Below are 115343 nucleotides of genomic sequence, written 5' to 3' on the forward strand. Positions count from 1 at the left end.
GTGCAGCGCGTCTCGACTCAAGCTCCGACCGTCAACTGCTTCCATTTGCCACACCTCCGATCCAAGACCGAAACCTTGACCGCTGGCGGCGCTTGAAGTTCACGGATAATTGGCGCCGGCTCTATAAAGCAAGCGCTCCATCACCGCCATCCGCACCGCCACGCCGTTGGACACCTGCTGCAGGATCACCGACTGCGGGCCGTCGGCGACGGCATCGTCGATTTCGACGCCGCGGTTCATCGGCCCCGGGTGAGTGACGATTGCATCGGGCTTCGCCCGCCGCAGTCGCTCCGGGCTCAGGCCGTAGTTGCGGTGGTAGTCCTCCAGCGAACTGATCAGGCCTTCTTCCATGCGCTCGCGCTGCAGGCGCAGCATCATCACCACGTCGACGCCCTCCAGAGCAGCGTCGAAGTCGTCGATCTGGGTGCAGCCGTCCAGAGTGTGATCAGTCGGCAGCAGTGTTGCCGGCGCGCAGACGCGGATCTGGCCCACACCCAGCGTACGCAGGGCAGGCAGATCGGAGCGGGCGACCCGCGAGTGCAGGATGTCGCCGACCAGCAGCACGGTGAGGGCGCTGAAGTCTGCGCCCTTGTGCTGGCGAATCGTCAACATGTCGAGCAGGCCCTGGGTCGGATGCGCGCTGCGGCCGTCGCCGGCATTCACCACGCTGACGCCGGGGTTGGCAGCGGCGGCCAGCGAATCGAGAACGCCGGATTCTGCGACTCGAACCACGAACAGATCGCTGCCCATGGCTTGCAGGTTGCGGAAGGTGTCGAGCAGGCTTTCGCCTTTGCGCGATGACGAATGTGCCACGTCGAAGTTCAGCACCTCGGCGCCCAGCCGCCGCGCTGCCAGCTGGAACGAGCTGCGGGTGCGGGTGGAAGGCTCGAAGAAAAGATTGACGATGGTTCGCCCGCGCAACGCATCCAACGCGCTTCGGCCATCAAGGGCGACGGCGCGAAGCTGCTGGGCGCGTTCCAGCAGTGATTCGATCTCCTGGCGTTCAAGGCCATCGAGGGTGATCAGATGACGCAGTCGGCCGTCGGGGTGGTGCTGCAGGCTCGGCATGTGGATGTACCAGCAATCAGAATGAGTGGCCCAGCCAGCGCTCGACGATGATCTGCGCGGCCATGGCGTCCAGAAGCTCGGCCTGGGAGCGACGGGCGCTGCCGTTGCGGCGCGCCTCGGCGAAGCGGCGGTCGGCTTCTTTGGAGGAGGAGCGCTCGTCCACCAGACTCACCGGCAGCTGGTAGCGCTGCGCCAGCGTGCGTGCGAACTCTCGGGCGCGTCGAGTGGCGGCCTGTTCTTCGCCGTCCAGTGTGAGCGGCTCACCGACGATCAGCAGCTGCGGGCCCCACTCGCGCACGAGGCGATCAAAGCCGTTCCAGTCGGGTTGGCCGCTGGCCTGGGTCTGCACTACGGCGATTGCACGAGCGGTAGCGGATATCGTGTTGCCGACGGCGACTCCGGTGCGGCGGGCGCCGACATCGAAGCCCACTACGCACACCGGCGCCGGCGCGGCAGCCTCGCTCAAGCGCGCCCCGCGTAATCGGTGAGCAGCCGCAGGTCGACGCCCAGCAAATGCGCGGCGCGCGTCCAGCGCTGTTCCAGCGGCACGTCGAACAGGATCGAGTCGTTGGCCGGCACGGTCAACCAGGCGTTGGCAGCGAGCTCTTCTTCAAGCTGCCCTGCTGACCAGCCGGCGCAGCCCAGCGCAAGCAGGGCGCGCCCGGGGCCTTCACCGCTGGCCATCGAAGCCAGAATGTCGCGTGAGGTGGTGAGTTTCAGCGTGGCCGAAACGCGATAGGTCGAATCCCAATCGCGGCCATCGTCTTCATGCAGCACGAAGCCACGCTCAGGGTGCACTGGCCCGCCCAGCAGGACTTCGCGACTGCCAAGGCTGCGCGAGCGATCCTCCATCCCCAACTGGGCCAGAACCTCGGCCAGGTGGTAGTCGGAAGCGCGATTGATGGTCACGCCCATCGCGCCTTCCTCATCGTGCCGACAGATCAGAGTGACGCTGCGCGCGAAGTTGGGGTCGTCCAGCTGGGGCAGGGCGATCAGCAGTTGATTGCTCAGTGAGCTGGGTTCGGACATGTGGCGGATTCTATCAGGCCGACCGGGGCCGGCGCCGTCCGCGGGGAGGACCGGCGCGGGCGTCACCGCTCAGCGATTGCGCAGCACATTGCCCGGCAGGAATTCCCAAGTCCGGGTGATGTGCAGGATCTCGACCTTCTCACTGTTGTCGGGCAGCGGAGGGTAGGGCTCGCCCAGGCGGACGATGCGCAGCGCGGCCTCATCGAGGATCGGGTAGCCGCTGGAGCGAATGATGTCGATACGTTCGACCGAGCCATCCCGCCGCACCGCGACGGTCATCAGCAGCTGGCCCTGCAGGTTGCGGGTGCGCGCTTCGTCGGGGTAATTCAGGTTGCCGATGCGCTCGACCCGCGCGACCCAGGCGCGCATGTAGGAGGCGAACTCATATTCGGCCGTGTTGGCCGAAATGAACTTGCGCCGCGGTCGCTTCGCATAGGTCTGGCTGTCGCGATCGATTTCGGCGGCGAGGCGCGCCATCTCGATGCTCTGCTCGACCAGATGCTGCGCGGTTGGGAGTTGGGTATCGGGCGTCGGTTGACGGTCCCTGACGGCGATCTGCTGATCGGCATTGGTGGTGGTCACTGCGGCCAGTTCCCGCACTCGCTCGGGCGCTGGAGCGGCAGCACTGATCGGCGCTGGCGCCAGTCCGGGTGTCAGCTTGGGGACGGGTGAGGACACCTGCTCCGCCGGGCGCTCGGGCTTTTCCGAATCGCCACCGCCCTGCTGGTTCGACTGGGCAAGGAAATCGGCCTTCTCGGGCGCGGTCGTGCTGCGGGTTTCCGTCAGGATGACATCCAGAGTCGGTCGCAGCGGCGCCGGGTTCTCGACCGCAAAACCAACACCCAGCGCGAGGACGCCGTGGGCGATCAGAGAGAACACCAGGGTGGCGCCGAGCCGGTCGCCTTCGGAGACGACCGTCGGCTCAACTGCTGCATTGCTCACGCCAGTCGGGCCTCGATGGCGTCGAACAGCATTCCCGCAATGTTGAGGCCGAACTGGGCGTCCAGCTCGCGGATGCAGGTGGGGCTGGTGACGTTGATCTCGGTGAGGAAGTCGCCGATCACGTCGAGCCCGACGAACAGCATGCCGCGGCGTTTGAGCTCGGGCCCGACCTCGGCGGCGATCCAGCGGTCACGTTCGGTCAACGGCCGGCCTTCGCCGCGTCCACCCACGGCCAGATTGCCGCGAAAATCGTCCGCCGCCGGAATGCGCGCAAGCGCGTAGGGCACGGGTTCGCCATCCACCAACAGGATGCGCTTGTCGCCCTGACGGATTTCCGGCAGGTAGCGTTGCACCAGGGCGAGCTGTTGTCCGCCGGCGGTCAGCGTTTCGAGGATCACCTTCAGATTGTCATCGTCGGCACGCGCGCGAAAGATCGAACGGCCGCCCATGCCATCAAGCGGCTTCAGCACGCAGTCGCGCTCGGTGGCGATGAACTCGCGCAACCGCGCAGGGTCGCGGGAGACCCGGCTGGGTGGACAGCACTGCGGGAAGTGCAGGGCGAACAGTTTTTCGTTCATGTCGCGCAGGCCCTGCGGGTCGTTGACGACCAGACAGCCCTGTTGCTGGGCCAAGGTCAGCACCTGGGTGTCGTACAGGTACTGGCTATCGAACGGCGGATCCCGCCGCATCAGCACCGCCTGCATTTCCGACAGCGGGCGCCAGACCGGTTCGTCAAGTTCGTACCAGCCTTGTGGGTCGTCCCGCACGGTGAGCGCGGCCAGCCGTGCCATCGCGATGCTGCCGTCGATCGCCAGCGCGCCGGAGGTGGCGTAGTGCAGGCGATGGCCGCGCCGCTGCGCCTCCAGCAGCATGGCAAAGCTGGAGTCTTTCTTGATCTTGATGGCGCCGATCGGATCCATCACCACGGCGATATCGATGTTCATCGGCTTGTGCACTCGTCAGGGCCTGCTCTGCCGTTGCTGGATGTGTCAGCGGCGGTGGGATTTTGACGCGAAGGGTCACTTTGCGGTGGCGCTTCAACGCGTGATTCTGTGGGCCGCAGCGCGTATCTGCACAAATGCAGGCTGCTGCAGTGCGGCCGCGTGCGACACCCCTAGGGCTGGCTATACTAGCAGCGCGTTCAGGCTCGTCGGTCGACGTGACGGTCGAGTTCAAGTGAGGTCGAAAGTCGGTCAGCCGGGTTGTCCGGATGGCAGTCGTAGCCGCGTCGGGGGGCGCTTGCACTGAACATGGAACACGCTTTGCTTGACAGTTCCAGCAACGGCTGGGATATAGCTAACGGATTGCGCGGCCGGAAGTCGCCGCGCCCATGTGGGGATTGCGAATGGAACAGAACCAAGGCGCGGTCAGCCTGGAAGGCATGAAGGTGATGGTGATCGATGACTCGAAGACCATCCGCCGGACCGCCGAAACCCTGCTGAAGAAGGAAGGCTGCGATGTGGTCACCGCGACGGACGGATTCGAAGCGCTGTCGAAGATCGCCGACCACCACCCCCAGATCATCTTCGTTGACATCATGATGCCGCGGCTGGACGGCTACCAGACCTGCGCCTTGATCAAGAACAACCAGGTTTTCAAAGGCACGCCGGTGATCATGTTGTCGTCGAAGGACGGCCTGTTCGACAAGGCCAAGGGTCGGATCGTCGGCTCCGAGGAATACCTCACCAAACCATTCACCCGCGACGAACTGCTCTCCGCCATCCGGCGTCACGTCACGCGCTGAACCTGCTTTCGACCACGCCTCATAGGGGGGGGCGTCCCGCGATATGGCTCGTATTCTGATCATCGATGATTCTCCGACCGACACGCGCATGTTCAGCCTGATGCTGGAGCGCAATGGCCATCAGGTGATCAGCGCCGGTTCCGCCGAGGACGGCCTCACAGCGGCTGAGCGCGATCGCCCGGACCTCATCTTGATGGACGTGATCCTGCCGGGCATGAACGGCTTCCAGGCCACCCGCGCACTCTCACGAGCGCCCGCGACCCAGCACATCCCGATCATCATCGTCAGCACCAAGGGGATGGAGACTGATCGGGTGTGGGGGCTTCGGCAGGGCGCCAAAGACTACGTTGTGAAGCCGCCGGTCGAGGCTGACCTGCTGCGCAGGATCAATTCCCTCGTGTCCGGAGGCGCGGGCCCGCAATGACAAACTTCGCCGCACCCATCGATCCGTTTGCGGTGCTTGCCGATTACGAAGCGCGCAGCCTGTCGCATGTGGCTGGCCTGCCCGAGCAGATCGATGCGCCGGGATTGTGGCGCGGACTCGGCTACCGCCTGGGGCGCTGGAATATGGTCACCGCCATTGCCGACATCGCCGAACTACTGACCCTGCCGCCGCCGACGGCTGTGCCCGGCGCGCAAGGGTGGTTGCTCGGTATTTCCAACGTGCGCGGCACGCTTTTGCCAGTGGTTGATCTTAAGCAGTTTCTCGACGGTGAGCGCACGGTTGTGCACGAAACAACGCGCGCGCTGGTGATCAAGCAACCCGGCGGTAATGTGGCCATCCTGATCGACGAGCTGTTTGGGCAACGCCAGTTTGTCGATAGCCAGCGGGTGTTTCCCGAGGAATCTCCAGAGGGGCGCTACCGGGCATTTGTCACCGACGCCTACCAGCTTGGTGACACCGTCTGGCGGGTTTTTGATATGGCGCGGCTCGTACGTACCGGTGAGTTCAGGCAGGCTGCCGTCGCTTAGTACATCGAACGAAATGTAGGGCCATGCATGGACGCATGGTCGTTGCTGAAGCGGTCTGAGTTGGACCGTAGAAGCAGAGCTTCGGGTCGGATCATCCGGCCTGAGCGGTTGCCTAGGCGGCGCGGGACGCGCTTTCAGGTTGAGTTTTCCGGGGCGAGGACGATATGAGCACGAGCATGGGCGCAGTCGGCGGTAAAGAACGACGCGGCGCATTGAACTTCTGGATCCTGATCCTCACGGTCTCGATCCTGCTGTTGGGCGTGAACTTCTACATTTCTGCCCGCTACGCGCAGCAGGAAGCGGAGGCTCGCGACATCGTCGCCAGTATTCAGGTGCAGTCGCAGCAGATCGCGAAGTTTGCGCAGGAAGCGGCCATCGGCGGTCTGGAGTCTTTCGACCAGCTGAAGTCGACTCGCGCAGCTATTCAGCAGAATCTGACCCGACTTGCCAACGGCGACCCGGAGTCGGGGCTTCCGTCCTTCAAGGAGCCCCTGGGTGGGGTCAGCGTCGCGACCGAACTCGCCGAGCTGGAAACCACCTGGGCTAACGTCAACGACAACGCCGGTCGAATTCTCGACCGCCAGGAGCTGATCGTTAACTTGGCCGATGCCGCCAGCGCCTTCTCGGCCAGCGTGCCCCAGCTTCAAGGGCAGATGGACGAGGTCGTCCGGGCGATGTCGGAAGCCAACGTGCCCAGCGCCCAGGTGTTCATCGCCACCCGACAGCTGGTGCTCGCCGATCGAATGCTCCGCTATGTCACTCAGATTCTGCAGGGCGGTGCCGCCGCTTCCTCGGCGGCTGACCGCTTCTCGCGCGACTACGCGCTGTTCGGAAACGTACTGAGCGGGCTTGACGTCGGCAGCGCCGAGCAGGGCATTCGCCGAATCGAAACACCCGCCGGCCGGTCGGGCTTGGCGCGTGTGAGTGAGGCATTCGAAGCTGTGCGTCAGGACGTGGAGTTCATCCTGGGCGCCGCGACCGATCTGTTCGAAGCACGCGAAGCAGCTGACAGTATCTTCATCGACTCCGAAGCCCTGCTCGACAACGCGCGTAGCCTCGCCGGCAAACTGGGCGACATGGCGGGCGAGCGTACGTTCCCCAGTCTGCTGATCGGCATCATCTCTGCGGCTTTGGCGGTTGTCGGCCTGATGGGCCTGCTGTTGACCATCTACCGCGATCAGTCGCGCCGGTTCTCGGTCACTCAGGAATTGAACCAGCGTAACCAGGAGGCCATTCTGCGCCTGCTGGACGAGATGGGCTCTCTGGCGGAAGGCGACCTCACCGTCCGCGCAACCGTGACCGAAGACATCACCGGCGCAATCGCGGACTCGATCAATTTCGCCGTTGAAGCGCTGCGATCTCTGGTAACCACGATTAATGAGACCGCCGTACAGGTGGCCGCCGCCGCCCAGGAAACCCAGGCCACCGCGATGCATCTTGCGGAAGCTGCGGAACACCAGGCGCAGCAGATCACCTCGGCATCGGCGGCGATCAACGAAATCGCCGTCTCGATCGACGAGGTCTCGAAGAACTCCGCTGAATCCGCCGACGTGGCGCAGCGCTCGGTGCAGATCGCCGCCAAGGGCGCCGAAGTCGTGCGCCAGACGATTCAAGGCATGGACTCGATCCGCGACCAGATTCAGGAAACCTCCAAGCGAATCAAGCGTCTGGGTGAGTCCTCACAGGAAATCGGCTCGATCGTCGAACTGATTAACGACATTGCCGAGCAGACCAACATCCTGGCGTTGAACGCCGCTATTCAGGCGGCTTCAGCGGGTGAAGCGGGCCGCGGGTTCGCGGTGGTTGCCGACGAAGTCCAGCGCCTCGCGGAACGTTCAGCGAATGCGACCAAGCGAATTGAAACGCTGGTGCAGACGATTCAGTCCGATACCAACGAAGCGGTGAGCTCGATGGAGCAGACCACCGCCGAGGTGGTGGCCGGTGCACGCTTGGCCGAAGACGCCGGCTTGGCCCTGGGCGAAATCGAAAAGGTCTCGAATGATCTTGCTGACCTGATTCAGAACATCTCCGAGGCCGCCCGTCAGCAGTCCGCTGCGGCAACCAACATCTCGGCGACCATGAACGTTATTCAGGAGATCACGACCCAGACCTCGATGGGCGCCAGCCAGACGGCTGAGTCGATCGGAAATCTCGCCCAGCTTGCCGCCGACCTGCGTCGCTCGGTCGCCGACTTCAAGCTGCCGGGCTGACGGACCGCATCTCAAGATCATGGCAACGGCGCTCAGCCAGCTCATTGGCGAACTGGAACCCGGTCAGATGGATGACTTGGCGTTCCAGCGTTGGGTGCGACTGCTTGAATCGCGGACCGGGGTTACCGTTCCGCTGGAGCGCAAGCCGTTTCTGGTTACGGGGCTGCGCCGGCGAATGCGCGAAGCCGGTTTCAGTGATTTCGGGGTTTACTACAACGAGCTGTTGAACGGCGCGCGCGGGCAAATGGAATGGGCCTCGCTGGTCGACCATCTGACTGTTCACGAGACCCGATTCTTTCGGCATCTGCCGTCGCTTGCTCTGATTCAGGACCAATGGTTGCCCGGCTGGTTGGCCAAGGCGCCCGCGGACCAGTCACTGCATGCACTCTCGGTCGGCTGTTCGACGGGCGAGGAGGCTTACACCCTCGCGATGGTTCTTGACGAGGGCCTTGGGCGCGCCGAGCCACCGCGCAGGTTCGGCATCACCGCGACAGATGTGAGTCAGCCCGCTCTTTCAGTAGCACGCGCTGGCGCTTATGCAGCGCATCGTTTAGAAGAGATACCTGAGCCCTACCGTGGGCGTGCGGTGGAACTCGATTCAACGGGAAACCTGCGTGTCGTCGACCGCCTGCGTCGTCGAATTGGATTTGCCTGCGTCAACCTGCTTCACGCCACTCGCGCACCACTGCGTCAACTTGACCTTATTTATTGCCAGAACGTCCTGATTTATTTCGCCCGCGATCGCCGCGGCGAGCTACTGGACGGGCTTGCCCGCCTTCTGCGGCCCAATGGATTGCTGGTACTCGGTGCCGGCGAAATCACAGCTTGGACCCATCCGCAGCTCACCCGCACCAGTGGCCGCCAAACACTGGCGTTCCTGCGCAATTCGTAACGAGAGCCCGGCATGAGGCTGCAAGACGACATCGATTTCACCACTCTCACCTGGGTCAAGGGTGAGCTTGACGAAACCCTCAAGCAGGCACGGCTTGCGCTTGAGGCCTTCGTCGAGGACCCGGACGACGCATCCCAGATGCGCTTCTGCGCCACCTATCTGCATCAGGTGCAGGGAACGCTGCGGATGGTTGAACTCTACGGCGCCGCCATGGTGACGGAGGAGATGGAGCAGCTTGCCATCGCTCTGCAGAACCGCCAGGTCGCAGCGCTCGATGAAGCCTATGCGGTATTGATGCGCGGTATCGTTCAGCTGCCTGACTATCTGGAGCGCTTGCAGACCGGCCTCAAGGACATTCCCATTGTTCTGTTGCCGTTGTTGAATGATCTGCGCGGTGCCCGCGGCGAGAAAAGCCTGTCGGAGAGCGCGTTGTTCGCGCCCGACTTGTCTCAAGCTCTGCCGGCGTCGGTCGCCGGCCCGATCGCTCCGCTGCCCGAGCTTGAACTTCGCCAGCTTGCCGCAGTCGCGCGCAGCCAGTTTCAGATCGCGCTGCTGCGCTGGTTCAAGGGGGTTGAGCCTGAGATCAATCTCGCGCGCATGATCGAGGTTTGCGATCGCCTGGTTTCGGTCGTCACTCAAGAAGAAGGGCGCCGGCTGTTCTGGGTCGGCGGCTCCGTCCTGTTTGGCGTGCGTAGCGGCGAGATCGAGGCCAGCCAGCAGTTGAAGCAGACGGTTGGCCGGGTAGAGCGCGAGGTGAAGCACCTCGCTGACGCTGGCGAGAACGGTTTCCGGGTCGATCCACCCCGCGAGTTGACGCGCAACCTGCTGTATTTCGTCGCGCATGGTCGCTCGAACAGTGATCGATTGGCCGAAGTTCGCAGCGTGTTCCAGCTCGATATGTTCGTGCCGACGGCTGAGGAGTTCGAAGACGCTCGTCGCAGCATCAGCGGTCACAACCGCGCCCTGATCGACACCGTCGCCGCGGCGATCCGTGAGGATCTGCTGCGCGTCAAGGACGCCCTCGATCTGTACCTGCGCAAGCAGGACGCGCAGCCAGGGGAGTTGTCCGGTCAGGTCGATGTGCTGGACCGCGTAGGCGATACCTTGGGCATGCTCGGACTCGGCGTTCCGCGTCGGGTTGTCATGGAGCAGCGCGATGTGGTTGCGCTGGTCGTGCAGGGCCAACGCGCCGCCGATGAGTCGACTCTGCTGGATATCGCGGGTGCGCTGCTCTACGTCGAGGCAACGCTCGACGATCAGGTCCAGCAAATCGGTGCGAGCGCCCAACCGTCCAGCAGCGGCACGGAAACCTTGCCGCGTGCTGAAGCCCGGCGCGTGCTTGAGGCTGTCGTAAAGGAGGCCCAGTCCAACTTCGCCCAGGCCAAGCAGTGCTTCGTCGCCTTCGTCGAGTCGAACTGGGATCACGCCCAGCTTCAGGACGTACAGCGCCTGCTGGATGAGGTATCGGGCGCGATGCGCATTCTGGACATCACCCCGGCAGCCGAGCTGCTGCAAGGCGTTGCCCAATTCACCGCGGTTGAACTTGTGCAGCATCGGCGTGTGCCGAATGGCGAGCAGATGGACACGCTCGCCGATGCGCTCGCCAGCCTCGAATACTTCATCGAAGCGCTTCGCGAACAGCGTAGCGATCGCAGCAAGATCCTTGACGTCGCGCGCGAACGTCTGGTCGCGCTTGGCTATTGGCCGATCCCGGAGCACGCGCTGGCATCGGTCGACTCCGACATACCGACAGCGCCCGCGGCTGAGCCGGTGGCGTCTTTGTCGATTGAAGAACCGCTGATCTCCGCATCCTCTGATGCCGAGACGGTGGTGCTGGATGCCGAGATTCCGCAGCCCCGCGTTGTTGACGATCTGGCCAGTCTTGGCGCCGTCGAGATTGCTCCCGGAGCGGATGTCAGCGACCTTATCGTCGGTGAGGCCGCCACCGAAGCGCTGCAGCCGCCGCGCGAAGTGCACGAGCTGGCCGGTTTCAAGCCCACCGAAACGGTCGCGACTCGTCCGCCTGCCCCCGAACCCGTCAAGTCGGGCGCGGAGCTGTCTGGCTTCCAGATCGGGGCGGAGGATATCGACGAAGAAATCCGCGAAGTGTTCGTCGAGGAAGTGCAGGAAGAAATCGACAACCTCCGCCAACTGCTGCCGATCTGGCGCACCAAGCCGGATGACGTCGAAAGCATGAAGCCGATCCGGCGTGTGTTCCACACGCTCAAGGGCAGCGGCAGGCTGGTCGGTGCTCTGGTTCTGGGCGAGTTCGCCTGGAAGGTCGAGAACATGCTGAATCGTGTTCTCGATCACACCATCCCAGCGCGACCCGAAGTCATTGCCCTCGTTGAACATGCGCGTGATGTGCTGCCCCAGCTCCTCGCTGCACTGCGTGGCGAAGCCGGCCACTATGCCGATCTGCAGGGCATCCAGGCGGTCGCCGATGCACTGGCCGCCGGGCAGGTCGTCGCCTACACGCCGCCCACTGCACAGGCAGCCGCCGAGCTGCAGCTGAGTGAGCCTGATCTCGCACTGCCGATGGAAGTGATTGAAACCGTCGAAGTGGCCGAGTCGGTGTCGACGCCTGAGATCGAAGAAACCGAGGTCGAGGACATCACCCTGTCCGACGCCCAGTCCTCGGCGCTGGCTGCGATGCTCGCCGCGCATGCCGTTCCCGCAGTCGAGCCAGAGCCGACGGCGCCGGCGCTTGAACCGCTGGGCTTTGAACCAGGCGAATCTGATCCGGCCGGCATCGAACTGGCCGATCTCGATGCTGCCAATTCCGAGCAAGATCGCGCTGTGCGCCCGGCCACTGAGGCGCCAAGCTCAGATGAAGACGTGTTTGCGGCTGAGTTCGGCGAGTGGCAGCTTGAAGAGCTATCCAGCAGCGCGATCGATACAGCGTCCCAGAATGCAGCCGAATCGACCGCGACCGCGACCTCGGACAACAGCTTCGAGCTTGAGCCGATCGAGCTGACGGAAGCCAACTTCGGTGACGGTGCGATCGGGCTTGAGCATGAATCGACCGAGCAGACTGACCTGGTGCTGATCGAGCCGGATCTGTTCGAGATCCTCAAGGCCGAAGTGGCCGGACACCTCGATACAGTTGAGGCCTACCTGCAGCGCGGCGCGGATCAGCCTCTGCCGGTGCAGGAATCGTTGCTGCGCGCCGTGCACACCATCAATGGCGCCTTCGCTATGACCGAAGTCGACGTTGGCACCGAGATCGCTTGGCCCCTGGAGGGCTACATCAAGCGCTTGCTGGCGATGTCGGAGGCGCCGTCGATGCAGGGTTTCGATGTCATTGATGAAGCTGCGCAGGCCATGCGTTCGCTGATGATCGAACTCGACCAGCCGATGCCGCGTCCGGCCCGTCATGCGCAACTGGCGGCCCGCATCTCGGCGCTGCGTGATGAACTGCCCGAGCCGACCGCACCGGTGCTGTCGAGCGAGCGCGAAGACGCTCACAGTGAGGTGCTGGCGGCCGTGTCGGCGGATAGTTTCGCCTTGGCACTCGACACAGCCTCCGTGCTCTCGCCTGCCGAGAGTGCTGTTGAACCGCTGCAGGCCAAGGACGAGGCGCCGGTCATGGACGCCGAGCTGGCCGGGATGTCCGATTCCGGCGAGCTCAGCTTCGCTTCGGAGTTCATCTCCGGCGAACCGTTTGATCCCGAAGCGCGTGCCCAGTCGGCCGACATCGAAATCATTGAAACCGAGCCCGGCAGCCCGTCGCCGTACTGGTCCGATACGGAAGGTACCTCCCTGTCCCCCGCGGTCGATTCCGGCCTGACTCTGGACGAGATTGGCGAAGCCGAATCCGCCGATGCCTGGCTGGCTGCGTTCGAGGCCGAGGTTGCAGGTGAGTCCAAGCTGGACACACGGCCGCAGCTCGATGCACCCGCAACACCGGCGGCAGCCGATACTCTGGCCGAAGAGACCTTTATCGCGACGGACTTCGAAGATCCGGCCTTGGCGATGGACGCGCAGCTGATCGAATCGCTGTCCTACTCCGAGCCCGCGCTGGAGTCGCCGCCGCTTGAGATTGAGTCGCCCGTGTCTTCAGAAGCTCCGGTTGAGGTCGCGGATCTGGACATCGAAGCACGGTCGCCGGCGGCAATCGCCTTCGAGCCGATTGACAACGCGAAGAACGAGGCTCCGCAGGATTCCACCGGCGCCGAAGCTCTTGAGTTCGACGAGGTCGAACTTGAGAACAGTGCCTCACTCGAAGTGGCCGATTTCGGCGAGCTGGCGGAAGCGCTGGGCGAATTGAACCAACAGCCCGTCAGCGAGCTGCAGACTCCATCCGCCGTCGCGCCTGCTGTTGAGAGTCTCGACGTCCTTGAGTTCGACGAACTCGATACGAGCACGCTGGCCGAAGCGATGGCGAGCTTCGTGGTTGCGGAACCCGCGGTAGAAGCCAGCGAGTCAGCCGATCACGCGGAAACGGGTACCGAAGCATCCGTCGAAACCGAGGAGCTTCCCGCCACCGCCTTGACCGAAGCATCAGACAGCGCAGCCGCTGAAGTTCAGGATCTTGCCGCATCCGATGCCGAGCAAGAACTTTCGATCAGCGCAGCGGAAGCGGAGGCCTTCGAGGCCGAACTGGTCGAGCTCAACGAGCGCACGGAGCCTGCGGAACCGGCAGTCGAGGCGATGCTCAGCGCCGCCGCCGTGGCGCTCGACTTCGCGCCCGTCGAAGCACCGGATACAAGCGCTCCGAGTGGAAAGGTGCGGCTGGCGATTGCGGCGGACCCCGAGCCCGACGGTCCGCTGGACGTGACCGACGTCGATGTCGACCTGTTGGATGTGTTTCTCGAGGAGGGCGTCGATATTCTCGACCACTCCGACAGCCTGCTGCAGCGACTGCGCGAAACCGCCGGTGATCCTGAATCTGTGGTCGGCCTGCAGCGCGACCTGCACACGCTGAAGGGCGGCGCGCGCATGGCCGGCCTGTTGCCGATCGGCGACTTGGCCCATGCAATCGAGTCGCTGCTGGAAACCGTCGCCGCAGGCGGTCGCGATCTCGGCGAGGCCGGGATGGAAGTTTTGGAGAGGTCGTTTGATCGTCTGCACGGGATGGTCTCGCGCGTCGGCGAACGCCGCGCCATCGCAATGCCGGAAAACCTGCTCGCCTGCGTTGAAGCACTGCTGCGTGGCGAGCAACTGCCGCTTGTCGAAAGCCTCGATGAAGCTGCGCCTGAAGCAGTTAAGGTCGCTGCGGTTCCCACCGAAGCGGAAGCGGTTCCAGCGCGTACGGTGCCTGCACCGATTCGGTTTATTCCGACCGAAACTGCGCTCGACGAGGAAGAAAACGTCGTCCGCGCGCCGCAGGAACAGATCCGCATTCGTGCCGATCTGCTTGACCGCCTGGTCAACTACGCCGGTGAGGTCGCGATCTACCGCGCGCGGCTGGAACAGCAGTTGGGCGCCTTCCGCGGCAACCTCGGCGAACTCGATCAGACCACCACGCGTCTGCGCGATCAGCTGCGCAAGCTGGAGATCGAGACCGAAGCGCAGATCCTGTCGCGCTACCAGCGTCAGCAGGATGAGGGCGATACGCAGTTCGATCCGCTCGAACTCGACCGCTTCTCGACCCTGCAGCAGCTCTCGCGCGCGCTGTCCGAGTCCGCGTCCGACATCGTCAACCTGCAGACCACGCTTGAAGACCTGACTCGCCAGTACGAAACCCTGCTGCTGCAGCAGTCACGGGTCAGCTCCGATCTGCAGGAAGGCCTCATGCGTACGCGCATGGTGCCGTTCGATTCGCTGGTGCCGCGCCTGCGCCGCATCCTGCGGCAGACCGCCGGAGAGTTGGGCAAACAGGCTCAGCTCAAGGTGGAAGGCGCGCAGGGCGAAATGGACCGCAACGTCCTGGATCGCATGACTGCTCCGCTTGAGCACATGCTGCGCAACGCGCTGGCGCACGGCCTTGAAACGCCCGAGCAGCGCATCGCCGCCGGCAAGCCAGCCGAAGGCACGATCCGCGTGGTGGTCGCTCGTGAAGCCTCGGAAGTCTTGATCCGGGTGATCGACGACGGCCGTGGCCTCGACCGCGAGGCGATTCGTCGCAAGGCGATCGAGCGCGGCCTGATGAAGGCCGATGCCCAGCTGGGCGATCGCGATCTGTACGGCTTCATCCTCGAAAGCGGATTCTCGACCGCTGCTACGGTCAGCAAGATCTCCGGCCGCGGCGTCGGCATGGACGTGGTCTACAGCGAAATCCGCCAGCTCGGCGGTTCGCTGCACATCGAGTCCGAGCGTGGCCGCGGGTCGGAATTCATCATCCGCCTGCCGTTCACCCTCGCTGTCACTCAAGCCGTGTTCGTCAAGCAGGGTGAGACCTCGTTTGCGGTGCCTATCACCTCGGTGCAGGGCGTCTCGCGTATCGACCGCGCTGATCTCGAAGCCCAGCTTGCCAGTGGCGCGCCGAGCTTCAGCTATGCCGGCGAGGACTACGTGATTCACGATCTGGGCCTGCTCTTGGGTCATCCAGCCGCGCGCGCGGCGGACAGCCTGCAGGTGCCCTTGCTGCTGGCACGCTCGGGCGACCAGCGCGCTGCGATCTGCGTCGATGCAGTGCTGGGTAGCCGCGAAATCGTGGTCAAGCCCACTGGCCCACAGGTCAGCTCGATCCCGGGCATTTTCGGCGCCACCATCATGGGTGACGGCCGGGTTGTGGTAATCCTCGACGTCGCGCCGCTGGTGCGGCGCGCGGCCGCGATCGAACCGATCGCGCCAGCGCCAAGCCTTGCCGATCAGCGCGTGGTGCCACTGGTGATGGTGGTCGACGACTCCATCACGATGCGCAAGGTCACCGGCCGCGTGCTGGAACGCCACAACTTCGAAGTGCTGACAGCCAAGGACGGTGTCGATGCGATCGAGAAGTTGGCCGAACGCATCCCCGACGTGATGTTGCTCGACATCGAAATGCCGCGCATGGATGGCTACGAGCTGGCCACCCACATGCGCAACGACCCGAGGCTGAAGTCGGTACCGATCATCATGATCACCTCGCGCACCGGCGAGAAGCACCGCCAGCGCGCGTTCGAGATCGGCGTTGATCGCTACCTTGGCAAGCCGTATCAGGAGGCCGACTTGATGCGCAACGTCCAGGAAATTCTGCAGGATCGTCGTGAACGCAGTCGCTGAGCCGCGCCAGGCAACCACGGTGGCCCTGCTGGGGCCAGCGGATTCTGCTCGCGAGCAATTGCGCCATGCGCTGTTGAACTTCGGCGCCGAGCTGGTTTTTGAGGGCTCGCTGGGGGAGGGCGGTCGCCTCACCGGACGCTCCGCACATCCCGATGTGGTTTTGATCAATCTGGAGCCCGGGGTTGAGGACGACCTCGAAGCCATCCAGACGATGCTGGAAGACCCATCTGTCAGCGTGGTGTTCAACGAGGGCGAGGTCTCCAGCCAGCTCACCGGTTGGGACCTCGCGAGGTGGGCGCGTCATCTGGCGGCGAAGGTCCTCGGTGTACGCGACACCTTGCCGCCCGCACCCAGCGGGGCCGAGCGCCTACCGGTGCTGGATCTGGTGCCGGAGCCGGGTCGCCCGGTATCGCCGGCCCAACAGCAGGATCATCTGGACTTCGACACCTTTGCTGGGGAAGTCTTCGAGCACTTGAACGAAGTCCCCGTCAGCCCACGGCTTGAGCTTTCTACCGCGCCGGCGCCGCCTTCGCAGCCAAGGCCGGTCGCAGTCGCCATCACGCCTGCTGCCGCGAGCCCCGAGCCTGCGCAGAACCTCGCCGCGCTGGATTTCGATTTCAGCCCGGTGGCTCCCTCTCTACCCGACGAAATTGTCGAGGACTCGCCCGAGCAGACGGTGCAAGCAGACGATCTGGATGACGTCGACCTGACCGCAGTGTTCGAGGGCGGGCTGGATCAACTCACGCCAGAGGATTTGCTGGCGCGGCTGCAGATGGCGATGGGCCTCGATCCGGTGCCGCTGACGAATGCGTCAGGAGAGCGCTCGCCGGCCGTGGCCCGCGCGCCCGAGAACCCGACCAGTCTTGTCGAACTCGTAGCCGTTGAGGCTCCACGCGCAAGCACGGCGCCAACCGCGGCTGCAGAACCGATGCCATCTGGCACGATGGCTCAGGCCCAGAGCTTGGCTGGGGCAGATGAGAGGGCAGACCTCGAGCGCGAAAGCGTGTCCGATGCCCTCGACTTCGACTGGCAGCTCGCCGAGCCTGCCGCAGAGACCAGCGAGGCAAATTCGCCGCCTCTTGCATCGATCTCCACGCCTGCCTCGGAGCGCGCCGCGAAACCCTCTGCTGCAACCGATTATTCACTCAGTTTTGATCCCGTCGCTGCCGAGAACTCTGACTACTCGTTCGACGGCGACGACGACATCGGCCGCCGCTGGAGCGGCTCGGAGTCGCTCGAACTCAGTGAATTGGATCTGGATGCTGAAACCGCAGACATTGATGCAGGCGAGGCTTCGCCCGCGAGCACGGTCAGCGGCTTCGACTTCACCGCGCCCGCCACCGAGTACGACGACTACGCGCTTGGCGGCACGCTCGGGCTCGAATCCACCGCGGACGACGAGGCCATCGCGCGGTTGGCCGCGGAACTCGATGCCAATGCTCTGGCCGAGATCAAGCCCGAACTGCCTGGACTTGACTTCACCCGCCCGGTGGATGCGGCGGAACCGGAGCCGGCGCATGTCGTTCCGCCAGTCCCCGTTGCACCTCCGCGCATGCCGGAGCCCGCAGCTAGATCGGCCGCGCCAAGTGGGGGCTTCAGCTCCTTGTCGCTGGAGCCGCTTGACGCGCCCGGGCTGCACACGGCAGCGCCAAGCAAACCCGCGGCGCCCGAGAAGCAGTTTGACTTCAGCCACCTCACCCTGAGCCTGGAACCGCTGGAGGAACCCGCGCCACCCTCAGGCGTGTCCGACATCTCCACGGTCGGAACCATGCGCGACGGCACCTGGCTGCGTGACATCGGCGACCACGTGCCGCCACCGCCCTCGGAGCAGACCGGCCCAGGCGAAGAAGCCGCGGCCGCAGCCGATGGGTTCCAGACCACGGCGCCCGCGCAGTCGACAGGATTCGCGGTCGCATTGCCACCGACACCCGCGCCGGCGCTGGGTCACGGCGTCAGCCGTGTGGTCGCACTGTGCGCATCCATCGGCGGCCCGGACGCGCTGCGCAGTTTCCTGAGCAGCCTGCCGGCCGGGTTCCCGGCCGTATTCGTCGTTATCCAGCACCTTGAGAACGGTTACTTCGAGCGCCTCGCCCAGCAGTTGCAGAAGACCAGCAAACTGCCGGTGCGTGTACCGATGGCCGGTGTCGACGCCCGCGACGGCGAGGTCCTGGTGGTCAGCTCGGATCGCCGCTTCAAGCTCGCCATCGACGGCCAGATCGAACTGAGCGACCTCGAAACCCAGTCTCGCTACCGGCCCTGCATCGATGACGTACTGCGCGATCTGTCCGACAGCTTCGGCGCCAATGTCACCGCGATCGTGTTCAGCGGCATGGCCGCCGATGCGGTCGAAGGCGCGGTCTATCTGACCCAGCGCGGTGGCGAAGTCTGGGCGCAGGATCCCGAGTCATGCGTGGTCAGTTCGATGGTGGACGGCACCCGCGCACGCGGCGTCGTTGAATTCGTCGGCAGCCCGCGAGAGCTTGCCGAACACTGCGTTCGGCGTTTGGGCGTAAGCGCGTGAACCCGAGTTCCATCCAGGACAGGCAATGAACATCGAACGCAAGGACATTCGCGGCGTCACCATGACGCTCACCGGCGGCCGTCTGCTGCTGCCCAACGCCAACATCGCCGAGATCATCACCTTCGCCGAGCCCGAGCCGGTGCCCGGCGCTCCCGCTTGGATTCTCGGTCGGCTGCGCTGGCGCGGCTGGCGGCTGCCTTTGATCTCGTTCGCCAAACTGGCGGGCTTCGCCACCCAGGAGGGCGAAATGGGCGCAAAGGTCGCGGTGCTGCGTGCACTCGGCCAAACCCCGCGACTGCCATACTTCTGCCTGCTCACCCAGGGCTTTCCGCGTTTGACCACGGTGGCGTCCGATGCGCTGATCCCCGCCGACGAAGGCGAGCTTCCGCCCGGCGCGCTGATGCGCGTGCTGTTGCGCGACGAGTACTCCTACATCCCCGACCTGCTCGATATCGAGCGCCGTCTGGTCGAGGAATTGCAGCTGGCCGCTTGAGTACACCGATCGAGTGGCGGCAGTCCGAACGCGAAAGCGCGGATCGCCGCAAGTCGATCCAAGGGCCGCGCTAACCGGCGTATTCGACGCTGCGCGCGGATCTCGCCCGCCGCACCGGGTTCGGGGCCGATGCGCCCAAGCCATTCCCAACAGGGGTTTCGCCAGCACCGCACTCAAGCTCGACCGCGCGTCGGGCTGAACGGCCCAGCGAATTGCTCGCCATGGGGCCAGCTTGGCCGCTCGCAGATCGACGTTGACAGCAGCCTAGCCGCTGCTGGACTTGCGCCCGGAAATCCAAAGCCCCACGGCCACCGTGACCACGGACAGCAGCGCCAGCAAACCACCCCAGAACCAATAGGGCAGACCCAGCGTGTCAGCGATCTGCTGGGTATCCGAGGGCAGGGAGCCTGCGCCGGTCAGCGCGCCGGAGCTGAACAGATAGTCCACGCGGGTGAACGCGGAAAGGCTCATCTCCACCGCCACGAAGGCTGTCAACGCCAGCACCACTCGATCGTTGCCGCGCCAAGCCACCAGCACCAGGCCCAACACCAGCGCCAGGACGAAGCCGAGCGCGAACAAATTGCGCACCCACAACAACAAAGCCAGCACCAGAAAGGCAGCCAGGGCGGCCAGAAGCAGGCGCGCTGCATATCGATGACCAAGCGCCAGGAAAAAGGCCAGACCCGCCAAGGGCGCACCCAAGGGCCCGGCCGCCGCGATCAACGCGCGCTCGAACTGGGAGTAAGCACCGCGGTGCATCGCAACGCCCGAACCATCCGGATAAACAGCGAGTTGAACCAACTCACCCCCGAGCACGATCGCAGCGATTCCGTGGCCGAGCTCATGAAACAGCGTGCCCAACCAGACCAGCGGCCGCGCGATCCACCCGAACTGCGGCCACCAGGTGTCGATGGCGAACAAGGCGAGCGAGAGCAGTGCGGCGAACCCGATCCATGGCGCGGCGGAGTGGGGCACCAGGACAGCTGACTTTGGCAGCGATGCGGCGTGCGTTCGCGGGTCGGTGTTGAGCATGCGTCCTCTCGTTTCGGTGCGGTCCCTGCAGAATAACGAGTCGGCGCAAGCATCTGACCAGCAACGGCAGTCAGCAATCGCGCAAGCGCCCGCGCCAGACCTGACAGCCACGCGGATTTCCTGCAATACGTCGGGGTTTCCGTATTGGCATACTGCTCCCTTGCTTGCCGTCGAGTCGCCATGGCCGTTTCCTCGCGTCGCTTGCGCCGTATTGTTCTGGGCTGGTCGCTCCTGTTCGGCTTGGTCATGCTGGTGCGCGGGCTTGGCGGTCTGCAGGGGGCCTCGCTGTATGGATTCGATCTGTTCAGCACGCTGCTGGCGAATCAAGACCCCAGCGAAGAGATCGTTCTGATCGGCATCAACGAGGACGATATGCTTCGTTTCGGGGCGCCGCCCTATGACGACGCACGCTACGTGGACGTGTTCACCCGGCTGTTTCAGGCCGAACCGGCCGCGGTGATCTGGGCAGGCCTGCGGCCGGTGCACATCGGAGAGGGCGCTCAAGCGCTCGATGCGCTGATACGTCAGCATCCGCGCTGGTTCATTGGGCACTCACCTGCCGGCGCCGCGCAGCCCGAAATCCCCGCACTGCCTGCTTTCGCGGAAAGCGGTCGCGCCGGGCATCTGACTCAGGTCGCCGACCGCGACAATGCCACCCGGCGCATTCGGCTTTCGCTGCGCGGTCCCGACGGCCGCCTGACACCGCATCTCGGCCTGCTGGGCGTCAACGCCTATCTTGGCGAACGCGAACCCCAGCGCGCGCCTTTGACGCTGGACCCTGAGGGCGCGCTGCTGCTGGGCGGCACACGTTATCCCGCCCATCAGTCGGGCCTGCTGGGTGAATACCTGAGTGGGCTCGATGATTCCGCGCTGTGGAGCCATCTGCTGCCGGATGTACGGCGGGCGGACTACCGCACCTTCAGCCTGTCGCAGCTGTTGGACGGCGAAGTCGATCCCGCCGATCTGCGCGGCCGTCTGTTGGTCGTCGGGACCGATTCGGCCGTCAGGCTGCGGCCAGTAATGGCAGCCACCAGCCTGCGCTGGCTGGATTCGCCGCAGTGGCACAGCTCGCTGGTGTTCACCGCACATCAGGTCGACAGTCTGTTGGCCTTGGCACGCCAGCAGGCCGTGCCTTTCTCGGCGCCAAGCGAGACTGCTACCTGGCTGATGTTGGGCCTGTATCTGGCGCTCGCGCTCGGCGTTCTGCTGCGCAGCCGTCAAGCCTACAGCTGGACTTCGCTGGCGCTTGCGCTTGCCGTGGTCACGGTTGCGCTTGCACTGCTCGGGCATGCACAGGGGTTGTGGCTGCCCTGGGTACCGGCGCTGGCACTGTGCCTGGCGGCATTCGTGTGGCGCACTCTCGTCGGGCTGCAGGACAGCGCGATCGAGCGCGAGCGGGCAGGGCTGCTGCAGAGGGTGATCGACTCGCTGCCCGACCCGATGTGCGTCATCAATGGCAGGGGTGAAGTCAGGCTCGCGAATCGTGCCTTTGGACGGCTTTCGCTCAGCGACCAGCTCGGTCGTCTGCAGCTCAGCAATCCGCCGGACGCTGACGCGGTGGTACTGCATCTGCCGTTCGGTGATGCCGAGCTGCATGTTGACGCTCTCGGCCCCGATCGGCTGCTGCGGGTGCTGGCTTTTCGACGACTCGATCAGGTCGTCGACGACGTTCCACGCATCGAGGCCGCTGTGCAACACCTGCTTGGTGAATGCGGCGAAGCTGCTGCGCTGCAGTTGGCGCTCGTGGAACGGGTGGACGACGCTGAGCAACCCGAGCCGGAGGCAATCACCGAGCTTGCCGCACGTGAATTGACCCAGCGCCTGACAGCCAGCTTCAGCGACGCGCCCTTGCTGTGCAGAATCTCGCCGAAAGTCTGGCTGCTGCTCCGCCCTGACGACGATGCCACGGCGGAACTGCATGAGGGCATGCGCAACGTGACCGCTTGGCCGCTGAGCCTGCAAGGTCGAGCCTTGCCGGTGACCTTGCGTTGGGCGGCAGGACCCTTGGCACAAAGCCCGGACATCGGCCTGCGCGCAGCGCTGAATAGCCTGGGGACGCAACTCGCTGAAGCGCCCTCGGGAATCGCGAGCACGAGCAAACGATGAAGAATCGCCGGGGCGAGCGGGGCTCAGCCCCCGGTCCCAAGCTCTCGGTATTGTGCGGGAGTGAGGTCGAACGCCTTCTTGAAGCTGTTGCCGAAGTGCGACTGCGAGGAGAAGCCGCAGGCCAGGGCGATCTCGACCAGCGGCAGGTTGGAGTGCGCGAGCAGGCTGCGTGCATGTTCGAGGCGACGCCCGATGATGAACGCCAGCGGCGTCGTTTGGGCCTCATCGCGCAGCAGTCGCACCAATTGGGCCATCGAACAGTCCAGATGCAGAGACAGGTCTTCCACTGCAAGGTCGAACGCCAGTCGTGAGTCTACGAACCGGGTCAAGCTGTGCAGTTGAGCCTGGGCCTCGCTGTCGATGGGGGCGAACGCGTGATTGAGCAGATCCAGCAGCGAGCCGCTGAGCGACTCAGGCAGGCTGCCCGCCGCGGCCTGCGCCAGCACAAACCGACACCAGTGTTCAAAGCCAGGCTGGTAGCGCGGTAGCGGTGTATCCAGCAACCCGGCAAGCGTGGCGGGCGGCTCCTGCAGCTCCACGATCAGCAACTTGAAGCCATTCGGGCTGCGCCAGCGCAGGAACGCGCCGAGCCGCACCGCGATCACCATGCGCGGCGCGAAGGAGCGCTCTGGCGCGCCGAGCCACTGCGCCTGCGCCAGCCCTTCCATGTGTGCGTATAGCGCCACAGGTGCGCAGCTTGCCTCTGCATGAATGCCCGCAGGACAGGCCTGGCGGCGCACCCGCAGCCGAGGGCTGTCGATCAACACCCGGACACCCGAGGATGGGCTCAAGCGGCTTGACCGATACGTTGGATCATTCGCCCAGTGTCGCCAATCGATAGGCTAAACGGAATCGACTCACTTCTCGCAGTGCACCACACGGCCCATCCATGCGAGGCGTTGATGCGATGGCCCCACCCGTTTCGCATGGGCGCGCGCGCCAGGCTTGCGTGAAGCGGCATTCAACTGCCAGAGAGAATCAGCTCGGCGGCGACCGCAGCGGCCCCTGCGCTCGACGGATAGCCCACAAATTGGGCCAAGCTGGCGGCGCCTGCCGCCAGCTGTTTGCTGAACGTATTCATTTGAGCCTCACGGGAGTGTTCGACGGGATTCGCATGTGAAGAGTCAGCGGCACACGGCATCATGCTAAGCAGCGTCACAAGGCAGGTATCACACAAACTCCGTAAGCACTGGCAGAAATGCCTGCCTCCACGCGCCTCGGCACGCATGGGGACAGGCATTGGGGCTCAGCAGCCGGGAGAGGCAGCTGCTGCGGGAGAGGTATCGAGGACGATGCCCGCGGGCGCCGAGATCAGGCCCGGAATGAAACCCTGTACGTTCCAGTCGACCGTTTCATTCGGACGCAACACCTTGCTGGCAATCGTGGAAGCCGACGGCCCGGCCGGGCAGCGAACGAACGCCCGTGCAATCGGCTGCTCCACGCCGTTGGTCCGCACCCGGAAGGCGCCGTCATAGTGTCGGGTTTTGGCAGCGGCGGCTGAGCAGGCCTGCTGGCCCGGATACGCGGCGATCTGCAGCCGAGCAGTGACGCAGACGCCGCTGCGATTGGTCGCCGCAAAGCTCAACAGGTACTCCGCACCGTAATTGGCTGTCGACCAAGGATCGCTGTCGCGGCCTTCCGACTGGCCCGAGTTGTTGGTCGAGTAGTAGCGCAGCGCGGCCGTACGCTGCGATGCGCTGGACGGTGTCGGCGTCTGCGGGTTCATGAGGCAGCTGTTGCCAGACTGCTGGTTGGGCGGGGCAGACAGGAATTGCCACCCACGGGATGAGGTGGCGCTGGTGATGCTGACACTGGTCGAGCCCGCCCATCGCTCGGAGCGATAGATGCCGGCAGGGCGACCCCAGCCGATGCTTTGCAGGTCGGTGCACGGCGCCCCGCCGAACACGTTCTGGCTGCCGTCCGGATTGAACGTCGAAGCCACATTGCCCCATGCGTACTGGCGCTTACTGAGGGCATTGGCGAGGGTCTCGGAAGAGTTGTTCGCCGATGCCGCAACCACCCGCGCGCGCAGACAGCCGGAAGTCGCGCGAATCTTGATGCGCGCGTCCAGCGACGCGCCGCGGGTTCCGCGCAGCAGGAACAGCGGGAACGGTTGGCTGATGGCGCGGTCGCTCACGTTGATGAATCTCGATCCGTTGTTGTCGCTGCGAGCGTTCACCCAACTCGGCAGGCTGCCAGTGACTGCAGCCAGCGAAACCGAGTACGAGGGGCTCTTGCCGGGATCCAGCGTGGTGGCGGGGTCGCCGAGAATGTCGCGCTGTGAGATTGCGGATCCGTAGGCATTGAAGGTTGCGCTGCTCCCGGCCGGCTCAATCAGCAGAAAGATGCGATCCACCTGCTGATCCGAACCGCTGGGCGCCGCGATCAGGTGATGCATGTAAAACGCGAACTCACGCATCGACCCCGCCGGACAGGCTCCATCAAGTGTCCCTTGGGTCAGTGAACGATTGACCGTACCCGCGACGGTCGGAACCATCGCATCGGTGCCGAGCAACAGACCCTCGCGGCTGACGCTTTCTGGATTGTTGCTGACCATGATGGAGCTGCCCTCCATCGTGCCCGGCAAGGGCTGCAAGCTGCTGTATGCGGGCTGGGCTTGGCTGCTTCCGCAAAAGCCGAGAGCCATGGTGGAGAAAGCCAGACACAGACAAAAAACAGGGTGACGCGCGCTTTGCAGCATGGGGTTTCTCCATCGTTAGAGGTGGCGCCCGCCCACAGATTCTGGCGGGGTTGGCGCTAGGCTAGGGCACCTCGGTGATGCGGGTCTGTCGGAAACCTACTGTGCCGTGTCAGCTTTTCGTCCGAATGCCTCAACAGATCGTGTATTGGCCTTGGCAGCTCGCTCGACCAGCAATGGCTGGAAGTTGGGTGAAATCTTCAGCTGCCTGTCCGGCTTTGGAGGCCGGGGCGAAAGCTCGACTCCGCGAGGACAGTTTCTCGACGATTCGCGGGTCGAGTGGACTCTCGGCCAAGAATCCGCGGATGGTGGACCGCGCGGGCGGATTTGCAGCGCGGCCAATCGAAGCCCGACAGGCTGCTCGGCGCTTCGTAGGCGTCGATGGCGTCTGTGAGCACGGCTGGTCGGGTCTTCCGGCCCCGCACTTTGGCGAAGACACCGCCGACGAGCATCTGCTGCAGCGCAGGCGCACCTAAGCCTGAAGCGCCCTCAGCGCTGTTGCTGCAGCGCGCAGAACGTGCGCGCCACGGGTGCAGCGATTTCTTCGACGGGTACAACGATGAACATCGGCAAGGGATCTCAACGGATACCTTCCGGCGGACGTGTTCTACGTGCGTGCGGAGGCAGTCACTGCGATCAAGCAGGCTGCGCTGGACGCGGCCTCCCGGCAATATCACGAGCGTTTCGTCCATTGCGCACCACGCGCGAAGGCACCGAAGGAGGAGGTGTCCGTCAACCCGCTGCCAGCATTCGTCGTGAGCCTGCGGGGCGAGCTTGGAGGCAATGAAATCGCGAGCACGACCGAACTCGTCCGCCGGCGGAGTGAATCACGGACATCTGGTAAAACGGCTGTCTCAAAAGGGTTGGCGCGTTCCGCGAATAGGATGGCGTGAGTTCATTGGCACGCGCGACAGCGTGTCCAAAATCTCTCGCTGACGCCTAGACCAAATCCTGTTCCTGTTGGTCGAAACTAGATCTCGGCCAAGTGTGCTGGGTCTGTCAGATCTCGGAGCTGTTGAGACAAAACACATCCAGGTTGAACCCACCTGACTTATGGGCAGGGGCTTGATCGCCCCGCGAGCGCGTTTGAGCAGCGCAACCGGCAGCTCGTCGCTCAATTCAGCCAGTCGGAGTCCGATTCCATCTTGTGCTGAGGTAAGGTGGCCGGCGCGGAAGTCACCGAAGGCAGGCTCAGTGCGTGCTGGAGGAAGCCATCCCGGCGCTGGTTTTCGATTGCCTCGACGTCGCTCTTGCCAATAGAAAGCAGGCACGCGTAGGCTTGCACGACAGCGGTGTTTGGGCTGCCGGGTTGCGCTGGCAGCGCTGGGTTTATGAGCTGCGGCACCTGGACGAAGTGGTTGAGGCCGTGGCCGATCGCGAGCAGGCCGGCGTCAAAGGTGAGATTGCGGTCGGATTGGATCATCTTCAGGAAGCTTCGGGCTCACCCGTTGGGTGACCGCTGAAGTGACTGGAGTACGCTTTCGAATCAAATGCTTGAATTTTTTCGGGTCTTGCTCACGGGTTCGGGTGTTGAGAAAATCCTGTGCGCGCGTGCCCCGGTTTCCAAAGGCAAGGGACTCGATGAAACGAAAGCTTGTGATCCATGCGGGCCAATCCAAGACAGCGACCACCTCCATCCAGAAGTTCCTGGTTGGCAACCGACCGCAACTGCTTCGGCACGGTTGGCTCTATCCGACGACCGGGCTTCAGTATTTCGCGCATCACCCCTTCGCGAACCCCTTTTTCCTCAAGACACAGGATTGGATCCGTCGCCTGGATCCGGGTGCGGCGCTGGCTTCATTGCACGCTGAAGTGGCGTCCGCGGGTGCAACCAGCGTGCTCATAAGTTCAGAAGTCTTCTACTTCGCGAGCAAAAAGGCCGAACTTGCACAGTATTTTCGGGATTTCGAACTGCATGTGCTGTTGTTCCTGCGTCGGCAAGATGACTGGATTGAATCGTCTTATCGGGACGATCTCAAATCGGGGACCATTCCCCTCATGGATCCGGTCGACTACTTCAACCTGCCCCGTATTCGCGACGATGCGCTCGACTACGAGCAGAAGCTGGAGGAGTGGGTTGCGGAACTGGGGCGCGATCATGTACAGGTGGTGCCGTTCGAACCGGCATGCGGCGGTTGCAGCGTGGAGACCATGTTTCTGGCCGCGCTCGGTATCGACGATGCGAGCGATTTCACGCCCGCAGAACGTGCCAACGAGCGACTCAACCAAGCGGCGCTCCATTTCCTGTCAATGATGACCGCGAAACGCCGAGTGGCGCCGAAGTACTGGCCACTGTTCGAGTTCCTGGCGGCGTATTCCCAGGAATATCCCGATGCCGCGCAATATCGCTACATTTTTCCGCCCGACATGCGGCTGGCGTTGCTGGAACGCGTGCGCGAGAGCAACGCGCGTGTCGCCCGAAGATACCTGGGGCGCGACGACGGCGGTCTGTTTCGCGCGCCGTTGCCGGATGCGAGTGATGCATGGGAAAGATTCCCGGGACTGTGTCAGGCCGAGGCCGTGAGAATTGCCGAAGCCATGTGGGACTGGGTGGCCGAGAGCGACCGGGAGATCCGGGAGACGGAGCACTGATGCGGCAGCGTCAGCGGTGTCGATCGCGTGGCACCCGCGCCGGCGACGCGTGACCCGTGCGTTGCATCCTGCAATCGCAGCCGTCCGCCCCACCCCATCTCCCGACGCTATACGCCGCCTGTTGAACTATCGCAGGTGGTGATTGGCACTTCGTACCGGTCGATGGCGTCAATCAGCACGGCTGTTCGGGTGTTTCCGCCTCGCCCTTTGGCGAAGACACCGGCGACAGCCACACCCAAGCCTGAAGCGCGATCAGCTCTGTTGCTGCAGCGCGCAGAACATGCGTTCGACCAGCAAAAGCGGGCGCTGCTCGCCCTGCATAGAGGAGTACAGAGTGAGCGAGAACACCCATTCCCCACCCTCGACCTGCGGGTCCTCGGCCGCCTGCCAGCTTTCTACCGCGGTCTGCAGTGCTGCGGCGGTGGCCGATGTCAGCTCCTGGTTCGGATAGAGATAGACAGGAACCCCGGCCGCCAGGCTGTGGGCAGGGTTCTCCGGGGCGGTCGCCAGTTCATAGGCGTAGGACGCCGCCATCGTGATGCGCAGCGGTGTGTCGAACTCCATCGCGCCGGGGAAGAGGGTGTCGAAGGCGTATTGGAGAGCAGTCTCCACATAGTCCGGGCCGGTTTCGCCCTGCAGCGGCGTGCGCTCACTGAAGACGTTCAGCGGGGTGACGATGCTGGCTGCACGCACACTTTCGGTCTGGAATACGAAGTCGGCTTTGGTTTCAGGCCCATCGGGGCCGAGCAGCTTCTGGTTCCGCTGCACGTAGACCGAGCCGGTGGCGTTCTGCCACAGCGCGACATTAAGCTCCCGCCAGATGAGGGTGAAGACCGGCCAGGTTGCGGGGATGTGGATGTCGGCGGGAACCTGATAGCGCTCGGCGTCTTCGCCCTGGCCGCTGGGGGTCAGCAATACCGCCTGGCCATCGGGGCGCGCGCACAGAACTACCGGCCACTGGCCGTTGGGACCGGGCTGGGCGTTCAGCCGCGTCAGGGTCAGGTAGTCCAGCTCACGGCCCAGCGTCTGTGAATCGCGGTCGGTGACGCGCGCCCGGAAGTCGAAGGTGGCGTCCGCGACCGGCCCGCCCGCTTGTTCGCCCAGCGGGGTCTCGATGCGGTCGGGCCAGTAGTGGGCGACGTTTGCTGCCAGCGTTTTGAAGGTGGTCACGGCGTTCTTGACCGCCGGAGTCAGGTCACTGCCGGGCGTGTCCAGCCCGTCCAGGACCGACCAGAGCTGGTCGGCGACGGCGTCGTATTGCGCCAGCTCCGTGAAGAGGTCGCGGTCTCCCTCCGCGAACCGCGCGAACACGCCGGTCGCCAGGTTGTACTGAATGGAGAGCGTTACATCGTCCTGTTCGGCGTGCTCGTGGCTGTAGGTGAAGCTGTGGTCCCACAGCGGCATGACCGCCAGCGCCGTGGCGCCCTCGGCGCGCGTAGCGGCGAAGCTGCGCGCGCGCAGCTGCGGCGGATCAAAGGCGGCCGAGGGTGTGGCGGTCTGGCCCTGCACAATGGGCAGGGCGGGGAAGTTGCGCAGCGGGATCGGCACGGTGACGACGCCCAGATCGGTATGCATGGCGGCGGGGCGGTCGTCGCCGGCCAGCTGCGGGGTGAAGCTGAGCCAGTTCGAGGCGACATAGCCGGCCGGCATTCCCTCGGCGGTGATCTCGTGCTCCATGTCGGAGAAGTCGTATTCGAGCGTCGCCGAGACATTGCGGTGGGTCGCCGGGTCGGACTCGGTCAGTAGCAGGGTGACGAAGGGCGAGCCCTCGGGCTCCAGCCAGCACTTGCCGGCGGTCATGGTCCATGACCTGTTCTCGCCCGCGCTCCCGACCACGGCAGCCCGGCCGAAAAAGTCGGCGGGCTTCAGGGTCGAGCCCGGATCCTGCCAGGGCGAGACCACGGTGCGGTCGAACTGCACCAGGGTCGACGCGCTCCACGCGCGCGACAGGCTTACGCCGAGCTGCTGCCTGAGCGTGGCGACCGCGGCGGTGAGCCCGGCCGCCTCGTTGGGGTCCTCAATGTCCAGCACAGCGCCGAGCCCGTCCGGAATCACCTGGGTCAGCCGGGCCTTGCTGTCGATCACGCTCTGCAGAGACTCCCGCATGATTGGGTCGCGATAGATCGCCGCAGCGTTTTCGGCGTTGAGCAAGCGGTCCATGTCGGACAGGAAGCGTCCGGCCCAGGGCTCGACATCGATGCCTTGGAAGTTGGTGAGCGAGCCGGTCGGCGAGAGGCTTCCGTCCTCTTGCATCGTCTTGATCACCACCTGATCGCGGGTCACCAGTCGGTGGTACAGCGGCGTCAGCGCGAAATAGCGCGGCTGCGGGTCTGCCTGGCCGGGCACGGTCGTGCCGCCCTCAATGGTCACAGAAGCGATGCCGTCCGCGCCGAAATTCACCGCCCAGAGGTCTTGTGGCTTGTCTGGCGCGCGCCCGGTGGCGATGCGCAGATCGGGCAGGGCGGCGCGCATGTCGGCGATAAACCGGTTGTAGGTCAGGCTGCCCTGGTCGTCCGAACCCGCACCCTTCAGCGGGGCAGGAATGGGCGAGACGACCTGTTCGATCGGGCCACCGGTTCCCGGATTGAAGTCCGGATTGATCAACGCCTGCGGCCGGGCAAGCCGCAGCTCAACCGACAGCGGGAAGACCGGACCGGGATAGGGGCCGCCCTGGCCCAGACTCGCTGTCATGACCGCGGGTGTCGGTGGGACCAGCGCCAGCGCGCCGGATTTGAACAGCGGCACGTCCTGGTTCTTGGTCGCGCCGGCGATCTCGCCCGCATCGGTCTGCACGCCCTGTTCGGCGAAGCGCACGATCAGGGCGTTGAAGGTGTCGCCCGCTAAAGTCTGGACGCGAGCAACCCCGTTTGGTCCCCAGACGGTCAGGCCGGCGGCGATCAGGCCCGGCGCGCCAGCGTTGGCAAGCGCGAAGGCCGCAGCGCTGACCCCGTAGGCGGCCGGAATCTCGGCCGGTGCCAGATCGGAGACGAGCCTGGCCGGCGGGCAGAGCAGCAGCGCGCCCGGCTGCAGCACGTCCATCTCGGTGCCGATGGAGTCGACCAGATCGCCCATCGTGGCGCCCGCGGCCTCGGCCTGTACCTGCGCCAGTGCCCCGGCCAGCGACTGGCCAGCGGCGGGCGTGGTGATCTGGTAAGGATCGCCGGCGACCGTCACTGTCAGCTGCGTCCCGCCCCTCAGCACCTCCGGCATATCGGCGTTCGCGTTGGCCAGAGACAGCGCCGGGTCGTCGCCGGGCCAGTCGAAGCGCGCCGCGATGCTGTCCAGAGAATCTCCCGCCAGCACGGAGTAGGGACCCCGCAGGACGGTCGGGGCGTCCGGCCAGGCGACGACACCGGGCACGGCAAGGCGGCTCTTGGCCGGCAGTGCCAGGCCTGGATTGGCCGCCAGCACCTGCTCGCCGGGACAGGCGTAGGCTTCGGCGAAATCGCGCAGCGTCTGGTCGGGTTCCGGCGTCACCCCGCTGCCGTTGCCGAACTCGCCAAGACTGATCAGCGCGCCGACATCGAACAGGTCGCGCCTATCGACGTTGAGTGGGGCGAGCTGGGCCTGCGTCAGCCCGCTGCCATTGCTGGTCAGCGTCTCGCCGGCGGCAGCGACCCAGACCCAGCTCTCAAGGCTCTGACTGGCCTGGAACATGCCCGGCTCGTCGGCGGCCAGCTCGCCGAGATCGGCCGGAGTGACGTTGACGCCGTGCTCGGCGAAGCGCTCGACGACCGCGTCGAAGCTGGTGATTGCGGGCTCGGCGTTCGGGGCGGTGACGGTAACGGTGACCAGCGCGTCTTCGCTGACTTCGACGGCGAAGATGAAGCCTTCGGCTAGAGATTCGGCTGCGTGATTGTCGGTCGCCAGCATGCCGGGCGTGGTTCCGTTGGCTGCGGCGAGCGCGGCCAGCGTTGCGGTCCCGTTGCCGGTTGCCACGCTGCGGGCCGGAGACACCGCCAGCACTGCGCCGGCGCGCAGCGGCAGCGCGCCGTTGTTGGGGTCGGCGAGGATTGCCTCGGCGTCCGGCGTCGGCCAGCCGTCCGGGCGCGGCGTGTCGGCGATGCTCGTGGCGCTGTCCTGCTCGGCGACCACGGCGTAGGCGGGGACGGTCAGGCTCAGCGCGCCGAACAGGCTCGCCATCGGCATCTCGGCATTGGCGGCGGCGATCTCGGCGTAGCGCACATTCCAGGTCGAGACGATTTCACCCAGCGTCGTTCCCTCGGCTGGCAGAACGCTGTCGAACTCGGCCGCCGTCATCGCGTAGGCGTAGTTGGCCGCGACGAAGCTCCAGAGGGCCGCGCGCTCGATGTCCAGCGCGCCATCGTCGGAGTCGTGCAGCGTGGTGACCAGCTCGGCGGTCACCGTCTGGCCAAGCTGGTAGTAGGACTTGCCGTAGGTCTGCGCCTGGCGGTCGGCGATATCGGCCGCCGCGGCGCCGCGCTGAGAGGGCGAGGGCTGCACAGTCGAGGCGCGCGGGGTCAGTCTTACGACCAGCTCCGCCGCGCCGGCATCGGCCCGGACGTCATACACCGCGACCAGGGCCGGCCATTCGCTGACCCCGATCAAGGGGTCGGTATAGCCGGTGGGCATGTCGGCTTTCCCCTGGCCCGCCGGTGGCGCCTCGGTGCGGTTGCCGAGGAGATCGCCCCAGCCGAGCATGGCTGTCGCGGTTGGCAGCGAGGCCGCGGTTCCGAAGCCGCGATAGGGATCGTCCGCCGCCGCGGGCAGGCCGCTGACGACTGGAAGCTGCGAGGCGGGCGCGAAGCGGTAGAGCGGCAGCACCTGGTCGAACCGCCAGAGCGGCTGCGGCTCGGTGGCGTCGCGCGGATCGGCCATCAGGCCACGGCGCATCAGCCGCTCCTGCTCGGGCGCTGACGGCTCGTTTTCCTCGCAGGGAGCGGGTGGGGTCGGCATGCCAGAGGCCGGCATGACATAGGGGTAGTCACTGCTCTCCGGCACTCCGAAACTGAGCAGGCTGAAAAGCTGGCGCTGCAGGTCTTCGGGGGTCTCGGTCGCATCGGCGTCATGCGGTGCGTCGATGGCGAGCGAGAAGCCGTAACTGCCTGCCGGGAGCAGCGGCTGCACGATCACGTCCTCGCCGCAAAAATCCTCGACGAACAGCGCGCTGGCCGCCGCATCCAGCCCCGGGCCGATCAGGGCGCAGGTGTTGAAGGCCAGCAACTGCCGGCCTTCCGGCGCCAGACCCTGCTGGCTGCCAGCGATGACCAGGATCTCGATCAAGGCCAGGCCGTTGCTGTCGAAAGCGCTGGGGGGCAGGCCGGCGTCGACGCCGACAAAATAGCCCGCGCCCCCGACCACGCTGCCTTCCCAAAGCAGGGTGGAGAACTCCAGCAGCTGGTCCATCGAGGCGAAGTTGTTCGGAGGATCGCGGTCTCCATCCTCATCGACGGCCACGCGCGCTGCCGATTGCGGCGGCTGGGGAAGCGTCTCGGTCGAAAGGTTGGTCTGGATCAGATAGACGCCGGAGGCCGGCCCGTTCAGCACCGTGACGCCCTGCGGATTGCCGGCGTCCGGCGCGGGCCCGACCAGCAGATAGGAGACGGTGTCGGTCGTATCCGCCGTGGACAGCCACTGGCGCAGCGCCAGCAACACGGCGCGGTCAGCCTCGTCGACACCGTAGAGCACGAAGAGATTCAGGCTGTCGCCGACCTGCTTGATCCGCACCGGTACGGTGCTGGCCCAGGTCGCATTGGTGACGGCGCTGGCCTTGCGCCCGGCCGGCTGCTCCTGCTTGGTGGCCAGGATCTCGTAGGGATTGGCGACCCTGGCGGCGGCGCGGGCCTGCAGGTCGGACGGAAAGGGCCATAGGCTCGGCTGTGCGCTCAGCGGCGGCTGGTCAGAGCCCGGGATAGGCAGTGCGATCGGGGTCTGCAACTCGATCCGGTGCTCCAGCCCGTAGGCGCGCGGCGACTGGCCGGCGACGGGCAATGCAGCCGGCTGCTTGGCGACCGGGATGTCGTAACTGGTCGTGGGACCCATCGCGACGATCTGGGCGTTGCTGTAGCTGTAGTTCAGCGTGTTCGCCTCTGCGGCCAGCACCACCATGCCGGCGGGTGCCGGACGGGAGGCAAGGCCTGGATTGCGCGCCGCGAAGCCCTCGCCGTGGCGGGCGAACAGCGTCTCAAGCTCGCCGCCGCCGCTGACCTCGGTGCTGGCCAGCGTCACCCAGCCGGAGTTGGAGGTGACGGTGACGGTCAGGGCGGTGTCGTCGCCATGATCGGGGTCGGTGTTGATGGTCAGGTCTAGCTGCTGGCCGGTGAGGTCGTAGAGCGGCGAGTCGGCCAGCGGGTCCGGCACGGTGTGGCCGTCCTCGACCTTGAGGTCCGGCAGGCGTAGCCCGGCCATCATCCAGCGCGAGGCCTGATTGACCACGCTTGCCAGGCCAGAGCCGCCCAGCACCCCGGCCACCAGATCGGCGACGGTTGAGACCGGCAGCAGCGTCGCCGTCAGCACGCTGCCCTCGGCATAGAGGCCGGCGATGTGCTGCAGCCGCTCGGCGGCGTCGGCGACCGGCATGCCATAGGTGTCGGTCAGCACCTTGAAGCTGAGATGCCCACCCTCTTCCGCCCTGGCCACCGCGTCAGGCACGGGAACCACCGCCAGGGTCGAAAGGAAGGTCGAAGGACCCGCCCAGCCGGCGATGGCGGTCCAGTCGTAATGCCAGACCCCGGCGCTCGCAGGCGGGGCCGCCGAGGTCCATGCGACATCGACGATCAGCCGCCGCGCCAGCGATTCCACGCTCTCGCCGGGGATCACCTGCATGCCCGTCCAGGCCGGCAGCTCATAGGTCCTCGCCGCCGGCGAGGTCACGGCGGCCAGAAAGGTCTGCCAGCTGTCCGCGCGGGGCGGGTTGCTGTCGGGATAGACCTGCTCCAGCGTCAGCATGGCGCCGATGCGGTTCAGCGTGTCCCCGGCGACGGTGGCGTAGTTCTCCGTGGTCTGGACATTGTTGAAGGCCGAGGGGACCCGCAGCGTCTGCTCGGGCGGCAGCTCCAGCGTGGTCGGAATCTGCTGGTCCGGATACATGGCGGCCAGCGCGTCGCGATTGAGGTCGAACACCGCCTGCGCGTACCAGTCAGCCGGGGATTCAGGGGTGAGCTCGAACCTGTCCTGCCGCACCGGCGGGATCGGGCTGAGATCGGGCCGGGCGTATCGCACATAGGCGGTGGCGGCCGCGCGCAACGTGGTGGCTGGGCCGTCCGTCCAGGTCACCGCTGGATAGTCGAAGGCCGCGTTCGCCTTCAGGAGCAGGCTTGAGGCGCCCAGCCCGGTGTCGATCCCGCCACTGTCGAACAGGGTGGCGACGCTGGCGACGTTGAACAGCGCCGCGATCGAGGTGAGCGTCTCGCCGTCGGCGACCTGATGCAGCACGTCGCCGAGATCGAGCGTGGTCAGCGCGAACGGCGCGGCCGAATTGTCGTCGGCCAGCACTTCAGGGGCGATGCCCAGCTGGACCTGGATGATGGAGCCGACCGGGGCGGCGGCCAAGGTCGCCTCGATGTCCGGATTGAGGAACTCGATCTCGGCCGGTGTCGCGCCGAGTGCAAGTGCCACGCTGTCGACCGTGTCGCCGGAGCGCACGGCGTAGTCGACGGCAGCGGCGGGGAAGCTGTCCGCGAGCTGGGCCAACGTCTGATCGGCGGCGACCGTTGCGGAGGCCTCGGCCATCAGACTCTGGGCTTCCTGCACCGCCGCCTTGGCGATCATCAGGCAGTAGTCACGGAAAACAAAGGTCGGGAAGGATTCGTAGGCCGCCGGATCGTCGGTCTCGGGCCGCGGACCCGCCTGTCCTCCGACCGGCACATAGGCGCTCAGCAACTGGGAAACGCCCCATTCATACCAAGGCCCGACCGGATGGATGGTGGCGAAATCGGTGTCCCCGCCCGGGCTCGCCGTCCACGCCAGACCCGGGGGAATCGGCGCCACCATGCCGCCCAGCGCCGTCGCCTCCGGGTCGTCGCCGCCCGGATCGCCGCCGATCTGAAGGTGCAGATTCTGCGTAAACAGCGTGTCTATCGCCGCCCAGGAGAAGCCGGCGTCGGCGGTGTCCGCATCGTTCATCACTGCGGCGAGTTCGTTGAGCTGCGCCGACGTCACTGGCGAACTGTTCCCGCTCGGCCCGTCAGGGATCGAGTAGAGGCAGTAGCGCAGCATCAACTCGACCCACAGGTCGGAAGTGAGCGCGTCGGTATCCGCCTCGCCCCCGGCCAGCGGATTCATATGCGCCGAGCGGACCCGGGTCTGCCTCGCCGTCACTGCGTCCGGATCGACGCCGGAGTCGGCGGTCAGCACAAAGGCGGCGCGATAGGCCGGCTCAGTGTTGGCGGGCGCGTCCCCGGTCCAGGACACCGGCATGTTGCCGACCGAGATCATGGGCAGGAGGTGCAGCAACGCGGTCTGGGTCTGGCCGTCCGGGAACAGCCGCTGGTCCGGATTCCAGTTCCAGACCCCGGCGATGGGATCGTCCGCCTCGCCCAGGCTGAAGGCGCGCAGGCTTTTCGAATTGCGCAGCCAGGTCTGGCGCAGAGCTTGGCTGCGGCGGTGCGGGCGGCGACGCAGACGCAGAGCGGGCGTGAGACCCGAAGGTGAGCGCCGATTCGGGGCCAGCATCAGGCTTGCTTGCCGGGCGGCGGGCGGTCCCTGATCGGCGCCGACGATCCAGGGAGTCTGCGAGGCGCTGCCCAGGGTGAAGCTGAGGTCAAGCTGGACGTGGAAGGAGAAACTGACCCTGAAGAAGAGAATCTTCACCTTGGCCTCGGCACGCACCGAGACTTCCAGCAGCAGCACAGTCGGCTGGTAGCTTTCGAAGATTGCACTGACCTGGGCGTAGGCCTCCAACGTCACCGTGACCTTGACGATCTTGAAGTCGACGTAGCCATAGACCTTGCCGTGCAGGGCCGCCGTGCCCTGGGCACGGAAATAGGTGGCGGACGCCACCCCGGCGCTGCTCGGGTTGAAGAAGCCGAGCACGCCCTCAAAGATCACCTCGACCTGCACATAGGCGCCGCCGCCGAGAATCCCGGCGCGGATTTCGCGCCCCACGCCCGCGGCCAGGCCGACGCCGAGCTCGATCACTGGCGAGAAGGTGCCGTTGGTGATGCGCGGCACGCGGCTGGAGGTCGTGCCGTTGAGCACGCCCAGATAGAAGCCGCCGCGGCCGATGAAGACATAGGCCTGCACCGAGAAGGAGCGGTCGAAATTGCGATCGTAGGGGAAGCCGAAATCGACCTTGAAATTGCCGTTTGTGTAGATCTCCACCACGACGATGCCGAGGGTGAACGAGGCCACCCCGAGGGTGAAGGTGCGGAAAGCGTCCGGGATGCGAAGCTCCACCCGGAACATGCCGATGTCGTCGCTGATCTTCTTGTAGAGGATCTCGAAGCGCAGGCCGGCCAGCGGCCCCGCCTTCTCTCCGTTCAGACCGATGGAGAGGCCGTAGAGGATCGGATCGTTGAAGACGAAGCCGAAATCGATGGTGCCGGCCATCAGTCCAACATCGACCCCGATCAGCCACTGGCTGTCGGCCGAAAAGGTGATGGCGCCGCTCGTTCCGGGCAGGTTGTCCGGATTGTCGACCGGGGTCATGAACGTCTTCAGCATGTCCAGCGTGCCGGCGACCGTATCGGGCGGACTACTGATGCGGATACGCTGGCCGATGCCGAGATAGCGCAGGTCGATCAGCGCCCCGCCTGTGCCCGGAACGGCAGGCGGCGGGTCGTTTATCACGTCCCAAGCCAGCGCGTCGTCGCCCTCATAGGACTGGCCCAGGATCGAGCCTTCCAGGATCAGGTCGACCTTGCCCTGGCCGCCGCGGCTGTAGCGCACCCCGACCGACTTCAGCGTGCCGAAGCCGAGATCGATGTTCGCCTTGTAGATGAACTCCACCAGATTGTCGGTAGGGTCCAGCGTCAGCACAAAGGCCGAGAGCTCGACCCGTTTGAGGATGTCCCAGGGCGGGTCGAGCGAGAAGCCGAGCGTGGGGGCTGCCAGATTGACCAGGTATTCGAGCATGTCGCCGAGCGTCGTCCCGCCCAGCTGCAGGCTGATCGCCTGATGCCGGTTCGGGGCCTTGCCGCGCCATGAGGTGGTCGCCTGCAGCCAGAGGGTGTCGATCATGACCTTGAGCAGATAGGTCGGTTCGTCGACGCCCACATCCATCGCCGCTTCGACGCTGATCTTGTTGATCGCGAACAGACCCGACAGCCGCCCCTGCGCCGAGGTTGCCGGGGGCTTGCGCGCAATGTCGACGCTGGCCGCGGCTGAGACCTTCAGCGGCGTGCCGAAGAGTGGCGTGCCGAACAGCTCCGGCGTCCAGCGCACCGAAATCGTGCCACCGAGCGCGTACTCGCCGGTCCCCGTGGCGCACTCGATGTCCAGGCGGTCGACCGTGAGATCCAGCGGCACGGAGCCGGGCGCGCTTTCAAGGCCCAGGAATTCCGCCACTAGATTGGTGAGGTTGATCGAAGTGCCCGGATAGAGATGGCCGGCGAACAGCCAGCCCCGCGGTGCTTCGGGGTCCTGCACCGGATACTCGGCAGAGACGATCAAGCGCGGGGCTTCGTAATCGTCCGGCGCAGCCTCCTCAAGCGCGAACTCGCCGGCAATGCCGCCCGAGACCTGGCCGTCCAGCACCTTGATCCAGAACTCGGCCTGGTGCAGCGTGATGGTGATCACCACCAGGTCGATCGGCCAGCCGGCTGCTGGCTCTCCGCCATGGGTGAAGACGATCTCGGTGTTGGCCGAATAGCTCTGGCCGAGCGGGTCTGCGGCGAAGCCGAGATCGGTAATCACCGCGTCGTAGCCGCCGGTGATCGAGGGGCCAGGGTTGCCGAAGAAATAGCTGAAGGCGCCGCCGATCGAAATCGTGTCGCCCCGGCGCATGTTCCCGGTGATGAACAGGTCGGGCAGGGTGACAGCGACATCGATATCCACAGTGTCGGAAACCGCGCTGGCCTGCACCAGCTCGCTGCCTCCGCCGCCTCCCGGGGCTGGCAGGCGCGGCACCGCGGCGCCGTCGCCGCCGCTGCCGAAGCGGAAGCTGCCGAACACCGATCCCGAGATAGTGCTGGTATTGCGGTTGCCGGCGCTGGCAGCCGGATCGTCGATATTGGTCCAGCCCCAGACCCAGCGGGTGCCGACATCATGCAGCGTCACGAACGGGACCGGCGGGGTCCATTCGTTGTCGGAGCCGATGGTGACGACCAGATAGTTCAGGGTCGGGAAGGCGCTTTCGGTCGGCGAGGTGAAATAGAGCTCCACGCTGCGGAATCTGAACGTCTGCAACAGCGGGAAGTTGTCGGGCAGTGGCAGCGCCGGCACGCCGAAAATGGTCGAAAGCTGCGCCATGCCGCGCACCACGGAGGCGTGCGCGGGATCAAAGATCGCAGTGAGGTGCCAGTCCCCGCCGGCGGTCAGCACCTGGGTGGTCAGGTTGGCGGCCAGCCCGGTCTGCGGGTCGCCGAGCGTGACGGTGCCGATCAGATTGGCGACCGAGAAGGCGGTGCGGCCCCAGTTGATCTCCTCCAGATCGGTGCGGACCAGCAGCTCCATCCCCAGCTGCTTCAGGCTGAGCCCGCCCGGACCCTCAGCGATGCCGCTTTGCTGGCCGACCGCAATGCTGGCCGAACCCGCGGTGCGCGCGGTCAGCGTCATCACCGGCGGGGTCACCCAGTCCAGGGGCATGACCAAGGGACCGGACAGGGTCAGCGGCCAGGGGGCGAGATAGTCGGCGAAGGATCCGAAAGCGTCGTTCTCCGGCAGCAGGCCGGAAAGGGTGAGGCTCGCCTCCGGCAGGCTGTCGGCGCGGAACACCGGCGAGATCACCCGCATGCCGATCAGAAAGGAGGGTCCGTAGACCAGCGACAGGTCGGTCGCGTCATGGCGCTGGCTGTCGGGAATCGCGTCGGGGTTGAAGAAGTCGGAGAAGGTCCAGTTGGAGGCGCGCAGCGCCAGCGAAAACTGGAACACGCCCTCGGCGCCGGACTGGGTGTAGAGCAGGGTCCCGGTCGCACCAAAGCGCATGCCGCGCGGATCGCCGGGCTGTCCGTAGTCGCCGTCGCCGATCAGGGTGACGGTGTTGGCGCCCTGCGTCAGAACCGCCCCGGTCAGCGTGTAGGGCCCGGTGAAGCCGAACAGCTCCAGCACGCCGCGCAGCCCAGGCAGGTCGGGACTGGCCGAGGCGGTCCAGAGGTTGATGTCCCCTCCGGCCAGCGCGGCGTACAGCGCGTTGTACACGGCGATCACCGACATGGCGCGCTCCGGTCAGCGGAAGGGAGGGAGGGAGGGCGCATCGCTTTCACCGCAGCGCCGAAAGCCGCGGTGCGCTGCGGTGCGCCTGCGCCGCAGGACGCGCCTGGCCGGGCGCGCGCCGCACTGGCGCCGCGACAGGCGCCGCTGCCGGAGCCGGCGTGGCGGCGTGATCGCCGCGGCCAAGCAGGTGATACGGGAAAGGATCGCCGGCCACGAAGTCGGGCCGCATCAGCACCGCCAGCGTATCGTCCAAGCGGTTGCTGGACACGCCCACCAGCGTGGTAGCCGCCGAACCGGACTTGGAGGTGTAAATCCAGTTCATCCCGGTGGTGAAGGAGACCATGTCCGGCGGCTTTGCGCCGGCCGCGTACGGAGCGTAGGAAAAATCCACCTTCCGCGTATTGAAGTAGTAGAGAGTGGAATAGATGTTCTGGCTGGTTTGGAACGACGTGTATTCCTTGGGAATACTGGTGGTGTCCGAGAGGGTCAGGTCGACATAGGCGGTTTCGAAATGAAAGCCCGCCGCCAAATCGGGATCGGACCACCAGCTCTTGGCCTTGTCCGTGAACGCGACGAAAGTGTCGATCGTCTCCAGCGAGGGATGAGCGTGCTTGGTGTCGGCACTGGCTACGACGGTCAGCCCCTTCATACGGCGGGCGTAGGTGCTGACCACGAGCCGGGCGTCGTCAGATATCGCCGCATTGGTCGCGCTCAGGCCGAACGTCGTTTTGCGGCTGCCGTGATGGGGCAGCAAGGTCATGACGTTGTTGTTGAATGAGGCGTCGAAGAAGCCGTTGATGTACTGGAAGGTTGGGAAGGTCGCATCGCCACCGATCACGGTCAGCGTGTCGCCCATGAACAGCGCGATCACCAGCGATTTCGAGTTCGCCTGATCCCCGTCGGGACGGTTCGATATGGCTGACTCCGGATCCCCGACGACATCGTCCTTGTAGGGCGTGTTCGCGGCCAGCAGATAGGCGCCGTAGCTCGTGCCCATCCAGATCGGCACGCCGAAGCCGGTGGTCTGGTCCCAATTACTGTGGCCGATCGGGAAACCCTTGAGACGGTATTTGGGGTCGCCAGTGCGCGCGCCGAGATCGGTCAGGACGTTCTTGTCGCGGTTTTTGTACCAGTTGTAGCGGCCGCCATAGCGCACCAGCCCGATGCCGGCGTCCGGTACCAGAGCCAGCAGCGCGCCCAGCAGATTGATGTGGTCGCCGTCCTTATGGGACAGAAAGACCGCGTCGATATAGCCTTCGGGCGGCTTGCGCTTGATGATCTGCGCCTTCAGGAACTCCAGAGTCGGTGGCCCGGCTGTCTTGGAACTCTTGGTCGAGCCCAGATCGAACAGGGCATTGGAGCGCAGCGTCCCACCACTGTCGTAATGCTCGAAATACGTCGCCATCCCTTGGCCTACATCGAGCGAGTAAAGGACGTAAGTCGAGGGCATGGACTATCCCACCGCCTGCAGGCGCGGGCTGTGCGGGTGGGCGTGGGCGGCGGGTCGCGGCCGGCCGTGAGGGCGTGGCAGATGCTGCAAGCCCACCTGCGAGGCCGCGGCCGGCCGCGCATGTGGCTGCGGCGCGGACTGGCCTGCCAGCAATGCGGTACGCGTGTCGTTGAGCCGGTTGCTGGGCGCGCCTGCCAGCCGCACCTTCTCCGGATCGCCGGGCGTGATGTTGTAGATCCAGTTCATGCCGACGGTGAATGCGGTGGTGCTGGGCTGCACCGCCGCTGGCGCGACGAAGGGAGCGTAGGAAAACTGCGGCGTGGTCGGACTGTAGTGGTAGAGCGTCGAGTAGATGTTCTGCGAACTCTGATAAGTGGTGTAGCTCTTGGGAACCGTGACCGTCTCGCTGAGCGTGATGTCGACCCGCGAAGTCACATAGTGCATGCCCTTGTTGGCAGGAGGGTCGGAGTTGAGCGCACTGTCGCTCCACCAGGGCAGGCCGGAATCGGCGTATTGCAGGAACAGGTCGATCGTCTCCAGCGAAGGGTGCTCGTGGCTGGTGTCGGCACTCGCGATCAGGGTCGCCCCGTTCATCCGCTTGGCGTAGGTGTCGACGACCTGGCGCTTCTCGACGCTCAGCCTGGCATTGGTCGCACTGAGGCCGAATGTGGTTTTACGGCTGCCGTGATGGGGCAGCAGAACCATGTAGACATTCAGCAGGGTGCGATCAAACTTGCCGTTGATGAACTGGAAGGTGGGGAAGGTGGCGTCGCCGCCGATCACGCACTGATAGCCGGCGATGTTGAGCACAATGACCAGCGATTTCGAATTCGCCTGGTCGCCGTTCGGTCTTTCGGAGATCGAGCTTTCGTCAATACCAATCGTTTCGTTGCGGTGGGGCGCGTTGGCGCACAGCAGGTTTGCGGAGAAGCCAGTGCCGCTCCACAGCGGCGGGTGGAACTGGTTCGCCTCTGCGTTCCAACTGGTGTCGCCGACGGAAAAGCCTTTCACGAAATAAGGCGCCCAGGAGGTTCGCGCGCCCAGATCGTTGAGGATGTTGGTGTATTCGTCCCTGCCTCGAACCTTGACCTTGTACCAGTCGTAGCGGCCGCCATAGCGGACCTCGTCGATGGTCATCTTTGGCAGGGCTTTGAGAAGGTCTCCGAACAGGTTGGTGTGATCGGCGTCCTTGTGAGAGATGAAAATGATATCGATGTGGCCGTCGGGCGGATTGCGCTTGACGATCTGCTCACCGAGGAATCTGAGCGCCGCCCCGCCTGCGCTCGACGCGTTGTGGGTCGACCCGAGATCGAACAGCGCGTTGCGTACGACGGTGTCGTTGTCGATCAGCTCGACATAGGTGCACATGCCTTGGCCGACATCGAGCGAGTAGATGAGGGCGTAGCTCGCCATGCTCAGGACACCGGCGGCGTGCGCCGCCCTGAAAGGGCGCGGCGGGCTGGATCATAAGCGGCGACGAGGGCCGGCGCGGCGGCGCCCTCGACCCGCGCGGTCTTCTTTTTCGAGTCCTGCTTGGCGTAGGCGGCGTACCAGCCGAGCGAGCTCTTCGGTGCGCCCGGTGCGCCGAACAGCAGCAAGTCAGCGTTGCCGGGTGGGAAGCTCCAGATCAGCAGCGACAGCGCGAAGCGCCGCATGCGCAGCAGATAGGCGAGTTGCCCTTGGCTGGTGGTGTAGGTTTCGAACATGAAGCTGCGGAAGCCGAGCTTGAGCACGCCCTGCAGCGGCAGCGAACCGTTGATCGCATTGCTCACCCCCAGCTTGATGCCGAGGAATACCGGGGCTTGGGCGCTTCCGGGGGGAACGGGCGCCCAAGCCGCCAGTATCTCGATTTTCAACCCGATCGCCCCGCTGAGCGCGCCAAGCGTGCCCATGTCGAGTGCGAAGCTCAGCCCATACCAGGGCGCGGTCAGCGGGGTCTGGTCGAGCGGAGCGGAAATCGACGTATAGCCCAGATCGCCGGGGGTGGCGCCGGTTGGCGGCGTTCCGGGAGACGACAGGTTCGGCGAGGCGACCAGGCCGAGCAGCTGGATCGGGAAATTCTCGGCCAGCGAAGCCGGGCGCGCTTCGGTGGCAGCGCCGGCGGTGTCGAATGCAATGGCGGATTCGGTGAGATGAAAGCTCTGCTGCTCCGGCGTGGCCAGCGGGAAGGACATGCCGACCGCCAGCCCGTCGAAAGCCAGATGCCCGACGAATCCGTCCGCACCGATGCCGTAGGAAAACAGGTCGAAGCCCTCGATCTCGGTGAACTGGAGCTGGCCCGAGAGTACGAAGCGAGAGGTCAGCACGCCCTCTACCGGGGTGGAGGAGGTCTCCAGCCGCGCCGACAGGATGTCAATGGCGATCAGGGCAGCGTTGCCGGTCATGAAGACGTTGTCCGGCTCCAGCGCGAAGGTGTAGCTCGGCGCGCCGCCGACCCGCTGATAGCTGCCGTCCAGGATCAGATTGTTGCCGCGCGCTTGTGCGGTTTTCGCAAGCCACGAGCCGAACAGCTGGTTGACCATCAGCTCGACCTTGGCGGAGAAGTCCGCCACCCGCGCATTGGCGAAGCGCACCTGCATCTGCAGCGTCTTGAAGCCGAACGGGATCGTCGCAGAGGCGACCAGATCCTGCGGGTCGTTGTAGTCGATCAGGCCAAAAGCGGCTGTCTGACCAAGCCGGATCACCCCGTCCAGCGCGTCATAGGGCGTGACCGAAAAGCCGATATGGTGCGCGTAGAACTTCGTCGCATCCACGCCCGCAGCCATGAACTGCAGTGCCTCGGGCATCTGGGTGAAGTCGACCGGCGCATTCAGGAACAACACGCCGTTCCATTGGGGATTGCTGGCGATCTCGTTGTAGAACACCGCATACGGGTCGGTAGGCGGAACTTCCGGGTCGATCGCGCGCAGCCTGGCCGCAGCCAGCATGCCGTTCAGCACGGCCAGCGTCGGATTGAGGCTGCCCTGATCGTTGCGCGCGGCGTCCTTCCAGCCCCATGAGGCCGGATCGCTGGCCAACTCGGTCAGCGGTCGGTCGCAGTATTTGAGCAACATCAGGGTCGGCGACGACGGATTGCTGCGCCAGGCGCGCGGCGACAGCTGGAAGTTCCAACCCTCGATGTCGGCCCGTAGCAGCCCGGCCGCAGCCTGCACCTGCGGCAGATACTCTCCCGCTGCGTCCGAGACCACGGCGTTGAACGCGACCTCGTTGGGATACAACGGATAAGGCGGTGTCTGCGCCGCCAGCACAGCGTTGACCGAGAGGGCGACGTCCGCCGGCACGCCTTCGCTGAGCATCAGCGTCACGGCGTCTGCTGCGGTCAGCTGGTAGGCGACCGAGCTGCCCTGCATGAAGGTATCGACGTTGGAGACCACCATGAAGAGCTGGTTGGACTGCAGGGCGGACTGCAGTTCGGGGCCGACTTCGGTCAGGGTGAGGCGCTGGTGGAGCGAATCCGGCATGTTGGCGAACAGCACGCCGGCCCAGCGTGTCTCCGCCTCGTTCAGCAGCGCAATCAGCCCCTTGGGCGTCACCGCCAGCGGGGCGCTGTCAAGCGGGTCCTCGAAGGCGGCCAGACTTTGGTGCCCATCGGGCAGGCCGACCACCTGGCGGCGCATTGGCGCCAGGGCGGCGGTCTCGATCAGGCTCGCAGCATCGATCGCAGCCGGCGCGACCCGGCTGTAGACACCCACCGGCATCACCGCCGGCAGCGCCTGGCCGCTCGCATAGACCGGCAGGGTAGCGGCGGGCATCTCGTGGAAGCGCAGGAAGCCTGTTCCCGCCCCGCTGGCCGCGCCGAACAGCGGCGCCTGCAGCGGTTGGGCGTAAAAGGTCAGTCCCACCCCCCCTGGACTCGGGGGCAGCACGGTGGCCCAGCCCGTGGTCCCAAGCCCGTTCAGCAGCACACGTTCGACCTGGGCCGGGGCAGCGTCCGGGGCGACCGGGGGGACATAGGCGTCATTGCCCGCTCCGAACAGCACCACGCAGCCGCTGGCCTGGGTCAGGGCAACGTACTCGGCGCCGGATGCGCCGAGGATGAGACGCCCGGCGATGGGGTCGGCACCATCCCCGGCCGCTTGCTCGCCGCCGAGGCTCTGCAGCGAGAAGGCACCGTCCGGCGTCAGGTGGTAGAGGAAGCTCGCCCCGGTCTCGTCATCGGCGTGGAAAAGCGGCGTGCGTCCGAACGCCAGCCGCGCGCCGGGCAATCCGCTTCCGGCCGCCATCGGCGTGGCGCGGGTGGCGTGTCCGGTATTTGTGCGTTGGGCGTAGTCCAGCGCTGGCGGGGTGCCGGGGGCGGGGAAGAAGCAGAGCGCGGTGCGCGCTGACGCCAGCGGATTGACCGGATCGTAGGTCAGAGTCAGCGTGATCGGCGTGGCGTCCTGCTGGCGGAACAGCGGCATGTCGATCGCATCGACCATGCCGGCCTGGCTGTCTGCGTCGGCGATTCCGTAGCGGAACATGACGCCGAGCCGGTTCATGTCGTCGTCCGCTTCCCCGCCATGGGTCAGCAAGATCTGGAAGCCGAGGCAGCCTACATGGGCGCCGACGAGCGGCAGGCCGCCATCGCTCCCTTGTGCCGGATACACCGCGCCGGGCGCGACGAAGGAGAGCGCTGAGGCCGATATGGCGACGCCTTCCTGGCTCTCTGCCAGGGACAGGGTGAGGCTCGCTCCGCCGTCCAGCGAGACCGCGTAATCGCCGAGTCCCATGATCTGGCCGCGCACCAGCCGCCAATCGCCTTCCGGCTGCGACACCGGCAGTGCGTCCAGCCGCTGGGTGCGCCAGTAGAAGGGGGCGTCGTCCGGGTTCCCGATCCACAGCATGCGGAGCCAGCCCTGCGGCGAAAGCTGCGGGAGCAGGGCCAGAAGACCGGCGAGGAAAACTTCGGGGTCCGCAGGTTGGTGCTTCAGAAACAGGTAGACGCCGCCCTGGTCCGCCCAGACCTGCGACAGATTGGCCGAGGCGCCGAAGCCGGCTCCGGCGCTGGCGGCATAGCCGGCCCAATAGTCCGCCAGCCCGCTGTCGGCGCTGCTGCTGAGCGCATAGAGCCGCCCCGTGACCTGGTCATATGTCGGGGCGGCCATCGCGCGGACCCCTTAGGCCGCGCCGGTCGAGACGATGTCACCCGGCAGCAGCGGCAGCGACAGCGGCGACCAGCCCGGGCCGTAGCTGGCCTGCGTTTTCCAGTCGAAGCGCACCGGATAGAAGGCGGCCGTGGAAAGTGGCGCACTCGGGTCGGTCACCGCCGCGCCGAGGCCGCGCTGCAGCGTCAGCCCGGTCATCGCCAGCGCCGTTGGCGAGGTGGCGCGCCCAGCCTGGGCCAGCAGATTGCCGACCGTCGTGCCGACCGGAACCGTCATCTGCACCCCGTTCAGAACTGCTCGCAGGCAAGGCCGCAGCACCGAGCGGCCGCGGAAATACACCACCGGCGAGCTTCCGCCCGGCACGTTGCTGGCCAGCTGCAGGGCGCTGAAGCTGGGCGCCGCGGCGATGACGAAATTGCTGGGTGTGTTGGTCGGGCAGGGATCGCTGGCGCCCGCCAATGTCGTGGGCGGGAACAAGCGATAGAAGCAGGTGCGGAAGCCGGCGAAATACATATCCGCCGCATCGGCGATGCCGCCTTCCTGCTGGGTCGAGGTATGGCTGGGCGGCGGGTTGACCGTCAGCGCTCCGCCCGCGACCAGCTGGCCGACAAATGCGTCGGTTCCGGTGGTGATGGAGCCCGAGCTGTCGATGAAGCTGCCGACGTCGTAGTCAACGACCGAACCCCCGACGTATCCGTTCGACCATTGCAGCGACGACGATTGGGTGACCGTCTGGTAGGGCGCGGCGATCACGCGCAGCACCATGCCGGGCCGCAGGTCGGCATAGCCCTGACTGACCCCCGTTTCCTGCGAGGGGAAGCTGAGGCCGTAACCGTAATAGAGGATCTCCTGGAAAGTCTGCGGCATGTAACGCGAGATCGCGTCCTGCAGGATCTGCACGCCCCAGGGCGCGGCGCCGGCGGTCTCGGCAGCCTGCAGGAAGGCGATATAGGCCGCGCGCAGCGTTGCGCGGATGGGCGCGGCATCGAAAGCCCAGACAGAGCTGCTGGCCGCGAGCGTCAGGCGGTACGGCCACGCCGTCGCAGTGTCCGAATTTGGATTGGCTTCCAAGGTGAATGGGGCCGCGGTCACCGGCAGGTTGGTCAGCGGGGTGGCCCCGCCGATCTGGGGCAGGTACAAGCTGATGTCTGCACCAGGCGTGGCAGCGTTGGCGAGGCTGGTGGCCGGATAGAGGTATGGGTAGGCGGTCGAGGCCGGCTCGGTCGAGGTGAAGAAGCCCGCGGTGAACAGGGGCAGGGCGGCGCTTGAGGGGCCGGTCGAGGCATTGGCCGAACTGGTCTGGAAGCTCGCCTGTACCACGACGCTGTAGCTCGCCGCATTGTCGGAGGGCGTATACGTCCAGGTGCCGGAGCTTGCATCGCCGGGCGCGTCGAAATGAGCGTCGACCGTGGCCGGGCTGCCTTCCTTCAGCACGCTGATGACGTAACCGCTGGCGCCGCTGACCGGATGCCACGCGGCCGAGACCGAGATCCCGTCATAGCTCGCCTGGATCAGGTCGGCCTTCGCGCTGGCCAGCGCAAAGGCCGGGCTGGATGGGCCGGTCGAGGTCACGCCGTCGGCGGTGAACTGCGCCCGCGCGGTGACGCTCAAGGCCGCGTTCGCCGGCAGTGGGGCGGGCAGGGTGTAACTGTTGCCCGCCGGGCTGGCGGTGTCGCCATTGCTGAAACTGAGGAGATAGGCGGATGCGTTCGCGACCGCGCTCCAGTGCAGCACGGCCCCGCCGGTGACGGTATCGGTGACCAGCTTGGTGAATTGCGGCGCGGCGTCGATCACGGCGACCGCGTTGCCCTCCGGCCCCAGTGCCACGCCAAGCCGGCTGCGTATCTTGACCGTCGGCGCGGTCAGGCCCGGCGTCAGCGGAAGGCTGGCCGAAGTTCCACCCGTTTCCGCGCCCGCTGCGGCGTCTGATCCGGAATAGAGGGTGGCGACGTAAGCCTGTGGCGCCGGGGTCAGTTGCGTCCAGCTGAGGCTGACAGCGTCCGAAGACGCTGACGCAGCAAGCGGTTCGACCGGAACCACGGGCAAAGGCGTGTCGCCGGTCTGGGCCGAGATCGCGCCGGTGGCCGGATCGCCCTTGGCGATGATGCGGCAGACCCAGCCAAGCCCCGTGCTCAGCGCGCTGGTCAGCGTGACATTGCCCGAGGTCGAGTTCCCGCCGGCGATGTCGGCGGTCTTCTGCGCCCCGCTATCCAGCGACAGCACCTGGATAGTGAAGCCGGTGACCGCCGAGTTATAGGCCATTGTCCAGCCGAAGCTGACCAAGAGGTTGTTGTAGTCGGCGCCGAGCAGGACAGGGATGGTGGTGATGACCGGCACGGTGTCGCTGGCCACGCCTGCGCCGCCGGTTCCCTCAGCGATGACCTGGAAACCGTAGGTCAGGTTCTCCGAGAGCGGCGCGCCGAGCGCCAGCGTGCCGCTGGTGGCCGAAGCACTGGCGACCGTCTGCGACTGCACCGCCCCGGCCGAGGATGTCAGCGCCAGCCTGAAGCCTGTCAGCCCGGTGGAGGCTAGCGCCCCCCAGCCGGCGATGATGCGCTTGCCAGCTTGATAGATCGTGCCGATGCCCAGTTCGGGCTGGGCGAGCGGCTTGGGGAAGGCGCCCTCGCTCGAGCGCGCCGCGGCGCCGTTCTCGCCGAGTGCCCCCACGACCGCCTGCCATTGCAGACTGGAGGACAGGCCGTTCGGCATTTTCGAGGACGGGATGACGCCCTTGCCGGCGTCGGGATCGGAGATGGTGGCGCTATAGGTCGTACCGCTATCGGGAGAATAGACGATCAGCTGATAGCCCTGCGCGGCCTGCCACGAGGGAACCCATTCGAACGCCACCTGGGCCCCGTCATACACCGCCGAGATCAGGGTCGGCCGGGCCGTGGGCAGCACCAAGGGCGCGCTTACCTGCCCGGTCTGCGTCGCGCTCCACATCGCGGTGACCACCACCAGATAGGAGACGTCGGTGTTGAGAGCACCAGGCAGGTCGAGCGTACCGAAAGCCGTGGTCTGACCCGAAATCAGGCCACTCTGGTAGGCGGTCTGGCCCGCAGGCTGGCCGATGTAGGTCAGCGAGATCACATAGCCGATGACGCTGGTGTCGCCCGAGGGCGTCCAGGTCACCCGGACCTTGGCGCTGTCATAGATGGCCTGCGTGATGACGGGATCGTTGTTTGCCATGTCGGTCATCCGGATCGGGGGCAGGGCGGGACGCGACGGTCCCGACGTGCCGCCTATTGGTGGTTTTCGAAATCCTGGAGCCAGGCTTCGTCGAGGCGCTCTCGCACCGCGTCCGGATCGGAGGACAGGACCTGCAAGGTCTGGCGGGCGAGCCAGTTCTGCATCTGGCCGTCGCCGGTCAGGATGCCGCCGGCATAAAGTGTGCTGCCCTCTTCCGGGGGCAGGTGACTCGACTGGTCCACCGGTGCGAGTACCAAGTTGTGAACCCGGCCCGCATAGGTCTCCAGGCTGACCTCGGTCAGAGTCGCTTGGCCTTTCAGTGTCCTGACGGCCTGGCCGACCGTAAGTGCCTTGGCCTTCACCGGCTCGCCATCGGCTTTGATGACCGGATGGCCTTCGGTCAGCAGCAGGTCGTGGCCCTGATCGGTCTTCAAACGGATCATCGGTTTGGGCTCGCTGCCAGCGGTGGTGCCGCCAACCAGCCTGCGTCGACCGTCTCCGTCAACGACATATTCGTCCTGGTTGCCACTGAAATCCTCTACCGCCATGACGGTGGTTCCGTCGGCGAGCGTGATCTCGGTGCCGGCCGCGTAGCAGCCTTGGATGATGTACATCTGCGGGATGATGTAGATACCCGGAATGCCGATCTGACTGCGATCGCTGGTGAAGTTCAGCGAGCCGTAGGGCGGCTGTCCGCCGCCCCCTCCCTGCAGCGGCACGGCGGCCTGCATCCACAGATTGGCGGTGGTGCCGTCATAGTAGGCAATGCAGTCGCGGGTATTGGGGAAGGCGGCGGACGGGAAGTTCCAGCTGATCGTGGCCCCGCTGGCCGACCAGTATTGCGGGTCGGAGCTGTTCTGGAAAAATACGTTGCAGCCCCCGCCGCTGGTCGGATTCTGCAGTGCGATGGTTACGGCAGGATTGGCGGGCGTGACCACCTGATTGGGAAAGGTGGCGCTGCCAGACATCGGGAAGACGAGATCCGTCGGGTGCGCGGTAGAGTTCCAGTAGTCGCACTCGGCTTGGCTGCCTCGAAACCAGCAGGTCTTGATCGGAGTCCTGTTGTCCACCTCGTTGGTGCAGGTGGTCTGATACTGGCCCGGGACGCAGTTGTTACCGCTGCGCACGCAATAGTTCGGCTTCAGCATGCAGGCGGCGGTGGGATTGACCGTGTTCACGGTGGACGCCTGGGCGGAGCTTGCCGCCAGCACCAGCGGCTCGGCCTCTCCGGCCAGCGCGGCTCTGGAAGTGTTGGGCGTATAGATGAAATAGGCCATGGCCTGGGTGGTGCCGTCGCCGGACGCCTCCGTGCCCGAAACCGACAGCGAGAAATTCACCCCCTGCGCGTATTGGGATTTCGATGTGCTTGCGTAAACATGGCCGTCCGAAAGCGTGTACAGCTCCAGAGAAATGGAGGTCTGCTGCGTACCCCCGACGATCGACGACAGCGCCGTGGCCTGATGGTCGGACTGGGAATTCTCGATCTCACTCAGCGAGGCGATGAAGTTGAGATCCTGCGGATCGGTGGGGTCGTCGTCCGCGGTCACGGCGGCGACGGCCTTCGGCGGAGCGGCACCGCCAAGCGCCGCGGCGCCCCGCTTGTGCGCGGCCTGCAAGCGGCGGAACAGTTCGGGGGATTTTTCCGGGCTCTCGCCCGAGCGCTCCAACGCGCCCATGAGTGCTCGGTAGTGCAGCGGATTGGACATGGAGAGCCGGTTGGCCACGTGCGGGGCCATCTCTGCATGCAGGGACCTCAGGTCGGACAGTTCACTCGCCGACAGTCTGACCCCCGTTTCGGCCTCAGCCTCCAAGGTTGGGGTCTCCCGGGCCGGGGGCGGGGCCTCTGTCGTACTTTTGCGACGTTCGCAGGCGGTGGCGGAAAGAATGACGGCCAACGCAAGCGCAGCGGAAACAAGCGGGAAAGCTGAAGATCGCATGAGAAGACTCCCTCTGGCGCGCCAGCAGCCGCCTGCGGCGCTCTCGCAGACTCAGACATGGGTCAGGGTCGGTCAACCTGTCAGCTCCGACAGGCTAGGTGTCTAGCGGCTGCAGCGGCACGTCTTCGCTATTGCGCGGCGCGAAGCCGCCTGTGCCCCCGTGGGGTCGTAGATGGTGCGGATGATGGCGGGTTCGCGCAACGCGTTCGCCCGATATCGTTCCGCTTGGGTCAGGTGACCTCTGAACATGCGCAACGGAGGCGTTCAGGCTACGTCACCTGGCCCACTATGCTCCGTAGGGGGTTGCGTTTCAGAGCTGAGACCGCCGGGATCCATTGAGATGCTTCTGCTGGCAGGCGCGCCGACGTCCAATGTGCGAGAGCCCATCGCGGGGTGACGGCTGGAAGAACGCGAACAGTTCGACGGTGGCGGCAGGGCTCGGTAGGAGCTCCAATGCTCGCGGGACACGGCCAGCAGACCGACACCAGGCTGGGTCCGCTTCGTCTGTCCGCGGCTGCTCTCGGAGCCTTCGCCCAGTCGCTCAGTTGTTTTGCTTCGGCAGCCGAACCATCTGCACCATCAAGTGTGCGAGCGTCGCTTCCAGATCCCCAGTGCAGCGCCCCATGTGCACGGGCGAGGTCTGGATGATCGCGCTGCGCTGGGCCGTGAGCCAGTGGAATCGAGTGCGCAGTGGCAGCAGGCCGATCGGTGCAGCAGCTTCGCCGCCACGGCAGACTGCGGTGATGGCCGCCAGGTGTCGGCAGACCATGTCCGTGTCGACGTCGGGGTCAAGTGCGCGCAGGCGGGCTTCGTCCACCTCGATTCGCGCTTCCAGAAAGCGAGTGCGTTCGCAGGAGAGGATCACACCGACATTGATGAACTCGCCGCGCTCCACACGCGGCACCACGCGAATCACCGCGTAGTCGTAGGTTTCATGCGCGCGCATTGATCGCCTGATCGACAAAGCCCTGGCGCTGCGCCAGCCGACGGCTGAGGTATTCCACATAGGCAGCGCGCTGGGCGTCGGGAGTGCTGAAGTCGTCCGGGCCCTGCAGCCACTCGTCGGGAACCTGAGCCACGATTTCGGCAATAGTGTCGCCTTGCAGGCGCTGCGCCATGTCCGCGTCGACCTCGGCGATGCGCGAGGCCCAGCGCAGCAGCACATGCTCGCGAATCAAGGGGAATGGCTTGTCCGCCTGCGAGGTGTCGCCGTTCCAGCCGTGGTGGAAGTACAGCGCCGCCCCGTGGTCGATCAGGATCAGGCGGCGATGCCAGATCAACATGTTCGGATTGCGTGCGGTGCGGTCGAGATTGCTGATGAACGCATCGAACCAGACGATGCGTGAGGACAGCTCCGGATCGGGTTGCTCGGCGACCGGATCAAAGTTGATCGCGCCCGGCAGATAGTCCATGCCCAGGTTGAGCCCGGCGCTGGCGCGAATCAGATCCTGGATTTCGGGGTCGGCTTCGGTCCGAGCGAGTTCCGGATCGAGATCCATCAGCACGATTTCCGGCGCCGGCAGGCTCAGCGCCCGCGCCAAGCCACCGGCGATCGCCTCGGCCACCAATGCCTTCGCGCCTTGGCCTGCGCCACGGAACTTGAGCACATACAGACCCTGATCCTCGGCCTCGACAACAGCCGGCATCGAGCCGCCTTCTCGCAAAGGGGTGACATAGCGAGTGGCGGCAAGTCGGCGCAGTAGCATCGCGCAAGAATACCGGTGATCGGTCGGGTCTGAGCGTCGCGGGCAAATGGATGCCCGGAGTTCGAGATGCGAAGTTGCGGGTGGCATGGAAGCCGCGGTGCGGCGCGCGACGCTCGAAGAGTGGAGCGGCGCCCACGCGCGACGAGGAGCGCGGCTACCGAGGCGGTAGCCGATGAGCGAAGGCACGCACATCGGCTGGTTCTTCAGGCCCTGATGCAGGGCCACGCCTGATGCCGCTCGGCCTGCGCTCGGCACTGCTGCAAACCGAAGGGCAGGGATCCAGCTCGGCAGACGGAGCCCCTGTCAACGATGCCGGATGAGGGGGTCACTCCCCGGAAGCGGACCTGCCGTTCCTCGGTGACGCGGACTTGCCACCCGGCGCCGGAAGGTCGAACAAGGTGTAGATCGAGAAGCCCTCATCGGCGGCAACTTGAACAAGCAGATCGCGAACCCGCTTGCGGTCCTGGTAAATCAACTGCTCGCGACGGTGGCGAACGGCCTGTTCGAGGTCCTCAAGTTGCTTGATCGACAGACCTTCTAGTTTTCGGAAATCCATTGAATTGTTTCTGCTGGCAGGGGCGGCGAAGTCTAAGCGCAAGAGCCCGACGCTGTGAAGCGCATTTTGGAGTCTGGCAAGCCTTCGGACGGGTTCACGAAGCTGTGGGAGTTCAAGCGTCTGAACCTGACGTGCGAAGCCATCCTCGTCGAATCGAAATGGCGTCCTTGCTTCGGTGACGACCTGCTGGCCAGGTCGGAGCGCCTTCTGCGCCAATCGGGCTACGCCTTCAAACCATCTGCTGAAAGATCTGACGCGGGCCGATTGTCTCGACAGCGTCAAGACCATTGCCGTACCAAGGGGGCATGAGTCGGTTGTTCAACGCGCCAGCGACGAATCCCATGCGCAGCCATGGGTGAGCAACCTGCGGCGGCCAGGAAACAATTGCGCATAATGTATATTATGTCAAATCAAAGAAAGCCCTCTCAGGGAGCCCAGCCTTCGTACTCCCCGAATCCTTCTCTCACCCGATCTCGCCGAGCAACCGCTCTCGATGATCCTTCTCTGCTGCCGGCGCTCGGCGTCATTAGCCCGAACGGAGAAGCTCAGCCACCACGCGGCGGCAAACCGCAGGGCTCACCTCGTTCTCGATCTGGATCTGGATCTAGATGTGTGCAGTCGCTGAAGGCGGCCTTCGGCGCGGCGTCGATAACCTATGGCGCCGCGTGCAGGTATTCCTGCGCCAAGCCATCTGCCTCGATATTCGTTTCCGCGATGCACCCGGTGCGCGCTTCTGTCCACCACTCGCCGCGCCACTGCGGAAGTCCGCTGCCGCGCTGGAAGAACTTGACCCGGAAAGCTGGGCCGACCTGGTAGGTGCAGACCAGACGCAAACCATCGTCGGAAATCAGCATCGACAGGCGAAGCCAACTGCGTGGCTCAGCGGCGACAAGAATCGCGCCACCGATGTCAACGTTGCCGCCTGCATCGAGAACGCCTGTAACTTCGAAGCTCATGGCATTTCCCAGCTCCGGGCAATGTAGTGAATGCCGGTTGCACCGCTGAATTCCGCTGGCGCCGCGACCAGTTCAAGGCGCACTTTGGCCCGAAAGTGTGGCGCGAGCGCGTGCGCCGGAAAGCCGATCACCAGCCGGCGAGCTGCCGAATCGCCGCCTTCGGTTCGGAGCTCGAGCGCTTCGACTCGGTATACCTCGCCGCCGATCTGCACGCACGCGGGGAGCTCATTCGACAATCGGCCGTCATCGCAGTAGTCGACGAACCAACCCGTGAACTCTGGGTTGGTGATAGTTGCAACGAGGATCTGCGGCGTGGTCAGGGGAACAGGCTGAGTGGCGCAAGCTGCCACGAGCAGCGCGAAGAACGTCGTCGTCACCCCTGCTATCACGGCTGGCTTTGCGGTTGGCAGGCCCCTGCCCTACGCTCCCTAAGGCTCAAACCCATCGCTGAAGACCAAAGGCAAGTAGCTCATCGAAACAAACTGCGGGCGGGTGCCGACCAGCTGGCCTTCGGGAGAGAAAAAGGCGGCAAAGAAGGAAATTCCGCTCGCGTCCTGCGCACCGCCCGCGACCTCGATGTCGAGCTCGATTCGTGAGCCCGGAGGCAGGTAGACGCGTCCGTCAGGCTGAGGACAAACGGCGCCGCCGGAGCTGCGACACCTGTCGCGGTAACTGTTGTTCGACGTCACGCTCAGATACCCCTCGATCACACTGCTGGGGCCAGCGTTGTCCAGCTCGAAGGTCCAGCGCAGATAGCCATCGGGTAGTGGCGTTGGGGTCCGATCAAGCAACCGCATTCCGGTGTTGTGCTGGCCGATCAGCCGTAACCAAGTGGCGTCGACATCCAGCCCGGGGCCGGCGCCGGTCGGCGAGGTTTCCGCGCTGACGAAACCGGAGACCACACGCAGCCCGCGCGCATCCGGATGGCTGCTCAGCGGCAAGTGCAGATTCGTCATGGCTTGGCCTGGCAGCAGCGCCGAGAAAATGCAGCGGACGCTCTGCGGGCCGGTACGCGGACACAGAGGCAGGCCGTCGACCAGCAGTCGGATGTCCGCGTCCTCCCGCAGGATCAGCACAGGGTGCTCGGCCACATCGGGGCCCAAGCTTTCGACGTCATAGCGCAGGTGGGTGAGCGCGCCCGCGGCGACAGTCTGCGGCGCGATGTTCAGGGTCAGACGGAAATCCGTGTAGTACCCCTGCCGCTTGAGGACCTCGGCCCAGGCAGGTGCATTCACTGCGATCAAGCCAAGCCCGGCCAGCGCGCCGGCAAAAATCAGACGTGGCAGTACCACGCGAACAACATCAATCGGCATTTGATCCCCATCACTCAGTCAGACGCAAAGGCACGAAGGCGCGCCGCGAAACTGGCGGCAGCGCAATCAAAACGAACCAGAACCAGAACCACAGTCGCAGCGTGCTGGCTTCGACCAGACAGACCAGCACAAAAGACCCCCAAACAGCGGCAGGCAAGCTCCCCTGCGGCGCGCGACTCAGTAATGCTATGAGCTTCACACTGGCAAGCGCCAGCAACAGCCCTCCGGAGCAGAGGATTTCCAGCGGCAAGCTGTGGGGCCAGGGCGTCAGTCGGGGGTCGATCAGGCCCTGCTGGAAGAGGCCGCCACTGCCCAATGCCTCCGGGTAGGCGGTGACAAACCCATGCGGGCCCACGCCCAGACCGGGATGCTCGACAAACAGCCCCCAGGCTGCCTGCCAAAGCTGAAGCCGCGCGCCTGCACTGTCCATGCTCTTCTCGAAGACGCCAGGCACCAGCCATGCCGAAAGCAACAAAACGCCCAGTGCGATAGCGCCAGCGCCAACGACCGCCAATCGCCGCTGCCGCGACCGGCTGCTCAATTCTGTCGACACTGCCAGCACCAGTACCAGCAGACCCAGGCGCGACTGCAGGACGATCAAGGCGGCAGCCAGCAATAGGCTGAGCGCGAGCACGCTGCCGACTCGCCACCCGTCTGACTCCTTGCGGGCGCGCGACCAGCGCCACCAGAGCGGCCACAGACAGCCCATCCATGCGAGGTCGTTGGGCACCACCAGCCATGGCAACGCGACCGCGTAGACCAGTTGCTCGGGGCGGTCGGCGGGCAAGGCCAGCAGCACCTGCAGACAGGCGCCAAGGCCAAGCACGGTCAGCGCCAGCACCGTGGACTCGAAGGCCTCACCCGGGTGGCGAGCGTGCGCGCGCGGTAGCACCAGTGCGCCCAGCAGCGCGATCGCGGCGGGCACCGACAGCGACAACGCGCGCTGTGGGTCCAGAGCGAACGTAGCGGCGATCAGCCAAGCCAGGCCGAACCCGAGCATGCCGAACTCAAGCGCGCTGGGCCGCCTAGAGAAGTCCACTTGACCGAGAAGGCCGGCGACCGCCAGGCCGCACAGCAGTGCAGGCAGCGCGTAGGTCACCGTCACCGCATGCCCGTGCAGCACGATGAAACTGCCCCAGCCGAGCGCGGCCCAGGGCCAGTGGAGAACGGCTGAGGGCCTCATGTGTGCTGGGGACAGTTCCGAAGAGCCCGCGGCTGCGGACGGCGCGGGCATTGTTCCAGAGTGCGGGCAGCTCCGTGCGCGCGCAGCGGCAGGCGATGGGCTACTGCTGCGTCGCGCGCTTCGATGTGCTCCACCCGAACGCACCGGATGCCCTGCCGAAAGAATGCGCAAGCGGGCAGCTCTTGCCGAGAGCTCCGAACCGGCGCCCTTGGCCGGCTAGCTACGCTCCCAGCGCCTGAGCGACCGGGCAACTTGCTCGTCGTGAACGATCAAAGCGCCCGAATGGCACCAACGGAGAAACGCGACGATGACGGCGCGCTGCTCACAATTGCAGCGTGAGCGGAAGTTGAGCTCAACCGGCTGAGCCTTTGCGTAGCGGCCAAAGTTCGCGAGAGCGTCGATCGTGTGATCGAGTACCAGCAGCTGGTTTCTGCGCGGGCTTCGTACGCACGAGCTCATATAGGCGGGCAGGATGACGAACCAATCCTGCGAAAGCTCGACGCGAATCGGGTTGGGATTCTGCTCGATGTAGTCGTCCCTCAGGTCCGCTCGACGCGCTGGAACTCGCGCTGAATGGCCGCAAGAAGATCCGCCGCATCGGCAACCCCGCTGGGAGCGGGCTTGACGTTGCGGCTCACCCTTCCCCCAAAGCCTTGAGCAAGCGCTTCACCTCTTCGCGCAAGCGCACCAGCTTGTCCGGGTTCAAGGTGGTGGCGCAGGCGACGCCGTGCGGAATGCCCACGGCGCGCTCGCGCAGGTCCTGGCCTTGCGCAGTCACGCGGACGAAGACGCGGCGCTCGTCCTCGCTGCAGCGTTTGCGTTCGACGAGGCCGGCGGCTTCAAGGCGTTTCAGCAAGGGCGTCAGCGTGCCGGAATCCAGATGCAGGGCCTGGCCGAGTTCGCCCACACTGCGCTTGCCGTGCTGCCACAGCACCAGCATCACCAGGTACTGCGGGTAGGTCAGTTCCAGTTGATCCAACAGCGGGCGGTACAGGCGCTGGATGCGGTTGCTGGCCGCATACAGCGCGAAACACAGCTGCTGATCCAGGTGCAGTGGGTCGGTGATGCCCGCCGCGCAGGCAGTGGTGTCGGGCTTGGGTTTGGCGGCGGGCATGGGCTGCGCAGGGTCAGTCGGGCAGGAAGGGGTAGTCGGTATAGCCTTTGGCCCCGCCGCCGTAAAGCGTGGCGGCATCCAGCGGGTTCAGTGCGCGCCCTTCGCGCAGGCGGCGCACCAGGTCGGGGTTGCTGATGAACAGCCGGCCAAAGCAGAACAGATCCGCAGCACCGGCGGCCAAGCGCGATTCCGCCATGGCGTGGTCGTAGCCGTTGTTGACCATCCACGCACCGCTGAATTTGGCGCGCAGTGCGGCGAAGTCGAAGCTCGGGTCGATATCGCGGTCACCGCCGGTAGCGCCTTCGATCACGTGCACATAGGCCAGCGGGTGCGCGGCGATGCGCTCGACGGCACGCTCGAAAAGCGCCTGCGGCTGGCTGTCGGCGACGTCATTGAAAGGCGCCACAGGAGACAGGCGCACGCCGACGCGCTCGGCGCCGACGGCAGCCACGACGGCGTCGGTGACTTCGGCCAAGAAGCGCGTGCGGTTTTCGATCGAGCCACCGTACTCGTCGCTGCGCTGATTGCTGCTGTCGCGCAGAAACTGGTCGATCAGATAACCGTTGGCGGCGTGCACTTCGACTCCGTCGAAGCCGGCCGTGATTGCATTTCGGGCGGCCTGGGCATAGTCGGCGATGGTGCTGCGGATGTCGTCCAGCGTCATGGCGCGCGGGGATGAGACATCGACAAATCCTTCGGTGGTGAAGGTCTTTGATTTCGCCGTCAACGCCGAAGGTGCGACCGGTGCGGCGCCGTCAGGCAGCAAGGACGTGTGCGAGATGCGGCCCACATGCCACAGCTGCAGGAAGATTTTGCCGCCTTCGGCGTGCACTGCGGCGGTGACGCGCTTCCAGGCGTCGATCTGTGCGTCGGAGTAGATGCCCGGCGTGTCCAGATAGCCCTGCCCCATCGGTGAGATCTGGCTCGCCTCGGTGATGATCAGGCCGGCGCTGGCGCGCTGGCGGTAGTACTCGATGGCGAGGTCGGTCGGCACGCGGCCGGGGCCGGCGCGGTTGCGGGTCAGCGGCGCCATGATCAGGCGATTGGCGAGCTCGATGGAGCCGAGCTTGAAAGGTGCAAACAGGGGGGAGGTTGAGGTGCTCATGCTGTCCTTGGCGTGGCTGGGGGGTGTGCGCGGGCGTCGATTCGTGGCGCAGGTTGGGCGCTTCTCAGTGAGATTGATGTGGGCGTCTGGGCTCCCGGCCGAACGGGTCGGGTTGGGTTGATGACGCGACTTGATCGGTGGAGCGGAGTCTCGATTGAACTGGGGCTCTCGCTCCGCGCGGACCCTCTCGCCCACCCCTCTCCCACGGGAGAGGGGCTTTGGAGCGTGGCGTTTTGTCGATCCGAGGTGGCTTGGGTCGCTGGCGCTGAAGGCACTGATGCCCTGCCCCGTGCTCCGCGCGCAGGCTCAGACCGCGCTGGCGCTCACTTCGACCGGGATATTGCCGCGAGTGGCTTTAGAGTACGGGCAGACTTCGTGTGCGCCGTCGGCCAGTGCCTGGGCGGTGGCTGCATCGACGCCGCCGACGATGGCGTGCAGGCGCACGGCCAGGCCGAAGCTGGTCTCGTCCTTGCCGATGTCCACTTCAGCTTCGATCTTGGCGCTGCTGATGGCGATGCCGCGAGTGCGCGCGACCAGGCGCAGGGCGCCCTCGAAACAGGCCGCATAGCCGGCGGCGAACAACTGCTCGGGATTGGTGGCGCCGCCTTTGCCGCCGAGGCCGGTCGGCAACTGCAGCTGCTGATCGATGAAGCCATCGTCAGAGGTGACGCGGCCTTCGCGGCCGCCAACGGCGGTGGCACGTGCGGTGTACATCGGGGTCATGGCCTGCTCCTGCTTGCGGGTTGGAGTGGCGAATTTATATTGCGTGCAATTAGATTGCAAGAACTGTTTTGTCGAGCCGGTGTGAGCGGCTCACAGCGTCAGCCACTGGCCACCGCTGACCCGCTCACGGCCTTCGAGGTCGACCCAAGTTGCCACCTCGGCGAAGCCGGCCGCCTGCAGCAGATCGCGCATGCCCTCGCCCTGTCGCCAGCCGTGCTCGCACAGCAGCCAAGCACCGGGGTTCAGATGCATTGGTGCTGCGGCGACAATGCGACGCAGATCGTCGAACCCGTCCGCGCCAGAGGCGAGCGCCGAGCGCGGCTCGAAGCGCAGGTCGCCCTGATCCAGATGTGCATCGGCGCTCTCGATGTAGGGCGGATTGCTCAGCACCATATCGAAACGCGCGTCCGCGAACGGCTCGAACCAGTCACCGCAGACAAAGCGCACCCGCTGCAGCCCGAGCGCTCCCGCATTGGTCGTGGCGACCTCCAGCGCGGCCCTGCTGGCGTCGCTGGCGATCACCTCAAGCTCGGGCCGCTGATGCGCAATCGCCAGCGCGATCGCGCCGCTGCCGGTGCCGAGATCGAGCACGCGCAGGCCGGCTCGGCGCGGCAGACGCGCCAGCGCCAGTTCGACCAGGGTCTCGGTGTCAGCGCGTGGGATCAACGTCGCCGGGCTGACCTGCAGGCGCAGGCCGTAGAACTCGCGCTCGCCCAGCACATAGGCGATCGGCTCTCCGCTGACGCGCCGGTTCACGTGCGCGCCGAACTGCGCGATCTGCGCGTCACTGAGACCGTCATCCGCATGTGCAAACAGCCAGGCGCGGCCCACGCCGAGCGTTGCTGCGAGCAGCACTTCGGCCTCTCGACGGGCGTCCTCGCCCGTCAACGCGACAGTCGCACGCTGCAGTGCCTCGCGCACTCGGCTGCCAACGCTGAGTTCGAATCGGGTCGTAGCATCGGGCATGAGCAATCGGGCCGGCCAACAGGAGCCGAAGTTTGGCAGACGCGGGCGCCATCCACGTGCTGGCTGGGGCATGATTCGCTGATGCCCCAGCCACCTGTCCACGCCCTGCCCGCGCTGCTCGATCGGTCCTTTCTGCTGTGGTGGCGCAGCCTTGCCTACACCGCGCCCTTGGCCCTGATCGGCGCGCTGCCCGGTCTGCTGAATCCAATTCGCCTGCCCAGCCTGGAAAGCCTGCAGCAGGATCCCGAAGCCGGCGCGCTGGCCTTTATCGAACCGCTGACCCACAGCGCCACCTGGTGGTTGTTGGCCGCTGCAGCGCTGTTCGCACTGTGGCTGCACTCGGCGCAGGCGATCTGCATCGATGCCGTCGGCCGCGGCGGCAAAGCCCAGCCGCTGCATGCGCTGATGCGGGCACTGCTGGGATTGCCGCGATTGGTGGGTACGGTGCTGGCCTGTGTCGTGCTCGGTGCAGTGGCCTTGATGCCTTTATTGCTGTGGTCAGGTTGGCTGGGCCTGCAAGGGCTGCCCTTGCCAGTGCTGCTGGCCCTGTCGATGCTGGGCAGCGCGCTGTGGGCGGTGCCGCTGTGCTGGCTGCCGATCGTGCTGATGTTCGCCCCGTATGCGAGTGCACTGGACCGCGCCAATCCACTGGCCACGCTGGCCGGAAGTCGCGCGCGAGTGCGTGGACAGTGGTGGCGGCTGATGGTGTTCGTGTCGATCCCGAGCACTCTCTACCTGGGCGCGGCCTCGGTGCTGGCGCTGGCGCCGGCCACCGTACAGACCAGTGCGCGGCAGATCGGCTGGGATCTCGATGCCGAGCTGGTGCAAGCGCTGGTGCAGGCCGCCGGCTTGCTGGTGGCTGCGCTGGGCGGGCCGATGATGCATGCCTGCCTGATCAGCGCCTGGCGCGAACCTGCGTCGCCCGGGCGGTAGAACTCGATCCATCGCGCCAGCCTCGCCTGCGCAGATCACGTGGCAGCGCGTTTGGCCGCGATCAGTACAGCAGCTGCACGCCCTGAATCAGGCTCGAGAGCACGAATCCCGCCAGGAAAAACAGGTAGGACAGGCGCAGATAGCGGTACTTGAAGTGCGACAGGTAGTAGCCGAGCCCGTACAGATCGCGGGCCATGGTGCGATAGATATCGCCCTGGCCTTGCAGCACGTTGGCGACTTCGCGCTCGAAGCGCTCTCGCTTGAGTTCGGCGAAGTGGCCGAAGAACAGCAGATTGAAGCCCGACGGCAACGGCGCATCCGGATCTTTCAGCTTGATCGGCCGATACTTCGGCAGCACCGCCAGCACGGCCAGAAACAACGCGAACAGCGTGAAACCCGACAGCACCGCCATCGCCAGTTTCATCTCCGGATCGCTGACCTGGCGCAGGCTCATGGTCAGCACAATCGACGAGACGGTGATCAGGATATTGGCCTTGATGTCGGCCATCGTTGAGAGCTGCACGTGGTGTTGCTGCGCGGTGCGCAGCATGACGTCGGCCGTATTGCGCTCGATCACGCGCTGGAACGGATCGCTGCTGGCCGCGGCATCACTGTTGATCGAAGCTTCGGCGGGTTCGGTGCTGGACATGGCGGCCTGCGGTCTCGGACGAATGCGCAGATTAGCAGGGGCCGTGCGGCGCTCAGAGTGTCATCGGATCAACTGAAGCGCGCCGGATCCAGCGATGCCAGGTCGACCACGGGCGTACGCGCGCAGACGATATCGGCCACCAGATGTCCGCTGACCGCCGACATGCTGACGCCCATCATCCCGTGGCCGGCCGCCAGCACGAGGTTCGACAGCGCCGGCACGCGGCCGACCAGAGGCAGATCGTCCCAGGTCATCGGACGCCAGCCATACCACTCCTCGCGCTTGGCATCGCCCGTCGGCTGATGCAGGAACTCGGTGGCGCCGCGCTCCAGCGCATCCAGACGCACCCGATTGAGCGACTGGTCGTAGCCGCTGAATTCCATGGTGCTGCCCAGCCTGAACCCATCGGCCCAGGTGGTGACGCAGACCGAGCGCTCCTTCAGCACCAGCGGACGTCGTGGCGCCAGCTGCGGCCGGCTGTAGGTGATCGAATAGCCCTTGCCAGGCTGGATGGGCAGCTTGATGCCGAGGCTCTGCGCCAGCGACGGCGTCCATGCACCGAGCGCCAGCACGGTCTCACGCGGACGATAGACGCCGGCGCTGGTGTGCACCGCCGTCACGCGGCCGCCGTCGATCTGCAGCCGCTGCAGGGCAACGCCCTCTTCGATCAGGCCGCCCAAGGCGCGCACTCGCTCGGTGAGCGCGGCGAGATAGCGATCAGGACGCAGGTGCCCATCGTCGGGGAACAGGATTCCACCGGCGACGCCAGGCTTCAATGCGGGTTCCTCGCGCTCGACGCGGGCGCCATCGTGGACCTCGGCGCGGATGCCCAACTCTGCCAGCGCAGGCAGATCCGCAGCGACCGTGTCCAGCAGCTGCTGAGTGCGGAACACATAGCTGAGGCCGGAGTCGCTGTGCTCGCAGTCCAAGCTGTGACGCTGCACGGCCTCGGCGAGCAAGCCTCGCGAGGCGCTCAATAGAACCGCCCGCTTGGCGGTGGAATCGCGCCAGTCGCGTGGGTTGCAGCGCGCGGCGAAATGCAGAAGCCAGCTCCACAGCGCCGGGTCGATCCGCGGGCGGATATACAGCGGCGCATCGGGTTTCAGCATCCAGCGCAGCCCTTTCAGCAACACCCCGGGCGCAGCCAGCGGCGGCGCGTGGCTGGGGGTGAGCGTGCCGCAGTTGCCGTGCGATGCGCCGGCGCCGATCGTGCTGCGCTCGATAACCCGTACCGCCCGGCCGGCCTCGAGCAGATACAGCGCGCTGCACAGGCCGATCACGCCGCCACCGACGATCAGCACCTCATCCGGGTGGCCTAGGCTTGCGCGACTTGTCACGCCACTGTCCTCGCTCAAATACCCGTTCTCGGAACGCCAGAGGCGGGCCGGGTCAACAACCCGGCCCGCCTCACCACTATTCGGACCTCGTCGCTGCAGGACCGAACAGCGCCTGCAGTCGATTCGAGCGACTGACCACTACTCTGGCGAGCGGGCGTCAGCGGGACCGCTCGTTCGGAGCGAGAGCATCCAACCCCACTCGCCTGCGCGTAATCGCATTGTCAGCGACTCTGTCGAAGCGTCGATCAAGGCGATGTCGCGGCCACACGCTCGACGCTATAGCCGCGGGCGCGCAGCAGCTCGACCAAGCCGATATCGCCGACCAGATGCAGCGCGCCGACGACAACCAGGGTGTTGTCGCCACGCTCCAGCATCGCCTCGATCTGCGGCAGCCAGCGACGGTTGCGGTCTTCGTTGATGGTCTTGGCGGTGATCGGGGTCTTCTCCATCATCTCGCCGATCATCAGTCGCTCGATCGCGGCGGTGTCGCCGCTGCGCCAGAAGCCGTACAGCTCGTCGAACTTGGCGCGCATCTCGTCCATCGGCTTCAAGGCTTCAGACAGGCCGATAACCTGCTCATTCAGCGGCGAGGCCGACAGCGCGTGAATCTGATCGGCGACGGTTTCGAGTCCGCTGCTCGGTTTGCCGTCGTCGGCCGCGCGCTGCATGAAGTGCGAGTCCATGCCCAAGGCCGGGTTGAAGCCCGCCTGCACGACCATCGACACGGTCAGGTTCAAGGTGATGAACCAGGGTTTCATGCCGTCGGAGCCGAGCACTGCGGCTTCGCCCATGAAGCTCTCCAGCTTCAGACGCAGGTCTTCCGGCAGCACCTTGCGCAAGGTTTGGCCGTCGTCGAAGCGTGCGGCCTTCATCAGGCCGGAGGCCAGATCCGGCGAGGTCATCTCCTTCGGGTCGAGCTCGAACACCAGTTGCTCCGCCTCGGCGTAGGCGAGCTCGATGCTGGGGTCCATCGGATAGTCCTGCGGCTTCAGCATGTGGAAGCTGCCGAGCAGATGCACGCGCGCCTCGCCCTTGCTGGCGATCCACAGCATCGGCACCGGACGGGCGCAGGCCAGGCCGGCGAACGCAAGCAGGGAAAGGGCGACAACACAGCGCTGCAACAAATGACGCATGCAAATCTCCATCGGGATCAAGGGGTGCGGCTTACGACGCCGCCTTCGGTGTGTTGTGACCAAAGCGTGCCTCGCCAGCGCGGATGAAAACCGGCAGGCGATTCTCCGGTGGCGGCAGCGGACAGGTGCTGTAGTCGGTATAGGCACAGGGTGGATTGATCGCGCGGTTGAAGTCCAGCCGCACGCGGCCATCGACCACCGGGCCGGTGTAGAGAAAACGTCCGGCGCCATAACTTTCGCGGCCGTTGCTGCGGTCGGCGAAGATCAGGAACAACGCGTCAGCCGGATCGCCAAGTGCTTCGAGGCTGTAGGCCGTGCCATCGATCTTGAACTCCAGACGCCCCGGATTGGGGGTGTCATCGACTTGGCCCAGCACGTTGACGATCGGCAGCGTCTGCCCCGGCGGATGCGGCTCAAAACGTGCCTCCAGCTGCAGCGCGGGCGCCGGCTCGAACCAGTTGAGGCCCTTGAATGAGATCAGAGCAGGGGCGGTGTCGCTGCGCACGCGCAGGCCGATCCGATCCCCGCGCTCGATCAGACTCAGGCTTCCGCCCGCGAACTCAAGCCTTGATGGGGTCTCGCTGCGGTCGCTGAGCAGTCGGTGGCTGCCGGGTTTCAGCTCGATGCCATCCAGCTTGAGCCCTGCCTGCGTCGGTACGTGAAGGCTCAAGGCATGCGACTCGGAATCGGCCGCCACGCGCTCGATCTCGCCCAAGATGGCGGGGCCGACCGCCAGGGTGACATTGGCATCGGCATCGCTGCCGATGCGGTGGCGACCGGGCTCGATCCAGTGCAGGCCGACCAGGGCCAGCCAACCGTCCGGGCTGCGCAGGCCCAGCTCGCGCTGGGCGCGGAACTCGGCGAGTTCGGCGGCGAATTCGGGTGTTGTCAGCGCTGCGGGCTTCAGCTCCGGAGCCGACGAGTTGGCCGCAGCGCTGGCGATCAGCGCGCTAATCAGAGCGATCGTGCTCAGCAGTCGGTCGGCCAATCTTGATCTCAAGGCGAACATTCCGATGGTAGGCGCTAGCGTCCGCGCAGAAAGAGCTTGTCCAGCTCGGCCATGCCGAGTTGGGTCCAGGTCGGACGGCCGTGGTTGCACTGGCCGGAGCGCTCGGTGGCCTCCATGTCGCGCAGCAGGGCATTCATCTCGGCAAGGGTCAGCTGGCGGTTGGCGCGCACCGAGGTGTGGCAGGCCAGGGTCGACAGCAGCTCGTTGCCGGCTTCCTCAATGCGTCGCGTGCGGCCGTGTTCGGCGATGTCGGACAGCACATCCAGCACCAGTTGGCGGGCGTCGGCTCCGGCCAGCAATACGGGCACACTGCGGATCGATAGCGACTGCGGGCCGGTGCGGGTCAGCTCGATGCCCAGCATGCTCAGCGCGGGCGCCTCGGCGTCGGCCAGATCGGCCTCACGCTCGCTCACCGCCAGTTCGATCGGCACCAGCAGGGGCTGGGAACGGATGCCTTCGTTCTCGCGTTGCAGCTTCAGGCGCTCGTAGGTGATGCGCTCATGCGCGGCGTGCATGTCGACCAGCACCAGGCCGTGGATGTTCTGCGCCAGCACATACACACCGTGCAGCTGGGCCAGCGCATAGCCCAGCGGCGGCGCCTGTGCGCTGTCTTCGGACGGCATCGGCGCAGGCGCCACTGCACGCGCGCCTGCCCCATACAACGCACCATAGGCGGCGATCTGCTCGCGCAGCGGCATGCCGAACTGCTGCGGGCGCAGGCCGGGCGGCGGTGACTGATAGCCGTAGCCGCTGCCCCCCGCCGTTGCGGTGGCTGCGTTCGGCGCATAGTTCGGAGTCATGCCAGCGATCGCCGCCGTCGTCTCGCCAGCTGCGGTCGTCGCGCTGCTGCCGGCGCGGGTGCTGGCAAGCGCCTCATGCAGGCTGCGGAAGATGAACTCGTGCACCAGCCGGCCGTCGCGGAAGCGCACCTCATGCTTGGCCGGGTGCACGTTCACATCGACCTTGCGCGGATCGATGTTCAGAAACAGCACGAACGCGGCATGGCGACCGTGGAACAGCACATCGGCATAGGCCTGCTTGACCGCATGCGCCACCAGCCGGTCGCGCACGTGGCGGCCGTTGACGAAGAAGAACTGCTGGTCGGCCTGGCTGCGCGATGCAGTCGGCAGGCCGACCCAGCCGGACAGCAGCAAACCTGCGCCCTCGTGCTCGATACGCAGGGCCTGGCTGGCGAAGTCTTCACCCAGCGCCTCGGCCAGGCGCTTGTGCTGGCTGGCATCATCATCCACCGGCCGGTAGTGGCGGGTGACGCGGCCGTTGTGCTTGAGCTTGAGATCGACCTGCATGCGTGCCAGCGCCAGCGTCCGCACCAGGTCCTCGGCGTGGCCGTACTCGGTGCGCTCGGCGCGCAGGAACTTGCGTCGCGCCGGTACGCTGTAGAACAGATCGCGCACCTCGATGGTGGTCCCGACCGGATGCGCCGCGGGCTCGGCCGGCTGCACTCGACCGCCCTGCACTTCCACGCGCTGAGCGCTGGCCTGGTCGGCCGGCCTTGATGTGATGCTGAACTTCGAGACCGCCGCGATCGACGGCAGGGCCTCGCCACGGAAACCGAGCGTGCCGACCTGCTCCAGATCATCCAGCGAGGCGATTTTGCTGGTCGCGTGGCGCGACAGTGCCAGCGCCAGCTCGCCGGCAGGAATACCGCAGCCGTCGTCGCGGATGCGGATCAGGCGGATGCCGCCTTCCTCCAGATCGATCTCGACCCGATTGGCGCCGGCGTCGACCGCGTTTTCCAGCAGCTCCTTGATCACCGAGGCCGGCCGCTCGACGACTTCGCCGGCAGCGATCTGGTTGATCAGGGTGTCGGGCAGCAGCTGGATCGGCACGGTATTCGCAGGCATGCGGCGGGGTCCAGATCATACCCGCTGGGGGAGCAAGCTTCGTCGGTGCCCTGCATACGTATGTCTTGCGGGCATGGGCCGCGACGGGGCTGCCCGCCGCCGTCGATCAAGGCTAACCTTGGCGGCTTGTGTTCTTGCCTGACGGATCAGAAATGTCGCAGCTGCACGCGCTCGCCGCCGATGTGGGCGGAACCAATGCCCGCATGGCCTGGGTCGAGGTGGATTCGAAGGGCCGCAGCGCGCCGGTGGTGATCTCAGCGCAGACCTACCGCTGTGCCGACTTCGCCGGCCTGGATCAGGTCGTCGCGCGTTTCATCCAGGATCATCCCGGCCAGCCGCAGGCACTTGCACTGGCCTGCGCGGGACTTCGCCACGAGCGCGAGATCATCAATGGCAACCTGCCCTGGCGGGTGCATCTGGATGCGCTCGAACAGGTCGCGGGCGGCGCCCCGCTGCATCTGAGCAATGATTTCGAAGCCCTGGCGCGCGCCACTCGCTGGCTGGCCGAAGGTGCGGGGCAACTACTGCACGGACCTGCTCACGGACGCGCCGCACCGGTGGTGGTGATCGGCCCGGGCACTGGGCTTGGCGCCGCCTTGCGCGTGCCCTACCCCGGCGGCGAAATCGTGGTGCCGACCGAAGGCGGCCGGCCCGGGTTCGCACCAGGTAGCGCCGAGGAATCAGCCTTGTTGGAGCTGCTGCGCGCGCATTCCGAACACGCCGGCCACGTCGACACCGAGACCTTACTGTCAGGCCCGGGCCTGCTGCGGATCTATCGCGGCCTCGGCCAACTGCAGGGCCTCACCGCCAGTGCGGAAACACCTGAGGCCGTGAGCCAGGGATCGGAAGCCGGCACCGATGCGCTGGCGCGCGCGGCGGTCGAGAGCTTCTGGGGCGCCTTGGCCAGCGTCTGCGGCAACTCGGTGCTGGGCCTCGGCGCCTATGGCGGCGTGTTGCTGGCCGGCGGAATCCTGCCGCGCCTGCTGCATGCCTTCGACGCCGACAGGTTCGCCGCCCGCTTCGCCGCCAAGGGCGTGATGCGGCCGGTGCTGGAGCAGGTGCCGGTGCGGCTGATCGAGCACGGCCAGCTCGGCATCGTTGGCGCGGCGATGGCGATCAGCGAGGCCTGACCGCGCGAGGACTTTGATCGCTCGCCGACGGTTCGATGTGCCGCTGACGGCGTCGCGCACAGAGCTGGGTCAGCGCTCCAGACGACGCCTCGGAACGGCTCTCAGGCACGCGTACCGCCCACGGTCAGGCTCTCGATCTTCAGCGTGGGTTGACCCACGCCGACCGGCACGCTCTGGCCGTCCTTGCCGCAGATGCCGACGCCGGCATCCAGCTTGAGATCGTTGCCAACCATGCTGACCCGGTTCATCGTCTCCGGCCCGTTGCCGATCAAGGTCGCGCCCTTGACCGGCGCGGTGATGCGGCCGTCCTCGATCAGGTAGGCCTCGCTGGCCGAGAATACGAACTTGCCCGAGGTGATGTCGACCTGGCCGCCGCCGAAGTTCGGCGCGTACAGGCCGCGCTTGACCGAGCGGATGATCTCTTCCGGGTCGCTCTCGCCGGCCAGCATGTAGGTGTTGGTCATGCGCGGCATCGGCAGATGGGCGAAGCTCTCGCGGCGGCCGTTGCCGGTCGGGGCCACACCCATCAGCCGTGCGTTGAGGCTGTCCTGCATGTAGCCGACCAGCTTGCCGCCTTCGATCAAGGTCGTGCGCTGGGTGACGCAGCCCTCGTCATCGACATTCAGTGAGCCGCGGCGGCCATCCAGGGTGCCGTCGTCGACGATCGTGCACAGGTTGGAGGCGACCTGTTCGCCCATGCGGCCCGCGTAGGTGCTGGTGCCCTTGCGGTTGAAGTCACCCTCCAGACCATGGCCCACGGCTTCGTGCAGCAGCACGCCGGGCCAACCCGGGCCAAGCACCACCGGCATGCTGCCGGCCGGTGCATCGACGGCTTCGAGATTCACCAGCGCCTGGCGCAGGGCTTCACGGCCAAACTCCAGCGCGCGCCCGCTCTGCAGCAGTTCCGGATAGCTGTAGCGGCCACCGCCGCCGGCATAGCCTTGCTCGCGGCGGCCGTCCTGCTCGACGATCACCTGCACATTGCAGCGCACCAGCGGCCGCACATCGCCGGCCATGATGCCGTCGGAGCGCGCCACCAGCACGGTGTCGACCGAACCGGCGAGGCTGACGATGACTTGGCGCACGCGCGCATCCGCCGAGCGCACCAAGGCATCCACCTCGCGCAGCAGCTGTACCTTGGATTCGCTGTCGAGGCTGTCGATCGGGTCCAGCGGCGCGTAAAGGCTGCGCCCTCGTTGGGTGCTGAGGCCGGTGGCAGTGCCGTTCTGGCCGGCGCGGGCGATCGCGCGGGCGGCGCCTGCGGCTTCCAGCAGGGCCGGCAGCTGCAGCTCGTCCGAGTAAGCGAAACCGGTCTTTTCGCCGCTGATCGCGCGCAGGCCGACGCCCTGCTCGATGCTGTGGCTGCCCTCCTTGACGATGCCGTCCTCCATCATCCAGCTCTCGTGACGGCTGTTCTGGAAGTACAGGTCAGCGAAGTCGATGCCGGGGCTGAGCAGGCGTGCGAACACCTGTTCGAGATGGCGGGGCTCAAGCCCGGAGGGCGCGAGCAGGCGGGATTCGGCGAGTTCGTGGGTGGTGTTCATTGCCGAAGGATGGGGATGCGCCGGTGAAGGTGCAAGCATGCGCCGGAATTCGCTGCGGGGATGGACGCGCGAACAGCGCGCTGGAGCCATGCGTGCGGAACTCGGAGGCGGCAGCCACGCCGCCTCGGCGCAGGCTCAACGCGGACGCGCCTGGCGTTGGGTCGGTGGCACGACCGATGCGTCCGGGTCGACCCGCTGCGGCGCGAGCGGCGAGGGTTCGACGCGCGCCGGCCCGCGCTCGATCACCTCGATGTCGGGTGCATCCCAGCCGCCGCCGACCTGGTACAGGGTGCGATTCATCTGCTTCATCGGCCGCTGCAGTACCGCCTGCGCGACGGCACCCACCGCCGCACCCGCAGGCCCCGCGGTCAGCGCACCCAAGGCCGGCAGCACGCTGCCGGTGCGCGGCAGCACTTCCACCTGCAGGCTGTAGTCGCGCGCCGCCAGCCCGGTGCGGCCGCTGAGCTTGATCTCGGCCGCCGGGCCATCGATACGCAGGTTGTCGGTCATCGCATTGCCGCCCGCGAGCTGGAAGCTGCCCTCGATGGAATTGAAGGCAAGCCCGGCGCGGAAGAAGTCGCTGAAATCCAGCGCCAGCCGGCGCGGAATCTCGGCCAGGCTGAGCAGGCCGAGGAAGCGCCCGGCGCCGGGCTCAAGCTCTGGCACCCTGCCCTTGCCGACGGTGATCCGCAGCTGGCCGTCGGCGGCGGCGAAAGCGAAGTTGGCCGGGCCGCCGCGCCAGCGCAGGTCCATGTCGGCGCGGGTCTTGCCGCCCTCGACCAGCGGCGCCATGCCGAAGGCCTGCAGCATGCGGCCGAGGTCATCACCGCTGAAGCCGATGGTGAAGCGGCTTTCGCTGCCCTCAAGGCTGCGGCTCCAGTCGCCGCGGATATCGACCGACAGATCCGCCGAGCGCGTTTGCAGGCGCTCGACCAGCTGGCCGTCCGGGCCGCGCCGGGTCAGCAGCTCAAGTCGGCCCAGATGCGCCTTGCCGAAGCGCGCGTCGTCGATCACCACATCCAGCGCGGGCATGGCGGTGGGGTCCGGCTCTGCGACGACTTTCGCTGGCGTGCCCGGTGCTTGTTCAGGGCCGGGCGGCCAGTACAGACGCTGCATGCGCACGCTGACCGGTTCGCTGAAAACCGCGGGCCAGATCACTTCGCCCTCGGCCGATGGCCCCTGCAGGCGCAGGCGACGCTGGCCATTGTCTTCGGTGTGCACCGACACCCGCTGATCGGACAGGCCGCGCTCACCCAGGCTGAGCAGGCCGGTTTCGATATCGATGTCGCCAATCCGGAGGCCATCGCCATTGCCGCCCATGGCGAGCGCGATCCAGGCCGGTGCGTCCAGGGTCGAGGTGCTGCCGCTGATGTTCAAACCCGCCGCAGGCAGCTCGCCGGACGTCTCGGCGCCGAACGCGGCGACGCCACGGAACTCGGCCGAGGTGGCACCGGTCAGGCCGCGCAGCCGCAGCAGTCGCCCGAGGCGCAGATCCAGAATGCCTTGATCGGCTGGCAGCTCGAAGCGCAGGTCCAGCGGCAGCGCGCCGTCGGCCGGCTTGCGCAGCGGCGCCGGCAAACGCAGTGCAACTCCGCGTAAATCCGAGCGCACCCGTAGCACGCTGGGCGCTGCAGCGGGTGGCTGTGGGTCGGGCACGGCATTCGCGAAAGCCGGCTGCGAATCCGCCAATGCCGCCGACGCCGGCGCCCGTGGCAGGGATTCAGCAACTGCCTCGGGCGCTCGTGTGACTGCCTCGTCTGGCCCGGCAACCGCCTTCACCGGCACCGCAAGATCAATCGACCAGCCGGATTCGCCGATCACATAGGGTTCGAGCCAGTGCAGCTCGGGCCGCAGCGCCAGTAGCGATTCGACGCTGAAAGCGCCGCGCAGGCTGGCCTCGAACAGATGGGCGCTGTCCGCGCTGAAGCGGCCAGAGGCCAGGCTGAGGCTGCCGGGCTGGCCGTCGAAGCGCACCCCGAGTTCATCCGCGCTGAAACCATCGCGAGTGAAACGCAGGCGCCCGCTGGCGCCGCCGAAACGCAGGCCCCACTGAGTGTCGACCAGGTCGGCATCGACCAGATCCGCCTGGCCGTCGAGTTCGAGTTCGCCCAGCTCGCGCTTCAAGGGCGCTCGTATGGTCAGTCGAACGTCCGCGTCACCATCGATGCTGAGCCCGCGCATGGCAGTGCCGAAACGCTTCCACAGTGGGCTTTGCCGCAGCAGACCGAGCAGGCGTTCGCCGCTGGCGCCGCCTTCGAGCTCAAGCTCCAGCACCGGCTGCTTCAAATTGGCGATGCGTCCCCAGGCCCGCGTCACCGGCACCGCCAGCACGCGTGCTGACACTTCGGATTCGATCGACTGGTTCTCGAAGCCGACGTAGCCCTTAAGCCGGGTGCCCATCGGCCAGCCCGGCAGGTAATCGAACACGGTGTCGTCGACCTCGGCACGCGCGATCAGGCGGCCCTCGTTGCCCGCGAACGGCCAGTCGTCGAGGTCGCCCTGCAGCATCACGATGCCGGAGCTGAGACGGCCGTCGACAATCGAAGTCCGCAGCCACTCGACCGTCTTGGGCGGCATCTTGTTGATCACCCAGAAGCGATGGGCAGCGGTGATCGGGCCCGGGTCCACCACCGCGCGCAGATCAACGCTGGGGCGGCTGCCCTGGTCGTCGTTCCACAGCCCGCCGGCAAGAGTCAATCCGTAGTCCGGGCCAACCACGCGCAGCGCGCTGGCTTCGACGTGAATCTTGCCATCCTCGCGCCACAGGTCGACGTGGCCGTCCAGCGCTGCCGGCAGCGGCGCAACCAGGCTGAACGGCGCGTGGACGGTGAAGTCCGGCGCGTTCAGCGTGACTGCCATCGATTCACCGCTCGCCGTGATGCCGGCCGACAGCCCGCTGAAGCCCGGGCGCGCCGCCACTGCATCGATGCCGAGGTCATGCAGCTGCGCTGACAGATCGCGCAGGCTGCCGTCGGCAAACGCCAGTTCCAGGTCTTCAACACGGCCGCGCGGCTCTGCGTGCTGCAGCCAGTCGAGCACCTCCGACTGCAGCGGGGCCAGCACCGTGAGCAGGTGGACGAAAGCGGCGAAGTCGATCTGATCCAGCCGCAGCACCAGGCTGTCCTCACGCCAGCGCAGATCCAGCCCTGACAGCGAGCGCTCATCGCCGGACTGCATCCGCAGCACCGGCACACTCATCCGCCAGCCGTCGCCTTCGCGCTGAAGATGCGCGCGCAGCGACAGTTCGTCGGCCTGGGTAGCGGCCGGAGTCGGACCCTCATCCGGCCGATCAGTGCGGCGCAGCGCCAGCGAACGCACCTCGGCGACGGTGTCGACGTTGGCGATGCGTCCCTCCTCGATGCCCATCCACAGGTCGAGGTCGGCTCGGCCCTGAACCAGACCCAGCCCGACAAGGCTGCTGCCCTGCAGCCATGCCGGCAGATCGAGCTGGCGCGCGCCGAGATGCATGCGACCCGAACCCAGCGAATTGTCGAGATCCGCCACCAGCCGCAGCGGCGGGCTGTCTTCGGCGTGTACCTGCAGCGCGAAGCGGAAGCGTCCGCCAAGGGTGCGCAGACGCGCGTCGATGCGATCGAGCCGAACGTCGAAATCGGCGTAGCGGTCCTCGATCACCAACTGGCCGTCGAACAGCTCGAGCTCGCCGATGCGCTCAAGCTGGGCCAAGGCCTGTTCGATGTTGACGCCAGCGCCGCCGTAGAACCCACGCGCCTGCCACTGGCCCTCGATGCTGCGTGCCAGCTCAAGCCGCAGCCCTTCAACGCGCAGGCTGAGCAGCGGCTGGCCGGGCAACAGACCTGCGTAGACATTGATCCGCAGCCGCGCCGAGCCGATGTCGAGGCCGCTGTCGCCGCTGCCGATGCTGAGGTCGCGCAGATCCAGCAGCGGCCCGCGCCGGCTCCAGCGTGCGCTGACCCCGCTGATGCGGACCGGCTGGCCGATCCGCTGCTCAAGCCAGGCGGCAACCTTGTCCGGATGGCGTTCGATCAGCGGCAGCAGCTGGCTGGCGACGGCCACGGTGACCGCGGCCAGAATGAGCAGCACCGCCGCCGACAGCGCGATCCATCGGCGCAGGCGCCGCAGGCCGCGGCGCAGCGGATGGCTCACAGAAGGACCACGTCGTACTGCTCCTGACTGTAGTTTTCATCGGCCTGGAAGCGGATCGACTTGCCGATGAATTCCTCCAGCTCGGCCACGCCGCTGGACTCCTCTTCCAGAATCCGCGCCACCACCTTGGGCGAGGCCAGCACCAGCAGTTTGCGCGCCTCGAACTGGCGCACCGCGCGGGTGATCTCGCGGAAAATCTCGTAAGTCACGGTCTCGGCGGTCTTCTGGGTGCCGCGCCCACTACAGCTCTGGCACGGCTCGCACAGCTGCCGCTCCAAGCTGTCGATGGTGCGTTTGCGGGTCATCTCGACCAGGCCCAGCGGCGAGAACTCGTACACCGTGGTCTTGGCATGATCACGCGCCAGCGCTTTCTCCAGCTGGCGCAGCACCTGGCGGCGGTGCTCGGGGTCGGTCATGTCGATGAAATCGATGATGATGATCCCGCCCAGATTGCGCAGCCGCAGCTGGCGCGCGACCGCCTGTGCGGCCTCCAGGTTCGTGCGGTAGACGGTTTCCTCCAGGTTCCGGCTGCCCAGGAAGGCGCCGGTGTTGACGTCGACCGTGGTCATCGCCTCGGTCTGATCGATCACCAGATAGCCGCCGGATTTCAGCGGCACCTCCTTCTGCATCGCGCGCTGGATCTCGTCCTCGACGCCATACAGGTCAAAGATCGGGCGTTCGCCGGGGTAGTGCTCGATCCGCTCGACCAGTTCGGGCATGAACTGTCCGGCGAAGCGCAATATCCGCTCGAAGGTTTCGCGCGAATCCACGCGGACCTTTTCGACCTCGCCGTGCAGCAGATCCCGCAGGGCGCGCAGCGGCAGCGACAGGTCTTCGTAGATGCAGCTGCCGACCTTCGCCTGCGCCGAACCGGCCTGGATCGCGTCCCACAGCTTGCCGAGATAGGCCAGATCATCCGCCAGCGCCTCGGCCGACTGGCCGTCGGCATTGGTGCGAACGATGTAGCCCATGCCATTGCCGCCGCTGTGCTCGCCGATGGTGGACTTCAGGCGCGCACGCTCGGCCTCGTCCTCGATCCGCGCCGACACGCCCAGCACCTTGCTGTAGGGCAGCAGCACCAGATAACGCGAAGGAATGCTGAGCTGCGAGGTCAATCGGGCACCCTTGCTGCCGATCGGGTCCTTGACCACCTGCACCACGATCTCCTGGCCTTCACGGACCAACTCGGAGATGGGCGGCGTGGGCGAGGCAATCGCCGGCTCGTCGCCCTCCGGCGGCAGCGGCGTGGGCGTCGGCAGCCGGATGATGTCGGAGGCGTGCAGAAACGCCGCGCGCTGAAGGCCCACTTCGACGAAGGCGGCCTGCATGCCAGGCATCACCCGGATCACCTTGCCCTTGTAGATGTTCCCCACGTAGCCGCGACGCGAGGCCCGCTCGATGTGGACCTCCTGCAGCATGCCGTTTTCGACCACCGCCACGCGGGTTTCGCGCGGGGTGACGTTGATCAGGATTTCTTCAGACAAGAGAACCGCCAAACCGGAGCCAGAGCGCTGCAACTTATAGCCGACCGCGCCTGAACCGGCCAGCGTTGCAATGCACGAACGACCGCTGCAGACATCCAACAAGCTGCGACGGGCTTCAAACCGCGTTGGCGCTGACGCCCTGCATCCGACGCCGGTGGCGAACCGAGGACCATACCGACAGCCCGATCAGAACCACTCCAGCGAGCCCGGTGATGACCTCGGGCACGTGGTGGACCGTGCTCACCAACATCAGCACCGCCAGGATTCCGATCGCGTAGTGGGCGCCGTGCTCCAGATAAATGAAGTTGTCCAAGGTGCCGCGGTTGACCAGATGCACCGTCATCGAGCGCACGAACATCGCGCCGATCGCCAGGCCCAGCATGATGATCACCACATCCTGGGTGATCGCGAACGCACCGATCACGCCGTCAAACGAGAACGAGGCGTCGAGCACTTCCAGATAAATGAAGCCCGCAGCGCCCGAGCGCCGCACCGTCTGCACTGCGGCATCGCCGGCTTCGGCGTCCTCGAAAAACACGTCCAGCGAGCCGATCGCCACGTACAGCAGGATGCCCCAGCCGCCTGCGATCACTGCATCCATGCGCGCTGATTCCGGCAGCAGGTAGTGCAGCAACAGCAGGGCCAGCAGAGCCAGGCCGACATTCACCGAATCGGCGCGGCCGACCGAGGCGAGCCGACTCTCGACGGCGGTGAACCAGTGGGTGTGCTTGTCTGCATCGATCAGAAAATTCAGGAACACCAGCAGCAGGAACATGCCGCCAAAGGCCGCGATCGGCACATGGCTTTCCATCAGGTGCCGCGAGTACTCCGCAGGCGTATCGATCGCCATGTCGATGACTTCAAGCGTGCCGAGGCCCGTCGCCACCGCGACGATCACGATCGGAAACACCAGCCGCATGCCGAACACCGCGATCAGGATGCCGACCGTCAAGAACATCTGACGCCACCACTCATCCATGTCCTTCAACACGCGGGCATTCACCACCGCGTTGTCGAACGAAAGGCTGACCTCCAGGATGCCGAGCATCACCGTTACCGCAAGCGCCACCCACACACCCGCCGGCGTATGCGTTCCCCACCAGGCCGCCAGCCCGAGACAGATCGCGGTGACGAGGAAGGAGTAGCGGAAATCTCTCATGCGTTCGGCATCCGGCAGGGGTCGCACATTCTAGAGGGTTTCATCGGCGGCACCATCGGCCGCCCGAGGCGGGCTTGACGCCCGGCCCGCAGCAGCCGGCGGAACCACTTTGCAATCGGCAGCTCCGCTATCGGCTTGAAGCACTCAGGCACATCACCTGCGCTCCTCAGGGCTGTTGCATTCCGGGCCTGAGACGGCCGTAGCAGTTGAGTGGCAGTTGAACCGCGCGACCGACTGGACAATTCCTCACGTAGCGCTCGGCCGCACGAACACCGCCCTCGCGTCCTCATGCCCCACCGGCATCGACGTATGTTCATGCACGATCTTCCAGGCATCGCCGTCGAAGCGAAGCGCCCAGGTCAATCGATTCTGCATGGCCCTCAGCTCCCGGTCGTCGGGATCAATCGCGGCGTATCTGAACACTGCACTGGCGACCAGCAGCGGTGGGGCGCCGCGGACTTGCACGTCCTCTGCGGTCACGCGGACGCGGTCGTCGCCGAGTGTTGAGAGCCAGCCGTGCAGGCAGGCTCGCCATGCGTCGGCGCCTTCGTAGGACCAGACATTCCAGGCGTCGAAGACACGTGCGTCCGGGTCGTACAGGCGCGTCAGCGCTTCGACGTCGCGGTCGAACACGGCCCGGCGGTAGGACTCGATGACGGCGCCGGCGACTTGGTGGCTTTCGTTCACTGCATTTCTCCTGAGTGATGTTGGCGCCGCTACGAGCGTATCTGGGTGGGATCGGAGACTCTGCGGATCATTCGCGGCTGGCGTGGGGTGGGTCTTGCTGCAATCCGCCGGTGAACACCGCCAGCTGATCGGCGAAGGCGCGTTGGAAGGCTGGGCGGGCTTCACCGCGGGCGACGTAGGCGGCGAGGTTCGGGAATTCGTTGAGCAGGTTGGATCCGCCCAGTCGACGCAGGACGGTCACCATCATCAAGTCACCGGCGCTGAATTCGCCGTCGAGCCACTCAGCGTCGCCGAGGTGGCCGGCGAGATCGTTCAAACGCAGCCGAATGCGGCTTTCGAGCATCGGCAGACGTTCGGCATACCAAGATGTGCCCTGTTCGGTCAGCCGAGCGGATTCGCGTTCGAGAACGGGCGGTTCCACGGTGCTCAGTGCGGCGGACATCCAGCTGATGGCGCGGGCGCGAGCGTTGGAATCCTGCGGCAGCAGCCCGACGTGGCGATCGGCGATGTGAAACACGATGGCGCCGGATTCGAACAGGGCGAGGTCGCCTTGCTCGAAGGTCGGGATCTGGCCGAAGGGATGCAGCCGCCGATGCGCGGGCTCCTTCATGGCGGTGAAGGACAGAAGCCGAACTTCGTAGGGCTGGCCGACTTCTTCCAGCGCCCAGCGCACCGGCATGTCGCGCGCCAGACCCCTGCCCCGATCAGGCGAACGCGCAAAGGCCGTGAGGGTGATGGTCATCGTGGAGCTCCGCTGCCTTGGGCCTGATCAAACGCTTGATCGACGCTGGCTGCGGTGCGCAGCGCAGGGCCTTCGTGCGCGGGTGCGCCAGTTGGTGTGTTCCGCGCGATCATTGAAGTTGATCGAATGAAGCGGGTCGAATCAGACATCGAATCCGGTGATGCGCCCGCCGATGAGTCAGGTGCGTCTTGCAGATGGCGACTTCGGTAGTGCGGGCTTTTTGCAGCGTGGGCGCTGCGGCGCGGTGCGACCAATCTGCTCGGGCTCGCACCGCCGGCTCAGCGCGCAGCCAAGCCAGCACATCCGCGCGGGAACATTCCACACAGCCGCGCTGCGTCGGCTCTCGGTTGCGCATCAGTCGACTGTTTTGCACCGTACCGAAGAACAAAAACGAAAGAGCCCTGTGATTCACAGGGCTCTTCGGGTGCTTCTCGACCAGCAGATGAGGGGTTCGCTAGAACGGAATCTCATCGTCCTCGAAGTTGTCCATCGGCGGCGGCTGACGGCTGGGCGCGGGTGCGCCACCGGCCGGGCCGCGCGGCGCGCGTTGCCCAGTCTCGCCACCGCCACCACCACCACGACTGTATCCACCGCCGCCGGATTCGCGTCCGCCTCCTTCGCTGCGCATGCCACCGCCACCACCTCCCGATGCACCACCCTCACCGGCCTGCCCGGCGCCGAGCATCTGCATTTCGTTGGCGACGATATCGGTGCTGTAGCGCTCGATGCCGTCTTTGTCGGTGTACTTGTCGGTGCGCAGGCTGCCTTCGATGTAGACCTGCCGGCCCTTGCGCAGGTACTCGGCGGCGATCTCGGCCAGGCGGCCGAACATCTTCACGCGGTGCCACTCGGTGCGTTCCTGCATCTGGCCGGTGTTCTTGTCCTTCCAGCTTTCGTTGGTGGCAAGACGGAGCGTGGTGACGGCCGAGCCGGCCGTGGTGTAGCGGGTTTCGGGGTCGGCACCCATCGTGCCGACGATGATGACCTTGTTGATGCCACGGGCCATGCGCTTTGATCCTCGTCTAGGCGGTGAGGCCGCTTGCGGCCAGAAGTTTGGTCAGGTCGCCCTGGGCGACCGTGGCGCGCAGTATAGCGGCACCGGTGCGAGGCGCTTCAGCAGGTAAACCTCGCGGGCTCGGGTAGGAGATCTGCTCGATTCGCGGCATCGCTCACCCGGAGGCCGCGACAGCCGCCGCTATAATCGCGGCATGAACGCCGCCCTCCGAGTCTCCCCTGCCCCCGCCTCCGCGCTGCCCGACATCCAGGCCCTGGTAGCCGCCGACATGGCCGAGGTCAACGGCCTGATCCGCGGGCGCTTGGCCTCCGACGTCTTGCTGATCAATCAGATCAGCGAACACATCATCGCTGCCGGCGGCAAGCGCCTGCGGCCGATGCTGGTGCTGCTGGCCGCACGCGCCCTGGGCTACAGCGGCAGCGACCACATCCAGACTGCGGCCATCATCGAGTTCATCCACACCTCCACCCTGCTGCACGACGACGTGGTGGACGAGTCCGACCTGCGCCGCGGCCGCAAGACAGCGAATGCGCTGTGGGGCAATGCCGCGAGCGTGCTGGTCGGCGATTTTCTGTATTCGCGCAGCTTCCAGCTGATGGTCGAGCTGCAGCGGATGCCGATCATGACCATCCTCGCCAACACCACCAATGCGATTGCCGAGGGTGAGGTGCTGCAGCTGCTGCATGTCCACAACCCGGACACCGATGAGGCGGCGTACTTGCGGGTGATCGAGCGCAAGACCGCGGTGCTGTTTGCTGCGGCCACTCGGTTGGGCGCGGTGCTGGCCGGTGCCGGCTCGGCGCATGAGCGAGCCCTGCACGACTACGGCCTGGCCTTGGGCTATGCGTTCCAGATCGCCGATGACGTGCTCGACTACACCGCCGACGCCAGCGCCCTGGGCAAGAACCTCGGCGACGACTTCGCCGAAGGTAAAGCCACCTTGCCCCTGATCCACGCGATGGCGCATGCAAGCCCGGAGCGGCGCGCACTGCTGGCCAAGGCGGTGCAGGACGGCGATACCGCGGCGATGCCCGAGGTGCTGCAGTGCATCCGTGACTGCGGCAGCCTTGAATACAGCCACGAGATCGCCAAGCGCTATGCGCAAGCCGCGATTGAGTCGCTGGCGAGCCTGCCCGAGAGCCCGCAGCTCGCGGCGCTGCGCGGCTTGGCCCTGTACTCGATCCAGCGCGACTACTGAGAAGCTGCGACGAGTCTCCCCACCCACCGCGCGCGCCGCCGCCCGTGCATGCAAGCGGCGGCGCGCGCTGGCCTCGATTGGCTCAGCCGCCGAAGGCTTCAGCGAAGAAGTCGTCCATCAGGCGATAGGCGCGCTTGGCCGAGCGCTCGTGGTAGGTGCAGCCGGGCGAGTTCGCGTCGGCTTCGGCGAAGCAGTGCACTGCACCGGCGAAGTTGACGAACTGCCAGTCGGCGCCGGCGGCGGTCATTTCCTTTTGCAGCCCGGCGATCTCATCCGCCGATACATAGCTGTCGTCGGCACCGTTCAACACCAGCACGCTGGCCTTGACCTGACCCTCGGCGGCCGGCATCGAGGTACTCAGCCCGCCGTGGAAGGAGACCACGCCGGCGATGTCGTCGCGGCCACTGCGCGCGAGTTCAAGCACGGTCGCGCCGCCGAAGCAGAAGCCAATCGCGCCGATCCTGGTCGGGTCGAAGCCTGCATCGCCGGCTTGAGTCTTCAGCAGATCAACAGCCGCATTCGCGCGGGCACGCAGCACCGCGCGGTCGGCATACATGGCCTGGGCAGCGGCGCCGGCTTCCTGTGCGTTGGCCGGGCGCACAGCGGCGCCGTAGACATCGGTCAGCAGCACGGCGTAACCACGCGTGGCGATCGCCTTGGCCTTGTCAAGCGCCGACGCATTGACGCCCATCCAGTTCGGCACCATCACCAAGCCACCGCGGGCGGGCGCCGCGTTGTCGTGCACGAAATGGCCGCTGTGCGCCACCCCGTCCACTTCCCACTTCAGTTCTCGGGATACCACTTCCGCCCGCGCGACGGCTGAGACGGACAGAACGAGCGCGATGGAGACAAGGACGCGATGCATGGGCGGGCTCCGGAGTCTGATGGCCCTGAAGTGTAGACCCGTTAGGCGTGCTGGCTGTGTCATTGCAGGCCGCGCGCGCCGGCCGCGCTTTCGCACCAGTGCGATGCTGCCGGAGCGACTCAATCCTCGTGGTCGGGGTCCAGCGATCTGGCCTGGATGCGCTGCAGGTAGACATCAAGCTCCTCGACCGAGCGGAAGATCTCGCGCACCGGCACCGCTTTGACGATATCGAACACCTTCTGCACCTGCGGCTGCGGATTCACCACCAGCAGCAGCCCTGCGCGCTCGCCGAGCGCCTTGCGCGCCTTGAAAATCGAGCGCAGCCCAGCGCTGGAGATGTAGCTCACGCCCGAGAGATCAAGCACCAGGGTGGTGATCTCGCTTGACTCCAGCAGCGGCTGAAGGCTGCGATCAAGTTCGAAATAGCTGCTGCTGTCCAGGCGGCCCGAAACCGCCACCTGGGCGCGCCCTTCTGCAGTGTGCTCAACGGTGACCAACAGGCTCATTGCAACTCCAGATCTGATGCGAGTGGGCTCACTCGCCGAGGCCGACACGCGGCAGCCACAGGCTCAGCAGGTTGTGGCGCTCGCTGCGCCGGTAGCGCAACTCCTGCGACAACTGCCGCACCAGCAGCACGCCGAGACCGCCGATGCGGCGATCTGAGATGGGGGCGTCGATGTCAGGCAGGTTCTGTGCCAGCGGATCGAACGCCGAGCCGTCGTCCTCGAATTCCAGCAGCAGACGCTCGTCCTGCACCTCGAAGTGGATCTTCACCGCGATCGTGTGCTGCGCGCTGCCGTGGTTAAGCGCGTTGCTGACCCACTCTTCCGCCACCAGGCGTGCATCCTCACGCGCAGTGGCGCCGACGCCGCGGTGCTCCAGCGCGGCGTCAAGTTCATCCAGCAGCGCGCGCAGGGCGCCTGCTCCCTGTTCGGGCCGCAGCGCAAGGCTGCCGCGCAGGTGGCCCGGTCGCGCCGGCCTGTGCAGGCACAGCACGGTCAGGTCATCCGCAGGCGGCCCGTTGCGATGCTGGGCGACCGCGTGCATCAAGACGTCGATGCAGTTCTGCGCGCTGAGCGGCATCACCTGCAGAAGGGCTTCGCCTAGGCGCTGATCGCCGAAAGCCAACGCTGTTGAATCTTCGGCTTCGGTGACGCCGTCGGTGTACAGCAGCAGTGTGTCACCGAGCCGCAGCTGCAGCGTTGAGCACGGATACTCGGCATCCTCCTCAAACCCCAAGGCGGGGCCGGTCTGAAGTTCAACCGGCTCGATCTGCCCGCCCGCCCGGCGCAGCACGGGTGGATCGTGCCCGGCGCTGCTCAGGCTGACCTCGCCGGAGTCGAGGTCGACCTGCCCGATCAGCACGGTGACAAACATCCCGCCCGGGTTGTCGCGCGCCAGAATCCGGCCGACGCGGGCCAGCACCTGCGAGGGTGACTCACCACGCGTCACCGCGGGCTCCAACAGGGTCATCGTGCGGGCCATGAACAGTGCCGCCGGCACACCCTTGTCGGAAACATCGCCGATGAAGAAGCTCAGCCGCTGGGCATCGACCGGCAACACGTTGAAGAAATCGCCGCCGACCGCGCGCATCGGTTCAAGCAGCGCGGCGATATCAATGCGTTCGCCCAGGCGTGCGAGCTGGCCGCTGGACGGCAGCATCGCCATCTGGATCTCGCGCGCGGCTTCGAGTTCGACCTCGGCGCGCTGGCTCTCGACCCGAGCGGCGGCAAGGTCCTCGCGCAGCGCGGACTCCTTGGCGAACTCGGCCTGCAGTTGGGCGTAGCTGTCACCCAGGCGCTGGCCCAGGCGCAGAAACGAAGCCTCCAGCCGCGCCAGTTCGTGCAGCTGCGAGCGCACCCGGAACCGCTCCGGGTGCGCCGACAGCGCGAGGTGGTCCATGCGTGCGCCGATCTGCTCGATCGGGCGCACCAGCAGGATTCCATAGCGACGCCCGGCCCAGAGCGCCGTCGCCGCGACCACCAGCAGCGCGATTGCGACCACCCACAGATCCAGCAGCGTGCGCTCCAGCAGCACCCTGCGCGGCATCAGGGTAACCACGCGCCAGCCCAGCTCGGTGTTGCTCTCGAACACCAGGCTGTCGCCACCGGGCAGGGCTGGAATCATCGGCGAACGGAACTCCGGCATGCCCACGGGCACATCGCGCAGCAGGCCCTTCGGGGCGCTCGCCAGCACCTCGATCCCCAGCCCTGAACTGGCAAAGGCCACCTTGCCGGCGGGGTCGAGAATCACCAACTCCAAGCCGGGATGATGACGCGCGGCGGCGAATGCGCGCGACAGTGCGTCGAGCCGGATCGCGCCCTGCACCACGCCGGCGAAGCGCGCCCCGGTATCGAGCACGGGAGCCGACACCGCGCACAGCGGATCGGTGCCAAACCCGCGGCCGATGAAGACCTCGGAGATCGCCGGCTCGCCACTGTCGCGCGGCCGACGGAAATAGTTGCGATCCGACACGTCGGTCTGGTGCCACTGTTCGCGCCCGATGCCGGTGCGGCCGTCGAAGGAGCCGGCAATGATCCGGCCGTCGGCATCGGTCACCAGCATGGTCAGCAGCGCCGGAAACGCGGCACGGGTGCGCTCCAGTACATCGATCATGCTCGGTTCGGTCCATGCCCGCGGTGTCTGGTCGCGCAGCAGCGAGGCCACCTGTACGACGGCACTGCGGTGCGCCTGCAGGAACAGATCGAGATCGGCGCTGGCTGAGGTGGCAGCCGCCTGCAGGGCCACTTCGGCCTGCTGCAGACGCACACGGTAGTCCCAGACGCCGGCGCCCAGCCCGAGCACCAGCACCGGCAGCAGGCCGAAGGTGCCGAGCGCCCGGATCAGCACCGTCTGCAGGCTGCGCTGGACTTCTGCGCCTTCGGCAACGGGTGCGGCCTCAGTGTCGGAATCGGCTGTCAAAAACCTGTCGCCTTCTGGGAACGGAATCTGCATTGCGACTCGCGCCTGCGGCGTTGGGAGATCTCGATCTCTCAGGCCCGCCGCGGCGGACGTGGGGCTGCAACCCCCATGCCTGCGCGAACACCGGCCCGAGGCCGGCCGATCCTCCGACCTGTGGACCCGTGCATGCTCATCATCGTCGGCGCCATCCTTGTGACTCTCTGCGTGTTCGGAGGCTTCATGCTGGCCGGCGGCAACATCATGACCGTGGCCGAAGCGGCAGCGATCGAGCTCTTCATCATCGGCGGCGGCGCCTTTGGCGCCTTCGTGGTGGCCAACTCGATGAAGACGTTGAAGGCCAGCATCGCCGGCACGCTGGCCCTGCTGAAGCCCGCCAAATTCCAGCGCCAGGACTACGTCGACCTGCTCAAGATGCTCTACGAGATTCTGCAGAAGATCCGCAAGGACGGACTGATGTCGATCGAGGATCACGTCGAGAATCCGAGCAACAGCGCGATTTTCCAGAAGTACCCGAAGGTGCTGGGCGACCACCATCTGCTCGACTTCACCACCGACTGCCTGCGCCTAATCGTCGGTGGCAACCTCGCTCCGCACGAGCTTGAGGGCCTGCTCGAAGTCGAGCTTGAAACCCACCACAAGGAGGCCCACGGCCCGAGCCACGCGATCCAGAACGTCGCCGACGGCCTGCCCGCGTTCGGCATCGTCGCGGCGGTGCTCGGCATCGTTAAGGTGATGAGCATTGTCGGCGATGCGCCGCCGGCGGTGATCGGGCAAAAGGTCGCTTCGGCCCTGGTCGGCACCTTCCTTGGCATTCTGCTCGGCTACGGCTATGTCGGCCCGGTTGCCAATGCGCTCGGCGCCCGCGCCGACGAAGACAGCAAACCGTTCGAGATCGTCAAGATGGCCTTGATCGCCTACCTGCGCGGCTACCCGCCGCAGGTGGCGATCGAGTTCGCACGCAAACTGCTGTTCAGCGAAGTGCGGCCGAGTTTCCAGGACCTCGAATCCGAACTGAAGGCGGCCAAGTGAGCGCGCGACTGATCTGCCGATCCGGTTCGCAGAGGCAGTTCCGCCATGGCTGACGCACCGCAACCGATCATCATCAAGCGCGTCAAGAAGGTCGCCGGTGGCCACCACGGCGGCGCTTGGAAAGTGGCCTACGCGGACTTCGTGACCGCGATGATGGCCTTCTTCCTGGTCATGTGGCTGGTGGTGTCAATGCCGGAAGAAAAGCTGTCCGGCATCTCCGAGTACTTCAAGAACCCCAGCATTTTGCGCGGCACCTCGCAGGCGCCGCCACCGGCGGCGATGGGGCAAGGCGGCTCCGGCACCAACCCGGTCCAGGTCGGCCCGACCAATGTTTCGCCCACCATGGATGGTGAAGGCCCGAAGATCGGCGAAGTGCGCGAAGTGGCTGATGCCGAAGAAGCCAAGCGGATGGCGGCCGAGGAAGAGAAGCGCGAGCTGGAGTCGCTGAAAGAAGAGTTGGACGCGGCCATCGAGAAGAGCCAGGCGATGGCGCCGTTCAAGGATCAGCTGCTGCTCGACGTCACCCCGGAAGGGCTGCGCATCCAGATTGTCGATGAGCAGAACCGACCGATGTTCGACAGCGGCAGCGCCAGCCTGAAGGACTACACCCGCGTCATCCTGCGCGAGCTGACGCCCTACATCGACAGTGTCGAGAACCGGATCAGCCTGTCGGGCCACACCGACACCACGCCCTATTCCAACCCGTACGGCTATTCGAACTGGGAGCTCTCAGCCGACCGCGCAAATTCTGCCCGGCGCGAGCTGGTGCGCGCCGGGCTGCCCGAAGCCAAGATCTCGCGCGTGGTCGGGCTGTCGTCCTCGGTGCTGTTCGACCGCGAAGCGCCGACCAACCCGATCAACCGCCGCATCAGCATCATCGTGATGACCCAGGCCGCCGAAGAAGCTGCGCGTCGCTCGGACAGTTTCGGCACCGACAGCGAGATGCCGGCCGAAGCACCGGCCACTGAAGCGGACCCAGCGGAATCCGCTGAACCCGCCGCGGGTCAAGCTGCCGTCGGTGACATGCGCCCTGCCCGGCCGGATCTCGGCTCGGTACAGCGCGAGCTGGAAGCCGCAGGTGTGCAGACCCAGCCACGCGGCTGAGGGCTTTAGCAGCCTGTCGGACTTTGGCTGGGCTCGCTGCAAATCCGCCTGCGCGGTCCACTCTTCCGCCTGTTCTTGGCCGAGCGCCCACTCGGCCTGCGAATCGTCGAAAAACTGTCCTCGCGCAGGCGGACTTTCGCCTCGACCCCCAAAACCCGACAGGCTGCTAGCGAGCGGCCGCCGCCTGCGCGCGCAGGCGCTCGGTTTCGGCAGGCCCCAGATAGCGACGGATCGCTGCGCGCGCGAGGTACAGAAGCGGGATCAAAGCCAGCGCAGCGGCGACCTTGTAGCCATAGTTCACGGTGCCGACCGCCAGGAACAGCGGAATCGGCCACTGCTGCGGGCCGATCACGAAGGCGATGTAGAGCACGACGAAACTGTCGACCAGCTGCGAGACCAGGGTTGAACCGGTGGCGCGCATCCAGATCCAGCGCTCGCCGGTCCAGCGACGGATGCGCTGGAACACCGCAACGTCGATCAATTGCCCGACCAGAAAGGCGGTCACCGAGCCACCGATGGTCCACAGGCCCTGACCAAAGATCGCCGCGAATGCCGCCTGCAGATCAGGCACGCCCTGATCCAGCGCCGCTCCCTTCCACCAGCTGGCCGGGGCCAGCGAGATTGCCAGGTAAGCGAACAGAAACGCGTACAGGATCATCCCAACGGCGAGCCAGGAAATGAAGCGCACGCCGCGCGGGCCGTAGTACTCATTGATGACATCGGACATCACGAACACCACGGGCCACAACAGCACGCCCGCGGTGAAGCTCAGCGAGCCGCTCTGGCCAAACAGGTTCCAGTTGAAGGGTGCGAGCCCGAGCGTGTCTTCAAGCGCGAAGATCTTCACGCCGATCAGTTCGGCCAGGATCGCGTTGCCGACAAAGAAGCCGGCGAGCACCACGAACAGCGCTTGTGAGCGCGGACTCATGGCGGAGTCCCGCGCTCAGACGCACGGGTAAACGGGATCTCCGCCGGCGACACCGCGCCACCGGAAACAATGAAGGCCATTGCCTGGTCGACGGTCCAGCCCGTCGGTGTCAGGAACTCGACCGGCACGATCTCCAGATAGCCCGAGGTGGGATTCGGCGTGGTCGGCACATACACCGCCGCCAGCTCGCGTCCCGTGCCCTCTTCGCGGATCACCCGGGTAACGAAACCGATCACTTTCATCTGCCGATGCGGGAAATCGATCAACACCACCCGTGGTGCGCCGTCGGGCTTGGTCTGCAGCACCGACAGCAGTTTCTTGGTGCCGCCATAGATCGCCTTGACCAGCGGGATGCGATCAATCAACCCATCCACGGCCGACAGCAAACGCTTGCCGACCACACGATTGGCCAGCCAGCCCAGCCCGTACAGGCTGAGCAAGGTCAGCACCACCGCCAGAACGAAGCGCAGCGAACCCATGTCGAGAATGCGCGCCAGCGGTGGGAACACTTTCACCAGTCCCAGCATCAGCGCATCGACGATCGGTGCGCCGAGCTTGGACAACTGCAGCAGAACAAACTCGAACACCACCCAGGTCAACCACAGGGGGAAAACCGTCAGCAGGCCGGTCAACAGATAGCGCTGGATGTAGAGCTTGTGGGTGCGGGTCTCGGTCATGCGCGAATTCTAGGCGGTGAGCTGATCGAAGGGGGCAAGCCGCCGTGAACGAATCTGCAAAGCACCGCCAGGCGGAGCATGTGTTTGAGCCTTTACGCGCGGCGCGGCCATTGCTCGCGCGCGGGGGCAGCACGCGCAGCGCTATCCGCGCACGACCTGCCCCAGCTGCCAGCCGATCAACAGCGCGAGCGCGCCAACGATCAGGGTCAGGGCCAGATAGATCAGCGCCAACTCAGGTTTGTCCAGCTCCCGCCACAGCAGCAGGCAGTCGACCATGAGGGCCGAATAGGTGGTCAGCCCGCCGAGCAGGCCGGTCATCAGCAGCGGCCGCAGCCAGGGCGCTGCGTCGGGCTTCTGCAGATACACCAGCAGTACGCCGGCGGCGAAGCTGCCGATGATGTTGACGGCGAAGGTGCCCCACGGAAACCCGCTGCCCAGCTGGCGCAGCAGCCAGCTGCCGAGCAGAAATCGCGCGCCTGCGCCCAACGCGCCGCCGGCCATCACCAGCAGCAGGCTGTGCAGCGCGCTCATGCGCCCTCGCCGCGTTCGCCGCGTGCCTTGGAGCGGACTGCGCGCAGGGCATCAAGTTTGTCCTTGAGCTTGAGCTCCAGCCCACGTGCGACCGGCCGGTAGTACACCTGCTCGCCCATCGCATCGGGAAAGCCGGTCTGGTCGAGCGCGATGCCGCCTTCAAGATCGTGGTCGTACTGGTACTGCTCGCCGTAGCCAAGCGACTTCATCAGCTTGGTGGGCGCATTGCGCAGATGCAGAGGCACGTCCTGCGTGCCCGAACTGCTCACTTCCGCGCATGCAGACTTGTAGGCCACATAGCCGGCATTGCTCTTGGCGGTGCTTGCCATGTACAGGGTGACCTGGGCCAGCGCGAGTTCGCCCTCGGGGCTGCCGAGACGCTCGAAGGTGTCCCAGGCCTCCAGGGCCATCTGCTGTGCGCGCGGATCGGCCAGGCCGATGTCCTCGATGCTCATTCGCAGCAGCCGGCGCGCCAGATAGGCCGGATCGCAGCCGCCGTCGAGCATCCGGCACAGCCAGTACAGCGCCGCATCCGGATTCGAGCTGCGCACGCATTTGTGCAGGGCCGAGATCTGGTCGTAGAACTGTTCACCGCCCTTGTCGAAGCGGCGGGTGCGGTCGGCCAGCACCTGGGTCAGAGTGGTTTCGGTGATCTCACCGCCCTCGCCTTCGGCCAGTTCGGCGGCGATTTCCAGCAGGGTCAGCGCGCGCCGCACATCGCCGTCGGCCGCCTGCGCGATCAGGTCGAGGTTGGACTCATCAATCTGGATGCCACGCCCGCCCAGACCGCGTTCCACATCCAGCAGCGCGCGCTGCAGGGCGCGCTTCAGATCCACCGGCGCCACCGGCTCCAGCACGTGCACGCGGCAGCGCGACAGCAGGGCCGAGTTCAACTCGAAACTGGGGTTCTCGGTCGTTGCGCCGACGAACAGAATGTAGCCGCGCTCGATGTGCGGCAGGAACGCATCCTGCTGGGTCTTGTTGAAGCGATGCACTTCGTCGACGAACAGCAGGGTGCGCTCGCCGGCGGTGAAACGCGCCTCGGCGGCGGCCAACACTTTGCGCACCTCGGGCAGGCCGCACAGCACCGCCGACATCGACTCGAAGCGCGCCTCGGCGTAATTCGCCAGCAGCAGGGCCAGCGTGGTCTTGCCACAGCCGGGTGGGCCCCACAGCACCATCGAATGCAGGCGGCCGCTCTGCACCGCACGACGAAACGCGCTGCCCTCGGCCAGCAGGCGGGTCTGGCCGACCACGTCCTCCAGGCTGGCCGGGCGCATGCGCTCGGCCAGGGGCTTCAGCGCATCAGGTTCAGCGAACAGGCCGGGCTGCGCCATCAGGCGACCTGTGCGGCGTCCGCCTCGGCGGGCGCGGTTGCGCGCTGGTACTGCTCAAGGTCCAGCAGGCCGGTCTGGCGCGCCACCAGCACCGGCACCAGCATCTGGCCGGTGACATTGGTCATGGTTCGCATCATGTCGATGATGCGGTCGATCGCGATGATGAAGGCGATGCCTTCCAGCGGCAGGCCCGCGGCGCTCATCACCAAGGTCACCATCACGATCGCGGTGCCCGGAACACCGGCGGTGCCGAAGCTGCCCAGCACCGAGGCCAGCAGGATGATGAAGTACTGCGAGGCCGACAGATCGATGCCGAAATACTGCGCGGTGAACAGGCAGGTGATGGCCGGGTAGATCGCGCCGCAACCGTCCATCTTGATGCTGGCGCCGAGCGGCACCGCGAACGCGGCATAGTCGCGATTGACGCCGAGATTGCCCGCCACCGAGCGCAGCGACGCCGGCAACGAGGCGAAGCTCGACGAGGTCGCAAACGCGATCTGCATCGCGCCGGCCGCGCCGCGGAAGAAGCGCAGCGGGTTCAGGCCATGCGCGAGCAGCAGGCCGCCGTAGACGAACACGATATGGACCGCGCAGGCCACGAACAATGCCAGCACATAGCTGCCCAATGGCAGCAGACGCTCGAAGCCGTAGGTGCCGACCAGGGCCGCAATCAGGCCAAAGGTGCCAATCGGTGTGACTTCAAGCACAAATCGCGTCACCTGGATCATGGTCTCGCTGGCTTCGCTCGCGAGTGTGCGCAGGCCTGCCGTCTTCTCGCCCAGCTTGACCAGGGCGAAGCCGATCAGCCCGGCGAAGAAGATCACCTGCAGGATCTTGCCCTCGGCCAGGGCCATGAAGGGATTGGCCGGCACCACATCGAGCAGCACCCGGATCGGGGTGGGAATCTCACGCGGCACGTAGTCAGCGGCCGGCGTCAGCGGCTCAAGCCCAGTGCCCGGCTGCAGGATCAGCGCCGTCGCCATTCCCACGCCTACCGCCAGCGCGGCGGTGATCGCGAACCACAGAAAGGTTCGACCGCCCAGGGCCGCGATGCTGCTCTGCCCATGCAGACGCGCGATCGCCGCCACCACGGCGAAGAACACCAGCGGGGTGGCGATCATCTTGATCAGGGTGACGTAGAGGGTGCCCAGCGGCGCGAACCAGGTCGCCGCATCGGCCCCCAGCAGCCAGCCCGCCAAGGCACCGAGCACGAAGCCACCGGCTACGCGCTGCCAGAAGGGAATCGCCAGCCAGCGGCGGACAAGGTTCGCGAACATGCAGGCTCCGGCGCCTCAGAAGGGCTTGGCAATCACCAGGAAGATCACGCCCAGGGCGAGCAGGACCGGCAACTCATTGAACCAGCGCAGCGCCTTCGAGCTCGGCAGGCCCTTGCCCGCCGCCGCGCCACGCAGCAGCCGTGCGCTGCCGAGAAAATAGAAGAACAACAGGCCGACCAGGCTCAGCTTGGCATGCATCCAGCCCTGACCCGAGGTCACCGCCGGCCACCATTCGGGCTTGAACCGATAGCCCAGCCAAAGCGGCAGACCGAACACCAGCAAGAGACCGAACATCACGTGACCGAAGCGATACAGCCGTCGCCCCATCAACACCAGGCGTTCGCGCACCGCGGGCTGATCACCGACCTCAGCGAGGTTCACCAGAATACGCGGCAGATAGAACACCGACGCCATCCACGCGATCACGAACAGCAGGTGCAGCGTCTTGGTCCAGACGTAGATCACGGGGCGGCCAGGGGTGGGAGTCAGGGGAGCAGGATGCCTGATGAAGTCGGGAATGGGGAATTGGGAGTGGGGAATCGTCAGAAGCGCCGCACGATCAATCCTGTCGCCAGCGTTGTACGCCTGCGCGGAAGGGGCTGCACTCGGGCACCCACGCCGAAAGTGCTGCGGGGCCAGCTTGAACGATTCCCGATTCCCGGCTTCAGCGAAAGCGCTCCCGCAGCTGCGCATCCAGCAGGTTCACCGAGTCATACGCGTTGACCACATTGATGACCTCGGTCATGCCGACCTTGGCGACCTTGGCGATCTCGTGCAGGGGCAGGAACTCACGCAGCATGGCGCTGGAGACCCGGTAGGCCGTCGGGTAGTCGCGGGCCAGTTCGATGGGACGCTGCAGCTTGAACTTGCCACCCGGGTCGAGCTGGCTGGACAGCTTGCCCTCGGCGGTCAGGTAGCGGACCTGCCAGCGCAAGCGCAGCCACGGCTTGGCCGGAATCTTCGCGCGCACCTGCGCCAGCTCGGTGCTGGTCAGCGGCTTGAAGGCGCTGCGTGAGATCTCCTGCAGGCAGTAGAGCTCGAGCGCAGGCAGGTCGACATCGGCGTGGTAGGCCTCGTTGACCGGGTCGAGCACCAGCGGCGGCAGCCCGCCCATTTCGATCCGCGAGGGCCCACCGAGAATCGGCTTGGTCAGATAGTCGAGCAGCGGAAAACTGCTGGTGTCTTCGAGTGCCGAGCGACGCAGGCGCGGGTCGATGTTGGGCGCGATCTCGACCTCGCGTGCGCCGATGCGCTCGGCGATCTCGTCCAGCCGCGCCTGGGTGCGCAGGGTCGGCGCTTCGGTGAACTCGACCGAGGTGTTGGCGCCAAGCCGATGCGGGATCAGCATCTCCGGCGTGTTGGCCATCGGGTCGCGCCGGAACAGGCCGTCGACATCGTGGGCGCCCTGCCCGCGCACGATCTGTGCCGGCTTGACGTCGGGCAGACCGTCGTCGAACTGCTTGGCCAACGAATCGCCGAGATCGAGATCGAAGAAATTCTCACCCTGGCTGACCAGGTTTACGCTCGGCGCGGCGGCAGGCTTTTCAAGCGGCGGCGGGCACAGCAGGTTGACCATGCGCACCATCGCGTCGAGCTTTAGCGGCCGCCGCAAGGCCCAGTCAGCGCCGTCTTCAGTGCCGACATCGACCAAGGTGATGAAGGTGTGGCGAAGCTGCAGTGAGACTTCGCGCGCGGCGGCGCCCAACGGGGTTGCCGGGTCGAGCAGCAGCAGGTCTGGCCGTTCGGAGTCGGAAAACCGCCAGCGTGCGTTGAAGCGCGCCGCGCCCATGCGGAACAGCAGCCGCACCCGTGCGGACTCTTCGTCGGTGGTGCCCACGACATCGATGACGCGTTCTGGCTGCTGCATGCCCCGTTCAACCTCGCACTTCGCTGATGAACTCGCTCATGCCCGGCGTGCCGACATCGCCAGCCCCACGCGCGTTGAGCCCGGTGCCGCTGCTCGCTTGGGTGCGGGCGTCGGCGCCAGAGTTTTCTACAATGCCGCCATGTCCGCTTCCCAGCCACCGACCGTCACCTCGCAGCTGGCGCTCGGCCAAGCCGCGCTGGCACGCCGTGAAGCCACCACCGCGCGACATTACGCCGAGGCTGCGCTGGCTGCTCGACCCGACTGGCCCGAGGCCCGTCTGCTACTGGCGAATTCGGCCTTGCTGGAGGACGACCTCGCGACCGCGATCACGGTCTTGCAGAGTCTATGCCAACAGCTCGGACATCCTCCGGCGCTGGTGCAAGCACTGGCCACGGCGCTGAACAATCGCGGCAGCCGACGCCAACGCAGCGGAGATATCAAGGACGCATTGGCTGATCTGGATCAGGCCGTTGCGCTGCAGCCGACGCATCCGTTCGCCCACTTCAACCGCGCGCTCTGCCTCGCCCAGTTGCAGCGCAGACCGCAAGCCGTCGATGCGATGCTCAAGCACCTGCAGCTGCAGCCGGGAGACCTGGAAGGACGCGCCCAGCTGACGCTATGGCAGCCGGAAGGTCTGGCACGCTCGCAGGCGCTGCAAGCGCTGCTTGAGCACCCGAACTCCGAAGCGCTGCCGAACGAGTTGCAGGTGCGCGCTGCGCTGGCCGCCGAACAGCCCGGACGCGCGGCACAGGCACTGCCCGGCTGCAGTGCCAACGAGCGCGCCGGGCTCGCTTGGCAAGTCGGCGAAGCGCTGCGCCAATGCAACCAGGGCGCCGCTGCGCGCAAAGCGTATGCAACAGCAGACGACGCCAACCCGAGCCTGCCCTGCGCAGCGCTCGCCGCAGCGCTGACGGCTGACGCCGTGGCCGGCACGCGCGCGGCCATTGCAGCGGATCGGCGGCGCGCGTACTCGGACCTCAGCACGCTGGAGTCGCGCTGGGCGGAACTCTGCGCGCGCAGCGAACGCAGCCTCGGGGCATTGAGCTGGAGCCACTTCCAGCTGGCCTACCAAGGCCAAGACGACACCGCTCTGCAGGCCCGCATCGGTGACCTCGCGGCGAGCGCGGCGGCGCAGTTGAGGCCTCATCTCGCCAAAGCACTACCGCCGCCGGCACATCCGCGTCGGGTACTGCTGGTCGGCAGTGTGTTCCGCGACTGCACAGCGGGCGCCTACTTCGGCGGCTGGATCGACTGGCTGGCTGCCGCCGGGTTCGAGGTGGTGATCTACCAGCTCGGCCCCCGCCGCGATGCCGAAACCGCGCGCCTGGCCGCCTCGGCCGCGCGCCTGGAGTTCGTTGACGACGATCTTGATGCGATCGCTCTGCGCCTGCGCGAGGAGTCTGCCGGACTGATTCTCTACCCCGAGATCGGCATGGACGCGCGCATCCTGCCACTGGCCTCGCTGCGACTGGCGCGGCGCCAAGCGATGGCCTGGGGCCATCCGGTCAGCGCCGGGTTGTCGACCCTGGATGCTTGCTTCAGCTGCAGCGAGATGGAGCCCGCCGAGCCGCAGCGCCACTACCGCGAGCCACTGCGCCTGCTGCCGGGCCTGGGTGTCGATTACCGACGGCCCGCGGTGCCGGCGCCGGCGAGCCGCCGCGAGCTCGGTCTGCCCGAGTCGGTTCCCTTGCTGCTGGTGCCGCAGTCGCTGTTCAAGCTGCATCCCGACAACGATGCCGTCTACGCTGAACTGCTGCAGGCCGCACCGGATGCGCGCCTCGTGTTGTTCGATGCCAACGATGCGCTGCGTGCGCCGCTGCAGCAGCGTTTCGTCCACGCGGGTATCGACCCCACCCGGCTGCTGTGGCTGCACGGCTGCAGCCGCGGGCGCTACCTGCAGATCAATGCCGCCTGCGACCTGATGCTCGACAGCCTGCATTTCTCCGGCGGCAATGCCAGCCTCGATGCACTGCAGGCCGGGCTGCCGGTGCTGAGCTGCGCCGGTGAGTTCATGCGCGGGCGGCAGACCGCGGCCATGCTGCGGCGGCTCGGGCTGTATGCCGAACTGTGCGTCGAGCGGCCTTCGGCACTCGCGGCGCGCGCGCGGAACCTGCTGCAATCAGACGCGCTACCGGCGCTGAGCGAGCGCATCACGGCCAACCTGCATCGCCTGTTCGACAGCACCGAAGCACGCCACGCTTTTATCGCCCACATCGAAGAACTCTGCTCGTAAAGGACGCCCGTGACCACCGCCGAAGCTGTCACCCTGCCCGCTGACTGTCGCATCCGCCCCATTGAACCCGGCGACGACGCCGCCGTCGCGGCGATCATCCGTGTCGTCATGCCGGAGTTCGGTGCCGACGGCCCGGGCTTCGCCATTCACGATGCCGAGGTCGCGGCGATGAGTGCGCACTACGCCGCGCCGGGCCACGTCTACTTTGTGATCGAGCGCGCCGGGCGGGTCATCGGCGGCGCCGGCATCGCACCGCTCAGCGGGGCGACCGATGGCATCTGTGAGCTGCGCAAGATGTATTTCCTGCCGGAAGCGCGCGGCATCGGCGCAGGTGCGGCGATGATGCAGATCTGCCTCGACAGCGCCCGCGCGCTCGGCTATCGCCAGTGCTACCTCGAAACCCTGACCGGCATGGACGCCGCACAAAAGCTCTACGAGCGCAGCGGCTTCGCGCGGATTCCGCAGGCGATGGGCGCCACCGGCCACTTCGGCTGCAATCGCTTCTACCTGCGCGAACTCGACGCGTGAGCACAGCGCCGCGGTTTGATCGCCTGCTCTGCGGTCTGCGCTTGGTCACGCTCGCCGATGCGCAGGGCTATGGGCTGATCGAGGACGCTGCGCTGGGTTTTGTGGGTGAGCACATCGCCTACGCTGGGCCGCTGTCGGGCGTCTCGGCCGCGGCCCGCACGCAGGCCCGCGAGATCGAGTGCTTTGACAACGCGCTGGCCACGCCGGCCCTGGTCGACTGCCACACGCATCTGGTGTTCGCCGGCACCCGCGCGCCCGAGTTCGAGCAGCGCCTGCAGGGCGTGAGCTACACCGATATCGCCGCCGCGGGCGGTGGCATCCGCTCAACCGTACGCGCCACCCGCGCCGCAGACGAGGACGCCCTGTTCGCCGCCAGTCTGCCGCGCGCGCGCGCCCTGCTGCACGATGGCTGCGCCACGCTGGAGATCAAATCCGGCTACGGGCTCGATGTCGACAGTGAGCTGCGCATGCTGCGCGTGGCGCGGCGGATCGGCGCGGCGCTCGGCATCAGCGTGCGCACCACCCTGTTGGCGGCGCACGCGCTGCCGCCAGAGTTCGACGGTCGCAGTGACGCCTACATCGAGCATGTGTGCAGCGAGATCCTGCCGGCTGCGCACGCGGCGGGCCTGGTCGATGCGGTCGATGCATTCTGCGAAGGCATCGGTTTCAGCCCGGAACAAACGCGACGCGTGTTCGCCGCGGCGCAGGCGCTGGGCCTGCCGGTCAAGCTGCACGCCGATCAGCTGTCCGACCTCGGCGGCGCCGCCCTGGTGGCGGAACACGGCGGTCTGTCGGCTGACCACATCGAGTTCACCAGCGACGCTGCCGTGCAGCGCATGGCCGAACGCGGCACGGTTGCGGTACTGCTGCCCGGCGCGTTTCTATGCCTGCGCGAAACCCGACTTCCACCGATTGAGAGCCTGCGCACGCACGGCGTGCCGATGGCGGTGTCGACCGACTGCAACCCTGGCACGTCGCCCCTGCTGTCACTGCGGCTGGCGATGAATCTCGCCTGCACCCTGTTCCGCCTGACGCCCGAAGAAGCCCTGCGCGGCGCCACCCTGCATGCCGCGCGCGCGCTGGGCTTGAAAGACCGCGGCGCTCTACGGCCTGGGCTGCGCGCGGATGTGGCGATCTGGCCGCTGCAGGATCCGGCCGAACTCAGCTACTGGCTGGGCGGCGCCGGGCCGGAGCGGCTGTACGTCGGCGGCGCACCCGTCGTCGGCTGAGCATCAAGGCTGCGTCTCCAGTTCGGACGCTCTACACCTCCGGGAACGCACGTGCCGATATTCACCCGGCACGTGGCGGGCGGACGCGGCGGCCTGTCCGGATTCGATGCTGCGCTCCTTGCTGCACGCCAATCGCATCCATACGTCGGGCGTGGCGGATGCCGAGCCAAGTAGACCGATGCAGAGGGGCGCGACCGCTCCGCCTCAGGCCATCCTCTGCCGCCGCAACAGCCACCAAACGAACAGCCCACCGGTCACGTACATCAGCAGCGAGTACAGCGCCGGAGCGACGGCGGCGGAGGGCATTTGCAGGACGTTCAGGGCGACGAAGATGGCGAGGGTGCCGTTGTGGATGCCGATCTCGAATGCGATGGCGGTGGCTTGGGGCACTGCCAACTTGACCAGCCGACCGGCGGCGTAGCCGGAGAGCAGGCTGGCGAGGTTGAACAGCAACACCACACCGCCGAGCGTCAGCGCGTGTTCGATCAGCACCTGACGTTCGATCACCATCGCCGCCAGGATCAGGCCGACCAGGATCAGGGTCGACAGCACGCGCACCGGCCGATCCAGCCGGTCGGCCACCGTGGGGCGCCAGGCGCGCAGGCCCATGCCGATCAGCACCGGCAGCAGTACCAGCATTCCGACCTCGATCAGTTTGCCGGTTGGCGGCGGCACGGCCTGCTCGCTGCCGATCAGCCAGGCCAAACCGAGCGCGGTCCACAGCGGCAGGGTCAGCAGGGCCAGCGCGCTGTTGATCGCGGTCAGGCTGAGGTTCAAGGCGACGTCGCCGCGGGCAAGGTGAGAGAACAGGTTGGCAGTAACGCCGCCGGGCGAGGCCGCCAGCAGCACCAGACCGAGGCCGATCTCCGGCGGAAGATCGAAGCCGAAGGCCAGCGCGAAGGCCAGCAGTGGCAGCAGGCCGGTCTGGATCAGCAGGGCCACCACCACGGCGCGTGGTGTTTTGGCGACGCGGCGGAAGTCCGCCAGGCTCAGGTGAAGGCCGAGGCCGATCATCACGATGGCCAGTGCAATCGGCAGAAACACGCTGAGGATCAGATTTCCAGTCACGGTGCGGGGCCTCTTGGCTGCGCGTCGGGCCCCCTGCCCGCTCGCGTGTGCTCCGAAGCATGCTTGAACGGCACCGAATTGGCGATCTACACGGCGCGCAAACAGCGCTCCAACAGCGGGCGCAGAGCGCGCCTGCGCATCAGCGCCGGGCCGGCCTCGCGCAGGCGTTGCTGCAATCCTCGAGCAGCGGCTGCGGCCAGCGCGGCAGCAGATTGGCAGCGAGCACGATGTGGCGGCGCCGACGCTTGTCGAGCCGGTTCGACAGCGCCGAGTCGTAGCCCGGCGCCTGCAGCGCGCGGCGCAGGGTTTCAGCGATTTCGGCAAACGCGCGGCTGTGCGGACAGCCCAACCGGCTGACGGTCGCGACGGCAAACCGTATGACCTCAGCTCTCGAACTGCTCCGCGAGGATGCGTTCTTCGAGGTTGTGCTCGGGGTCGAACAACAGGCGCACGGTGCGCTCGTTCGACTGTTTGACCCGCACCTCGACCACATCGCGGATCTCGGTGGAATCGGCGGTGGCGCTCACCGGACGCTTGTAGTGATCGAGCACTTCGATGCAGACCTCGGCATCCGAACGCAGGATCGCACCGCGCCAGCGCCGCGGACGGAACGGGCTGATCGGGGTCATCGCCAGCACCTGGCTGTCGAGCGGCAGAATCGGGCCATGCGCCGACAGGTTGTAGGCCGTGGAGCCCGCCGGTGTAGCGACCATGATGCCGTCGCAGACCAGTTCGGGCAGGCGCACCGAACCGTTGAGCTCGATCTTCAGCTTGGCGGCCTGCTTGGTCTGGCGCAGCAGTGAGACCTCGTTGAAGGCCAGCGCCCCGGTGCTGGCGCCGGACTCGGAGATGGCGATCATTTCCAGCGGACGCAGCACCGCCGCCTGACCGGCCTGGATGCGCTCTTCAAGGCCATCCGCGCGGTACTGGTTCATCAGAAAACCGACGCTGCCGGTCTTCATGCCGAACACCGGCACGCCCAGCACCTGGGTGCGATGCAGGGTCTGCAGCATGAAGCCATCACCGCCGATGGCGATGACGGCTTCACACTCCTCCAGTGTGGCCGGCGGGTGCAGGGCTTCGAGTTCGGCCTTTGCCGCCTGCGCCTCGGGGGTTTTGCTGGCGAGGACGGCGAGGCGCACTTCAGCTCGCCCCGGCCGAGGCCAATTGGGCAAGGCGACGTACCGCCACCGAGACCGTCGGATAGTCCATCGCCAGCTGGTTGCGCATGTCGGCGAACATTCCCAAGGTGAATTTCAGCGCGGCCGCATCGCGGCCCAGCCAGTTGCTGAGACGACTGCGGACATCGCCATCGCTGTGCTGCAGGACCTGCAGCACCAGTGCGCCCTGCTGCTGCTGCATTTCGTCACGCAGCGATCCGCGCGCGAGTGCATGCCAGCGGCCGTCGACCGGCAGCTCTTCTATGCGCTGCTGCAGCCACTGCAGGTGCAGGGCCTCGCCCAGACCCGAGTACACGCGGGCGACATCCTGGACGGCAAGCTTGTGCGAGGTCGCCACTTCGACCACATCCAGGGCCGAGTACAGCATGGCCAGACTGGCCAGTTGTTCGGCCAGCGGCTGCGGCAGGCCGGCGTCAAGCCAGCGGGCGCGCGCATCGGCGTAGCGCACGCGATCGGTCTCGGCCAGGATGCCCGGCAGAGCCGAACGCAATGCATCGAAACCGGGCTTGTAGCGGCTGACCGCGACGGCGATGTCGAAGCGATCGCCGGGGCGATTCAGCAGCCAACGAGTCATCGAGCGCAGCAGGCTCCAGATCTCCAGCAGGGCGTCGATCTGCGAGGTCTCCGGCACCTGCAGGTCGAGTGCATCGATCTCGCTCCACAGCGCACGTGAATCCATCACCTCGCGGGCGATGCTGTAGGCCTTGGCGATCTGGGCCGGCGTGCGGCCAGTGTCTTCCTGCATGCGCATCAGGAAGGTCGCGCCCATGCGGTTGACCATCGAGTTGGTCACCGCGGTGGCGATGATCTCGCGACGCAGACGGTGGCGCTGCATGTGCTCGGTGTAGCGCGCCTGCAGGGCCCGCGGAAAGTAGCGCGCCAGCTCTTTTGACAGGTACGGATCTTCCGGCACGTCGGATTCCAGCAGCTGCTGGAAGGCGACGATCTTCGCGTACGACAGCATGATCGACAGTTCCGGCCGGGTCAGGCCCAGCCCGCGCGCCTTGCGCTCGGCGAACTCGGCGTCCGAGGGCAGATACTCCAGCTGACGATCAAGCAGGCCCTGCGACTCCAGCGTACGGATGAAGTGCTGCTTGGAGCCGAGCCGGTACACGCTCATGCGCTCCATCAGGCTGATCGCCTGGTTCTGCCGGTAGTTGTCGAACAGCACCAACTGGCCGACTTCCTCGGTCATGTCGGCCAGCACCTGGTTGCGCTCGGCCAGGCTCAGCTCGCCGCGGGTCATCGCGTCGTTGAACAGGATCTTGATGTTGACCTCGTGGTCCGAGGTGTCCACGCCGGCCGAGTTGTCGATGAAGTCGGTGTTGAGCAGCACGCCGTTCAGCGCCGCCTCGATGCGGCCCTTCTGGGTCATGCCGAGGTTGCCGCCCTCGCCCACCACCCGGCAGCGCAGCTCGCCGCCGTTGACGCGGATGGCGTTGTTGGCGCGATCACCGACGTCAGCATGGGTTTCGCTCGCGGCCTTGACATAGGTGCCGATGCCACCGTTCCACAGCAGATCGACCGGCGCCTTCAGGATGGCGGTGAGCAGGTCATTGGTGGAAAGCGCGGTCACGCCCTCGGCAATGCCCAGCGCCGCCCGCACCTGCGGGCTGATCGGGATCGATTTCAGCGCACGCGAGTAGACCCCGCCGCCGGCCGAGATCAGCGATTTGTCGTAGTCGTCCCAGGACGAGCGCGGCAGCTTGAACAGACGCTCGCGCTCGGCGTAGCTCTGGGCCGAATCCGGCGCCGGGTCCAGGAATACATGGCGGTGATCGAACGCAGCCACCAGGCGGATGTGCCTCGACAGCAGCATGCCGTTGCCGAACACGTCGCCCGACATGTCGCCGACGCCGGCACAGGTGAAATCCTGGCTTTGGCTGTCGCGACTCATCGCGCGGAAATGGCGCTTGACCGACTCCCAGCCACCCTTGGCGGTGATGCCCATGCCCTTGTGGTCGTAGCCGACCGAACCGCCGGAGGCGAAGGCATCGCCCAGCCAGAAGCCGTGCTCGGCCGAAATCGCATTGGCGATATCGGAGAACGTCGCCGTGCCCTTGTCGGCCGCGACCACCAGATAGGGGTCATCGGCATCGCGGCGAACCACATCCTGCGGGTGGATCACGCCGTCGTCGTTGAGGTTGTCGGTGATGTCGAGCAGGCCGTTGATGAACAGCCGGTAGCAGGCGATGCCCTCGGCCAGCACGGCGTCGCGATCGCCGCCGATCGGCGGGCGCTTGGCGTAGAAACCGCCCTTGGCGCCGACCGGCACGATCACGGTGTTCTTGACCATCTGCGCCTTGACCAGGCCCAGCACCTCGGTGCGGAAATCCTCGCGACGATCCGACCAGCGCAGACCACCGCGAGCGACCGGGCCGAAACGCAGGTGCACGCCTTCAACCCGCGGGCCATACACGAAGATCTCGCGATACGGGCGCGGCTTGGGCAGATCCGGCACCGCGGCCGGGTCGAACTTGAAGCTGATGTAGTCGCGCAGGCGGCCGCCCGGGCGCTGGAAACAGCTGGTGCGCAAGGTCGCCCGCATCACCCCGACGAAGCTGCGCAGAATGCGATCTTCGTCCAGGCTGGAGACCTCGTCGAGCAGATCGACAAGGGCATCATCGCAGGCGTCGACCAGGGCACCCGAATCCAGGCCGCGCGCCTGCGCGATCGACTCGATCCCGGCCAGCACGCCCTCGCTGGGCTCACTGCCAGCGACGGTGCGCAGCGCGTTCGCCAGCGCGATCGCCGCCGCCGCGCGAAGCTCGGTGGATTCGGTTGCGCGGGTGGGATCGAACAGGCCGTGGAAGTACTCCACCAGCACCCGCGACAGCAGCGGATAGCGGTTGAGCGTCGCTTCCACATAGGGCTGCGAGAACGGCGCCTGCGCCTGCAGCAGATACTTGCAGTAGCCGCGCAGCATCGACACTTGACGCCAGTCGAGGCCGGCCGAGAGGATCAGCGCATTGAATCCGTCGCTCTCGGCATGACCACGCCAGATCTGCTCGAAGGCATCCTCAAAGCGCTCGCGCAGGGCCTCGACATTGATCGCGCCGAAGCCGATCTGGTCCTGCGCGGTGACCACTTCGAAGTCCTGGATGAAGATCGACTCGGCGCCGACCACCATCTCGAACGGATGCTCGGACAGGATCCGCAGGCCCATGTTCTCCATCATCGGCAGCGCATCCGACAGCACGATCGGGCTGCCGTAGCGGAACAGCTTGAAGCGCAGGCGCGAGCCGGTTTCCTTGCTGCTGCGATACAGGCGCAGGCGCAGGTCTTCGGGGCCATGCAGGGCCGCCGCCTGCTCGACGTCAGCCGCGGCGATCTCGGGAGAAGCCTGTTCGATGTAGCCGACCGGCAAGGCCTTGCCGTAGCGCTGGGTGAGCTTCAGGCCACGCTCTTCGCCGTGCGACTGGACCAGCAGATCGCGCAGCTCGTCGTGCCAGTTGCGCACGATCTGGGCCAGCCGGGCTTCGATGTCGGCGATTTCGACCTCGACCGCCTCGCCAGCACGCGGCCGCACGATCATGTGCAGCTGCGCCAGCGGCGACTCGCCCATCTGCACATTGGTGTCCAACCGCTCGCCATGCAGGGCCTCGCGCAGCAGGCTCTCGGCGCGCAGTCGCACCTCGGTGTTGTAGCGGTCGCGCGGGATGTACAGCAGGGCCGAATAGAAGCGGCCATAACGATCGCGGCGCAGGAACAGCCGCGTGCGGGCGCGCTCCTGCAGAGCGAGGATGCCGAGGGCGGTGTCGAACAGCTCGCTCTCGCCGGCCTGGAACAGCTCGTCGCGCGGCAGCGATTCGAGGATATGCCGCAGCGACTTGCCGCTGTGGCTGTTCGGCGCCAGGCCGGATTCGCGGACTACGTGCTCATAGCGCTGGCGCACCAGCGGAATCGTCCGCGGCCGCGAGGCGTAGGCGCTCGAAGTATAGAGACCGAGGAAACGGTGCTCGGCAATAGCGCGGCCGCTGCCGTCGAACACCAGCACGCCGATGTAGTCCATGTAGCCCGGACGGTGCACCGAGCTGCGTGCATTGGTCTTGGTCAGAATCAGTGCGCCGACCGCGCCGGACTGCGGCATATGGGTGGCGGCCAGTGTTTTCAGCGGGCGCGGCTTGGCGGTCGAATCCTTGCCGGACAAGATGCCGAGGCCGGTGCCCTGCACCGCATGCAGCAGATCCTCACCGCTGGAATTGTCGCGCCGGTACTCGCGGTAGCCGAGGAAGGTGAAGTGGTCGTCAGCCGCCCAGCGCAGGAACTCCTGCGCCTCGCGCCGGCCCTCCTCGCTGATCGGCATCGGGCTCGCGTCCATGCCGGCGATGGTGGCATGCATGCGCTCGCGCATCGGCGCCCAATCGCGTACGCAGCTGCGCACATCGGCCAGCGCGCTCAGAATGGCTTCCTGCACGCGGCGCAGGTCTTCGGGTTCGGCCAAGCGGTCGATCTCAAGATGCATCACCGACTCGTCGGCACCGCGTTCGCCGACGCTCAGCACGTTGCCGCCGGGGTCACGCTGCACGGGCAAAACCGGGTGGATGATGGCGTGCAGCTGCAGATCGCAGGCGGCCACCGCCATGCTCACCGAGTCGACCAGAAACGGCATATCGTCGTTGACGATCTGCACCACCGTATGTGCGCTGTCCCAGCCGCCCTCACCCGTCCGGGTGTTGAAGATCCGCAGCTTGGGCGCGCCGGGGCGACGCTCGCGCATGAACTCGAGCAGATCGATCAGCAGCTCAGCCCACAGCTCGGGCGCGCGTCCGGCGAGTTCATCGGACGGCATTCGCCCAAAAAAACGCCGCGCAAAGGCGGCGGCATCGGTCTGGCGCGGCGCCGGCAGGCGTTGAGCGAGGACGGCGAGGATCGGATCAAGCAGGGTGGAATCGATGGTCGACATGTCGGGTACTTTGGCTTTGGGGGCGAAGCCGCTCAAGAACCGCGAATGATAGTAGAGATCGCAGGCAGAGGCTTGGCGGTCGCTGTCCTTGCAAGCGCCATACCGGCCGGTATGCCGATCAGGCCGGAGCCACCGGCGGGTCGCCAGGTTCAGCGGTGGCGGCCATCAGCTCCGGCGGAGCGTCGCCTTCCTCTCTCAGTTGACCCTCCCATTTCGACACCAACGCGGTGGCCACGCTGTTGCCGATCACATTGGTGGCCGAGCGGCCCATGTCCAGGAAATGATCGATGCCCAGCAACAGCAGCAGTCCGGCCTCGGGCAGGTCGAACTGCGCCAGCGTGGCGGCGATCACCACCAGCGAGGCACGCGGCACGCCGGCCATGCCCTTCGAGGTCACCATCAGGATCAGCAGCATGGTCAGCTGCTGCGCCCAGCTCAGCTCGATGCCGTAGGCCTGGGCGATGAACATCACCGCGAAGGTGCAGTACATCATCGAGCCGTCGAGATTGAAGGAGTATCCCAGCGGCAGCACGAACGAGGCCACGCGATTGCTGCAGCCGAATTTCTCCAGCTGGGCCAGCGTCTTCGGGTAGGCGGCTTCGCTGGAGGCCGTAGCGAAAGCCAGCATCACCGGCTCGCGCACCATGCCGAACAGGCGCCCTGCACGGCGGCCGATCACCAGGAAGGCCGCGCCGAACAGCAGCAGCCACAGCAGCGCGATCGACACATAGAAGCCGAGCATGAACTCGCCGTAGACCCAGATGATGCCAAAGCCGCTCTTGGCGACGGTGGAAGCCACTGCAGCAAACACCGCCAGAGGCGCGAACCACATCACATACATGGTCAGCTTGAGCATGGCGTAGGACAGGCCTTCCATCGCATCGACCAGAGCCTTGCCCTTCTCGCCGATGGCCGCACACGCCGCACCGAACAGCACCGAGAACACCACGATCTGCAGAATCTCGTTGCGCGCCAGACCGTCGAAAATGCTGGTGGGCACCAGATGGGTGACGAAGTCCTGCAGCGACATCGCGGTAGCGGAAATGCCGGTCGGCGCGCCCGCCTCCGGAAGAGGCACTTCGAGCCCGACGCCCGGCGCCAGCAGATTGACCATCAGCAGACCCAGGCTCAGCGACACCGCCGAGGCCAGCAGGAACCAGCTCACCGCCTTGATGCCGACCCGGCCGACGGCGGCACCATCGCCCATCTTGGCAATGCCCACCACCAGGGTGGCGAGCACCAGCGGCGCGATGATCATCTTGATCAGGCGCAGGAAGATCGTGGTGACGAGGCCGAGTGCCGAGACCACTTCGCTGGGATCGGCCACGGTCTGGTTGACGACGTAGCCGACACCCATACCCAGCACCAAGGCGATCAGGATCCAGAAAGTCAGGCTGCGATAGGGGAGCATTCCGGTGATCCGCGCGTGAAGGGTTGCGAATGCTAGCAGTCGCGGGTGCCAGAACGCCCCTGGCCTTGCGGATCCGCGACGAAGGCAGAGCGATGGCAGCCCACCCTCGCGCGCAAGGGAGAGGCGCGCGCGCCAAGCGTGGGTCAGAACAGCGCGAACTCGCGGCATGCCCACGACCAGAGCCCTCCGAGAGAAGAGCGTGCTGCCGACCAGTCCCCCTGCCCCAGCAGGCTCAACGACAGGCACGCCATCGAAGCTTGGAAGCCGGGCGCTGCTGGCAGCCTCGCGCCTCGCGGCAGCTCGGGCCAGCGACTCCGTGGGAAGCACAGATCGTCGATACTGGAAACGGTCAAAGCTCGACGTTTCCCCAACCGCAAACTGAAGCCATGCAAGACTCGCAGATGATGCAGATCATCGCCGGCACTGCTGCCGGTCTCGTGCTCGCCGCAAGCTCCGCCTGGATGGCGAAGCGACGCTGGCAGCGCTCGGATGAACGCTGGGCTGCGTGGTTCCCCGAGGCGTCTGACGTGCCCGAAAATCTCGACCTCACCCGCGAGCTCGCGGTGGGGGCGGTGCTTGGCGTGAACAATGCGTTTCCCGTCAACACGCTTGATCCGCACAAGCCGCGCGCGGAGATGCGTGCGTGGCTGGCGGGCTCGTGGAACACACGGAACGCGGTGCAGGCGCGGGAGGCAGTGCAGTCGCTGCTGATGGAAGGCCATTCCGCGACCTTCGACCTGCTCATCGAGGCAGCCGCCGAGGGCGATCCCGACGCCAGTCGCGAGCATCTGGAGCAGGTCTTCGTCGATGACATGCAGCGCAACCCGGAGCTGGGCGGGTTCATCGCCCACCATCCGGAGGCGATCGCGCGGCTGGAGGCGCTGGGCTTTCTCGTCACCCAGGCCGATGTCGATCGCGGCACGCGCGCCTATGACCTGGGGCGGGCGGTGGTGGTCAGCCGCGTCGCCTTCGGTGCCGGCTACTTCAATCGCAGCGAAGCCATGGCCATGATCCGGATGGCGGCCTTCGTGTCGCAACGCGCGTTTGCCTCTTGGCGCGAGTTCGCCAGCAGCTACCTGCTGGGTCGGGCGCTTTGGGGCGGCGTCGACGATCCCGACTTCGAAGGCATGGTCCGGGTCGTCGAAGAACTGCTGCGCAATCCGCGCAGTCCGTGGCTGCGATGCGGGTGGTTTCGCTGAACGTCCACCGCCCGATGTCCTGATCCGATGTGGCGACTGGCAGTGACCGGCACTGCGCCGGTCACCGTGCGTGCGTAGCGATCGTTGATGCGCTTGAAGACGGACCACAGACCTGTCTACGCCATTCACACATCGGGCGGGACTCTCGCGGCCGCGACGTCGCGGACCGAAGCTCCACAAGCCCATGGGGCGCAGGGCGCAACGAAGCTAAACTCGGGCGGACCGGCTCGATAGACTGCGACCGCGTTCCGAGGGCCCGGCCGCTCGACGGAAGACCGAACAGTTCACTGCATGCCATGCTGATCGCCCGTCTCCGCTTGCGCTGTGGGTCGATAGCGATACGCCGTGTGTTGGAGGAGTCCGACGAGCACCCCATGCCGCAACTTCGGCGGCCCCAGAAGCCGCCTGGAGGCACGCAAGGTAGACGCTGCGCGTTCGTTCAGCGGCTCCCCGTTTCCGCCTTCAAAACACCTGCAAGGAAATCTCCATGAATGAACCCACTCAGGGCATCGAAAGACGCAACAATGCCTGGCAGCGCATCGCAATCACGGCCCTCCTTGTAGCGCTGCTGGGGATAGTGGTGATGAGCCTGCCGCGAGGGTTCGATACGGACCTGAGCAAGATCGGTGCAGGCAAGCCCGCTATGGTGTTCGTCTACGATCCGAACCTCATCGTGAGCAACCAGCAGACCCGGGAACTGGACGCGGCGCGGGAGAGGCTCGGCGATGCCCTGCATTTCCTGATCGCGGATGTCGGCCGACCTGAGGGGCAGCAGTTCATGCGTGAGCATCAGGCGAGTGCCACCCAACTGCTGTTGTTTGCGCCGGATGGCAGTGTGCTCAGCAGAATGCAGGGACTGGTCAGCTCCGATCAGCTCATCGAGTCGTTCGCGGCGGCAGGCGCTGGGGATTGAGTCGGGCAGGCAGTGCCCAGACGGGTGGCGTAGACGGCGCATCGCTGCGCGCCCGCCGCCGATGAGCTCCGGCCTCGACTGGCTATGGCTGCCCCCCGAAAGCTTGCGGTCGCCGTAGGCGTTCTCGGTGGCTTTCTTGAGGCCATCGCCGGCGATCAGCGCCACTTTCACCTATTGCGCAGTCCGGGGCTCTGGCGTCCTTCGATCTCACGGTTCAACACCACCGTGGGAAGGGCAATGCGTTCTGTCCGCGGCTCGCACGCCCTCAGGCGCCGGTGCGCACGAAGATGCCGATGTGACCGCTGTCCGACTTGAGTAGCAGCTTACCTTCCAGCAGGCGCGCCTCCTGAGTCTGGTAGCGGATGCCATCGCTGTCCACAGCCTCCAGGGCAAGCGTCAGCTCCGAGTCCTCAAGGCCGTACTCGAGCGTCCAGTCCATGCCCTCGCGCTGCGTGCTGGAATAGCGTCCGGTACCGTCGGGGCGCAGGGTGATCGTGAGTTCCAGAAAGCCGCGGGTGCCGTCCTCATGGGTCCATACCCCGTGCAGTTCTGAGGCTGCCCCGATCTTCTGCGCAACCGGCCAGACTTCCCGCAGCTGCTGCTGGCTCAGGCCTTGGCTCAGCTTGCTTGCAGCCTGGACGACCTTCTTCAAGAGGTTCGGCATTCGGTTCTCCAAGGGAGGTGAATCAGGCCAGTGGGCCGCCGATGTTACTTCAGCGGAAAGCCCCACACCTGCAGACCGTCTTCCCGCCCAATGGTCCAGCGACGTTGCCGCCACTCGCCAGCGTAGCCAAGCCGCACGACAACACGATCCCGGCCAGCATCACGCACGCGGCGCTCATCTTCATTGACCCACGAGAGCTGCCGGCAGAACTCCTTGCCGACGGATCCGAGGCTTCGTCGCGGAAACTTCAACCCAGGACGCAGAACGTCAGGTGCGCTCTCAGCCGCACCGCCGCGACCGCTCTCGGGGAGGCGCTCCGCGCCGAGCGCCATGTCGACGCCCAGCGCAGGCCCTTCAAGCCATCAAGCCGCTTCGTCCCGATACGCCTCCGGGCTCGGGCAGGTGCACATCAGGTTGCGGTCGCCGTAGACGTTGTCGACGCGGCCGACCGGGCACCAGTATTTGTCGGTGCGGGCGACGCCGGCAGGGAACACCGCCTCCTCGCGGCTGTAGGCGCGGTTCCAGTCGGCATCGACCAGATCGTGCACGGTGTGCGGCGCGTGCCGCAGCGGGCTCTGCTCGATGCTGAAGCGGCCGGCCTCGACCTCGGCGATCTCGCGGCGGATCGCGATCATCGCGTCGCAGAAGCGGTCGATCTCGACCTTGGCCTCGGACTCGGTCGGTTCGATCATCAGCGTGCCGACCACCGGGAAGCTCATGGTCGGCGCATGGAAACCGTAGTCGATCAGGCGCTTGGCGATGTCGTCGACGCTGACGCCGCAGCTGTCCTTCAGCGGGCGCGGGTCGATGATGCACTCGTGGGCGACGCGACCGTTGTGGTTGCGGTACAGGGTCGGAAAATGCGGCTGCAGGCGATCGGCGATGTAGTTGGCCGACAGGATCGCGACCTCGGTGGCTTTTTTAAGGCCCTCGCCGCCCATCATCAGGATGTAGGCGTAGCTGATCGGCAGGATCGAGGAGGAACCAAACGGCGCGGCCGAGACTGGCCCCACTGGCGCCTTGCCACCGTCGAGCTCCGGATGTCCGGGCAGGAATGGAATCAGATGTGCCTTGACGCCGATCGGGCCCATGCCGGGGCCGCCGCCGCCGTGCGGGATGCAGAAGGTCTTGTGCAGGTTCAGATGGCTGACGTCGGCGCCGTAGTCGCCCGGGCGCGACAGGCCGACCTGCGCATTCATGTTGGCGCCATCGAGATAGACCTGGCCGCCATGCGCGTGAACAATCTCGCAGATCTCGCGGATGCGCTCTTCGAACACGCCGTGGGTGGAGGGATAGGTGACCATCAAGGCCGCCACGTTCGCGCTGTGCTTCTCGGCCTTGGCGCGCAGATCGTCGACGTCGACATTGCCTTCGGCGTCGCATTCGACCACCACCACATCCATGCCGACCATCTGCGCCGAGGCCGGGTTGGTGCCGTGCGCGGACGACGGAATCAAGCAGACCTTACGGTGGCTGTCGCCGCGCGAGAGGTGGTAGCCGCGGATCGCCAGCAGGCCCGCGTATTCGCCCTGCGCGCCGGAGTTCGGCTGCAGGCTGACCGCGTCATAGCCGGTGATCTCGACCAGCCACTTTTTGAGGTCTTCGAACAGCTCGCGGTAGCCATGGGTCTGGTCGGCCGGCGCGAACGGATGCAGGGCGCCGAACTCGGGCCAAGTGATCGGGATCATCTCGGCGGTGGCGTTCAATTTCATCGTGCAGCTGCCGAGCGGGATCATCGCGCGGTCCAGCGCAAGGTCGCGGTCGGACAGCTTGCGCATGTAGCGCAGCAGCTCGGTCTCGGAGCGGTAGCGGCTGAACACCGGGTGCTTCAGGCACGGCCCGTGGCGCTGCAGCGATTCCGGAATCGACGAGGCGGCGTTCTCTTCGATCGCCGCGAAATTCAGGCTGCGGCCAAACACTGTCCACAGTGCCTCCACATGGGCCGCGGTGGTGGTTTCGTCCAGCGCGATGCCGATCCGGCTGTCGCCGATCAGGCGCAGGTTCAAGCGTGCGGCCAGTGCGTGCTCCACGATCGCCGCGCGATGGCTGCCGACATCGACCGTGATCGCATCGAAGAAGGCCGACTGCTCGGGCACGAAGCCCAGCCGACGCAGACCTTCGGCGAGGGTCGCAGTGCGGCGGTGCACCTGGTGGGCGATTCGGGCCAGGCCTTCCGGCCCGTGGTAGACGGCGTACATCGAGGCCACCACGGCCAACAGCACCTGGGCGGTGCAGATGTTCGAGGTCGCCTTGTCGCGCCGGATGTGCTGCTCGCGGGTTTGCAGGGCCAGTCGATAGGCGGGCTCACCGCGCGAATCCACGGACACGCCGATCAGCCGGCCCGGAATCGAACGCTTGATGGCGTCGCGCACCGCCATGTAGGCCGCGTGCGGGCCGCCGTAGCCCATCGGCACACCAAACCGCTGCGTGCTGCCGATGGCGATATCCGCGCCCAGCTCGCCGGGCGGGGTCAGCAGGGTCAGCGCAAGTGGATCCGCCGCCATCACCGCGATCGCGCCCACGGCGTGCAGCCTTTGGATCACCGCGCGCGGGTCGCGGATCGCGCCAAAGGTGTCGGGGTACTGCAGGATCGCGCCGAATACCGCGCTGGCGTCGAGATCGGTTTCGGGATTGCCGATGATCAGTTGCCAGCCCAGCGGCTCGGCGCGGGTGCGCATCACCGCGATGCTCTGCGGGTGGCAGGCGGCATCGATGAAGAAGGCCTTGGCCTTGGACTTCGCCACGCGCTGTGCAACGGCCATCGCTTCGGCGGCGGCGGTCGCTTCATCCAGCAGCGAAGCGTTGGCGACGTCCAGCCCGGTGAGCTCGGTGATCAGGGTCTGGAAGTTCAGCAGCGCCTCAAGCCGGCCCTGGCTGATCTCCGGTTGGTAGGGCGTGTACGCCGTGTACCAGGCCGGGTTCTCGAGAATATTGCGGAGGATCACCGGCGGGGTCAGGGTGCCGTGGTAGCCCTGCCCGATCAGTGAGGTGAACACCTGATTGCGGCCGGCAATCTTGCGCAGGCGCTCCAGTGCTTCGACCTCGGACATCGGCTCCATGCCACGCAGCGGAAACTGCTGGCGAATCGAGGCCGGCAGGGTCTGGGCCATCAGGGTCTCCAGGCTGTCGCTGCCGACGGCCTCGAGCATTTCGCGGATGTCCTGCGGTGAGGGGCCGATGTGGCGGTCAGTGAAATCGCGGGCAACGTGCGGCTGACGCAAATGGACAGTGGAGCTCATGGCGCGGGCACCTGGGGCGGAGATCGAAGGGAGGCGAACGCCGCACGGTCGATGATCCTGCCGCGCCCAAGCGCAGGCGCGTGCGAGGCACGGGCACAGCGTCGATAGCGAGGAAGTTGCAGGGCATCGGACACGGGGCGGCGCTCGTAGACCGGACGCAGACCCGTCCGGTTTGGGCGCCCCATCTGTCTGTTCGCCTGAGAGCGTTATCCCGTCGGCGGACCGGCGCAGAACCGCGCGACGGTCTCTCTCCAGATGCTTGCTGCGTGGGTCGGCACAGGCCATCAAAGCCGATGCAGATCCGGGCCACCCGGTCCTTTTGCCTGAGAGTTTCCGGGGCGGTTGCTCCTTCGGCGCCCGTGCTTGCATGCAAGCCGGGTCTCTCCCGCGTGGCGGCGCGGATGGTAGCACGCAGGTCTGTCGCGGGGCGGTAGTCATCGGCCTTGGGCTATGCTCGGCGCCTTCCTTGGAGCCCCGTATGCATGCCTTGAATCTGCTGGCAGCCACTGTCGTGCTCGGTCTGGCCAGCTGTGGCACCAGCACCAGCACCAGCAACGCGCCACCGCCCCACATCCGCGTGGCGACGTACAACATCGCCCTGAACGACGATCTCGCCGGCGGGGTGATCGCGCGACTGCAGGCCGATGACCCGGTCGCGCGCCGCTTGGCCGCCGTCATCCAGCGCGTGCGGCCCGATGTTCTGTTGCTCAACGAGATCGACTTCGATGCCGAAGGCCGCGCCGGCCAGCTGTTCCGCGAACGCTATCTCGCCGTCGGCCAGTTTGGCGAAGCGCCGATCGAGTACCGATACCACTTCAGTGCCGAGGTCAACACAGGCGTGCCCAGCGGGCTCGACCTCACCGGCGATGGCCGCAGCGATGGGCCGGGCGACGCCTGGGGTTTCGGTGCCCACCCGGGGCAGTACGGCATGCTGGTGCTATCTCGATTTCCGATCGACGCCGCCGACGCGCGCACCTTCCAGAAGTTGCGCTGGGCCGAACTGCCGAACGCTCGCGGGCCACTGGATCCCGACAGCGGCGAGCCCTGGTACGCGCCAGAGATCTGGGCACAGCTGCGACTGTCGTCGAAGTCGCACTGGGACCTGCCGATCGACACTCCGCTGGGCCGCATCCACCTGCTGGCCGCACACCCGACGCCGCCGGCCTTCGATGGGCCAGAACGGCGCAATGTGGTGCGCAATGCCGACGAGATCCGCCTGTGGGCCGAGTACTTGAATGGTGCCGACTGGATGGTCGATGACCAGGGCCGCCGCGGCGGGCTGGCGGCCGATGCACGGTTCGTGATCGTCGGCGACTTGAATGCCGACCCAAAGGAAGGCAGCAGCCAGCCGGGTGCGATCCAGGTCCTGCTCAATCACCCGCGCGTGCAATCCGGGCAGGCGCCGGTCAGCAAAGGCAGCGAAGACGCATCGCTGACTTTCCTGCCGGACAATGGCGCCGAACTGGCCGATGCAACCGATACAGCGAACTTCGGCGACCGCATCGGCAATCTCCGCGTCGACTACGCCCTGCCCTCGCGCGGCCTGACGGTTCTCGCCAACGGCGTGTTCTGGCCCAAACGCGGCGAACCCGGCAGCGACTGGGTCAGCGCCAGCGACCACCGGATGGTGTGGATGGAACTCGGTGCGGGGACTGCGGATTGACTGGTGCTTCGGGATGCGGGATTGGCATCGGTCGGCAGCGTGCCGGATGTTCGAATGCCTGGCTGCGGAGCCACTGTTTATCGTTCGCGGCGGCAGCTGTCACTCAACGCCTGAGCCGCAAGCCCCGACTCCCGACTCCCGACTCCGCCCAGCAAAGCAGCCTTGCCGTCTCGAACAGCGGCAAACCCATCACCCCGCTGTAGCTGCCCTCGATGCGCTTGATGAAGGCGCCGGCACGGCCCTGGATCGCGTAGGCGCCGGCTTTGCCGAAGCATTCGCCGCTGTCGATGTAGCCGGCGATGTCCCGCTCGCTGAGCGGATCGAACTCGACCCAGGTTTCGCACAGTTCCTCGCGCAGACCGTTGGCGTCGGCAAGGCAGACTGCCGACACGGCCAGATGCCGGCGGCCCGAGAGTCGTCTCAGCATCGCGGCGGCATCGAGTGCGTCTACCGGCTTGCCGAACACTTCGTCGTCCAGCACCACCTCGGTGTCGGCCGACAGCACGCGCGCCAGCGGCTGCTGGCCAACGCGCAGCCAACCGGCCTCGGCCTTGTCGCGGGCGACGCGCTGCACGTAGTCGAGCGGGCACTCTCCGGCCGCGCGCTCCTCGGGTACGTCGACCTCCAACACCACGTGGGCAATGCCGAGTTGGCCCAGCAGTTCGCGCCGGCGCGGCGACTTCGAGGCCAGATACAGCACGCCGCTCATGCGCCCGCCTCCCGGTCAATCCACACGCCGAGGCCCTGCGCATTGAGCTCGATGTCCATGGACAGAATGGCGATCACGTCCTTGCGCGTTGGTTCGCAGCCATGCGCCTCGGCGCGATCGGCATAGAGCTGCTCGAGTCCGGCACACAGAGCCGCATGACGTGCCTGCCCAGCCAGCGCGCTGGCCGCTCCAGCGATCGCCACCATCGCATCGATCTGCTCGACCAGATCCTCCGCCAGCCGCGCCGGTGGCTCCACCCGGCCGAAGTGGGTCAGGTACATCCCCGCCGGCTGGTAGGACAGCATCCGCGCGATCGAAGCCTTCAGCGGCTCGGGTTCGAACTGCACCGGCGTGCTGGTCGGCAGGATGAAGGCGCCGCGCGCGCTGTCGAGCTCGCGGTAGCTCAGGCCGAAGGTGTCGCCGGTAAAGAAACAGCCGCTGCGCTGGTCGAAAATCACGATGTGGTGGCGGGCATGGCCAGGCGCATCCAGGCACAGCAACTCACGCCCGGCAAGATCGACGGCATAGCCATCCACGGCTTCCGTCACCCGAGCTGGATCAACCGGCTGCAACTCGCCGTAGGTGCGGGTGACCTCGTCAGCACCGTACACCGCGCTGGCGCCAGCGATCAGCTTGCTGGGGTCGATCATGTGGCGCGCACCGCGCGGATGCACCAGCAGGCGCGCGTTCGGCAACTGCTGCAGTAGCAGGCCGGTGCCACCGGCGTGGTCGAGATGGACATGGGTCAGGATCAACCAATCGACGGCGTCCGGCGCCACCTGTGCCTCCGCCAGCGCGGCCATCAGCCGCGGCACCGAGCTGTTGAGTCCGCAGTCGATGAAGGCGGCGC

The 115343-nt window shown here is 66.2% G+C and carries 78 protein-coding genes and 2 riboswitches (1 of these 80 running past the window's edge); of the genes, 21 read left to right on the forward strand and 57 right to left on the reverse strand.

Annotated features, from left to right (window positions below; translation table 11 throughout):
* Positions 1-99 precede the first annotated feature (99 nt).
* The 5 genes from ACIQ7H_RS01820 to gshB form a co-directional block, all read right to left on the reverse strand.
* Positions 100-1068, reverse strand: coding sequence for an aspartate carbamoyltransferase catalytic subunit (locus ACIQ7H_RS01820; protein WP_395787780.1), 969 nt, complete (start codon positions 1066-1068; stop codon positions 100-102).
* A gap of 16 nt (positions 1069-1084) precedes the next feature.
* Positions 1085-1534, reverse strand: a complete 450-nt coding sequence (gene ruvX / locus ACIQ7H_RS01825) for a Holliday junction resolvase RuvX (RefSeq protein ID WP_395787782.1) — start codon at positions 1532-1534, stop codon at positions 1085-1087.
* On the reverse strand, positions 1531-2097 hold the full coding sequence (locus tag ACIQ7H_RS01830; RefSeq protein ID WP_395787784.1) for a YqgE/AlgH family protein: 567 nt from the start codon (positions 2095-2097) through the stop codon (positions 1531-1533). The genes ruvX and ACIQ7H_RS01830 overlap by 4 nt, the downstream gene beginning before the upstream one ends.
* A gap of 69 nt (positions 2098-2166) precedes the next feature.
* Positions 2167-3039, reverse strand: a complete 873-nt coding sequence (locus ACIQ7H_RS01835) for an energy transducer TonB (RefSeq protein WP_395787786.1) — start codon at positions 3037-3039, stop codon at positions 2167-2169.
* The gene (gene gshB / locus ACIQ7H_RS01840) at positions 3036-3983 is read right to left on the reverse strand and encodes a glutathione synthase (RefSeq protein ID WP_395787788.1); all 948 of its coding nucleotides are present in this window, start codon (positions 3981-3983) and stop codon (positions 3036-3038) included. The genes ACIQ7H_RS01835 and gshB overlap by 4 nt, the downstream gene beginning before the upstream one ends.
* A gap of 401 nt (positions 3984-4384) precedes the next feature.
* Here gshB and pilG point away from each other — a divergent pair, with 401 nt between their 5' ends.
* The 8 genes from pilG (at position 4385) to ACIQ7H_RS01880 (ending at position 19020) form a co-directional block, all read left to right on the forward strand.
* Positions 4385-4783, forward strand: a complete 399-nt coding sequence (pilG, locus tag ACIQ7H_RS01845) for a twitching motility response regulator PilG (protein ID WP_395787790.1) — start codon at positions 4385-4387, stop codon at positions 4781-4783.
* Between the two features lie 43 nt (positions 4784-4826).
* Positions 4827-5207: a PleD family two-component system response regulator gene (locus ACIQ7H_RS01850; protein WP_395787792.1), complete on the forward strand. Its 381-nt coding sequence runs from the start codon at positions 4827-4829 to the stop codon at positions 5205-5207.
* Positions 5204-5755: a chemotaxis protein CheW gene (locus ACIQ7H_RS01855; RefSeq protein WP_395787794.1), complete on the forward strand. Its 552-nt coding sequence runs from the start codon at positions 5204-5206 to the stop codon at positions 5753-5755. The genes ACIQ7H_RS01850 and ACIQ7H_RS01855 overlap by 4 nt, the downstream gene beginning before the upstream one ends.
* Before the next feature lie 164 nt (positions 5756-5919).
* Complete coding sequence (locus ACIQ7H_RS01860) at positions 5920-7965, forward strand: methyl-accepting chemotaxis protein (RefSeq protein WP_395787796.1); 2046 nt, start codon at positions 5920-5922, stop codon at positions 7963-7965.
* Positions 7966-7984: 19 nt separating this feature from the next.
* Positions 7985-8857 (forward strand): CheR family methyltransferase, encoded by an 873-nt coding sequence (locus ACIQ7H_RS01865; RefSeq protein WP_395787798.1) that lies wholly within the window; start codon positions 7985-7987, stop codon positions 8855-8857.
* A gap of 12 nt (positions 8858-8869) precedes the next feature.
* On the forward strand, positions 8870-16006 hold the full coding sequence (locus tag ACIQ7H_RS01870; RefSeq protein WP_395787800.1) for an Hpt domain-containing protein: 7137 nt from the start codon (positions 8870-8872) through the stop codon (positions 16004-16006).
* Positions 15990-18527, forward strand: a complete 2538-nt coding sequence (locus ACIQ7H_RS01875) for a chemotaxis protein CheB (protein WP_395787802.1) — start codon at positions 15990-15992, stop codon at positions 18525-18527. The genes ACIQ7H_RS01870 and ACIQ7H_RS01875 overlap by 17 nt, the downstream gene beginning before the upstream one ends.
* A 25-nt stretch (positions 18528-18552) precedes the next feature.
* On the forward strand, positions 18553-19020 hold the full coding sequence (locus ACIQ7H_RS01880) for a chemotaxis protein CheW (RefSeq protein WP_395787804.1): 468 nt from the start codon (positions 18553-18555) through the stop codon (positions 19018-19020).
* 264 nt (positions 19021-19284) lie between these two features.
* On the opposite strand, the gene ACIQ7H_RS01885 is transcribed toward ACIQ7H_RS01880, so the two are convergent.
* Entirely contained in the window at positions 19285-20178 is an 894-nt protein-coding gene (locus ACIQ7H_RS01885) for a M50 family metallopeptidase (RefSeq protein WP_395787806.1), read from the reverse strand.
* Positions 20179-20232: 54 nt separating this feature from the next.
* Between ACIQ7H_RS01885 and ACIQ7H_RS01890 the strand changes: the two genes are divergently transcribed.
* A complete protein-coding gene (locus tag ACIQ7H_RS01890) occupies positions 20233-22158 on the forward strand; it encodes a CHASE2 domain-containing protein (RefSeq protein WP_395787808.1) in 1926 nt (641 codons plus the stop codon).
* A 23-nt stretch (positions 22159-22181) separates the two neighbouring features.
* Here ACIQ7H_RS01890 and ACIQ7H_RS01895 read toward each other — a convergent pair whose 3' ends face one another.
* From ACIQ7H_RS01895 to ACIQ7H_RS01905, 3 genes are all read right to left on the reverse strand, one after another.
* A complete protein-coding gene (locus ACIQ7H_RS01895; RefSeq protein ID WP_395787810.1) occupies positions 22182-22949 on the reverse strand; it encodes a helix-turn-helix transcriptional regulator in 768 nt (255 codons plus the stop codon).
* A 455-nt stretch (positions 22950-23404) separates the two neighbouring features.
* The gene (locus ACIQ7H_RS01900; protein WP_395787812.1) at positions 23405-24715 is read right to left on the reverse strand and encodes a hypothetical protein; all 1311 of its coding nucleotides are present in this window, start codon (positions 24713-24715) and stop codon (positions 23405-23407) included.
* 1255 nt (positions 24716-25970) lie between these two features.
* Positions 25971-26279, reverse strand: a complete 309-nt coding sequence (locus tag ACIQ7H_RS01905; protein ID WP_395787814.1) for a hypothetical protein — start codon at positions 26277-26279, stop codon at positions 25971-25973.
* A 158-nt stretch (positions 26280-26437) separates the two neighbouring features.
* Between ACIQ7H_RS01905 and ACIQ7H_RS01910 the strand changes: the two genes are divergently transcribed.
* Positions 26438-27448 carry a hypothetical protein gene (locus ACIQ7H_RS01910; protein ID WP_395787816.1) on the forward strand — a complete coding sequence of 337 codons (1011 nt, stop codon included), beginning with the start codon at positions 26438-26440 and terminating at the stop codon, positions 27446-27448.
* A 252-nt stretch (positions 27449-27700) separates the two neighbouring features.
* Here the strand turns inward: ACIQ7H_RS01910 and ACIQ7H_RS01915 are convergent, their stop codons facing one another.
* The 17 genes from ACIQ7H_RS01915 to prmC all read right to left on the reverse strand — a co-directional run bounded on the left by ACIQ7H_RS01915 (position 27701) and on the right by prmC (position 61003).
* On the reverse strand, positions 27701-38890 hold the full coding sequence (locus ACIQ7H_RS01915) for a hypothetical protein (protein WP_395787817.1): 11190 nt from the start codon (positions 38888-38890) through the stop codon (positions 27701-27703).
* Between the two features lie 877 nt (positions 38891-39767).
* On the reverse strand, positions 39768-41171 hold the full coding sequence (locus ACIQ7H_RS01920; protein ID WP_395787819.1) for a hypothetical protein: 1404 nt from the start codon (positions 41169-41171) through the stop codon (positions 39768-39770).
* Between the two features lie 3 nt (positions 41172-41174).
* On the reverse strand, positions 41175-42584 hold the full coding sequence (locus ACIQ7H_RS01925; RefSeq protein ID WP_395787821.1) for a hypothetical protein: 1410 nt from the start codon (positions 42582-42584) through the stop codon (positions 41175-41177).
* A gap of 2 nt (positions 42585-42586) precedes the next feature.
* Positions 42587-46255, reverse strand: coding sequence for a hypothetical protein (locus ACIQ7H_RS01930; protein WP_395787823.1), 3669 nt, complete (start codon positions 46253-46255; stop codon positions 42587-42589).
* A 12-nt stretch (positions 46256-46267) separates the two neighbouring features.
* Positions 46268-49444 (reverse strand): hypothetical protein, encoded by a 3177-nt coding sequence (locus ACIQ7H_RS01935; protein WP_395787825.1) that lies wholly within the window; start codon positions 49442-49444, stop codon positions 46268-46270.
* Between the two features lie 53 nt (positions 49445-49497).
* Positions 49498-51150 carry a Hint domain-containing protein gene (locus ACIQ7H_RS01940; RefSeq protein ID WP_395787827.1) on the reverse strand — a complete coding sequence of 551 codons (1653 nt, stop codon included), beginning with the start codon at positions 51148-51150 and terminating at the stop codon, positions 49498-49500.
* A gap of 772 nt (positions 51151-51922) precedes the next feature.
* Positions 51923-52327: a DUF3037 domain-containing protein gene (locus ACIQ7H_RS01945; protein WP_395787829.1), complete on the reverse strand. Its 405-nt coding sequence runs from the start codon at positions 52325-52327 to the stop codon at positions 51923-51925.
* Positions 52314-53081, reverse strand: coding sequence for a HipA family kinase (locus tag ACIQ7H_RS01950; protein ID WP_395787997.1), 768 nt, complete (start codon positions 53079-53081; stop codon positions 52314-52316). The genes ACIQ7H_RS01945 and ACIQ7H_RS01950 overlap by 14 nt, the downstream gene beginning before the upstream one ends.
* Positions 53082-53412: 331 nt before the next feature.
* Complete coding sequence (locus ACIQ7H_RS01955) at positions 53413-53931, reverse strand: hypothetical protein (protein ID WP_395787831.1); 519 nt, start codon at positions 53929-53931, stop codon at positions 53413-53415.
* 365 nt (positions 53932-54296) lie between these two features.
* A complete protein-coding gene (locus ACIQ7H_RS01960; protein WP_395787833.1) occupies positions 54297-54599 on the reverse strand; it encodes a hypothetical protein in 303 nt (100 codons plus the stop codon).
* The gene (locus ACIQ7H_RS01965) at positions 54596-54976 is read right to left on the reverse strand and encodes a hypothetical protein (protein WP_395787835.1); all 381 of its coding nucleotides are present in this window, start codon (positions 54974-54976) and stop codon (positions 54596-54598) included. The genes ACIQ7H_RS01960 and ACIQ7H_RS01965 overlap by 4 nt, the downstream gene beginning before the upstream one ends.
* A 51-nt stretch (positions 54977-55027) precedes the next feature.
* A complete protein-coding gene (locus tag ACIQ7H_RS01970; protein ID WP_395787837.1) occupies positions 55028-55912 on the reverse strand; it encodes a hypothetical protein in 885 nt (294 codons plus the stop codon).
* 10 nt (positions 55913-55922) lie between these two features.
* The gene (locus ACIQ7H_RS01975) at positions 55923-57095 is read right to left on the reverse strand and encodes an O-antigen ligase family protein (RefSeq protein WP_395787839.1); all 1173 of its coding nucleotides are present in this window, start codon (positions 57093-57095) and stop codon (positions 55923-55925) included.
* A 634-nt stretch (positions 57096-57729) separates the two neighbouring features.
* On the reverse strand, positions 57730-58209 hold the full coding sequence (locus tag ACIQ7H_RS01980; RefSeq protein WP_395787841.1) for a MarR family winged helix-turn-helix transcriptional regulator: 480 nt from the start codon (positions 58207-58209) through the stop codon (positions 57730-57732).
* Between the two features lie 13 nt (positions 58210-58222).
* Positions 58223-59314, reverse strand: a complete 1092-nt coding sequence (locus tag ACIQ7H_RS01985; protein WP_395787843.1) for an alkene reductase — start codon at positions 59312-59314, stop codon at positions 58223-58225.
* Positions 59315-59620: 306 nt separating this feature from the next.
* Positions 59621-60037 (reverse strand): organic hydroperoxide resistance protein, encoded by a 417-nt coding sequence (locus tag ACIQ7H_RS01990; RefSeq protein ID WP_395787845.1) that lies wholly within the window; start codon positions 60035-60037, stop codon positions 59621-59623.
* A 90-nt stretch (positions 60038-60127) separates the two neighbouring features.
* Positions 60128-61003 carry a peptide chain release factor N(5)-glutamine methyltransferase gene (gene prmC, locus ACIQ7H_RS01995; RefSeq protein ID WP_395787847.1) on the reverse strand — a complete coding sequence of 292 codons (876 nt, stop codon included), beginning with the start codon at positions 61001-61003 and terminating at the stop codon, positions 60128-60130.
* An 81-nt stretch (positions 61004-61084) separates the two neighbouring features.
* Between prmC and ACIQ7H_RS02000 the strand changes: the two genes are divergently transcribed.
* Complete coding sequence (locus ACIQ7H_RS02000) at positions 61085-61936, forward strand: hypothetical protein (protein ID WP_395787849.1); 852 nt, start codon at positions 61085-61087, stop codon at positions 61934-61936.
* A gap of 61 nt (positions 61937-61997) precedes the next feature.
* Here ACIQ7H_RS02000 and ACIQ7H_RS02005 read toward each other — a convergent pair whose 3' ends face one another.
* The 5 genes from ACIQ7H_RS02005 to mutL all read right to left on the reverse strand — a co-directional run bounded on the left by ACIQ7H_RS02005 (position 61998) and on the right by mutL (position 67929).
* Positions 61998-62585, reverse strand: a complete 588-nt coding sequence (locus ACIQ7H_RS02005) for a Pycsar system effector family protein (RefSeq protein ID WP_395787851.1) — start codon at positions 62583-62585, stop codon at positions 61998-62000.
* 68 nt (positions 62586-62653) lie between these two features.
* The gene (locus tag ACIQ7H_RS02010; protein WP_395787853.1) at positions 62654-63922 is read right to left on the reverse strand and encodes an NAD(P)/FAD-dependent oxidoreductase; all 1269 of its coding nucleotides are present in this window, start codon (positions 63920-63922) and stop codon (positions 62654-62656) included.
* Positions 63923-64167: 245 nt separating this feature from the next.
* Positions 64168-65055 carry a TraB/GumN family protein gene (locus ACIQ7H_RS02015; RefSeq protein WP_395787855.1) on the reverse strand — a complete coding sequence of 296 codons (888 nt, stop codon included), beginning with the start codon at positions 65053-65055 and terminating at the stop codon, positions 64168-64170.
* Between the two features lie 31 nt (positions 65056-65086).
* Positions 65087-66043: a DUF1684 domain-containing protein gene (locus tag ACIQ7H_RS02020; protein ID WP_395787857.1), complete on the reverse strand. Its 957-nt coding sequence runs from the start codon at positions 66041-66043 to the stop codon at positions 65087-65089.
* A 35-nt stretch (positions 66044-66078) separates the two neighbouring features.
* The gene (mutL, locus tag ACIQ7H_RS02025) at positions 66079-67929 is read right to left on the reverse strand and encodes a DNA mismatch repair endonuclease MutL (protein ID WP_395787859.1); all 1851 of its coding nucleotides are present in this window, start codon (positions 67927-67929) and stop codon (positions 66079-66081) included.
* Positions 67930-68081: 152 nt separating this feature from the next.
* On the opposite strand from mutL, the gene ACIQ7H_RS02030 reads away from it, so the two are divergent.
* Positions 68082-69059: a glucokinase gene (locus ACIQ7H_RS02030; RefSeq protein ID WP_395787861.1), complete on the forward strand. Its 978-nt coding sequence runs from the start codon at positions 68082-68084 to the stop codon at positions 69057-69059.
* A 101-nt stretch (positions 69060-69160) separates the two neighbouring features.
* On the opposite strand, the gene tldD is transcribed toward ACIQ7H_RS02030, so the two are convergent.
* The 7 genes from tldD to ssb form a co-directional block, all read right to left on the reverse strand.
* Complete coding sequence (gene tldD / locus ACIQ7H_RS02035) at positions 69161-70603, reverse strand: metalloprotease TldD (RefSeq protein ID WP_395787863.1); 1443 nt, start codon at positions 70601-70603, stop codon at positions 69161-69163.
* 135 nt (positions 70604-70738) lie between these two features.
* Entirely contained in the window at positions 70739-74728 is a 3990-nt protein-coding gene (locus tag ACIQ7H_RS02040) for a YhdP family protein (RefSeq protein WP_395787865.1), read from the reverse strand.
* A complete protein-coding gene (rng, locus tag ACIQ7H_RS02045) occupies positions 74725-76212 on the reverse strand; it encodes a ribonuclease G (protein ID WP_395787867.1) in 1488 nt (495 codons plus the stop codon). Before rng ends, ACIQ7H_RS02040 begins: the two co-directional genes overlap by 4 nt.
* Positions 76213-76327: 115 nt before the next feature.
* Complete coding sequence (locus ACIQ7H_RS02050) at positions 76328-77371, reverse strand: DUF475 domain-containing protein (protein WP_395787869.1); 1044 nt, start codon at positions 77369-77371, stop codon at positions 76328-76330.
* Between the two features lie 246 nt (positions 77372-77617).
* A complete protein-coding gene (locus tag ACIQ7H_RS02055; protein WP_395787871.1) occupies positions 77618-78058 on the reverse strand; it encodes a YybH family protein in 441 nt (146 codons plus the stop codon).
* A gap of 67 nt (positions 78059-78125) precedes the next feature.
* Positions 78126-78800: a glutathione S-transferase family protein gene (locus tag ACIQ7H_RS02060; RefSeq protein ID WP_395787873.1), complete on the reverse strand. Its 675-nt coding sequence runs from the start codon at positions 78798-78800 to the stop codon at positions 78126-78128.
* Positions 78801-79254: 454 nt separating this feature from the next.
* A complete protein-coding gene (gene ssb / locus ACIQ7H_RS02065) occupies positions 79255-79806 on the reverse strand; it encodes a single-stranded DNA-binding protein (protein WP_395787875.1) in 552 nt (183 codons plus the stop codon).
* Positions 79807-80008: 202 nt separating this feature from the next.
* On the opposite strand from ssb, the gene ACIQ7H_RS02070 reads away from it, so the two are divergent.
* Positions 80009-81013, forward strand: a complete 1005-nt coding sequence (locus tag ACIQ7H_RS02070; protein ID WP_395787877.1) for a polyprenyl synthetase family protein — start codon at positions 80009-80011, stop codon at positions 81011-81013.
* An 82-nt stretch (positions 81014-81095) separates the two neighbouring features.
* Here the strand turns inward: ACIQ7H_RS02070 and ACIQ7H_RS02075 are convergent, their stop codons facing one another.
* From ACIQ7H_RS02075 to ACIQ7H_RS02085, 3 genes are all read right to left on the reverse strand, one after another.
* Positions 81096-81878, reverse strand: coding sequence for a dienelactone hydrolase family protein (locus tag ACIQ7H_RS02075; protein ID WP_395787879.1), 783 nt, complete (start codon positions 81876-81878; stop codon positions 81096-81098).
* Between the two features lie 119 nt (positions 81879-81997).
* Positions 81998-82384 (reverse strand): STAS domain-containing protein, encoded by a 387-nt coding sequence (locus tag ACIQ7H_RS02080; protein WP_395787881.1) that lies wholly within the window; start codon positions 82382-82384, stop codon positions 81998-82000.
* 28 nt (positions 82385-82412) lie between these two features.
* Positions 82413-84800, reverse strand: a complete 2388-nt coding sequence (locus tag ACIQ7H_RS02085) for a SpoIIE family protein phosphatase (protein WP_395787883.1) — start codon at positions 84798-84800, stop codon at positions 82413-82415.
* A 165-nt stretch (positions 84801-84965) separates the two neighbouring features.
* Here ACIQ7H_RS02085 and motA point away from each other — a divergent pair, with 165 nt between their 5' ends.
* Positions 84966-85829: a flagellar motor stator protein MotA gene (motA, locus tag ACIQ7H_RS02090; protein WP_395787885.1), complete on the forward strand. Its 864-nt coding sequence runs from the start codon at positions 84966-84968 to the stop codon at positions 85827-85829.
* 45 nt (positions 85830-85874) lie between these two features.
* Positions 85875-86933, forward strand: coding sequence for a flagellar motor protein MotB (gene motB / locus ACIQ7H_RS02095; RefSeq protein WP_395787887.1), 1059 nt, complete (start codon positions 85875-85877; stop codon positions 86931-86933).
* A 166-nt stretch (positions 86934-87099) separates the two neighbouring features.
* Here motB and ACIQ7H_RS02100 read toward each other — a convergent pair whose 3' ends face one another.
* From ACIQ7H_RS02100 to ACIQ7H_RS02130, 7 genes are all read right to left on the reverse strand, one after another.
* A complete protein-coding gene (locus ACIQ7H_RS02100; protein WP_395787888.1) occupies positions 87100-87861 on the reverse strand; it encodes a queuosine precursor transporter in 762 nt (253 codons plus the stop codon).
* Positions 87858-88538, reverse strand: a complete 681-nt coding sequence (locus ACIQ7H_RS02105) for a DUF502 domain-containing protein (RefSeq protein WP_395787890.1) — start codon at positions 88536-88538, stop codon at positions 87858-87860. Before ACIQ7H_RS02105 ends, ACIQ7H_RS02100 begins: the two co-directional genes overlap by 4 nt.
* A gap of 141 nt (positions 88539-88679) precedes the next feature.
* Positions 88680-89069, reverse strand: a complete 390-nt coding sequence (locus ACIQ7H_RS02110; protein ID WP_395787892.1) for a CrcB family protein — start codon at positions 89067-89069, stop codon at positions 88680-88682.
* Positions 89066-90406, reverse strand: a complete 1341-nt coding sequence (locus ACIQ7H_RS02115) for a replication-associated recombination protein A (RefSeq protein ID WP_395787894.1) — start codon at positions 90404-90406, stop codon at positions 89066-89068. The genes ACIQ7H_RS02110 and ACIQ7H_RS02115 overlap by 4 nt, the downstream gene beginning before the upstream one ends.
* Entirely contained in the window at positions 90406-91683 is a 1278-nt protein-coding gene (locus ACIQ7H_RS02120) for a dicarboxylate/amino acid:cation symporter (protein ID WP_395787896.1), read from the reverse strand. Before ACIQ7H_RS02120 ends, ACIQ7H_RS02115 begins: the two co-directional genes overlap by 1 nt.
* Before the next feature lie 15 nt (positions 91684-91698).
* Positions 91699-92148, reverse strand: coding sequence for a CopD family protein (locus ACIQ7H_RS02125; protein WP_395787898.1), 450 nt, complete (start codon positions 92146-92148; stop codon positions 91699-91701).
* Positions 92149-92347: 199 nt separating this feature from the next.
* Entirely contained in the window at positions 92348-93550 is a 1203-nt protein-coding gene (locus tag ACIQ7H_RS02130; RefSeq protein WP_395787900.1) for a hypothetical protein, read from the reverse strand.
* A gap of 139 nt (positions 93551-93689) precedes the next feature.
* Between ACIQ7H_RS02130 and ACIQ7H_RS02135 the strand changes: the two genes are divergently transcribed.
* Genes ACIQ7H_RS02135 through hutI form a run of 3 tightly spaced genes read left to right on the forward strand, consistent with a single transcriptional unit; the run spans position 93690 to position 97540 of the window.
* Positions 93690-95783 carry a tetratricopeptide repeat protein gene (locus ACIQ7H_RS02135; protein ID WP_395787902.1) on the forward strand — a complete coding sequence of 698 codons (2094 nt, stop codon included), beginning with the start codon at positions 93690-93692 and terminating at the stop codon, positions 95781-95783.
* Positions 95784-95792: 9 nt separating this feature from the next.
* Positions 95793-96311 carry a GNAT family N-acetyltransferase gene (locus ACIQ7H_RS02140; protein ID WP_395787904.1) on the forward strand — a complete coding sequence of 173 codons (519 nt, stop codon included), beginning with the start codon at positions 95793-95795 and terminating at the stop codon, positions 96309-96311.
* Positions 96308-97540 (forward strand): imidazolonepropionase, encoded by a 1233-nt coding sequence (gene hutI, locus ACIQ7H_RS02145; RefSeq protein ID WP_395787906.1) that lies wholly within the window; start codon positions 96308-96310, stop codon positions 97538-97540. Before ACIQ7H_RS02140 ends, hutI begins: the two co-directional genes overlap by 4 nt.
* 204 nt (positions 97541-97744) lie before the next feature.
* Here the strand turns inward: hutI and ACIQ7H_RS02150 are convergent, their stop codons facing one another.
* The 5 genes from ACIQ7H_RS02150 to ACIQ7H_RS02170 form a co-directional block, all read right to left on the reverse strand.
* Complete coding sequence (locus ACIQ7H_RS02150) at positions 97745-98608, reverse strand: bile acid:sodium symporter family protein (protein ID WP_395787908.1); 864 nt, start codon at positions 98606-98608, stop codon at positions 97745-97747.
* A 139-nt stretch (positions 98609-98747) separates the two neighbouring features.
* On the reverse strand, positions 98748-98957 hold the full coding sequence (locus ACIQ7H_RS02155) for a hypothetical protein (protein WP_395787910.1): 210 nt from the start codon (positions 98955-98957) through the stop codon (positions 98748-98750).
* Between the two features lie 34 nt (positions 98958-98991).
* The gene (locus tag ACIQ7H_RS02160) at positions 98992-99783 is read right to left on the reverse strand and encodes an NAD kinase (RefSeq protein ID WP_395787912.1); all 792 of its coding nucleotides are present in this window, start codon (positions 99781-99783) and stop codon (positions 98992-98994) included.
* Positions 99752-104695 carry an NAD-glutamate dehydrogenase gene (locus ACIQ7H_RS02165; RefSeq protein WP_395787914.1) on the reverse strand — a complete coding sequence of 1648 codons (4944 nt, stop codon included), beginning with the start codon at positions 104693-104695 and terminating at the stop codon, positions 99752-99754. The genes ACIQ7H_RS02160 and ACIQ7H_RS02165 overlap by 32 nt, the downstream gene beginning before the upstream one ends.
* Before the next feature lie 118 nt (positions 104696-104813).
* Positions 104814-106106, reverse strand: coding sequence for a dicarboxylate/amino acid:cation symporter (locus tag ACIQ7H_RS02170; protein WP_395787916.1), 1293 nt, complete (start codon positions 106104-106106; stop codon positions 104814-104816).
* Positions 106107-106507: 401 nt separating this feature from the next.
* On the opposite strand from ACIQ7H_RS02170, the gene ACIQ7H_RS02175 reads away from it, so the two are divergent.
* Together ACIQ7H_RS02175 and ACIQ7H_RS02180 are read left to right on the forward strand one after the other, a co-directional pair.
* The gene (locus ACIQ7H_RS02175; protein WP_395787918.1) at positions 106508-107305 is read left to right on the forward strand and encodes a DUF1266 domain-containing protein; all 798 of its coding nucleotides are present in this window, start codon (positions 106508-106510) and stop codon (positions 107303-107305) included.
* 487 nt (positions 107306-107792) lie between these two features.
* A complete protein-coding gene (locus ACIQ7H_RS02180) occupies positions 107793-108218 on the forward strand; it encodes a hypothetical protein (RefSeq protein WP_395787920.1) in 426 nt (141 codons plus the stop codon).
* A gap of 265 nt (positions 108219-108483) precedes the next feature.
* Here ACIQ7H_RS02180 and ACIQ7H_RS02185 read toward each other — a convergent pair whose 3' ends face one another.
* Positions 108484-108882 carry a hypothetical protein gene (locus ACIQ7H_RS02185; protein ID WP_395787922.1) on the reverse strand — a complete coding sequence of 133 codons (399 nt, stop codon included), beginning with the start codon at positions 108880-108882 and terminating at the stop codon, positions 108484-108486.
* Between the two features lie 362 nt (positions 108883-109244).
* Positions 109245-112121: an aminomethyl-transferring glycine dehydrogenase gene (gene gcvP, locus ACIQ7H_RS02190; RefSeq protein WP_395787924.1), complete on the reverse strand. Its 2877-nt coding sequence runs from the start codon at positions 112119-112121 to the stop codon at positions 109245-109247.
* A gap of 175 nt (positions 112122-112296) precedes the next feature.
* A riboswitch (glycine riboswitch) is annotated at positions 112297-112386 on the reverse strand.
* 36 nt (positions 112387-112422) lie between these two features.
* Positions 112423-112519: riboswitch (glycine riboswitch) on the reverse strand.
* An 80-nt stretch (positions 112520-112599) separates the two neighbouring features.
* Here gcvP and ACIQ7H_RS02195 point away from each other — a divergent pair.
* A complete protein-coding gene (locus tag ACIQ7H_RS02195) occupies positions 112600-113784 on the forward strand; it encodes an endonuclease/exonuclease/phosphatase family protein (RefSeq protein ID WP_395787926.1) in 1185 nt (394 codons plus the stop codon).
* Positions 113785-113887: 103 nt separating this feature from the next.
* Here the strand turns inward: ACIQ7H_RS02195 and ACIQ7H_RS02200 are convergent, their stop codons facing one another.
* Together ACIQ7H_RS02200 and ACIQ7H_RS02205 are read right to left on the reverse strand one after the other, a co-directional pair.
* Complete coding sequence (locus ACIQ7H_RS02200) at positions 113888-114493, reverse strand: Maf family protein (RefSeq protein WP_395787928.1); 606 nt, start codon at positions 114491-114493, stop codon at positions 113888-113890.
* On the reverse strand, positions 114490-115343 hold the 3' portion of the coding sequence (locus ACIQ7H_RS02205; protein ID WP_395787930.1) for an MBL fold metallo-hydrolase. 88 nt of this gene lie beyond the right edge of the window; the window shows 854 of its 942 coding nt (coding positions 89-942); its start codon lies off the right edge, out of view; its stop codon occupies positions 114490-114492. Before ACIQ7H_RS02205 ends, ACIQ7H_RS02200 begins: the two co-directional genes overlap by 4 nt.

Source organism: Aquimonas sp. (genome assembly GCF_044377145.1).
Classification (GTDB): domain Bacteria; phylum Pseudomonadota; class Gammaproteobacteria; order Xanthomonadales; family Xanthomonadaceae; genus Aquimonas.

Excerpts from the sequence above, each read along its gene's own strand:
- ACIQ7H_RS01820 (WP_395787780.1), bottom strand. The coding sequence starts at position 1,068 with ATGCCGAGCCTGCAGCACCACCCCGACGGCCGACTGCGTCATCTGATC.
- ACIQ7H_RS01830 (WP_395787784.1), bottom strand. The coding sequence starts at position 2,097 with ATGTCCGAACCCAGCTCACTGAGCAATCAACTGCTGATCGCCCTGCCC.
- gshB (WP_395787788.1), bottom strand. The coding sequence starts at position 3,983 with ATGAACATCGATATCGCCGTGGTGATGGATCCGATCGGCGCCATCAAG.
- pilG (WP_395787790.1), top strand. The coding sequence starts at position 4,385 with ATGGAACAGAACCAAGGCGCGGTCAGCCTGGAAGGCATGAAGGTGATG.
- ACIQ7H_RS01850 (WP_395787792.1), top strand. The coding sequence starts at position 4,827 with ATGGCTCGTATTCTGATCATCGATGATTCTCCGACCGACACGCGCATG.
- ACIQ7H_RS01855 (WP_395787794.1), top strand. The coding sequence starts at position 5,204 with ATGACAAACTTCGCCGCACCCATCGATCCGTTTGCGGTGCTTGCCGAT.
- ACIQ7H_RS01860 (WP_395787796.1), top strand. The coding sequence starts at position 5,920 with ATGAGCACGAGCATGGGCGCAGTCGGCGGTAAAGAACGACGCGGCGCA.
- ACIQ7H_RS01865 (WP_395787798.1), top strand. The coding sequence starts at position 7,985 with ATGGCAACGGCGCTCAGCCAGCTCATTGGCGAACTGGAACCCGGTCAG.
- ACIQ7H_RS01870 (WP_395787800.1), top strand. The coding sequence starts at position 8,870 with ATGAGGCTGCAAGACGACATCGATTTCACCACTCTCACCTGGGTCAAG.
- ACIQ7H_RS01880 (WP_395787804.1), top strand. The coding sequence starts at position 18,553 with ATGAACATCGAACGCAAGGACATTCGCGGCGTCACCATGACGCTCACC.
- ACIQ7H_RS01890 (WP_395787808.1), top strand. The coding sequence starts at position 20,233 with ATGGCCGTTTCCTCGCGTCGCTTGCGCCGTATTGTTCTGGGCTGGTCG.
- ACIQ7H_RS01900 (WP_395787812.1), bottom strand. The coding sequence starts at position 24,715 with ATGGTCAGCAACAATCCAGAAAGCGTCAGCCGCGAGGGTCTGTTGCTC.
- ACIQ7H_RS01905 (WP_395787814.1), bottom strand. The coding sequence starts at position 26,279 with ATGATCCAATCCGACCGCAATCTCACCTTTGACGCCGGCCTGCTCGCG.
- ACIQ7H_RS01910 (WP_395787816.1), top strand. The coding sequence starts at position 26,438 with ATGAAACGAAAGCTTGTGATCCATGCGGGCCAATCCAAGACAGCGACC.
- ACIQ7H_RS01920 (WP_395787819.1), bottom strand. The coding sequence starts at position 41,171 with ATGCCCTCGACTTACGTCCTTTACTCGCTCGATGTAGGCCAAGGGATG.
- ACIQ7H_RS01925 (WP_395787821.1), bottom strand. The coding sequence starts at position 42,584 with ATGGCGAGCTACGCCCTCATCTACTCGCTCGATGTCGGCCAAGGCATG.
- ACIQ7H_RS01930 (WP_395787823.1), bottom strand. The coding sequence starts at position 46,255 with ATGGCCGCCCCGACATATGACCAGGTCACGGGGCGGCTCTATGCGCTC.
- ACIQ7H_RS01935 (WP_395787825.1), bottom strand. The coding sequence starts at position 49,444 with ATGGCAAACAACGATCCCGTCATCACGCAGGCCATCTATGACAGCGCC.
- ACIQ7H_RS01940 (WP_395787827.1), bottom strand. The coding sequence starts at position 51,150 with ATGTCCAATCCGCTGCACTACCGAGCACTCATGGGCGCGTTGGAGCGC.
- ACIQ7H_RS01945 (WP_395787829.1), bottom strand. The coding sequence starts at position 52,327 with ATGCGCGCGCATGAAACCTACGACTACGCGGTGATTCGCGTGGTGCCG.
- ACIQ7H_RS01955 (WP_395787831.1), bottom strand. The coding sequence starts at position 53,931 with ATGGTCTTGACGCTGTCGAGACAATCGGCCCGCGTCAGATCTTTCAGC.
- ACIQ7H_RS01960 (WP_395787833.1), bottom strand. The coding sequence starts at position 54,599 with ATGAGCTTCGAAGTTACAGGCGTTCTCGATGCAGGCGGCAACGTTGAC.
- ACIQ7H_RS01970 (WP_395787837.1), bottom strand. The coding sequence starts at position 55,912 with ATGCCGATTGATGTTGTTCGCGTGGTACTGCCACGTCTGATTTTTGCC.
- ACIQ7H_RS01975 (WP_395787839.1), bottom strand. The coding sequence starts at position 57,095 with ATGAGGCCCTCAGCCGTTCTCCACTGGCCCTGGGCCGCGCTCGGCTGG.
- ACIQ7H_RS01980 (WP_395787841.1), bottom strand. The coding sequence starts at position 58,209 with ATGCCCGCCGCCAAACCCAAGCCCGACACCACTGCCTGCGCGGCGGGC.
- ACIQ7H_RS01985 (WP_395787843.1), bottom strand. The coding sequence starts at position 59,314 with ATGAGCACCTCAACCTCCCCCCTGTTTGCACCTTTCAAGCTCGGCTCC.
- ACIQ7H_RS01990 (WP_395787845.1), bottom strand. The coding sequence starts at position 60,037 with ATGACCCCGATGTACACCGCACGTGCCACCGCCGTTGGCGGCCGCGAA.
- prmC (WP_395787847.1), bottom strand. The coding sequence starts at position 61,003 with ATGCCCGATGCTACGACCCGATTCGAACTCAGCGTTGGCAGCCGAGTG.
- ACIQ7H_RS02000 (WP_395787849.1), top strand. The coding sequence starts at position 61,085 with ATGCCCCAGCCACCTGTCCACGCCCTGCCCGCGCTGCTCGATCGGTCC.
- ACIQ7H_RS02005 (WP_395787851.1), bottom strand. The coding sequence starts at position 62,585 with ATGTCCAGCACCGAACCCGCCGAAGCTTCGATCAACAGTGATGCCGCG.
- ACIQ7H_RS02015 (WP_395787855.1), bottom strand. The coding sequence starts at position 65,055 with ATGCGTCATTTGTTGCAGCGCTGTGTTGTCGCCCTTTCCCTGCTTGCG.
- mutL (WP_395787859.1), bottom strand. The coding sequence starts at position 67,929 with ATGCCTGCGAATACCGTGCCGATCCAGCTGCTGCCCGACACCCTGATC.
- ACIQ7H_RS02030 (WP_395787861.1), top strand. The coding sequence starts at position 68,082 with ATGTCGCAGCTGCACGCGCTCGCCGCCGATGTGGGCGGAACCAATGCC.
- tldD (WP_395787863.1), bottom strand. The coding sequence starts at position 70,603 with ATGAACACCACCCACGAACTCGCCGAATCCCGCCTGCTCGCGCCCTCC.
- ACIQ7H_RS02050 (WP_395787869.1), bottom strand. The coding sequence starts at position 77,371 with ATGAGAGATTTCCGCTACTCCTTCCTCGTCACCGCGATCTGTCTCGGG.
- ACIQ7H_RS02060 (WP_395787873.1), bottom strand. The coding sequence starts at position 78,800 with ATGACCATCACCCTCACGGCCTTTGCGCGTTCGCCTGATCGGGGCAGG.
- ssb (WP_395787875.1), bottom strand. The coding sequence starts at position 79,806 with ATGGCCCGTGGCATCAACAAGGTCATCATCGTCGGCACGATGGGTGCC.
- ACIQ7H_RS02070 (WP_395787877.1), top strand. The coding sequence starts at position 80,009 with ATGAACGCCGCCCTCCGAGTCTCCCCTGCCCCCGCCTCCGCGCTGCCC.
- ACIQ7H_RS02075 (WP_395787879.1), bottom strand. The coding sequence starts at position 81,878 with ATGCATCGCGTCCTTGTCTCCATCGCGCTCGTTCTGTCCGTCTCAGCC.
- ACIQ7H_RS02080 (WP_395787881.1), bottom strand. The coding sequence starts at position 82,384 with ATGAGCCTGTTGGTCACCGTTGAGCACACTGCAGAAGGGCGCGCCCAG.
- motA (WP_395787885.1), top strand. The coding sequence starts at position 84,966 with ATGCTCATCATCGTCGGCGCCATCCTTGTGACTCTCTGCGTGTTCGGA.
- motB (WP_395787887.1), top strand. The coding sequence starts at position 85,875 with ATGGCTGACGCACCGCAACCGATCATCATCAAGCGCGTCAAGAAGGTC.
- ACIQ7H_RS02100 (WP_395787888.1), bottom strand. The coding sequence starts at position 87,861 with ATGAGTCCGCGCTCACAAGCGCTGTTCGTGGTGCTCGCCGGCTTCTTT.
- ACIQ7H_RS02105 (WP_395787890.1), bottom strand. The coding sequence starts at position 88,538 with ATGACCGAGACCCGCACCCACAAGCTCTACATCCAGCGCTATCTGTTG.
- ACIQ7H_RS02110 (WP_395787892.1), bottom strand. The coding sequence starts at position 89,069 with ATGAGCGCGCTGCACAGCCTGCTGCTGGTGATGGCCGGCGGCGCGTTG.
- ACIQ7H_RS02115 (WP_395787894.1), bottom strand. The coding sequence starts at position 90,406 with ATGGCGCAGCCCGGCCTGTTCGCTGAACCTGATGCGCTGAAGCCCCTG.
- ACIQ7H_RS02120 (WP_395787896.1), bottom strand. The coding sequence starts at position 91,683 with ATGTTCGCGAACCTTGTCCGCCGCTGGCTGGCGATTCCCTTCTGGCAG.
- ACIQ7H_RS02130 (WP_395787900.1), bottom strand. The coding sequence starts at position 93,550 with ATGCAGCAGCCAGAACGCGTCATCGATGTCGTGGGCACCACCGACGAA.
- ACIQ7H_RS02135 (WP_395787902.1), top strand. The coding sequence starts at position 93,690 with ATGTCCGCTTCCCAGCCACCGACCGTCACCTCGCAGCTGGCGCTCGGC.
- ACIQ7H_RS02165 (WP_395787914.1), bottom strand. The coding sequence starts at position 104,695 with ATGTCGACCATCGATTCCACCCTGCTTGATCCGATCCTCGCCGTCCTC.
- ACIQ7H_RS02170 (WP_395787916.1), bottom strand. The coding sequence starts at position 106,106 with ATGCTCCCCTATCGCAGCCTGACTTTCTGGATCCTGATCGCCTTGGTG.
- ACIQ7H_RS02175 (WP_395787918.1), top strand. The coding sequence starts at position 106,508 with ATGATGCAGATCATCGCCGGCACTGCTGCCGGTCTCGTGCTCGCCGCA.
- ACIQ7H_RS02180 (WP_395787920.1), top strand. The coding sequence starts at position 107,793 with ATGAATGAACCCACTCAGGGCATCGAAAGACGCAACAATGCCTGGCAG.
- ACIQ7H_RS02185 (WP_395787922.1), bottom strand. The coding sequence starts at position 108,882 with ATGCCGAACCTCTTGAAGAAGGTCGTCCAGGCTGCAAGCAAGCTGAGC.
- gcvP (WP_395787924.1), bottom strand. The coding sequence starts at position 112,121 with ATGAGCTCCACTGTCCATTTGCGTCAGCCGCACGTTGCCCGCGATTTC.
- ACIQ7H_RS02195 (WP_395787926.1), top strand. The coding sequence starts at position 112,600 with ATGCATGCCTTGAATCTGCTGGCAGCCACTGTCGTGCTCGGTCTGGCC.
- ACIQ7H_RS02200 (WP_395787928.1), bottom strand. The coding sequence starts at position 114,493 with ATGAGCGGCGTGCTGTATCTGGCCTCGAAGTCGCCGCGCCGGCGCGAA.